The organism is Pandoraea sp. XJJ-1, from assembly GCF_026802345.1.
GTDB lineage: Bacteria > Pseudomonadota > Gammaproteobacteria > Burkholderiales > Burkholderiaceae > Pandoraea > Pandoraea cepalis.
The window spans coordinates 4176884-4289366 of sequence record NZ_CP113827.1 but is presented as its reverse complement, the minus strand read 5'-3'; the positions used below and the strand labels follow the sequence as shown (position 1 = coordinate 4289366).

Genomic DNA, 112483 nt, shown 5'->3' with positions numbered 1-112483 from the left:
TCGGCTCGCCCGTCGCGCTGTATCGCCGGCTGCGTGCGCGTCAGCCGGTACCGTACGGTGCGCTCGTCATGTTGCCGGGCGCGTCGGGCGTGGCCGGCCGGGCGATTCTTTCGCTCTCGCCCGAACTGTTCCTGCGTCATTCGCGCGGCCAGATCGAGGCGCGTCCGATGAAAGGCACGGCGCCGGCCAGCGGCGACGCATCGGAGGACGCCGAGCGCAGCGCCGCGCTCGCGGCCGACGAGAAGAACCGCGCCGAGAACGTGATGATCGTCGATCTGTTGCGCAACGACCTCGGACGGCTCGCGATACCCGGCTCAGTCGCGGTGCCGAGGCGCTTCGAGGTGACGCGATTCGCGAGTGTCCTGCAGATGACCTCGACCGTCACGGCGACGCTGCCGCAAGCGACGACGTTTGCCGACGTGTTGCGCGCGCTGTATCCCTGTGGTTCGATCACGGGTGCGCCGAAATATCGCGCGATGCAACTGATCGGTGAACTCGAGGCGTCGCCGCGCGGGCTCTATACCGGCGCGATCGGCTGGCTGGATGCACGCGAAGACGACCCGCACGCGCTCGGCGACTTCTGCCTGTCCGTCGCGATTCGCACGCTGGAACTCGATGCGCCCGACGCCAGCGGGTTGCGGCGCGGACGATTGGGGGTCGGGGCGGGCATCGTGCTCGACAGCCGGGCGCACGAGGAGCGCGCAGAGTGCAAGCTCAAGGCGCGTTTCCTGAGTGCGCTCGATCCGGGCTTCGAACTCTTCGAGACGATGCAGGCGACGCAGGCGTCGGGCGTGGCCCATCTCGCGCGGCACGTGGCGCGCCTGGCGGCGTCCGCGAAGTGGTTCGGCTTCCGGTTCGATGAGGCGGCCTTGCGTGCACAGATCGATGCGGTTGTCGCCACGCTGGGCGAACACGACGTTCACCGCGTGCGTCTGGCGCTCTCGCATGACGGCACGGTCGCGATAACGCACGCCGTGCTGGCACCGCTACCGGGCAAGTCGGTCAAGGTGCTGCTAGCGGCGGCCAACGATCCCGCGAGCACGACGCGCGCGAACGACCTGTTCCTGCGCCACAAGACCACGGTGCGTGCGCGTTACGATGCGGCGTGGAAGGAGGCGGAAGCGAATGGGGCGTTCGACATGCTGTGCTTCAATGAGCGCGGCGAGCTGACCGAGGGCGGGCGCAGCAATGTGTTCGTCAAGCGCGACGGTATCTGGATGACGCCGCGACTGTCATGCGGTGTGTTGCCGGGCGTGATGCGCGGGGTGATGCTCGACGACGCGAAATGGTCGGCGGTGGAGGCCGTGCTCACGCGAGACGACGTGCTGAGCGCACAGGCGATCGTCGTGTGCAATGCGCTGCGCGGCGCGCTGCCTGCGACGTTGCTGGAGGCTTCACTGACGACGCCACCGTCGATGGCATCAACAGCGCCATCAACAGCGCCACCGACGACGGCAAGCAACTGAGGCACGGCGGCGCCAACACACGCCGCCGTGCGTCATGCCATTAACTGCCCTGACGCGCTGCCATCTGCGGCACGAACAGTTCGCTCCACTTCGCGGGACGCGTCTTGATCGTGCCCGCGCGGCTCATGAACTCGACATACTGCATCAGGCCATTGGGCGTGGTGGTGAATTTCATGCCCGGATCGGCCAGAATCTGCTCGATGTCGGCTTGCGGCACGTTCATCTTCGACACGCGCAGGTAAGTTTGCGCGGCGCCGACGTGATCCTTGGCGATGTACGCGGCCGCTTCATCCTGGGCGTCCAGGATCGCCTGCACCAGCTTGGGATTCTGCACGGTGAACTGTTTCGGCGCGAAGACCACGTCGATGGTGATGTTGCCGAGCACGTCGGTGGAATTCAGCACGCGCTTGATGCGCGGATCCTTCAGTTCCTGGTACGAGAACGGCGGCGAGGTGAAGTGCGCCGTGATTTCCGTCTTGCCGGAGAGCAGGGCACTGACGGCTTCCGGATGGCTCAGGCTGACCGTCAGCGGATCGAGCTTCGCGTAGTTCTCGATACCGAAGGCCTTGGCCGCCGCCATTTGCAGCAGCACGGCGGACAGCGACGTCTTGATGCCCGGAATCGCAATCTTGTCCTTCGAGGTGAAGTCCTTGAGCGACTTGACGTTCGGATTGTTCGTGTTGAGCCAGAGCGGGCCGCTCGAGAGGGCCGACAGACCGATCACTTCCGAGCGCGGAATGCCGTGCGCCTTCGACCACAGCGTGACGAAGCCCGGCGCGCCCGTGCCCGCGACATCGAGATTGCCGGCGAGCATGGCGTCGTTGATGACGTTGCCGCCGTCGAGCACGGTCCACGTCGTCTTCACGTCGCCCAGGCCCAATGCCTTCGCGTGCTTCTCGACGAGATGCTGGTCGCGCATGACCATCAGCGGCAGATAGAGAATGCCGTAGCCGTGCGACAAACGCACGGTGCTCGCTTCGGCGTGCGCGACGTTGCCGAGCGTGGACAGGGCGGTCGTGGCAGCGAGCGTCAGCGCGCTTGCCCAGCGGGTGAAATGGCGTCGGTTCATGGTGTTGTTGTCTCCGGATAGTTGGAATTATTCATACCCCCGAAGGGGCGTCAATCAGACACTGCCGCAAAAAACGTGTGAATCGTGAGTCAGTGCTGCATGCCCCAGCGGTGCAGCGTGCGCTTTTCGATGCGGGCGAACAGCAGGTTCTCGACCGCGAGACCGATCAGGATCACGAAGAACAGGCCGGCGAACACATTGGCCGTCTCCAGCGAATTGCGGTTCTCGAAGATGTACCAGCCCAGACCGCCCGAGCCGGACGACACGCCGAACACCAGTTCCGCCGCGATCAGGGTGCGCCACGCAAACGCCCAGCCCACTTTCAGCCCGGTGAGAATGCTCGGGAACGCGGCCGGGATGAGCACATGCCGAACCAGCGCGAAACGCTTGAGCCCGTAGTTCTGCCCGACCATACGCAGCGTTTTCGATACACCGCGAAAGCCGCTGTGCGTGTTGAGCGCCACGGCCCACAGCACCGAGTGCACGAGCACGAAGATCACGCTGCCGTTGCCCAGGCCGAACCAGATCAGCGCGAGCGGCAGCAGTGCGATGGCCGGTAACGGGTTGAACATGGCCGTGAGCGTTTCGAGCAGGTCGTTGCCGATCTTCGAGCTGATGGCGACGGTGGTCAGCACGCCCGCGAGCCCGATGCCGATGCTGTAGCCGATGAGCAGCGTTTTGAGCGAGACGGCGGCGCGCAGCAGCAGCACGCCGCTGGTCAATCCGCCGGCGAAGGCGCTGACCGTGTCGGTGAAACTCGGGAAGAGCAGCGCGTTGTCGAGCCAGCGGCCGTAGATTTCCCAGATCACGGCGAGCACGCACAGGATGAGCGTCTTGCGCAGCCAGCTCAGCCGATACAGCGTTTCGAAGGTCGACAGCGGACGCTGAATCGACGACAGCTCGGCGGGCGTCGGTTCCAGCACGAATTCCGGCCGGTAGACGGCTTCGAGGGGCGCTTCAACGCTCGCTTGGGCGGACGACGGGGTGTGTTGCGAGGTCATGGCGTTCATGGCCGTCTCCTCAGTGGGCTGCGAACAGCAGTTGATCGATGCGCGTCTCGAGCGCGCTCTGGTGCGCCGTACCGAGTTGCTCCGGGGCGATGCTATTGAGTTCGGCCTTGACCTGGCCGGGGTGCGGGGAGAGGAGCAAAATGCGCGTGCCGATGCGAATCGCTTCGTCGATGCCGTGCGTGACGAACAGCACCGTGAAACGCGTGTCGTCCCACAGGCGCAGCAGTTCGTCCTGCATCTTGCGGCGGGTGAGGGCGTCCAGCGCGGCGAACGGCTCGTCCATGAGCAAGACGTCGGGCTCCATCGCCATGCCGCGCGCGATGGACACGCGCTGTTTCATGCCGCCCGAGAGCGTGTGCGGATAGCTGTCGATGAACTTCGCGAGGCCAACCTTTTCGATGTAGTGGGCGGCACGCTCGGCGGCGTCGCGTCGCTTGAGGCGACCGCTGGCGATCAGCGCGAACTCCACGTTCTGACGCACGGTTTTCCACGGCAGCAGTTGATCGAATTCCTGGAACACCATCATGCGATCGGGACCCGGTTCGGTGATCGTGCGGCCCTTGAGGCGAATCTCGCCGTGGACCGGCGGCAGATAGCCGCCAATGGCCTTGAGCAACGTCGATTTGCCGCAGCCCGACGGGCCGAGCAGCACGAACCGGTCGCCCGGATAGACGTTGAAGCTCACTTGCTGCGCGGCGGTCACCAGGTAATCGTCGGTCTTGTATTGCAGCGTGACGCCATCGATTTCGAGCAATGGCGGCACCGCGGGCGCAGGGGTCCCGGCGGCGCCCGCATGGGGGGCGTTGTGCATTGCGTGTCTCCTGAGGGATGCTTTTATAATCAGTTCCCATGCTAAGCAGCGAAGCTGTAGCGAAGCTGACACGTCGGGCGCGCAGCGCCCGAATTCAGGGGAAACCCCGAGGAAGTCGCCGGCGATTTCCGAGAGAATCCCGAGACCATCACGGACATTCGCCGGGAAGAATGCCGGGCGCCCCGTGATCACCATCGAAGGAGACTCAGGAACTATGCGCATCATGCTGGTGGAAGACACCGCCGATGTCGCCGAAGCGATTGCCACCCAGTTGCGTAGGCTCGGCCACGCGCTCGATTGCGAGACCGACGGCGCGGCCGCCGCGGCACGCATCGGCGACGATTACGACCTGCTGATCCTCGACGTCATGCTGCCGCACATCGATGGCTTCGAGTTGCTGCGACGCGTGCGCGAGCGTGGCCTGTCCACACGCGTGCTCATGCTCACTGCGTGCGCGGAGATCGAGGAACGGGTGCGTGCGCTCGATCTCGGGGCCGACGACTACCTCACCAAGCCGTTCGATTTTCGCGAGCTGGAAGCGCGCGTGCGAGCGCTCATGCGGCGCACCGGGCAGGACGCCACGAATCGGCTGACATGCGCCAACCTCACGTTGGACCGCAAGAGTCGCGGCGTCGAGGTCGATGGCCTGCCGATCGAACTGACGCGTCGCGAAGTGACGCTGCTCGAAATTCTTGCGGCGCGCCCGGGACGCATCTTCGGCAAAGACGAACTCATGGATCGCCTGTATGGCGACGAGCCGGCGCCAAATGCGAACGCCATCGAGCAATATGTGGCGCGTCTGCGCAAGAAGCTGGCCGCCGCGCAATTCCAGATTCGCACGTTGCGCGGACTGGGTTATCAACTCGTGCTGTCATGATCGTTCCCGGCCGTTCCCTGTATCTGCGGCTGGTCGTTCGCATGGGCGCTGTGCTGGCGTTCGCCGTGGCGGCGGTGCTGCTCGGCATCTGGTTCTCGACGCGCGCGGCCGTCGACCGCGCGTACGACCGCTGGCTGCTCGGCAGCGCGCTGCAGGTCGCGGAAAACACCTGGTATCAGAATGGCGAGGTCAACGTCGACGTACCGCTCGCCGCCTTTTCCGCCCTCGCGCCGGGCGATCAGATCTTCTACAACGTGCTCGATCCGAACGGCCGCTCGGTCGCGGGCGATTCGGAGTTCCGTCCCGATATTCCGTGGGACAAGCTGGCCGGCGGGCCGGTCGTGGTCGACGGCACGTACCAGGAGATGCCCATCCGCATCGCCATCGTCGGTCGCCGCATGCCGGTGAGCGCGCCGCATCCGTGGGCCGTGGTGGCACTGGCCCACACGCAGAACGCACGCGTGCGATTCACGCGTGGATTGGCGGACAACACTTTGCTCATCACCATCGCCACCGGTGTGCTGACAATGCTCGCGGCGTTGTGGACGCTGCGTCAGGCGCTCGCGCCGCTCAAGCAGATCGAAGCGGCCATCCGGGCGCGCGATTCGAACGACCTCGTGCCGTTGGCGGTGACGGCGCCGGCCGAGACGCTGGCGCTCGTCGGTGCAATCAATGACTTCATGCAGCGGCTGGCCACCTCGCGCGCGCTGATGCGTCGTGTCATCGGCGACGCCGCGCATCAATTGCGCACGCCGGTGACGGCGCTCACCGCGCAGGCGGAAATGCTCACGCAGACGCAGGACGAGGCGGCGCGTCAGGCACATATCGCGCGCATCCAGAAGCAGGCGCGTGGGCTGGGCGGACTCATTCACCAGTTGATCAATCACGCGATGGTGCAGCATCGCGCCGACAGCGTGGCGCCCACGCCGGTCGATCTGAAGGCGTTGTTGCCGGTGGCGATGCGCGAGACGCTGTCGTATGCAACACGCGATATCGATGTGGCCTTTCACGCACCGCCGACGCCCTGCATGATCGTCGGCGATGCCCTGAGCCTGCGCGAAGCGATCAAGAACGTGCTGGTCAACGCGCTGGCATATGGCGCACCGCATCGGCTTCACGTCGATGTGACGCGTGTCGACGATCAATGGCGCGTGCGGTTCTTCGACGATGGGCCGGGCATCCCCGAGTCGGAGTGGCAGCGGGTGCGCACGCCGTTCTCATCGCGTGCCGACGGACGCGAAGGGGCGAGCCTGGGGTTGGCGATGGTGGCCGAGGTGATGCTTGCACACGGCGGGACGATGACGTTCGAGGGGGGCCGCGACGCGGGGTTCGCCGTCGTGTTGACGCTGCCGATGGCCGGATGAGCGCGGAACGAATGCGCAAGGGGGCGCAAGGGGTGCGGCAGGATCGCGGGAGGTTCGAGCACGCGTGGCACATCAGCGTGGACCGAGGCAGCGGCGCGTTCGCGAACCGCTGCCTCATCAGCGCGTGGGCGGTGTCCGCTCGCTCAGAAGCAATGCGCTTGCGCGGGGAACGTGCCGTGCTTGACCGCTTGCACGTACGCTTCGATGGCGGCGGCAATGCTCGGCTGGCCTTCCATGAAGTTCATCGAGAACTTCGGTGACTTGCCGGGGAACACGCCGAGCATATCCTGCAACACCAGCACTTGTCCGTCGCATTCGGGACCGGCCCCAATGCCGATGGTCGGCATCGTCGGCACTTCCGGTGTGACGCGCGCAGCGACGGCGGCCGGAATGGCTTCGAGCACGACCAACTGCGCGCCTGCCGCTTGCAGCGTGCGCGCATCGTCGATCAACTGCGTTTGCGCAGCCTCTTCGCGCGCCTGAACCTTGAAACCGCCGAACGCGTGCACCGACTGCGGCGTGAGTCCCAGATGCGCACACACGGGAATGCTGCGCTCGACCAGAAAGCGCACCGTCTCGGCGAGCCACGCGCTGCCTTCGATCTTCACCATTTGCGCGCCGGCCTGCATGACGGCCACGGCGCTCTGATAAGCCTGCTCCTTCGTGCCATAGGTGCCGAACGGCAGGTCGGCCAGTACGAGTGCCTTGTCGACACTGCGCGCGACGCATTCGGTGTGATAACAGATGTCGCGCAACGTGACGGGCAACGTCGTGCGCTGGCCCTGGATCACGTTGCCGAGCGAGTCGCCAATCAGAATGGCGTCGACCCCCACGCGGTCGAGCAGCGCCGCGAAACTTGCGTCATACGCGGTGAGCATGGCGATCTTCTCGCCCCGCTCGCGCATCTGGGCAAGCCCGGGAACGGTCACGGCCTTGCGGTTGGATTCTTGCAGATAACTCATGTCAGCCTCGGTTCATGAGGTGTCACCCGCTCACCTGCGCGGCGCGGGCGACGATCAGGGGCGAGCGCCCTTGACGAAGACTTCCTTGCGTCCGCGCATCTGATCGATGCGTTCGACCAGCAGGGCGAAGTCATTGTCGTTATGCGCCGGGTCGAATTGTTCCGTGTCGACCGTCAATACCGGCGCAGCGGCGTAATGATAGAAGAATTCGCCGTAGATGTCGCACAGCGCGCGCAGATACGTATCGGGAATTTGCTGTTCCATCGGAATGGCGCGCTTCTGAATGCGCGCGAACAGCGTCTCGGGGCTCGCCTGCAGATGAATCACGAGGTCCGGCGCCCGGTGCGGCCGCTCGATGTGCGCCACGAGCCTGCGATACAGGTCGAGTTCGTCGGCCGAGAGCGTCAGGCGTGCGAACAGGCCATCTTTTTCGGGAAGAAAGTCGGTGAAGATCGGTTTGCCGTCGATCTCGCGCCGGGCAATTTCCGTCGCCTCGTCGACCCGTTGCAGACAGAACGACAACTGCGCGGGCATCGCGTAGCGTGCGCTATCGCGATAAAAACGTTCGAGAAAAGGATTGAGCGTGGGCTGCTCGAGCAACACTGTGGCGCCGGCGGCATCGGCCAGGCGCTGCGCCAGCGACGTCTTGCCGACCCCGATGGGGCCCTCGACGGCCAGGTAGCGAAAACGCCCGAGCACGGGCGATCTCATGACACGTAGGCGCGCTTCGTCGGGCAGCAGCACTGCGCGACGCGCTCGATGCGCTGGTCGGCGACGCCCAGCAGCAAGGCGCTCACGCGGCCCAGGCCAGGGATGTCGAGTTCAGGAGCGAGATCCGCGAGCGGGCGCAGCACGAAGGCGCGCGCGGCCATGCGCGGATGCGGGACGATCAGGTCGGGTTCGGCGATGCACTCGTCGCCGTACAGCAGCAGGTCGAGATCGAGCGTGCGCGGCGCATTCTTGTACGGTCGCTCGCGTCCGAAATGCAACTCGATCTTCAGGCACAGCGTGAGCAACTGATGAGCGCTCAGGCTCGTCTCAACGGCGACGGCGCAGTTGAGATAGTCGTCGCCGCTCGATTCGATGGGGGCCGTGCGATACAAGTCAGACTTGCCAATGATCGTGACGCCGATCTGCTGCGCCAGGCAGACGATGGCGTCCTTGATCGATTGGCGGGCGTCACCGAGATTCGCGCCGAGCCCGATGTAGGCAACAGTCATGAAGCACCTTCGGAACCATGCTGTCGCGATGATACCCGCTTGCCCTGATTCTCGCTGGTCGCGCTCTCGTTGCCGCCGCCCCCGTCGCCACGTTCGCCGCCCGAGCTTTCGCCACTGCTTCCGCCCGTCGGTTTGCGACGTCGGCGGCGACGCTTGGCGGCCGGCGTGGAGCCCGGTCCGCTGCCTTGGGAAAGCAGGGTGTCGCGTGTCGCGGCGTCGCCTTCGAGGAAGTCGGTCCACCACTGGCCGGCTTCGGCCGGGACTTCACCGGATTCGCAACGCAGCAGCAGGAAATCGTAACCCGCGCGCAGACGCGGATGCTCGAGCATGCGCAGCGGCGTGCGGCCAACGCGTTTGTCCAGGCGCACCTGCAAGCCCCAGATATCCTTCATGTCGGCGACGAAACGCCGCTGGATCGCCAGCTTGCCGGTTTGCGCGTCGAGCACGTCGTCCATCGCGAGATGCAGCGCCGGAATCGGATATTCGCCCGCACTTTGATAGGCCTGCCACTTTTCGAGCACGAGATGCCAGAGCAGCGCGGCGAACAGGAAGCCCGGCGAGACCGGCTTGCCTGCGCGGATGCGTGCATCGGTGTTGGCGAGCGCCAGCATGACGAATTTCTCGCCCAACGGCTGCTCCAGTACCACGTCGAGCAACGGCAGCAGGCCGTGATGCAGGCCCTGCTCACGCAGTTGCTGCACACACGCCCACGCGTGACCCGAGAGCAGCAGCTTGAGCATCTCGTCGAACAGACGCGCCGCTGGCACGTTGTCGATGAGTGGCGCGAGCTGTGTAATCGGCTCGGCCGTCGCGTCGTCGATCTTGAAGCCGAGCTTGGCCGCGAAACGCACCACGCGCAGCATGCGCACGGGGTCTTCGCGGTAGCGCGTGGCCGGGTCGCCGATCATGCGCAGCACGCGCTTCTGAATGTCTTCCCAGCCGTGGTGATAGTCGTGCACCGTCTGGGCCGCCGGATCGTAATACATGGCGTTGACGGTGAAGTCGCGCCGGGCAGCGTCTTCCTCCTGCTCGCCCCAGACGTTGTCGCGCAGCACGCGGCCCGATTCGTCGGTGACGTGCGTCTTGCGGTCGAGTTCGCCTTTTTTCGGACGACGTGCGCCGATCTGCTCGCTGTCGACGGCATCGACCAGCGCCCGGAACGTGGAGGTCTCGATGATCTCCTGGCCGAACTGCACGTGCACGATCTGGAAGCGGCGACCGATGATGCGCGCGCGGCGGAACAGGCGCTGGACCTGCTCGGGCGTGGCGCTGGTGGCGACGTCGAAGTCTTTCGGGGCAATGCCCAGCAGCAGATCGCGCACGGCGCCGCCGACGATGAAGGCCTTGAACCCGGCTTGCTGCAGCGTGTCGGTCACGCGCACGGCGTTCTTCGAGAGCAGGCTCGGATCGATGCGGTGGACCGAGGCGGGGATGACAACCGGCTTGCCGGTCGCGGGCAGGATGGCCTGGCTGTCTTTGCCAAGCAGTTTCTTGATGAGTTTGCGGATCACTGGAACAACTCGAGAATGGGCCAGCGACGCGCCAGCGCGATGTCGCGCAGCGCCTCATCGGGGTTCGTTGCCACCGGATGGTTCACCTTCTCCATCAGGGGGACGTCGTTGGCGGAATCGCTATAGAAAAAGACGTGGTCGAAATCGTGCCACGACTTGCCAAGGCTGGCGAGCCAGCCTTCGGTGCGCGTGATCTTGCCCTCGCGGAAGCTCGGTGTACCAACATAGTCGCCGGTATAGCGTGCGTCCGGTGCGTTCGGATTGTCGCCGGCCACGGCCGGTTCGGTGCCGATCAGGTGATCGATGCCGAACGCCCGGGCGATCGGCCGCGTGACGAACGTGTTGGTGGCCGTCACGATCGCGCACAGGTCGCCGGCCCGGCGGTGCGTGTCGAGCAGTTCGAGTGCTTCGGGACGAATGTGCGGCAGGATCGCTTCTTCCATGTACTGCGCATGCCACGCGTCGAGCTGGTCGCGCGGATAGCGCGCGAGCGGCGCGAGGCAGAAACGCAGATAAGCCGGCATATCGAGCCGGCCTTCGCAGTAATCCTGATAGAACGCCTCGTTGGCCTGTGCGTACGAATCACGCTCGACAGCACCCTGGCGCACGAGGAAACGACCCCACTCCTTGTCGCTGTCCGTGGGCAGCAGAGTGTGGTCGAGATCGAAGAGGGCTAAATTGGTCATTGCGCGAATTTTACCTGAAGCTAGGGGCGGCTTACCTGAACCGGCGCGATACCGGTCAGTTTTTCCCTTCGGGGACGGCCGGATCGGTGTGGGTCAGCATCTGGCGCAGCAACGGCAGGGTCACCGCGCGCTTTTGTTCCATCGAAAAGCGGTCGAGACGATCGAGCAACGCCATCAGGCTCGACATATCGCGCTCGAAGTGCGTGAGCAGATAGGCGGGCACGTCGGTCGCCAACTGCAACCCGCGCTCGCGGGCGGCATTCTGCAGCGCCTGCTTCTTGCCGTCGTCATCGAGTCCCACAATGTGAAATACGAGGCCCCAGCCGAGGCGGGTGCGCAGGTCTTCGCGCAGCGGCATGTCGACAGGGGGCTGGGCGCCTGCGGCCACGAAGGCACAGTGCGGGCGGGCGCGTGTCTCGTTGAACAGGTTGAAGGCGGCGATCTGCTGAGTAGGGGAGAGATGGTCGCAATCGTCGACGCAGTAGACCGTGCTCGCGTCGTCGAACGTGAAGGCGGCCAGCGGGCTGTTCGGGCGCAGATAGCGCGCGCTTGGGCCCACGGCATGGCACAGGGCCTCCATCAGGTGGGTGCGGCCGGACCCGGCCGTCCCCCAGAGGTAGATGCCGCGATCGCGTGCCGTGCCGGCCGAGAGTTCGGCGGGCAGGCCGGCGAGCGTTTGCGCCGCCTCGCGATTGGGCCCGACAATGAAATTGTCGAACGTGGCGGGCGGCGGTGTGCCGAGGTCGAGAAACAGTTGCTGGATCACGAACGAGGAAAGCCGGCAAAAGGCTGGCGGAGTGCGGTTTACAGGGCAAGCCGACGTCGGCTTGCGTCCGATATCCGGTTTGCATGCCGAAAGGGCACGCGCATCGGGTAAAATCGCATTTTACCGAACCTTGATGCATTCCCGTCATGTCACACCCTAACGAAACATCCGGCCTTTCCTATCGCGACGCTGGCGTCGACATCGAAGCGGGCGACGCATTGGTCGAAGCGATCAAGCCGTTTGCCAAAAAAACCCTGCGCGACGGCGTGCTGGGCGGCATTGGCGGCTTCGGCGCGCTGTTTGAAGTACCCAAGCGCTACAAGGAGCCGGTGCTTGTTTCGGGGACCGACGGCGTGGGCACCAAGCTCAAGCTGGCCTTCACGCTGAACAAGCACGACACGGTCGGCCAGGATCTGGTCGCCATGAGCGTGAACGACATCCTGGTGCAGGGTGCCGAGCCGCTGTTCTTCCTTGACTACTTTGCCTGCGGCAAGCTCGACGTGGCCACCGCGGCCACCGTCGTCAAGGGCATCGCCCAGGGGTGTGAGCTGGCGGGCTGTGCCCTGATCGGTGGCGAGACGGCCGAAATGCCGAGCATGTACCCGGACGGCGAGTACGATCTGGCGGGTTTTGCGGTCGGTGCGGTCGAGAAGAGCAAGATCATCGACGGCACGACCATCGTGCCGGGCGACGTGGTGCTGGGTCTGGCCTCGTCGGGTGCGCATTCGAACGGTTATTCGCTCGTTCGCAAGATCATCGACGTTGCCAAGCCAGATCTGGACGCCGATTTCCACGGCCAACCGCTGCGCGACGTGCTGATGGCGCCGACGCGCATCTACGTCAAGTCGCTGCTGGCGCTGATGCAGTCGCTGCCGGTCAAGGGCATGGCCCACATCACGGGGGGCGGCATCGTCGAGAACATTCCGCGTGTGCTGCAAGACCACTTGACGGCCGACATCAAGCAAGACGCCTGGACGCTGCCTCCGTTGTTCCAGTGGCTGCAGGCGCACGGCAAGGTGGCCGACGCCGAAATGCACCGCGTGTTCAACTGCGGTATCGGCATGGCGGTGATCGTCGCGGCGGCTGACGCCGACGCGGCCGTCAAGCACCTGGAAGCGTCGGGCGAGACGGTCTACCGTCTGGGCACGATCCGCGAGCGCAAGGAAGGTGAAGCGCAGACGATCGTGTCGTAAGCCCCGGGAGGGCGATGCCCTCCGGATATGCGCAATGCACTGAGAGCCCGCCGGCGATCGCTTCGGCGGGCTTTTTTATGGCAGCGCGAGGTCAACGTGCGGCGGCGTCGGCCAAGGGCTCACGCAGATCGGCCGCGTCAGCGCTTCATCCGCGCCTCCACGGCTCGTATGACATCCTCCAGCGTGGTCTCCATCACGCGCACGAGATCGTCGAGTTGCGCGCTGGGGGCCGCGGCGCGAGGCGTGATACGCAGCGTATGAAATGGCATCGACGGCTCGAAACGTCGCAGCACGAGATCGGAGTCGAGGAAGTCGTACGCCGACACCGGGTGCAGCAACCCGATGCCGACGTTCTCTTTCACCATCGTGCCGATGTTGACCGAGTAGCGGGCCGTGGCAACAACCTGCTGATGCAGATTGCCCTCGGCAAAGAGTTGATCCATGCCCCAGCGCACCATGTCGGTCGGCTCGTAAGACAGGATCGGCTGCCCCTTCAGATCGGCCAGACGGATCACCTTCTTGCGCGCGAGGACGTGCCCCGCGGGTAGGGCGCAGATCGCGTCGAGGTTGGCGAACGAGACGGCATCGGTCGCGGCCACGTCGATCGTGTTGGTCACGAGGCCGAGCGCGAGCTGATGCGTGACGACCTGGTCGCGAATCAGATCGGAGGCCCCCGTGGTCAGCGCGAGCTGCACGCTCGGATGCAACGCCCGGTAGCCGGCCATCACGCGTGCAAAGAAGCCCAGGCCGAACGACACGACCGACCCCACGCGAATGACGGCCGTGTCGGGGTTACGCAGATTCAGCGCGAATTCGCGGATGTTGTCGAGGCCGGCATAGCGGCGCTCGACTTCCTCGAAGAGCGCGAACGCCTCGGCCGTCGGTTCGAGCCGTCCGCGCGCGCGATCGAACAGCGTGAGACGCGTCGAGCGTTCGAGATCGGCCACGAGACGGCTGACCGCGGACTGCGACGTGCCGAGCACCTGGGCCGCTTTGGTGGTCGTGCGCGTGAGCATCAGCGCCCGAAAGGCGTCGATGTGCCGGAAATCCATCGATTCTCCACGGAAGGGTTAGCTGTCGGGGCCCCTGCGCATGGGGCCTACAGCGCGAAAGCGTGGATTCTACCGCCCTTCATCACCATCGGAATCCGCTCCCCCTGGCCGAGCAGACAATCGATCGACGCCAGCGGATTGCCGTCGACGATCAGCACGTCGGCATGCGCGCCGGGCACGATCTCACCCAACTGGCCCGACTGGCCGAGCACCTCGGCGCCGATGACCGTCGCGCTGCGCAGAATCTCCGCCGGCGAGAGCACTTCGGCGCGTAGACGGAATTCGTCGCTTTGCAGGCGCTGCGACTCACCCAATAAATCCGAGCCGTACCCCATCTTTACACCGGCCTCGCGGAAGATCTCCAGCGAACGCAGGCCCGCCGCATGAACGTTGGCGATCTTCGCGACACTATCGTCAGGCAGCCCGAGCGACTTGCCTTCGTTCGCGAGGGCGTCGTACGTCACCAACGTGGGTACGACGTAAGCGCCTTGCTCGGCCATGTAGCGGGCCGTGGGGGCGTCGACGAGGTTGCCGTGTTCGATGGTGCGCACGCCGCAGCGCACGGCGCGTTCGATGGCCGATGCCGTGTAGGCGTGGGCGAGCACATAGGTGCCGCGCCCGCGGGCCTCCGCGACGATGGCGCGGATTTCGTCTTCGGCGTAACCCCAGGCCCCAACGGGATCGGTGGGCGAGGCCACGCCGCCCGAGGCCATGATCTTGATCTGGTCGGCGCCCATTTGCAGCTCTTCGCGCACCGCACGTCGAACCTCGTCGACGCCATCGGCCACGCGCGACAGGGCGCCGACGCGCACGCAGCACGGGCAGGGCCCGTCGGTGCCGAGGTAATCAGTGCGCGCGCGACCGTCGCCGTGTCCGCCGGTCTGGCTGATCGCGCGGCCCGACACGAACAGGCGCGGCCCTTCGGCCAGTCCGCTTTCGACTGCTTGCTTGATGGCGTGTCCCGCACCACCCGCGTCCCGCACGGTGGTGAAGCCGCGCCGCAGCATGCCCTGCAGAATCGGCACCGACCGGAGCGTGACGAGCACGTTCGGCAGATGGGCTTGCGAGGCCAGGTTGAGCTGCGTGGCATGCACGTGCACATGCAGATCGATCAGTCCCGGCATCACGGTGCGCCCGTGGGCATCGATCTCGCGCGCCGACGCCGCCCGAATCGGCTTGTCCGACACTTCCTTGATGCGTCCGCCTTCGATCAGTACGGCGTGGTCTTCGCGCAGCTCGCCCTTGACCGGGTCGAGCAGCGCACAATTCGACAACAGAATCGACTCCATGACCTCTCCTCCAGGATGGTGTGTCTGGGGTTGCCCGAGTCAGCGGGCAACCGTGACTCGCGGGCCTGCAATCTTCAATCGATCGTGGCGTGTGCGAGCGTGCGGGGCGTGCGCGTGAGCATCACGGGGGTGTCGCCGGTGACGACCGAGTCGTCCAGACGGAAGCCCCCCAGGCCGTAGACATAGATGCCGGGCTCGGCCGAATACACCTCGTTCGCGAGCAGCGGACGATGGTTGAACGCCATGTCGTCCGGGTACTCGTGGCCGATGATGCCCATGCCGTGGCCCGTGCGATGTCGGATGAACTCACCGCACCCCGCTTTCTCGATGACGGCCTGCGCCGCGGCGTCGATCCCCGAGACGGGCTTGCCGGTCACGGCCGCGTTCACTGCGGCTTCATTGGCGGCGCGCGCGACCTCGTAGTAGCGCGCCTGCTCGCTCGACGGCTTGCCGCAGAACCACGTGCGTTCGTTTTCGATCACGAGACCGTTCAGGCGCGGGATCACGATGTTGACCATGCCGTCGCCCGCATTGATGCGCGCTCCGCACGATGCCCCATCGCCATGCGGCGAGGCCGAGGCGGGGCCGGACAGTGTCCAGCAGCGCATCACTTCGAGGTTCTCGCCGGGGAAGCGCTTGGCCCCTTCCGTGACCATCAGCGCGGCCATCGCGTAGTCGAGTTCCTGCACTAGACGGCCGGGACGAATGTTCTCGCGATACCGGTCCTGCACCCAGTCGGCCAACTCGGCGGCGGCGCGCATGATGGCGATTTCCTCGTCGTGCTTGACCCAGCGCAGGGCGCGCATCTCGGCAAGCATGGGCACGAGCTTCGCATCGGGCAGCAGGCCACCGGCGCGCGCGAGCGGGCCACCGGCCGCATCGACGCCAATGCGCGAGCCTGCCAGACCGGCGGCGCGCAGCGTGTCGGCGATCAGCATGGGCACATCGGCGAGCAGCGGCTGGCGCTGGGTCACGCGCGGATGCTCGGCGTAAAGCGTGACGCGATCGAGATCGAGCCACAGATGGCCCCGCTCGCGAGCCATCATCAGGTGATGCGTCGACAGCTCGTTCATCACCGCGAACGGCTCGCCGTTGCGCGGCACGCACACGGCGATGGGGCGCTCCCACGTCTGCACATCGACGTGGAAGTTCGTGGCCCACTGAAAGAAATCGGCGGCGGTGAACACGAGCGCGTCGACGCGCGCGCGGTCCATCAGGTCTTGCATCAGACGATGGCGGTACTGACGTGTCGCATCGGAGAGAGTCGGCATCACGAAGTCCTTATCGGCAAATTGGGGCAAATGTCAGGGGCAGACGGCGTTGGGCATGACCGACGGATGGGGCCGGTCGGCACGCAAGGTCGCGCGGATCAGGGCGGGCAGATCGGTCAGGTCATCATCGTCTTCGCATAGCGCCGATGGATGATCCAGTGCGACGCAATGGCGAGCACGAACGTCACCACCATCGAGACGATGGACAGCACCGCGCCGAACGGCCAGTTGTTCGCTTTCGCGATCTGGTCGTAGATCGTGGGCGTCATCATGGTGATGCCGGTGCCGCCGAGCAGTACGGGGGTGGCATAGGCGTTCATGCAGAGAATGAACACGAGCATGGTGCCGGCGGCGATGCCCGGTGCGGCCATCGGCAGTATCACGCGCGTGAGTGTTTGCCAGAAGGTGGCGCCCAGATTGCGCGCGGCTTCCTCGACGGAGAAGTCCATGCCTTCGAGCACGCTTTGCAATGTGAGGATCATGTAAGGCAGCACCACGGCGGTGGTGCCCACCACGACCGCGAACGGCGTGTACAGCAAGCGAATCGGCTGCGGCACGATGCCCAGCGACACGAGCATGGCGTTGACGAAGCCGGCCGTGCCGAGCATGACCATCCAGCCGGCCGCGCGCACGACGTTGCCCACCAGCAGCGGGAAGACCAGCAGCATCACCAGCAGGCTCTTGAAGCGGGTTTGTGTGCGCGCGAGCACGTAGGCGACCGGGAAGCCAAACACGAGCGCGAGCGCCGTGCACAGCGAGGCAACCTTGATCGTCGTCCAGAGCACCGAGAGGTAGTACGGATCGGTGAAGAACTTGACGTAGTTCGTGCCGGTCAGTGCCGCCTGCATCATGTCGACCGGATCGAACCGGTTGAAGCTGTAGCGCACCAGTTGCAACCCGGGCAGCACGATGACGAGCAACACCACGAGCGTGGCGGGCGTGGCAAGCGAGCCGCCCGTGAGCGCGCCGCGCACCGCGCGCGCGGTGGCGGCCCGGGCGGCTCGGGCGGCATCGGCAGCCGGTGGGGACGGCGTCATCGCAGGCTCCGGGGTGTCGGCGACGCTCACAGACCCACCTTGAATTCCTTGTTCCAGAAGTCGAGCAGCGCGGGCTTGTCGGCGGTGAAGCGGGCGTAATCGAGCTTGACCATGCGATCGAGTTCGGCGCGGGTGAAGCCCACGCTTTCCTGCAGCGACGGCGGCAGATTCGCGTTCGTCACAGTCGGCGCATAGCCCATCGTCTCCGCAAAGCCGATCTGGGCGCGCGGATCGAGCATCGCGTTCAGGTAGTTGAAGCCGCACAGCTTGGACTGCGAATTCTTCGGCACGGCGGCTTCGAACGTTACCGGCACGGCACCTTCCTTGGGCACCACGTAATCGATCGGCACGCCCGCCTTCTTCCATTGCAGCGCGCGCGCTTTCCACATACAGGTGAACCAGATGTCGCCGCTCTTGAGCGCCGACGCCACGGCTTCGTTCGACGGATAGACCTTGGGCTGCTGCGACTTGCGCAATTCGCGCAGGAATTGCACACCACCGGCCATATCGCCGTCTTTATGGCCGGCCGCGAGCGAGCTGCTCACCACGTTGAAGTTGTAGAGGATGTCCGAGAAACCCACACGGCCCTTGAGCTTGGGATCGAGTGCGGCGGTGAATGAGTCGGGCTTCGTGCCGAGCTTCTCCGGGTTGTAGACGATCACCATCGCGCTGAAGATGTGCGGGATCGAGTACGGACGGCGCAGCGCCTCCAGCGCATTCGCCAGATTCGGGACGAGCTTGGCGTCGACCGCTTCGAGAATGCCCGAGCGGTTGATGTCATACATATCGAGATCGGCCAGGCATGCAACGTCGAGCGAGCCGCGTCGCGACGCCTTCTCGGCGCGCAGCTTCGTCATGCGCTCGACCTGACCGGCCGAGTCGTACGTGACCTTGCCGCCGGCGGCTTCGATGATCGGCTTGCCGATGTTCTGTTCGAGAAGATTCAGATAGTCGCCGCCCCAGGTGCCGACGACCACGTTCGGGCAGGCGGCGGCAGCGTGTGCCGAGAGGGCATCGAGGCCGAGCGCGGGGGCGATCACCAGACCGGAGGCGGTCTTCAGAAACGAGCGGCGGTTCAGGGCGTGCGTCATGTCGTCATCCTTCAAAACGTTGGCCACGAGGTTGGCCAATACATGGGCCGAAGCGGGTGGAAGTGAGGCAGTGTCGTCAGGCGTTGAAAAACAGGCAATCGGTGCTCGCGAAGCACGCGTTGAGGGCGCGGCCCGGGGCATAGCGGCCGACGTCGTCGCGTGCGGTGTTCTGCACGTGCGCGACGAGCATCTCGCCCTGCGGACTCTTCAGACGGAGTTCGAGCGTGGAACCGAGATAGATCGTCTGGTCGACCGTGACCGGCATGGCCGTTTCGTTGTGCACAGGCGTGTCGCTCAGGCGCAGGCGCTCGGGGCGAATGCCGAGCGTCGTGGCGTCGGGGGCAGCGCTCGGCAACGCCAGGCGCTCGCCTTTGGCCGTCACGAAATGGCCGTCGGTCATCCGCCCGGCGAGGAAATTCATCTTGCCGAGGAAGTTCGCGACAAATGGATTGGCCGGGCGTTCGTAAAGCGCATCGGCGGTGCCGATCTGCTGCACGCAGCCGTCGTGCATCACGGCCAGGCGGTCGGCAATCGCCAGCGCCTCTTCCTGATCGTGGGTGACGAAGATCGTCGTCAGGCCGAGCCGTCGCTGCAGGGCGCGGATCTCTTCGCGCACTTCGGTGCGCAGCTTGGCGTCGAGGTTGGACAGCGGCTCGTCGAGCAGAAACACGTCGGGACGAATCGCCAGTGCGCGGGCAATCGCCACACGCTGCTGCTGACCGCCGGAGAGCTGGCGCGGATAGCGATCCGCCAGCGACGTGAGACGCACCATATCGAGCGCTTCGCGAATCCGCGTAACGCGCTCGGCACTCGACACGTGCCGCATCTCGAGGCCGAACGCTACGTTCTCTGCCACGGTCATGTGCGGGAAGAGCGCGTAACGCTGGAACACCATGCCGGTGTTGCGGCGATGCGCGGGCAGGCGCGAGACCTCCTTGCCGCCGATCCAGATTTCGCCGGCCGTCGGCTCGACGAAGCCCGCGACCATGCGCAGCGTCGTGGTCTTGCCGCAACCGCTCGGGCCAAGGAAGGCGACGAGTTCGCCGTCGGCAATCTCCAGCGAGAAGTCCGCCACGGCGGCGGCGTTGCCGTATTGCTTGCGCAGACCGCGCAATGAAACGTTGGCCATGTCAGATCACCTGGCTGAGTTTGACGAAGCGATCGGTGATCAGCATGACGATGCCGAGCAGGACGATCTGCGCCGCGGAGACGGCGGCAATCGTCGGATCGAGGTTGAATTCGAGGTACTGCATGATCGCGATGGGCAGGGTGGTTTTGCCCGGTCCGACCAGCGGCAACGTGAGTTCGAGGTTCTCGAACGACACGATGAAGCTGAACAGTCCGGCCGCCACGACGGCGGGGCGCAACATCGGCAATGTGACGCGCCACAGTGTGCGCCACGGGCCCGCGCCGAGATTTCGGGCGGCTTCCTCGATGGTGCCGTCGATCTGTGCAAGGCTTGCGCCCACGAGACGCATCGTCCACGGAATGGTCAGGCAGACGTGCGCGATCACGAGACCGCCGAAGGTGCCGACGATGTCCATATCGAGCGCGTTTTCGGCGCGCAGATAGAAAAGGTAAGTCGCGATGCCCGCGACGATGCCCGGGACCACGAGCGGCAACAGCAACACATTGCCGAGCGTGCGGCGGCCGGGAAAACGATAGCGCGCGAGGGCGAGAGAGGCGGCGACACCGAGGATTACGCCGCCGATGGCCGCGCAGGCGGCGAGCTGGAGCGAGAGCAGGAAGCCGTCGGCGAACGCGGCATTGCGCCAGGCGTTCAAATACCATGAGAGCGTGTAGCCGCTCGGCGGGAACGTGATGATCGCGTCTTTGAAGAAGCTCAGCCAGACGACGAAGATCAGCGGGCTGAGCATGAACAGATAGATCAGCGTGACCCCGGCGCGCACCGCCCATTTAGCGACGGGCACGCGTCGCGCGCCGCCGGTCGGCCGCCGCAGCCCGTCACCCGCCACCCCACTTGGCTCCATCGAAGTCTGCGTCATTGGCGTCCTTCCCGGTATCGTGGATTCGATGCAAATTTGCATTAAACGAAACGTTGATATGCAAATTAGCATATCAAAATCGTCGTGCAAACCGGAAAGCTGTCAGGGTTTCAACGGAGACGGGAGACGGCTGGGGCGATAAGGCGATGCGGGTTTCGCAGCGTGCGACGCACGTGGGCACAGAACGCTTCGCCGGACGATCAGCGAGGCGTTCCGCAGGGATGGCGATGCGCTCAGACTTGCCAGAGCGCGCGTACGGCGTCGATGGCGTGTTGCAATGCGTGGGCGGCCGTGCAGTCGACGATGTGGCGCTCGGGCATCGAGCGCAGCCAGGTGAGCTGACGCTTGCACAACTGGCGCGTCGCGAAGATGCCCTTGTCTCGCATCGTGTCGTAATCGATCTCGCCGTCGAGGTATTCCCATACCTGCCGGTAGCCGACACAGCGCATGGACGGCAGGCTCGGGTCGAGATCGCCGCGTGCGCGCAGGTGTTCGACTTCTTCGATGAAGCCGGCCGCGAGCATCAGACGAAACCGTTCGGCAATACGTGCGTGCAGTACCGCGCGGTCGCTCGGCTCCAGCGCCACCGGCACGAACGTATGGGGCGTTGGCGCGGCAGGTGCCCGGGCTTCTTCGGCAAGCCATTGCGACATCGGTTTGCCCGACAGCACGAAGATTTCCAGCGCGCGTTGAATGCGCTGTGCGTCATTCGGCGCGAGGCGGGCGGCCGTCGACGGATCGACGCTCGCCAGCCGTGCATGCATGGCGGGCCAGCCCTCGCGCGCGGCATCATCGTCGAGTTGGGCGCGTACGTCGGCGTTGGCCGACGGCAGCGGTGAGAGGCCTTGCGTGAGCGCCTTGTAGTACAGCATCGTGCCGCCGACGAGCAGCGGGCGGCGTCCGCGCGCTGCAATCTCATCGACAAGACGCAGCGTGTCTTCCCGGAATTGCGCGGCGGAATAGGCGTCGCGCGGATCGATGATGTCGATCAGGTGATGGGGTACGGCGGCCAGCTCGGCCGCGCTCGGCTTGGCCGTGCCGATGTCCATCTCACGATAGACGAGGGCGGAGTCGACGCTGATGATCTCGAGTGGGGTGTCCTGCGCCAGCGCAAGGGCGGCGGCGGTCTTGCCGGATGCCGTCGGGCCCAGCAGGCAGACGATCGGGGGCGATGACGTCATGAGCGGCTCAACGTCCCCGCATGAACAACTTGTCGAGATCGCCGAGCGTGAGCTGGTACCAGGTGGGACGCCCGTGATTGCACTGATCGGCGCGCTCGGTCGCTTCCATCTGGCGCAGCAGCGCGTTCATCTCTTCATGCGTGAGCCGTCGATTTGCACGTACCGCCGTGTGGCAGGCGAGCGTGCCGAGCAGTTCATGCTGACGTTCCGTGAGCACGCGCGAACCGCCGTACTGACGTAGGTCCGCGAGCACAGCGCGCGCCAGGGCTTGCGCGTCGGCGCCGTCGAGCAGGGCGGGAATGGCGCGCACGGCGAGCGTGGTCGGCGACATCGCCGCGAGGTCGAAGCCCAGTGCGGTGAGCGTTTCCTGATGTTCTTCCGTCGTACCGATTTCCACCGGGTCGGCGAAGAACGTCACAGGAATCAGCAGCGGCTGCACTGGCACGCTGCGTTCCACGAGTGCCTGCTTGAAGCGTTCGTAGAGAATGCGCTCGTGGGCCGCGTGCATGTCGACCAGCACGAGGCCATAGGCGTTCTGCGCGAGGATGTAGATGCCGTGCAATTGGCCGAGGGCGAAGCCGAGCGGTTGTTCCAGCGCCATGGCGTCGGCGTTGCCGCCGGTGCCTGCCGGCAGGGTGTCGCTGCCGGTGAGTGTCGTGTCGCCTTGCGTTGTCCCGGCATGGCCATACGGCGGCGGGGGTGCATCCGTGACGCCTGGCTGACCATACGGGCGCGGGGCGGGGGGCGCGGCGCGTCCGAACAAGTTGTCATAGACGGACAGCGGTTGCGCCATCGGCAGCGTGCCTTGCTGCATGCGGGGATTCCAACTGCTGCCGACGCCGCCGATCCCTCCGGCCGGGCGCGCAGCCATCATGCCGCTGCTGCCGCCGCCCAAAGCGGCACCCGGCCCGGCGGCAAGTCCACCGCCGTCGGTCAGGTGGGCGGCGTGCGTCGCGCCGCCGCTGCCCGCCGCTCGGGCCAGCGCGCGTTGCACGACGTGGAATACGAACTGGTGGACGCTGCGGGCATCGCGAAACCGCACTTCGATCTTCGAGGGGTGGACATTGACGTCGACCCATTGCGGCGGCAGTTCGAAATACAGCACGTAGGCCGGATAGCGGTCGCCGTGGAGCACGTCTTCATAGGCCGCGCGTACCGCGTGGGTGAGCAGCTTGTCGCGCACGAAACGGCCGTTCACGAAGAAATACTGCTGGTCGGCGCGCCCGCGACTGGCGGTCGGCAACCCGACGAAGCCCGACAGGCGCAACTCGGCGGCCCCCTCGTCCAGCGCCAGATGCGCGCCGGCAAAGTCGTTGCCGAGCACGCGCGTGACGCGCGTCGCGGCGTCAGTCGCGTTCCAGTGCTCCACCGCCCGGTTGTTGTGCAGGATCGAGAAGCCGACGTCGGGACGCGCGAGCGCGCTGCGGCGAATAACGTCCATGCAATGACCGAACTCGGTCTGCTCGGTCTTCAGAAATTTGCGCCGCGCGGGGGTGTTGAAGTACAGGTCGCGAACGTCGACCGTCGTGCCCACCGGGCCTGCGGCGGGGGTCAGCGCACCGGTGTTGCCGTCGATGGCGCTCGCGTGCGGCGCATCGGCCTGGCGGCTCGACAGCGTGAGTTGGGCCACCGACGCGATGGAAGCGAGCGCTTCCCCACGGAACCCCAACGTAAGCACCGATTCGAGTTCGTCGAGCGAGCGAATCTTGCTCGTCGCGTGGCGCGTGAGCGCCAGCGGCAATTGTTCGGCGGACATGCCGCCGCCGTCGTCGGTGATGGCGATGCGGCGCACGCCGCCTTCTTCGAGCTTGATCTGGAGTGCGCGGGCGCCGGCATCCAGGGCGTTCTCGAGCAATTCCTTGACGACGGACGCGGGGCGTTCCACCACCTCGCCCGCGGCGATCTGGCTGATCAGCTGGTCGGGGAGGACCTGGATGGCGCGCAACGGCGCGAGGCCCGTCGGCAGGGGGCCGGGGCGGCGCTCAGGGGCCTGGGTGCCGGTCGGGGCGGGCACGCCGGCCGGGTCGTGTGCAGGGGGGGAGGAGGTCGGGGTCGCAGACATGGGAACCATTATAAAGGTTGCCCTCAAAGACATAGGTCGAGCCAGGTTTCAGCGGGCAATACCCGCAACGGCGCCCGTAGCAGCGCAACTCATTCCTGTCATGGGAGGGTTGTAGGCTGGACCATGAATTCGACATACCCGTGACGGTCGGCGCCGACCGTCACGGGCACGACACGACGCCCGACGTTTGCGCTGGTATCATGCGTTCGTCGCGTGCCCGCAGGGACGGGCCGGCGTCCTTTATCTTGAGGAATCGACTTGGATACTTTGGTGCAATTGGTGGAGATGGTGCTCCACATCGATAAACATCTGGGGGTGTTTATCGATCAATACGGAAACTGGGTGTATCTGTTCCTGTTCATGATCGTGTTCGTGGAAACGGGGCTGGTGCTCTTTCCGTTCCTTCCGGGTGATTCCCTGCTGTTCATTGGCGGTGCATTTGCGGCGACCGGTGCGATGGATCCGTGGTTGCTCGGCGTACTGCTCTTCATTGCGGCAGTGACCGGCAACACGCTCAACTTCTGGATCGGATCGAAGATCGGGCCGCGCGTGTACGAGAAGAACTGGCGTTTTCTCGATCGCGACGCCTTGCGCAAGACCCACGACTTCTACGAGCATCACGGCGGCAAGACCATTGTGATTGCGCGTTTCGTGCCGATCGTGCGGACGTTCGCGCCGTTCGTGGCGGGGGTGTCGGCCATGTCGTGGGTGCGCTTCCAGCTCTACAACTTGCTCGGCGCCCTGATCTGGGTGACGCTGCTCGTGGGCGGCGGTTACCTGTTCGGCAACCTGCCGATTGTCAAGCAATACCTGAACGTCATCGTGCTGGTGGGCATTTCGGCAGCGGTGGTGCCGATCGCGCTCGGCGCGCTCTGGAAACTGGTCACGCGCGGTCGTCGCCGTGTGGCGCAGGGCCAGGGCGAGTAAGGTCGACCGTCGGGCAGACAGTGACCTCGCAGGTCCAATAAAAAATGGCGCGTCCGGTTGATGACCGGGCGCGCCATTTTTGTCTTGGCGTTGCGCGAACGTCCGTGGCCGGCCGTCAGGCCGTCCGATTCTTCGCAAGGGGCGGATTCTTGGCGAAGTAGGCCTTGATGCCCTTGAGCAGCGCATCGGCGAGCCGCTCCTGGTAGGCCGGATCGTTCAGCGCCTGCTCTTCCTTGGGGTTGCTGATGAAGGCCGTCTCGACGAGCACCGACGGGATGTCGGGGGCCTTGAGCACCGCGAAGGCCGCCTGTTCGACGTGCTTGCTGTGCAGCCGGTCCGCGACGGTGCCGATCTCGGCGAGCAGCGCCGTGCCGAATACCTTGCTGTCACGGATCTGCGCCGTTGTCGACATATCGAGCAACGCATGCGCTACGGCGCGGTCGTTGGTCTTGATATTGACGCCGCCGATCAGATCGGACGCGTTTTGCGTCTTTTCCAGCAGACGTGCCGTCGCACTCGTGGCGCCACGCTCGGACAGGGCGAATACCGACGCCCCGTTCGCCGACGGCGAGGTGAACGCATCGGCGTGAATCGACATGAACAGGTCGGCGTCCACGCGGCGGGCCTTCTGCACCCGCACGCCGAGCGGCACGAAGAAGTCGGCGTCGCGCGTCATCATCACCCGCATATTGGGTTGCGCATCGATCTTCTCTCGCAGCCGCTTGGCGATCTGCAGCACCACCACTTTCTCGTAGGTGCCGCTGCTACCGATCGCGCCGGGGTCTTCTCCGCCATGGCCGGGGTCGAGGGCGATGGTGAGCAGGCGGGCGGTCTTCGGTCCGCGTGACGGTGGCGTGAGCAGCCCGTCGTCGTTGCGCTGGGCGAGCGACGGCATTCTGTCCGTGGTCGAGGGCGCCGGGGGGCGTGAGACGCGCGGGCCCGGCTCACGTTGCGCGTAACGCTGAAAGAACGCTTCGCTCTCCTCCGTGCTCGGCGTGCCCGTGCCCGACGACGGGTTCGAGGGCTGAGCGGGCGGTGTGTTCTGCGCCAATGCCTCGGCCTTGTGGCTGGACTTGGCGAGCAGTTCCATGAGCGGGTCGGGCTCGACCGCCGGATACAGGTCGAACACGGTGCGGTACTTGTAGCCCGCGACCGGCGGCAACGTGAAGGATTGTGGCTTCACGCCGGCCTTCAGATCGAACACCATGCGCACGACGCCGGGTTTGAACTGCCCCACGCGCACCTGCATGATCTGCGGGTCGTTCGGCTGGATCTTTGACACGAGATCGCGCAGCGCCGGGCTCAGATCCACTTCGTCGAGATCGATGACAAAGCGGTTCGGACTGGCCATAAGTTGCTGCTGGAACTTGACCGGGTTGTCGGTCTCCAGCGTGACGCGTGTGTAGTCCTTGGCCGGCCAGACGCGCACCGCCACGATGGCATTGGCGAAGGCGAGACGCGGGCCGGTGAGGGCGAGGATGAGTGTCGAGGCGCCGGCGCGCAATGCACGGCGGCGGCCGGCATTGGGCGATGAGGCGTCGTCGGTACGAATAAAGCGTTTGATCAGCATGAGTTCAGGCAAGCAAGACCGGCCGGCGTGTAGGCGCTCGTCGTCAGACGGCGGCTGTTGCCTACAGGTTCCAGCCAAAGGCCCAAATCGGGGGTGCCCAGGAGACCTTCGGCTTTCTCCGGCCACTCGACGAGGCACAGGGCGTCGCCTGCAAAGTGCTCCCGAAAGCCCGTGTCGTGCCATTCGGCCGGATCGGCGAAGCGATACAGGTCGAAATGATAGACCGGCAACACGCCTTGTGGTGTGTCGATGTTGTAAGGTTCACACAATGCATACGTGGGACTTTTGACGCGTCCGGTATGGCCCAGCGCGCGCAGCAGGGCACGCACGAGCGTGGTTTTCCCTGCACCGAGGTCGCCCGAGAGCTGCACGTGCAGTCCCGCATGCGCCGGGGCAGTGTGCGCCGCGCGTGCCACGATGGCGCGCGCGAGCGCTGCGGCGAAGGCCTCGGTGGCGGCCTCGTCCGGCAGCGCGAAGATGCGCTCGCCCAGGGGCGTCGGCGTTGATGAATCGGGCATTGCGTAAAATGGAGTCGATGAAAGCTTCCGTGATTTTCCCCGCTACCGCCGCACAAGTCGAGTCGGCGGCACCTCCGAATGCCTCGGAAGTGTCGTCCTCGCGCGACAATGCGACGTCTCCCGCCCTCGATGCCGGGGACTTGGCCGCGCTTGCCGGTCAGATTCGCGCATGGGCGAGCGAACTCGGTTTCGGCCGGGTCGGCATCACGGACATCGATCTCTCGCACGCCGAAGCGGGGCTGCAACAATGGCTCGACGACGGCTGTCATGGCGACATGGACTACATGGCGGCGCACGGCATGAAGCGCGCGCGGCCCGCGGAGCTGGTTCCCGGCACGGTGCGCGTCATCAGCGCACGCATGAACTATCTTCCGAACGACACCGACATGGCGAGCTGGCGCGAGCGGGAAGCCGCGCGCGCGGCGATGCCTGCCGAGGCGGTCGTGTCGATCTATGCGCGCGGACGCGACTATCACAAAGTCATGCGCCATCGGCTGCAACAACTGGCCGATCGCATTACCCAGGCCATCGGCCCGTTCGGCTACCGTGCATTCACCGATTCGGCCCCCGTGCTCGAAGTCGAACTCGCGCAGAAGGCCGGGCTGGGCTGGCGCGGCAAGCACACCCTGCTGCTCTCGCGCGACGCGGGCTCGCTCTTCTTTCTCGGCGAGATCTTTGTCGACGTGCCGCTGCCGGTGGATGCCGATGCGCCAAGCACGCCGAGCGAGGTACCAGGCAAGGCAACGGGGCACCGCCTGCACCCGGGCGAGCACTGCGGGCAATGTCAGCGATGCCGCGACGTTTGTCCGACCGGCGCCATCACCGAAGCGTTTCGCGTCGATGCGCGGTTGTGCGTGTCGTATCTGACGATCGAGCACAAAGGGGCAATTCCCGAGAATTTGCGCGCGAAGATGGGCAATCGCATCTATGGCTGCGACGATTGCCAGCTCTACTGCCCGTGGAACAAGTTTGCGCAGCCTTCGCCGCTCGCCGATTTCGCTCCGCGCAACCGGCTCGATAGCGCCTCGCTCGTCGAACTGTTCGCCTGGAGCGAAACGGAATTCATGGATAAGCTGGCCGGCAGCCCCATTCGTCGTATTGGCCATGAGCGATGGCTGCGCAATCTGGCCGTGGGGCTTGGCAATGCGCTGCGCGACTCGGCAGATGCCGCCGCGCGCGCGCCGCTGCGCGATGCCTTGCTCGCGCGACGCGATCACCCATCGGCGTTGGTGCGCGAGCATGTCGAATGGGCGCTGGCCCAGGAAGGAGCCACCGTTTGACCCCAGGCACCCACCCCGCGAGCGAGAACCTCACCGACGTCGACAATCTCGATGACCCGTCGTCTCCGCTGGCCTTCGACCCCGACGGCGCGACCTATGTGCGCAGTGTCACGCTCATCGACCAGTTCTGCGACACGATCTGGCTCGAAGACGGCCTCTCTCGCAATACGCTCGACGCTTACCGACGGGATTTGCGCCTCTTCGCGCAATGGCTCGCCGCCAAGTGCGAGACTTCGCTCGATGGCGTGGACGAGGCGGCGCTCGCCGCCTATCTGGCGTGGCGCCGCGAGAGTCTGGCGAGCAGCGTCAATCGTCGTCTGTCGGTCTTCAAACGGTTCTATCAATGGGCACTGCGCGACCATGTCGTGCACCAGGACCCGTGTTTGCGCATCGCATCGGCCAAGCGTGCCCAGCGGTTGCCCTCGACATTGTCGGAGGCGCAGGTCGAAGCGTTGCTGGCGGCCCCCGATCTGGCCCAGCCGCTTGGGTTGCGCGATCGCGCGATGCTCGAACTGATGTACGCGAGCGGTCTGCGCGTTTCGGAACTGGTCGCGCTCAAGACGATTGAAGTGGGATTGAACGAGGGTGTGCTGCGCATCTTCGGCAAGGGTGCGAAGGAGCGGCTGGTGCCGTTCGGCGAAGAGGCCAACGCGTGGCTCACGCGATATCTGGCGCAGAGTCGAGGGGGGCTGCTGGCCGGTCGCGCCTGCGACACGCTGTTCGTCACGCAACGCGGCCAGGGGATGACGCGGCAGGCGTTCTGGTATCTGATCAAGCGCTATGCGTTGCAGGCGGACATTCGTGCGCCGCTCTCACCGCATACGCTGCGTCATGCCTTCGCGACGCATCTGATCAATCACGGCGCGGATCTGCGTGTGGTGCAGCTGTTGCTCGGCCACGCCGACATCTCCACCACACAGATCTACACGCACGTCGCGCGCGAACGCCTCAAGTCGCTGCACGCACAGCATCATCCGCGCGGGTGAGCGCCGTGTGTGAAGCGCGTGCTGCGTGGGCCGCGTGTACGGCAAGCAAGGCCGGCGCGGTAGGCGAGCGACGCCGCCGCGCCATCAAACTTCAAAGCAACGCCTTGAGCTTGTGCTTGAGCACCTTGCCCGTCGACGCGGCGGGCAGGGCATCGAGCACCCGAATCTGCGCCGGACGCTTGTACGGTGCGAGCCGCGTCGCCGCCCACGCGGCCAGCGCTGCGACGTCGATCGCATGGCCCGGGCGCGCCTCCACGAACGCGATCACCTGCTCGTTCTCCTCGTCGGGACGTCCGAGGACGGCCGCTTGCAGCACATCCGGATGGCTCGCCAGCGCCTGCTCGACTTCGAGCGGATAAACGTTGAAGCCGGAGTGGATGATGAGTTCCTTGGCGCGTCCCGCGAGGAAGAGCGCGCCGTCGACGGTGCGCCGCGCAAGATCGCCGGTGCGCAGCCAGCCGTCGTCGGTCACGGCTGCCGCCGTCAGCGCTGGGGCACGGTAGTACCCGAGCATCACGTTAGGACCACGCACCCAGAGTTCACCAACGTCGCCATCGGGCAGGTCATGCCCGTCGCGACCCACGATACGTACCGTCACGCCGGGGATCGCCGGTCCCACGGCGCAGTCGTCGCGCGGGGCGTCGAGCAGCGTCTGCGAGACGGTCGGACTACTCTCCGTCAGCCCATACCCGTTGTGAATCGGCAGGCCATAGAACGCTTCGGCACGCGCCTTGAGCGCCGCATCGAGGGGCGAGCCGCCCGAGTAGACGAAGCGCAGCCGCGGTGCGATGAGTGTCCGGTTCTGCGCCGTCACATAGGCCATCAGGCGGGCGTGCATCGCGGGCACCCCTTGCAGGATCGTCAGCCCGTCGTGGGCGAGCGAATCGAGCACGGCTTCGGGAGTAAAGCGCGCGGCCAGCCGTAGCGTGCCGCCAGCGTACAGCGTGCCCAGACACACCGACGTCAGGCCGTAGACATGCGAGATCGGCAGCACGCCGTAGGCAATATCGTCGGCACCGACGCGTCGCAGCGCGCTCGACACCGCAGCGATGAACATCAGGTTGCGATGCGAGAGACGAACGCCCTTGGGCGTGCCGGTCGTGCCGGTGGTGTAGATGAGCGCCGCGCATTGCAACGCCGGATCAGTCTGCACCGGCTCGGCGGCGCTGTCGGGATCGATGTCGGACACCGCGATGGCGCCGAGCGCAAGGTCGGTCCAGGCGACCTTGGCGGCGTCTCCCCGGGCGTGCGCGGCGGCATCGGGCGAGGCATCGACGGTGTAGATCGCGCAGCGCGGTTGCGCATGATCGCGAATGGCGTTCAATTCCGCGGCGCTGACCCGCGCGTTGCACAGCAGCGGCCAAGCGTCGAGGGCTGCCACGGCGAGCAGCAGCACCACATACGCGATGCCGTTCTCACCGACGATCATCACGCGATCGCCGCCCCGCACGCCGTGCGCGCGCAGGCGCTCGGTGCAGGCGCTGACGGTGTTCGCCAGTGCCTCGTAGGTGAGACGGCTGAAGTCGTCGATCAGGGCGATGCGCGTGGGCGCTTGCGCGGCGATCCGCGCGGGCAGCGTGTCGATGCGTGCGGGCAGATTCGCGAGCAAGCTGGAGGCGAAGGTGTCCGGATGAGAGGGGGCGGGAGAGGCTGACATGCCGGCATTGTAATGCGCTCGCCGTCATCGAGCATCGCACACGCCGTCGAGGATGACCGCGGTGCGCGCATTCCGGGACCGCAGTCCTTGGCCGTTTCATTACAATAGGCGCCCATGAGCAAGACCAAACACGTCTCGGAAACGCCGGCCACGCAGTTTCTGAAGCAAAAGAAAGTGGCCTTCACCGAACACGTCTACGAGTACGTCGAACATGGCGGGACCGGCGAGTCGGCACGCCAGTTGGGCGTGCACGAGCATGCGGTCGTCAAGACGCTCGTCATGGAAGACGAGAAGGCCCGGCCGCTGATCGTCCTCATGCACGGCGACCGGACCGTCTCGACCAAGAACCTCGCGCGCCAGATCGGCGCCAAGCGCGTGGAGCCCTGCAAGCCGGAGGTCGCCCAGCGTCATTCGGGTTATCTGGTGGGCGGCACGTCGCCGTTCGGCACGAAGCGCGCGATGACCGTGTATGTGGAGGCGTCGATTCTCGATCTGCCGCGCATATTCATCAACGGCGGGCGACGCGGGTACCTCATTGGCATCGCCCCGCAGGTGCTGCTCAACACATTGGCGGCCAAGCCGGTGTCGTGTGCGCTGAGCGACGAGTAGTCGCCACGGCGCGGCGGCCTGCGTCTGTCCGATCGATCCGGTCGCGGCGCAACCCCGTGGTTGCCAGAATGGAGGGACGGAGCGCGTCAAGTAGAATGGCGGCCATTACACATTCTGCTCACGCTCGAAGTTCATGGCCACACTGGTTTTTATCGTTCTCGCGTACCTGATCGGCTCGTTGCCGTTTGCGGTGATCGTCAGCCGCACGATGGGTCTCGCCGACCCGCGCAGTTATGGCTCGGGCAACCCGGGCGCCACGAACGTGCTGCGCTCAGGCAACAAGAAGGCCGCCGTGCTCACGCTGATCGGCGACGCCCTCAAGGGCTGGCTTGCCGTCTATCTTGCGCAACGCTTCGCCGATACGTGGGGTGTAGGTGACTTCGGTCTGGCGGCCGTGGCCCTTGCGGTATTCATGGGCCATCTGTACCCGGTGTTTCTACGCTTTGCCGGCGGCAAGGGCGTAGCGACGGCGGCCGGCGTCCTGTTCGCCATCCATCCGGTGCTGGGGCTCGCCGTGCTCGCGACGTGGCTCATCATCGCGATCTTCTTCCGCTATTCGTCGCTCGCGGCACTGGTGGCGGCGGTGTTCGCGCCGCTTTACTACGTGTTCATGTCTGGCTTCGGACCGTACGCCCCCGCGGTGATCGTCATGGCGATCTTGCTGGTCTACCGGCACCGCGCCAACATCGGCAAGCTGATGGCGGGCAAGGAAAGCCGCATCGGGCAGAAGAAGGCGAAGTAAGGCCGGCGTTACGTCGGCTCGGCCGAACCCGGCACGGCCTCGACCCATACAAAACCCGCAGCGAGTCTGCGGGTTTTGCTTGTCTGCGGCGCGCGTCTGTCAGTCGCGGAAGTTGTTGAAGTCGAGCGGAGTGTCGGTCACGTCCTTGCGCAGCAGGGCCATGGCACTTTGCAGGTCGTCGCGCTTGGCGCCCGCGATGCGCACGCTGTCGCCCTGGATGCTCGCCTGCACTTTCATCTTGCTGTCCTTGATCACGCGCACGATCTTCTTGGCCAGATCGCCTTCGACGCCTTTCTTCACCTTGACGACCTGCTTGACCTTGTCGCCGCTGATCTTCTCGACCTTGCCGTAGTCGAGGAAGCGCACGTCCACGTTGCGCTTGGCCATCTTGCTGATGAGCACCTGCGTGACTTGCTCGAGCTTGAAGTTGTCGTCGGCGAACAGCGTGAGTTCCTGCTCCTTGTGCTCGATTCGCGAGTCCGATCCCTTGAAGTCGAATCGCGTCGAGATTTCCTTGTTGGCCTGCTCGATGGCGTTCTTGACTTCAATCATGTTGGCTTCGCTAACCACGTCGAACGATGGCATCTGGCTCTCCTGAAAGGTAAAGGGTTCGTGAAATGGCACGCCGGGCATGCCGCACGGGGGATGGTGGCGCCGGCGCACCCGGACGGGACGACCGGGTCATGCGGGCAGCGCGAACCTCGGCCGCGTGGCCGCTATAATGGTGCGCAAAATTCTTTCGCCCGACATTGTAATTCAGCCGTCGCTCCGGTGTCCCTTCCGGGCGCTGTCCGGGACGGCGGCCCCACGGATCACCCACGGATTTCTCCCGACTTCATGCCTCAGTTGCAACGCGACGTCAGCCTGCGCGACTTCAATACCTTCGGCCTGCCCGCCTCCGCCCGCTTTGTCGTGACGATCGACAGCGAAGCGGCGCTTCTCGATGCGCTCGCCATGCCCGAACTCGCAGGCTTGCCGCGTCTCGTGCTCGGCGGCGGCAGCAATGTGGTGCTCACGCGCGACTTCGACGGCGTGGTGTTCCGGATGGCGATTCGCGGCCGTGAGCGGCTCGCCGACGACGCGCACGCGCGCTATGTGCGCGGCGGCGCCGGCGAGGTCTGGCACGACTTCGTCGACTGGACGCTCTCGCAGGATTGTCCTGGCCTGGAAAATCTCGCCCTGATCCCGGGCACCCTCGGGGCTGCCCCGATTCAGAACATCGGCGCCTACGGGCTGGAACTGGCCGAGCGCTTCGCCGAGGTGCGCGCGCTCGATACGGCCACGGGCGCATTCGTCACCCTCACCCGCGAGGCGTGCGCGTTCGGCTATCGCGATTCGCTGTTCAAGCGCGAACCCGGGCGTTACCTCATCGTCTCGGTCACATTGCGGCTGCCACAGCCGTGGCAGCCCGTGACGGGCTACGCGGACGTGTCGCACACGCTCGCCCAGGCGGGCATCGCGCAGCCGAATGCGCGGCAGATCTTCGAGGCCGTGGCGGACATTCGCCGCCGCAAACTGCCCGATCCGGCCGAACTCGGCAACGCCGGGAGCTTCTTCAAGAACCCCGTGGTCGACGCCGCAACGTTTGCCGCACTGCGCGAGCGGTTTCCGGAAGCGGTCGGCTATGCTCAGCCGGACGGCGCCTGGAAAGTCGCCGCGGGCTGGCTGATCGACCAATGCGGCTGGCGCGGCAAGTCGCTCGGCCACGCGGGCGTGCATGAGCGTCAAGCGCTCGTGCTCGTCAATCGAGGCGGCGCCAGCGGCGCGGAGATCGTGGCGCTCGCGCGCGCCATACAGGCCAGCGTGCAGGAGCGCTTCGGTATCGCGCTCGAGCCCGAACCGCTCATGCTTTGATCGACGTGGCGTCGGGCAGGCGCTGCAGGTAATCGCGCCGCAGGTCGACGGTGGAGCGCACGCCGACGTCGTCGAAGTGCGCATCGAGCCAACGGCTCGCCGCCTCGCGGCCACGGTCGCGCAGCGTGGTGAGGAAGTGCCAGTCGGTCACGAATTTCGTCGATGACGACAAGTCGTACAGCGCCTTGTCCGCGCGAATCGAGTGAATCAGCGGGTACTTCAGACGCTTGCGAAACTCAGGCTTGAGCCATCCCTCGTCAAGCAGTTTGTGCACGAAGGAAATGGCACGGAATTCGCGCTGCAGCGACGCATTGAACGTGATCTCATTCACGCGATTCATGATCTGCCCCGGCAGCACGGGTTTCTCTTTGCGCTCGATCGGGTTGATGTGCACGATCAGGATGTCGCTCGTGAGCGTCTCGTAATAAAACGGATAGAGCGGCGGGTTGCCGAGATAGCCGCCATCCCAGTAAAAATCCTCGTCGATTTTCACCGGCTTGAAGAGCCACGGCAGACACGCCGACGCCATCGCGACGTCGAGCGTGATTTCGTGTGTGCGAAAGATGTGGATGTTGCCGGTGCGGACGTTGGTCGCAGACACGAACAGGCGCGTCGCGGTGCTTTCGCGCAACCGTTCGAAATCGACCTGCGCTTCGAGCACGGTGCGCAGCGGGTTGATTTCGGCCGGGGGCTGCGCGAACGGTGTCATCCATTGCTGCATGCTCTGCATCCAGTCGTGCCAGACCGGGTATTCGGTCGGACGGCCGTTGAGCCAACTGAAGACGGTCTGCGCCCAGGCGGTTGCCGAGGAACCTGCCTGCGACACGCCGAGCCAGAAGCTGTGCAGCGCCTCACGCGCCTTCTCGCGCGGGTCGACACCCGGACGATCAAGCAGGCCGTGCGCCAGTACGACGGCGTTCATCGTGCCTGCGGACGCGCCGCTGATGCCTTCGAACTCGAGGCGTCCGTCTTCCAGCAATTTGTCGAGCACGCCCCAGGTGTAGGCCCCATGCGCACCGCCCCCTTGCAGCCCCAGGTCGATGCCTTTTCGCTTCGCGGAGCGGCCGCGTGAGGGTTTCGTGGATTTGGCGGGGGCGCGCGTACGGGGAGCCTCAGGCGTCTGCGCACCGCCCTTGGCCGAGAGGGCGTCGCTCGGCGCATCCGTGGCGGAGGTGCGCTTGCGAGCGCGAGGCGTGGCGGATTTCTGGGGCGCGTTGCCGGTACGTGCCGGCCGGGTGAGGCCATCTGGCGGGAGCAACGGTACGTCGGTCGGCTCGAGATCGGTGCTCGTGCCGTTCACTGATTCGGCAGCGGATTCGGCCGGCACCGAGTGAGAGGACAGCGAGGCGGTCGAAGCCGCGGCCTGCGCATCGGCAGGGGGGGCATCAGCTCGGTCGCCGGAAGCATCGTCGGCGGATTCGGGGGGCAGACGCGACATAGTGAGTAGCGGCGCCGGGCCGCGCTGAACCGGCCGAGAGGGCGACGCCGGGGGAGACCCCCCCGCGCAGTCGCGATACTGGCCGGTCGGTTAGCCGTAATGGCAGACGTAATCGAGCGTCTCCAAGACCTCGATATCGAACTTGCTGTTGCCCGGCACGGAGAACTGCTGACCGGCGGCGTATTCCTGCCACTCGGCCTGACCGGCCAGACGGATGCGGCAGCGGCCGCTCGTGACTTCCATGATTTCGGGCGCATCGGTGCCGAACTGGAGCATAGCCGGGAAAATCACGCCCAGCGTCTTGCGCGTGCCGTCCGGGAGCAGCACGGTGTGCGACACGCACTTGCCGTCGAAATAGGTGTTGGCGCGCTTGATTACGGAAACGTTGTCGAACTGCGTTGCGTTTTGCGTCATGACCGAATGCGGAGTCGAATGCGATGGAAAGTCGCGATGATGGGTCGATAAGCCTGCCCCAACGGGGCAAACGTGAATTCATGCTAGCACGTTTCGAACGTCCACCCGTCTGCATTTTGTGCGATGCACAACGAATTTGCCCCGTTGTGGTGCAAATTGCGAAATGTTCTGACGGAGGGTAACGACTACAACATGCGGTGATGAAGCGCGCGTCAACGAGGGACGCCTGCGCGTGAGCGATGATAGCGGAACGTTGGTCGCGGTGGGGATGCCGGATGTTGGAGCGGGCGGCGAGCGTGACGCGAAGGTGACGCGAGGGAGGTGCGGAGGACGTACGGGGGAGGCGCTGGCGCGGTGGCCAAAGATAACGCGCCCGGACGGCGTTGCGCTGGTCCGGGCGTGGTCTGATCGACGCGTTAGACGCGACCGAGCATCAGGTATTCCATGAGCGCCTTCTGCACGTGCAGACGGTTCTCGGCTTCGTCCCAGACGACGCTTTGGGCGCCGTCGATCACGTCGGCCGACACTTCCTCGCCACGGTGCGCGGGCAGGCAGTGCATGAACAGTGCGTCCGGTTTGGCGCGCTGCATGAGGTCGGCGTTCACGCACCACTGAGCGAAGGCCGCTTTTCGCGCCTCGTTCTCCGCTTCATAGCCCATGCTCGTCCAGACGTCGGTCGATACGAGGTCCGCGCCTTCGCAGGCCTCGCGCGGGTCGTCGAACTCGCGCACGAACGGGCGGCTCGACTCGGCCACCATCGCCTGATCGAGGCGGTAGCCGGGCGGCGTCGAGATGTTGAACTGGAAGCCGAAGATCTCGGCGGCCTGTATCCACGTGTAGGACATGTTGTTCGCGTCACCGATCCAAGTCACGGTCTTGCCCTTGATCGGGCCGCGATGCTCGTAGAACGTAAAGATGTCCGCCATCACCTGACACGGGTGATATTCGTTGGTCAGGCCGTTGATCACCGGTACGCGCGAGTGCTGCGCGAAGCGCTCGATGATCTCCTGACCGAACGTGCGAATCATGATGATGTCGGTCATTCGCGAGATCACCTGGGCCGCGTCTTCGATAGGCTCGCCACGGCCAAGCTGCGTGTCGCGCGTGTTCAGAAACACGGCGTGGCCACCCAACTGGTGAATCCCGGCTTCGAACGAGAGTCGCGTGCGTGTCGAGCTTTTCTCGAAAATCATCGCCAGCGTGCGGTCGTGAAGCGGGTGGTAGGTCTCGTAGTTCTTGAATTTCTTCTTGAGAATGCGGGTGCGCTCAAGCACGTAGTCGTACTCGTCGAGCGTCAAATCCGAAAACTGAAGGTAATGCTTGATGGGTTTGGCGGTGGTCATTTGGATGTTCTGCTGGAGGCCGATAGCGCGGGAATTCAAAGGGAACTCTCTCGCTGGCGGCACGACGAACAAGCCTTGAGGCCTGTCCCCCGGTCAGGCGCGTGAAGGTGTTCTACCGGTTGCTGGCATCAGGGGAACAGCCGCTAGTCTACCAAATCGTTTTGCCGTCACACGAAAAGCGTATGATCGAGCGCGATGCTGCACGGCCAAAAACGGCTGGCAAGACCGAAAAAAACATCGGCAGCGAGGGTGGGGGACAGGTTTGAGTCTTATATAAGATATAATACTGTCTCTGTCAGCGACGCTACCCGCGTATGGCTGGCCAGGTGCTTTTTGAGGTGATTGAGCGATATGACCGACCAGGTTTCCGCGCGCGAGTATTTCATCCAGGGGCTCACCCGGGGTGGCAAGAAGTTCCGTCCGAGTGACTGGGCGGAACGTCTGTGCGGCGCCGTGTCGTTTTGTGGCCGGCGCGATACCGGCCCGAACGCATACATGCAGTACTCCCCCTATGTGCGTCCGATCATGGTGGGCGACGTCAAATGCGTCGTTGTTGACGAGCGGTTGCGCGACATCGAGCCGATGGCTTTCGATTTCGTGATGAATTTTGCGCGTGACAACGACTTGCAACTGACCGAAGCCTGCTTCGTTCCCGACGTCAAGTAATCCCCCGTGGCCGTTTTGCGGCCAGACGTGAGTGTCGGGCCTTTGGCCCCGACTCACCGTCGTTCTACCCCGTCGTCGCCCGTCGCGCGGTGACCGGCCTCGTGGTTCACGCCATTCACGCATTCGTCCCGGATTCTCTCGCAGCCGTACAGTGGCTTGCGCGCGCGTCGCGTGAGTGTGGTCGGCGTTCTTTGGCTTCAGCGAAAAGAAAAAGCCCGCACGAAGCGGGCTTTTTTTGTGTTCCGACCGGAGTCGGAACCGGCAAGCAACTTGAGTCTGCTTGACCGCTTGCGCGGTTAGGCAGCAGCCGACATCGCCTTGATGGCGGCCGACAGGCGGCTCTTTTGACGAGCGGCGGTGTTCTTGTGAACGATCTTCTTGTCAGCGATGATGTCGATCGTCTTGGCCGACTTGCGCAGCACTTCCTTGGCAGCGGTGGGGTCGCCAGCGGCGATGGCCTTGCGGACCGCCTTGACTGCCGTGCGCAGACGCGAGCGCAGTGCCGAGTTGTGGGCGTTGATCTTAACGGTTTGACGCGCGCGCTTGCGTGCTTGTGCGGTATTTGCCATGTTCGGTGAATTCCTTGAATTGCTCCGCCTGATGCGGCTTCTATGCAGTTTGGCTCGGCTCCCTGGGAGACACGGTGGCCAGGAAGCAATCCATTGACTTCGAAACCGTCGATTATAGCCGAACGCCAATGGAAATTGCAACTTCTTTGCTGCAATGCTGTGCGTATAATACGCGCAACATGAATTTGCTCAAAGCTCTCGCTACGGTCAGCGGTTTCACGATGCTCTCGCGCATCACCGGTCTGGTCCGTGAAATCCTTATTGCACGCATGTTTGGCGCCGGTCCCATGACCGACGCCTACAACGTCGCATTCCGCATCCCCAATCTGCTGCGCCGCCTGTCCGCCGAAGGTGCGTTTTCGCAGGCCTTCGTGCCGATTCTGGCCGAATTCAAGTCGCAGCGCAGTCATGAGGAGACGAGAACCCTCGTCGATTCAGTGACCACCGTGCTGTTCTGGGGGTTGCTGGCGATCACGATTGCCGGGGTGCTCGGCGCGACCGGGGTCGTCTATGCCGTCGCGACCGGGCTCTCGCGTGAGAACGGCACGTTCGACTCGGCCGTGTTCATGACGCGCGTGATGTTCCCATACATCACGCTCATCTCGATCACGACCCTTGCCGCCGGCGTGCTCAATACGTGGCGGCGATTCTCGATGCCCGCGTTCGCGCCCGTGCTGCTCAATCTCTGTTCGATCATCGCCTCGCTGTGGGTCGCGCCGCATCTGGCGAAGCCGGTCTACGCGCTGGCCTTCGCGGTGATCGTTGGCGGCGTGCTGCAATTGGTCATCCAGCTCCCGGCGCTCGCGCGCATCGACATGTTGCCGCGCATCACGATCAATATCGCGGCGGCGTTGCGTAACACCGGCGTGAAGCGGGTATTGGCGAAGATGGTGCCGGCCACGCTGGCCGTGTCGGTGGCGCAGGTGAGCCTCATCATCAACACGAACATCGCGTCGCGCCTCGCGCAGGGCAGCGTGTCGTGGCTGGCGTATGCCGACCGGCTGATGGAGTTTCCGACGGCATTGCTCGGTGTGGCGCTGGGCACGATCCTGCTGCCGAGCCTCTCGCGCGCCCATGCCGATGGCGATGGCGCCGAGTATTCAGCCTTGCTGGACTGGGGGCTGCGCCTGACCTTCCTGCTGGCGATGCCGAGTGCCGTCGCGCTGTTCGTCTACGCCGAGCCGCTGACCGCAACGCTCTATCAATATGGCCGTTTCGACGCGACCGACGTCGCGATGACGGCGCACGCGCTGACCGCCTATGGCGTCGGGCTGGTTGGCCTGATTCTCATCAAGATTCTGGCGCCCGGCTTCTATGCCAAGCAAGACATCAAGACGCCGGTGAAGATCGCCGTCGTGGTGCTCGTTGCCACGCAGCTCTCCAATCTGCTCTTCGTTCGGTGGTTCGCCCATGCGGGGCTTTCACTGTCGATCGGCGTGGGCGCGTGCATGAATGCGGTGTTGCTGTTCGCGGGGCTTTACAAGCGTGGTATCTACCGGCCGGCGCCCGGATGGCGTCTGTTCTTCGTGCAATTGCTGGCCGCCTGCCTGATTCTGGCGGGCTTGCTGCTGTGGTTCACCCAAAGCTTCGACTGGGTGGCGATGGGCGCGCGCCCGCTCTCGCGCATTGCGCTGCTTGGCGCCAGTCTGGTGCTATGCGCGGTGGTGTATTTCGGGGCATTATTCCTCATGGGTTTCAACTTCTCGTTCTTCCGCCGACGCACTCGCTAGCGATTCGCTCGCGCGCCACTGGCACGGTGGACTTCACGGATACCGCATGGCGAATCGATTTCTCGAGTATTTTGCTGCGCTGGTCGCGTCCGACGACGGTCTACCGCTGACCGAAGCGGCCATCGCCATCGCGCAAGACGTCTATCCCGATCTCGACGTTCAGGACACGCTGACCCGGATCGACGCGCTCGCCGCGCGTCTGGCCAAGCGTCTGCCGCCCGACGCCGGGCCCCTGCAGAAGCTCCAGTTGCTCGATCATTTCTTCTTCCGCGAACTCGGGTTCTCCGTCAACCAGAACGATTACTACGATCCGGACAACAGTCATCTGCATGTGGTGCTGGACCGGCGTCGCGGCATTCCGATTTCGTTGGCCGTGCTTTGCATGGAGATTGGGCACCAGATCGGCCTGCCGCTGCGAGGCTTGTCGTTCCCGGGGCATTTCCTGCTACGGCTTGCGGTACCGGCCGGCGACGTGGTCATCGACCCGATTTCGGGCAACTCGCTTTCGCCGCAGCGACTGCTCGAAATGGTCGAGCCCTATCTGAAGCACTATCGCGACGAGAGCGCCGAGCCGATTCAGGAGTTGGCGCTTTGGGCGTTGCTGCACCCCTTCCTGGAGCCCGCCACGCCGCGCGAAATTCTTGCGCGGATGTTGCGCAATCTGCGAGCGATCTACACGCAGAACGAGCGATGGGAACGCGTGCTTGCGGTGCAGGAACGCATGGTGCTCGTCTTGCCCGACCAGCCGGTCGAGCAGCGCGATCGCGGGCTGGCCTATGCTCGCCTTGGGCTGGTACGTCCGGCGCAGGACGACCTTGAGCACTACCTGGGCACGCGCCCCGATGCCGAAGACGCCAATGCGATTCGGCAGATTCTCGACGACCTGAGCCGTCGTCCGGGCAGTCACGGATAACGACCGGCGCTTCCTGTTCTCCCCCTGTCGTTTCCGTCGTCTCTAAGGCAAAACGCCCGCGGTGTCGGCTGGCGCTGCGGCATCGCGCGTCGTTCGTCGGGACGCGCGGGCCATTACGCCGACTGTGCCGCCAATTCCTGGACGCGTCGTTGCAGACCGGGTTTGTAGCCGAAGTGAAAGAACACCTCGGCCATCAGGAACATCGGTGCGATAAAGATCTGGAAGACGTTATCGAGCAGCGCGGGCTTGCGGCCCTCGAAATGATGGCCGATCAACTGAACGATCCAGCCGCCGACGAACAGCACGCCAAAGACGGTCAGCGCCCACGGCCACGACAAGGTGGCCAGGTGCTGTGTGATGGCCAGCAGCGCGGCGAAGAAGGCCGTCATGGCAAGTGCCAGCGGGACATCGAGCAGGAAGTAATACATCAGCAGCACCAGCACGATCACATGCGCGACATTCAAGCCGCTCGGGCCTAGCGGCAGCGCTGAGAGCGCCTGCATCACGGCCAGCATGATCATGGGAACGCCGAAGAAATGGGTCAGACGATTCTTGGGACTGCGGTGATAGCGCTGGTAGAACGACATCTGTTGCGCCAGTGATTTCATGCCAGCCTCCTGCCATGGGGACGGGAAGAACGCGGGATCGCCACCGACAGCCTCGGCGATTGAACCGACCGCAAGTGCGTTCGGATTTCCATTGTAGTCATCGCCGTAACGACAGTTTGTTGCGTTGCGGCAATTCGACTCACCCCGTTGATGCGCCGGGAGCGACACTCCCTGACATTGGCAAAAAAGGCGGCCCAGGGTGACCTGGCCGCCTTTCTCTACGTCGTCGTTCGCGCCGACCTGACCCCGGGCGCAGCGAATGCCGCACGGAGTCAAAGGGGCGACGCTCGCGTGCTTACTTCAGTGCCTCGAACACGCGCGCACGAATTTCGTCCACGCTGCCTTGCCCCGAGATCTTGCGATACTGCGGTGCCTCGACGGTCGCGCCCGGGCTGCCATGCTTCGCCCAATCCGAGTAGTACGCCACGAGCGGCTTGGTTTGCGATTCGTACACGCTCAGGCGTTTCTTGACGGTGTCTTCCTTGTCGTCGTCGCGCTGCACGAGCGGTTCGCCGGTCACGTCGTCCTTGCCTTCGACCTTGGGCGGGTTGAACGTGACGTGGTACGTACGACCCGATGCCGGATGCGTGCGTCGACCGCTCATGCGTGTGATGATTTCGTCGAAAGGCACGTCGATCTCGAGCACGAAGTCGATGGCGACACCGGCGTCCTTCATGGCTTCCGCCTGCGCAATCGTGCGCGGGAAGCCATCGAACAGGTAGCCGCTTTTGCAGTCGTCGGCGCTCAGGCGCTCACGCACCATGCCAATGATGACGGCGTCCGGCACGAGGTCGCCCGCGTCCATGTAACGCTTGGCTTCGAGGCCAAGCTGAGTGCCTTCCTTGATCGCGGCGCGCAGCATGTCGCCGGTCGAGATTTGCGGGATGCCGAATTTCTCTTTGATGAAAGTGGCTTGGGTGCCCTTGCCGGCCCCGGGTGCCCCCAACAAAATCAGACGCATCAATGACTCCTGAAAGTTTGTGATTTGTGAATGCTGTGCGTGCGGCAGGCAGGCGCGTCCCCGGGATTCGGCGGCGGTTGCGGGTCGTGTGACCGGCCAACCGCGCTGCGCGCAGGCGACGCGTCGGCAGGGCGCGTCGCGCGCAGCCGGGGAGGCTGCTCGCGAGAATCAGAGCGATTATGCCACGATGAGCCCGTCTGGCGGCGTTTTGCCAACCAATGGGCGTCGTACCGGTGCGATTTCCGGGACAAGCGCGCGAGCGATTGGCCGGCGTGCCAACGCCGGCATTCGTGCTGGATCGGGCGTTAGTTCCGCAGCAGCGCGCGAACGCGTTCGAGATCATCCGCTGTGTCCACGCCCGGCAGCGGGGCGTCGGCAGTCACGAGCACGGCAATGCGCTCGCCATGCCAGAGGGCGCGGAGTTGTTCGAGCGATTCGGCGGTTTCGATCGGGGCCTGCGGCAGGCTCGGATAAGTGCGCAGGAATTTGGCGCGATAGGCGTAAAGCCCGATGTGACGAAAGACGGGCGTGGTCGCCGCGGGTAACGTTGCGGTGTGGGCAAGCCCGGCGGACCATGCATCGCGCGACCACGGAATCGGCGCGCGCGAGAAGTAGAGGGCGCGGCTATGGGCGTCGAGCACGACCTTGACCACATTCGGCGAGAAGATCTCCGCGTTGTCGGTGATCGGATGCGCCGCCGTCGACAGGGCACATTCCGGGTGCTCGGCCAGATGCGCCGCTACCGCGTGCACCAGACGCGGATCGATGAGTGGCTCGTCGCCCTGCACATTGACGACGATCGTGTCGTCGGGCCACCCCTGCTGGACGGCCACCTCGGCGAGACGATCGGTGCCAGTCGGGTGATCCGCACGCGTCAGGGCGACATCGAAGCCGTGCGCGGCGACGGCATCGGCCACACGCTGTGAGTCGGTCGCGACGACCACCTGACACGCCCCCGATTCGCGCGCCCGCTCGGCCACGCGCACGACCATCGGCTTGCCGCCGATATCGGCGAGCGGCTTGTTCGGTAGACGCGTCGACGCGAGACGCGCCGGCACGACGGCGACAAAGTCGACGGTGTTCATCGAATCGCTCACGATGCCGGCTTGTCGCCGCTCAGCGGCACGGGCGTACCTTCGACGGACTGGCGCGCTTCATCGGCCAGCATGACGGGAATGCCGTCCCGAATCGGGTAAGCGAGCTTGTCGGCGTGGCAAATCAGCTCCTGGGCTTTCTTGTCGTACTCCAGGGGGCCCTTGCACAACGGGCAGACGAGAATCTCAAACAGTCGGTTGTCCACGCAATTTCTCCACTACCAGGGATACGAGGCGCGCGTCGAGCGCTGCCTCCGCAGGCACGGCCCACACGCGTGGGTCGGACCAGGTGACGCATTTTACTGCATCCTTTTCGGTGATCAGGATGGCATCGGCCGCGGCGCCGTCGAACGGATTCGTCGCAAAGTCGTAATGATCGGGCAACGCCAGCGTCTCGATCTGCAGACCTGCGCCACGCAGCGCCGCGAAGAAGCGCTCGGGCGCGCCGATACCGGCCGCCGCCAACACGCGTTTGCCCGAGAAGTGCACCAGCGCCCGGGTCAGGCTCGGCTGGCTCACGCACCAGGCATCGCCCAGCGTAAGTGTCAGCCGCCAGGTGTCGGGCCACTGGGGGAGCGTTTTGCCGTAAGGGTCGTTGATCAGATTGGCGTCGCGTCGCCGCGAGAGCGGTTCGCGCAACGGTCCGGCGGGCAGCAGGAAGCCGTTGCCGCCCAGCCGGTGGTCAAACACGGCGATTTCAACGTCACGCGCGAGCGCGTAATGTTGCAGGCCGTCGTCGCAAACGATGACGTCGCATGCCGGATGCGCGGCCAGCAGCGCGCGGCCACCTTCGACACGCGACGGCCACACCCACACCGGCACCCCCGTGCGCTTGGCGATCAGCAGCGGCTCGTCGCCGACCGCGTCGGGGCGTGCCGTTGGACTGACTTCGGTCGGACGTGGCAGCGTTGCCCCGTATCCGCGCGACAGAACGCCGGGCGTATAGCCGAGCGCGCGCAACGCGCCGACCAGCGCGATGACGGCTGGCGTTTTACCGGTGCCCCCCACGGTGAGATTGCCGACGACGACGACCGGAACCGGCAGCCGCGTCGACGTTCTCCATCCCCGGCGAAAGCTCAGGCGCCGCCAGGCCGCCATGGCGGCAAAAACCCACGATATCGGCCAGAGCAGCCAGGCGAGGAGTCCTCGTCGCTGCCACTGGGCGCTGACCCAATGCACCAACGAGCCCGACAGACGCGGCACCAGTGCGCGCGAGCGCCCGCCCGCGGCAGGGCTGGGGGGTGATGAAGGTGTCGTCATCGGGACGGTTGACCCGCCGCGCCGTGGGCCGTCGTCGAGCGTGCGGCGAACGTCAGGCGAGACAGACCGGCCTCGCGGGCGGCTTCCATGACGTTGATGACCGACTGATGCGCGCTTTTGGCGTCGGCATTGATCACGACGACCGGCGACTCGGCGTCGGTGTTCGCGGGACCGGCCGCTTGACGCAGCGCTGTCGTAAGGCTCGCGACATCGCGCTGCGCGAGCGCGTGCCGGTCAATGGCGTAACTGCCGTCGGCGCCGACCGAGACCACGATCTGACGTGGCGGCACGACGGCCTTCTGTGCATCGGCCGTCGGGAGGTTGACCTTCAGCGCCGTGTAGCGCGTGTAGGTCGTGGTGACCATCAGGAAGATCAGAATGACCAGCAGCACGTCGATGAGCGGGATCAGGTTGATCTCCGGTTCGTCGCGTGTGGAGAGACCTCGACGGAAATTCATCGTGCGTCCCTCGGATCAATGCCGCGGCAGCGTGGCATCGAGGAAATGGACCGCCTGCGTCTCGAGTTCGACCAGGAACGCGTCGACACGGGTGCGGTAGTAACGATAGAAGATCATCGCGGGAATCGCGATCATCAGACCGAAGCCGGTGTTATAGAGCGCAACCGAAATGCCGTGCGCCAATTGCGCGGGATCCGTGCCCGAGGCGTCTTGCGCACCAAAGATTTCGATCATGCCGACGACGGTGCCGAACAGGCCCATCAGCGGTGCGACCGACGCGATGGTGCCCAGCGCGGGCAGAAAACGCTCCAGTTCGTGCGCGACAGCACGTCCGGTCTCTTCCAATGCTTCTTTCGCGCCTTCACGTGGACCCTGCGGGTTGTGGGCGACGTAGCGAACGCCGGTGGCGAGCACGCGCCCGAGCATCGAGCCGCGCGCCAACGCGTCGGTCGCGTCTTGCTTGCCCGAACCACGCCTGGCGAGCGTGATGGCATTTTCGAGCACGCCGCTCGGCAGCACGCGGGTGCGGCGCAGCGACAGGGCGCGCTCGACGATCAGGGCGAGCGCGAAAACGGAGGCGATGAGAAGCGGCCAGATGGGCCAGCCGGCGGCCTGGATAACGGCAAACAAGGACGACCTCTTACTTATTGCGGGGGATCGGGCAAACGAGTCCGAACTGTAGCTTGCAGGGGGGGGATGGGCAAGCACCGTTTTCCACACCACAGGCGCACAAGGATGTGGAAAAGCTTGGGATACATTCAGCAACTGATTGATGCGACGTGATTTTTTCCTCCGTGATGAAAAAATGGGCAGGAAAACGTTTCAGAAATGAACATATCCGCAAACTCACGATTCCCAGTCAATCGCCGCGCGCCTGTGGATAACTATGTGAACATGTCGGCGAATCAAGCGATCGCGTGACGATCGCGTTGATATCGCTTCGCCGCATCGCCGCGAAGCGCTCCGCAAGGGCCGATAAATCAAGGGTTTGGCATCGGGGCGAAGGAAAAATGCGGCGACCGGGCGAGAAAACCCTTAAATTAGCGGGCCTGTGGACAGTTTTTTGCCGGCAAACACGCATGAACTTATCTTTCGACGACGCCCGGCCCGCTGGTGGCGCGGATCGCGTGCTAAGTGTTTCGGATTTGAACAAAGCCGTGGCCGGCGTGCTGGAGCGGAGCTTCCCCCTGGCATGGGTCAGCGGTGAAATTTCGAACTTCACGCGCGCGGCGAGCGGCCATTGGTATTTCTCGATCAAGGATGCGCAAGCGCAAATGCGCTGCGTGATGTTTCGCGGCCGCGCCCAGCACGCCGATTTCTCGCCGAAGGAGGGCGATCGGGTCGAAGTCCGCGCGCTGCTCTCCATGTATGTACCGCGCGGGGAGGTGCAGCTCAATGTCGAAGCGATCCGCCGCGCCGGGCAAGGCAATCTGTATGAGGCGTTTCTGCGACTCAAGGAAAAGCTGGCGGCGGCCGGGCTGTTCGACGCGGCGCGCAAGCGTGAGTTGCCGCGCTATGCCCGTCGCATTGGCGTCGTAACGTCGCTGCAGGCGGCAGCCCTGCGCGACGTGTTGACGACGCTCGCCCGGCGCGCACCGCACGTCTCGGTCGTGGTGTATCCCGCCCCGGTGCAGGGCGCCGATGCCGCCATGCGGCTCGCGGCGGCACTCGACACGGCCAACGCCCGCCGCGAGGTCGATACCCTGCTGCTTTGCCGGGGCGGCGGTGCGATCGAAGACCTGTGGGCATTCAACGAGGAAGTGCTGGCCCATGCCATTGCGCGCAGCGAGTTGCCCGTGGTGTCCGGTGTGGGGCATGAAACCGATTTCACCATTGCCGACTTTGTGGCGGACGTTCGGGCGCCCACGCCGACGGCGGCGGCGGAGCTGATCAGTGCGTCGCGCGACGAATGTTTGCGCGAGCTCGACCGTGAGCGCCAACGTCTGACGCGGGCCATGTGGCGCATGCTCGAGCAACGCGCCCAGCAGCTCGACAGTGTGTCGCGCGCGCTGGTGTCGCCGCGCGAGCGTCTGGCGCGCCAGCGGGGCGAACTGGCGCACTTGGCCGATCGGTTGCGTCACGCGCTTGAGCGCCCGTTGGCCCAGCGCCGCGGCCGCTTCGAAATGCTGCGCCTGCGTCTGACGCGTGCCGTGCCCGGCATCGCCCCGCAACACGAGCGCGTTGCGCTCCTCTCGCAGCGCCTGCAAAACGCGATGTCACGCCGCACGGAGCGCTCGGTACAACGGCTGGCCGATGCCACGGCGCAACTCGAGCTGCTCAACCCGCGCCGCACGCTGCAGCGCGGTTATGCCGCCGTGCTCGACGCCAAGGGACAGCCGTTGCGCGACCCCCGCAAACTCCAGCGCGGCCAGCACGTGACGATGCATCTGGCCGACGGCGCGGCCGATGTGGGTATTGGTGATGTTCAGGTCAGGCTAGACGATACTTTTTAGCGGGGCTTGGTACGGCAATCCGGGGCAATCGCGGGCATCATGCGTCGATCAGGCGGTATTGGCCAGCAATCGTCGCGTTGCAGCCACCCGGTGCGGCCCGGCGAGTAACCGTGCGGTTTGCGGGGTTATCGCATCTGCCCTAGAATCGATGGCTCCGGATAACGCAAAATCGGGTTCCCCTCAGAGCACAAAGGACAATCGCCATGGAACACAAGCTCCCTGAACTGCCGTACGCCATCGACGCACTCGCGCCGACCATCTCCAAGGAAACGATGGAGTATCACTACGGCAAGCATCACCAAGCCTATGTGACCAACTTGAACAACCTGATCAAGGGCACCGAATTCGAAAGCGCCAGCCTCGAAGACATCATCAAGAAGTCGTCGGGCGGCGTGTTCAACAACGCGGCGCAGGTGTGGAACCACACCTTCTTCTGGAACACGCTGTCGCCGAAGGGCGGCGGTGCGCCGTCGGGCGATCTGGCCAAGGCCATCGACGCCAAGTTCGGCTCGTTCGACGCGTTCAAGGAAACCTTCTCGAAGTCGGCCGTCGGCAACTTCGGTTCGGGCTGGACGTGGCTTGTGAAGAAGGCCGACGGGTCGGTCGACATCGTCAACACCAGCAACGCCGCCACGCCGCTGACCGGCGCGGACAAGCCGCTGATCACGATCGACGTGTGGGAACACGCGTACTACATCGACTACCGCAATGCCCGTCCGAAGTTCGTCGAGGCATTCTGGAACCTGGTCAACTGGGACTTCGCCGCAAAGAACTTCGCGTAATCGAGGCCCCGGACGTTGCCGGTCGACGTCGGCAACGTGCCAACGAGGTGACGTCAGGCGCCCGACCCGAGCGTCCGACGTCACCGGCAAAAAGAAAGCCCACCGCTCGCGGTGGGCTTTCTTTTTACTGCGGTTGCCAGACTGTAGGCATCTGCCCTGGGCTTGATGGCAATCAATATTTGCGGATCTGCGCGTCGTTAGAGTGTGCGTTTCAAACTCACCGAACAATGTATGCCCGACCCTGCGCCAACGCACGCCATCCCCGTGGCGAGCGCCTCTTGCACCCGCGATGCCTCGCGGGCAGCGACCGGTCGCGACGCCTCGCACGACCGCACACAACCCCACTCGCACTGCCACTGGCTCGCAGACGCCCGTCTCATGCGCAGCCTGCCGCCCGCAGCGTGGGCACTCTTCCGGTTGGCCGAACATAAGCGCGGCGGCACCGCGACCCACATGTGGCGTGTCGGCGCGCTCACCTGGCGTTTCGCCCAAGCGTTGGGGATCCCAGCGGTCGAGGCGCAGGCCCTCGGGCTCGCCGCCGCGCTGCACGACACCGGCAAGCTGTGTGTTCCGAACGCGATATTGGAAAAGCCGGGCAAGCTGACGCCCGATGAGATTCGCGTGATGCGCATGCATCCGCAATCAGGAGCCGACATACTGAGCACGCTCGGCGGCGCAGCCTGCGCGTTGGCCGCGACGGTCGCCCGCACGCATCACGAGCGTTACGACGGCGGTGGCTATCCGGGTGCGTTGTCGGGAAATCGTATTCCCCTGGCGGGACGGATCGTAGCGCTGGTCGATGTGTTCGACGCGCTCGCGAGTCACCGTCCGTATCGCGCGGCACTCAGTCCCGCGCAGATCGTCGAGGCGATGCTCGCGGAGCGCGGGCGTCACTTCGATCCATGGCTGCTGGATCGTTTTCTCGAGCGCTCGCTCGGACCGGCGTTGCGGCTATCGAGCGGCGCGTACTGAGCGCAACGCCATCATTCAGCGCGGCAGGCCGGAGATCTTTGCGCCGGGGCCGATGTGTTTGCTTTTGAACCAGCCTTGATTCATTTCCAGTGCGTAACGCACGGCGGCACGCGGGCAATGATTGTCTTCGGTCTGCGGCGCCATGTCTTCGATGTTGACGATCGTGCCGTCGTCGGCCAGGAACGCGATCGACAGTGGCAGATCGGTGTTCTTCATCCAGAAGCAGTGACCGGCGCGTTGTTCGAACACGAAGAGCATGCCGGCGTTGGCGGGCATCGTCGTGCGATACATCAGGCCCTGTTCGCGGTCGGCCTCATTCGCGGCGACCTCGGCCTTGATGAGATACATGCCGGCGGAGAGCTGAACGGTCGGGAACTGCCCGGCCTGCTTGATTTGTGCCGAGGCGCTGGCCGGCGCGATTGCCAGGAAGGCGGCGGTAGCGGCAAACGTGGCGCTGGCGGCGAGCGCGGCCAGTTGACGTGGAATCCGGATCACAAACGGCTCCTGGAAAGATCGGGGGAACGTCAGGTACGTGGCGAGCCATTGTAGCCGCCGGGCGAAAAAAAAGCAGGCTGCGTGAGCAACCTGCTTATTACCATGCGTTGCGCAGCGAGGCTGCGCGACGTGGTACTTACTTGCTGGCAGCAGCCGGAGCTTCAGCAGCAGCAGCCTTCTTGGCCGACTTCTTGTGCGACTTCTTGTGGGCCTTCTTGTGGGTCGACTTGGCAGCCGGCTTCGTAGCGGCAGCCGGAGCAGCAGCGTCAGCGGCCGGAGCCGAAGCTTGGGCGAACACGCCCGTTGCGAACAGGCCAGCGACCAGGGCAGCGATCAGTTTTTTCATGAGATTCCTCGTTGGAGCTCGATGTTGGGGTGATGTACTCGTTGACCCGCGAAGTGAGTCACTTCCTATAACGTCCGTTCAGGACATCGGTTGACAACCCGCTCGCGGATTTTTTCGGTGAAACTTATTACGGCTTGTTACCGACGGCCGGTTGCTTGGTGGCCGGCTTCTTGTGGTGATACTTCTTGTAGTGATGCTTCTTGTAGTGATGCTTCTTGTGTTTGGGGGCCATTTTCGCGGGGGCTGCGCGATCGGCCGCCGGTGCCGACATCGCGGGCGCCGCTGCTGCGGGTGCCGCCGGTGCGACGGGCGCCGTGGCCGGCGCCGATTGTTGGGCCATCGCGGCGCCGGACACGATCAGCCCGGCGGTCAGTGCAAGCAGCAGTTTCTTCATGACTTGGTTTCCTCGTTTCTGAGTGGTGCGTATGTTGCGCACCTGTTCCCTCAACGAGGTGAACGACGGCTTCGTTGACCGGGAAGTGTAAGTATTTGTTGCGGCAACTCGCACCATTGTCCCGGGACAAGCTTCAATGAAAAGACGTCAACCGGGCCGATCGCAATGCGAACCAGTCGCAGCGTCGGTTTGCCGACGGCGGCGGTCATGCGTCTGACCTGGCGGTTCTTGCCTTCGACGAGCGTGATTTCGAGCCAGTGGGTCGGGATGCTGGCGCGATAGCGGATCGGCGGGTGACGTGGCCAGAGCTGGGCGGGCTCAGCGATCTCGCGTGCTTCGCACGGCAGCGTGACGAAGTCGCCCAGATCTAGGCCGGCGCGCAGACGTGCGACGGCCGCCTCGTCGTACTCGCCCTCGACCTGCGCCCAATACGTCTTCGGCAATTTGCGTTCCGGCTCCGCGATGCGGGCCTGCAGACGACCGTCGTCGGTGAGCAGCAGGAGTCCCTCGCTGTCGGCGTCGAGCCGTCCGGCCGGATAGACGCCCGGGCGCGTCACGCACTCGGCGAGCGTGGGACGTGTCGGATGCGGCGAAAACTGGCAGATCGTGCCGAAGGGCTTGTTGAGTGCGAGAAGTGTCATACCAAGGGAAGAAAATCGGAAGTTGCCGATGCCGTCGGGCGCGATCGGCGCTCGACCCGGGCTCGACCCCATGGCGCTACGCCCGCCGAGCGCGTACGGCGCTGGTCAGCCCCGTCATGTTAATGCATAATCGAGATCGTCAGTCTTATGTCTTATATAAGACTTGATTTGCGTCAACGCGCCCTACAACGCTGTGACTACAATAAAGCCGTAATGCGGCGAGCGGTGGCATCCTTCGCCCCGTTTGACGCGCACAGTCCGATTCATCCCATTGGAGCCCACCATGTCGTATCAGCACATCAAGGTCCCGGCAGGCGAGAAGATCACGGTCAACCAGGATTTCTCCCTGAACGTGCCCGACAATCCGATCATCCCGTACATCGAGGGCGACGGCACCGGCGTGGATATTACGCCGGTGATGCTCAAGGTCGTCGACGCGGCAGTGGCCAAAGCGTACGGCGAGAAGCGCAAGATCCATTGGATGGAAGTCTATGCCGGCGAGAAATCGACGCGCGTTTACGGACCGGATGTATGGCTGCCCGATGAAACGCTCCAGGTTGTCAAGGACTACGTAGTATCGATCAAGGGGCCGCTGACCACCCCCGTGGGCGGTGGCATTCGATCGCTCAACGTCGCGTTGCGCCAGCAGCTGGACCTTTATGTGTGTCTGCGTCCGGTGCAGTACTTCAAGGGCGTACCGTCGCCGGTGCGTCATCCCGAGAAGATCGACATGGTGATCTTCCGCGAGAACTCCGAGGACATCTACGCGGGCATCGAGTGGGAGGCGGAATCGGCCGGCGCGAAAAAACTGATTGCCTTCTTGCAGGACGAGATGGGCGTGACCAAGATCCGCTTTCCGCAGACGTCGGGGATCGGCATCAAGCCGGTCTCGCGCGAGGGTACCGAGCGACTGGTGCGCAAGGCGATTCAGTACGCGATCGACAACAATCGCGACTCGGTGACGATCGTTCACAAAGGCAACATCATGAAGTTCACCGAGGGCGGATTCCGCGATTGGGGATACGCGCTCGCCAAGAACGAATTCGGCGCGATGGAGATCGACGGCGGTCCGTGGTGCAAACTGAAGAACCCCAAGACGGGCAAGGAGATCACGATCAAGGACTCGATCGCGGATGCATTCCTGCAACAGATTCTGTTGCGCCCCGCAGAGTACGACGTGATCGCCACGCTCAACCTGAACGGCGACTACATCTCCGATGCGCTCGCCGCGCAGGTGGGGGGCATCGGAATCGCCCCGGGGGCGAACCTGTCCGACTCGGTTGCGATGTTCGAAGCGACGCACGGCACGGCGCCGAAGTACGCGGGCAAGGACTACGTGAATCCTGGATCGGAGATTCTCTCGGCCGAGATGATGCTGCGGCACATGGGCTGGACGGAAGCGGCGGATCTGATCATCGCGTCGATGGAAAAGTCGATCCTGTCGAAGCAGGTGACCTATGACTTTGCCCGCCTGATGGAAGGGGCGACGCAGGTGTCGTGCTCGGGCTTCGGCAACGTGATGATCGCCAACATGTGACGCGCCACGGGGTTGCCGCTGATTTGCCGCCGCTCGTTTGGCAACGCCGACGCTTCCGTCCGGGGGCGCTCGGCCTAGTGCACGACGACGGTGGTGCTCACGCGGTGGTCGCCGGTGCTTGGCACACGGCTCGTCAGTTCGCGCGGAAAACCGACGGTCCAGACGACGGTGTCCGTGCCCGGCGACGATCCCGCCTGATACCAGACGACCATGCCGGGAAAATGCATCGTCTCGCAGCGTTGTCCGTCCGGAACCACATAGTCGATCCATTCCGGCGTGACTTTACCGAGTGCGGGCGTCGAGTCGAGTTCGAACGTCGGCTGGCCCAACGAGCGGCACAGCACACTGAAGTTGGGTTGTACCCAGATCGCGACCTTCTCGCCGACGCCCACGCTTACCGCGAGGGTCGGCGGAGGATACGCTGACTGTGCATGCGCCGCGCCCGCCGTCAGCAGGCACGCGACGAGTACCATGACTCGCCATGCGGTCGTCGTGGTGTCCATGCCGGACCTCCCAACCCCCTTTTGCGGCCAACACGTGGGCGTTCTCCTTGCCCGCACAAGTCGTCGGCACAACGCTTTCATTACAGTGCATGCGTACGCGTAACGCAAGGGACGGGCGCGCAGCGCGCCGATCCGCGCGACCCGCTCGGTCTTCGACTCGGTAGCCTCACGCATGGTTGGTCGCAATGCGCACGGGGGAGCGATGCTGTCGAGGCCACTCACCGCCCGTCGAAATACGCGGCTAGGCGTTGGGCTTCGAACGCGTGGACAACGTGATCCACGAACACGCGTGTCCGCAGTGGCAGCTGTTTCTTGTTCGAATAGTAGATGGACACCCCGCCGTATTCCTCGAACCAGCCCGGCAACAGCCGTTGAATTCGACCGGACGCGAGTAGGGGCGCGGCATGCGGCATCGGTAGCAACGCCACGCCATAGCCCAGCGTGACGGCGTGCGCCATTGCCTCCGGGTCGTCGAAAATCATGCGGGTTCGCGCCTCGACGTTGACTCGCTCACCGATGGCGTTTCGCAAATCCCATGCGCGCAGCCGGCCCGACGTTCCGGAGCGCCGGACGATCGCGTCGAACGTCGCGAGTTCGGCGGGATGCCCCGGTACCTGACGCGCGCGCATATAGTCGGCCGACGCGCAAATCACGGCGTACGTCGGTGCCAGGCGCCGGGCGATGACGCCGGGGGTGAGTTCGATGCCGCCGCCTATCGCGGCGTCGAAGCCCTCGCTCACCACGTCCACGCCCCGGTTGTCGAATCGCCAATCCGGCACGACATCCGGATAGCGGGCAAGAAAGTCGCCCAGCAGCGGCACGAGATACTGGCGGCCGAAGGCGTGGGCCACGCTCACCTTGAGGATCCCGGACGGGGTGCCTTCGCGCTCGGCGGCGCGTGAAAAGGCGTCGTTCAGGGCCGCGAACGGGCCATCGACGTCGAGCAGGAATCGCTCGCCGCCCGCCGTCAGTGTCAGGCTGCGAGTACTGCGGTGGAACAGCCGCAAGCCGAGCTGCCCCTCCAGCCGCGCCACATTCTTGCTCACCGCTGCAGGGGTCATCCCCAGTCGTCGCGCGGCCGCCGAGAAACTGCCCGCACGCGCACTCAGGACGAATGATTCGATCAGATGCAAGGCGTCCATCGTTCATCTATTCCGTTGGGTTGAAAGTGATGATAGGGATTATGGTCTAGTTGAGGTGTAATTTGCTCGCGATACTGGCTTCACCTCTTAACCGAATGGAGCAATGAGATGGCAACGAACTTTCGAGGCAAGGTAGCTTTCGTGACAGGCGGCTCGCGCGGTATCGGCGCGGCGATCGTGCAGCGGCTCGCGCACGGTGGTGCCACGGTTGCGTTCACGTACAAGGGATCGAAGGCTGCGGCGCAGGATCTGGTCGAGCGCATTCAGGCGTCCGGCGGGCGTGCCATGGCCTTGCATGTGGATGCAGCAGACGCCACCGCCCTGACCCAGGCAATCAACGATGCCGCCCACGCGCTCGGCAAGATCGACATTCTGGTGAACAATGCCGGCGTGTTTTCGATGGCATCGGTGGCCGACCTTGCGCTGGAGGAATTCGACCGCATGCTCGATGTGAACGTGCGCGCTGTGTTCGTGGCCTCGAAGGCGGTACTTGCGCACATGGGCGAGGGCGGTCGCATCATCAATATCGGCTCGTGCAACGCGGAGCGCATGCCGTTTGCGGGCGCCGCGACGTATGCAATGAGCAAGGCGGCACTGGTCGGCCTGGTCAAGGGCATGGCGCGTGACCTTGGACCGCGCGGCATTACGGTCAACAACGTGCAGCCGGGCCCGACGAATACCGACATGAATCCCGCCACCGGGGATTTCGCGGCGACCATGCACGACCTGATGGCGCTCAAGCGTCATGCGCATCCCGAGGAAATCGCAGCGATGGTGGCTTATGTCGCCAGCGACGAGGCGGGTTTCGTGACGGGTGCCAGCCTGACCATCGATGGCGGTTTCAACGCGTGATTCGGAACGGGGCGGCAGCTCGCCGCCTCACTCCGAGAACAGCTCGAACAGGAGCGCGCGCATCCACTGGCTTGCCGGTTCGCGGTGATAGCGCGCGTGCCAGAACAGGTTGATCTGGACGTCCGGTAGGTCCAGCGGATGGTCGACGTAACGCAAGCCGAAGTGCTGCGCGCTGCGCTGGGCAAACTTCTCCGTCACCGTGGCGATGAGATCCGTGGCGTGCAGAATGTCGGCGAGCGCGACGAAGTGCGGCACGCGCAGCCGGATGTTGCGCTGTACGTGAGCGCGCGCCATGAAATCGTCGACCCGGCCGTGCCCGGTGCCGGCGGCGACCACCATTACCTGCTCGGCGTGCTCGAAATCCTCGCGCGCCATCCTCGCCGTCGCCGGTCGGTCGAGCGGATGCCCGGGGCGAAACATGCACACATACTTCTGCCGAAACAGACGCCGCTGGAAAAACTCCGTCGTCAGATCCGGCAGATGCCCCACGGCGAGATCCACCTGACCCGCCGCCATCTCCTCCTGCAAGTTGACCGCCGTATTGCGCACCGTGCTGATCGTAATGCCCGGTGCCCGCTCGCCAAGCGCGTGCATGAGCCTGGGCAGGAAGTGCACTTCTCCGATGTCCGTCATGGCGATTTGAAACGCGCGCTGGCTCGTTGCCGGATCGAAGGCGAGCTGACGATTGAAGACCCCGTGCAGCGCATCCAGCGCCGCGGCGACCGGTTCGGCCAGTTCGATGGCCATCGGGGTCGGCAGCATGCCGCGCGAGGTGCGGATGAACAATTCGTCGTTGAACAACTTGCGCAGGCGCGCGAGCGAATTGCTGATCGCGGGTTGCGTCACGCCAAGCGTCTCTGCCACGCGAGACACGCGTCGCGCGTTGTACAGATGCTGGAAGACCACCAGCAGGTTCAGGTCGACGGAATGCAGGTCCATGGGAAGGAACGCGTCTCGATGCTCAGTTAAATCACTGAGATTTATAGGACATATAACCTGAATTCTATTGGTTTATAACGCGGCTTGCGAGATGCTTCTTGCAAACGGCGTCCAAACGCCACGCGCGGTGCCCGAGGCGGGTGCCGTCAGAACGGAGACCCTCCCCATGCAAGTTCACGTGCAGCCACTCGGCGAACGCTTCGAGGTCGCGCCCGGCGACAATTTGCTCAAAGCCCTCACCGATCGTCAGATCCCGATGTCGTACAGTTGCCTGTCCGGACGCTGCGGCACCTGCCGCTGTCGCGTCGTTTCGGGGGCCGTGCGCGAAGCCGAAGGCGTCGAATATCGTCATCACGATGGCGATGGCGATGGCCTGGCGGGGCGGGCGGGGCGCACGGCATCCCCTGCGCGTTACGTGCTCGCGTGCCAGTCGACCGTCCACGGCGACTGCGAGATCGCCTTGCCGGATGTCGATGAAGTCGTCGTGCATCCCGCGAAAATTCTCAAGGCGACGGTGCTCGCGATCGAACCCCTGACCCACGACATCAAGCGCCTGGTGCTCAAGACGGCGAAGCCGCTCAGCTTCTCGCCCGGTCAGTACGCCACGCTGCAATTCACCCCCGCGCATATCCGGCCATATTCCATGGCCGGACTCGATGCCGACGACACGCTCGAATTTCACATCCGCCGGGTGCCCGGTGGGGCCGTGACCGGCTATGTCGACGAACAGCTCAAGGTCGGCGATGCCGTGCGGATATCGGGCCCGCTTGGCACGTCGTATCTGCGCACGCGGCACGACGGGCCGATGCTTTGCGTCGCCGGCGGCACCGGCCTGGCGCCGGTGCTGTCGATCGTGCGCGGGGCGCTCGCCCGTGGCATGACCAACCGCATCGACATTTATGTCGGCGCGCGCTCGCCGGCGGACGTGTATGGCCTTACGTGGCTGCGCGAACTCGCGTCGCGTCACGACGGCATTCGCCTGCATGTCGTGACGACGACCGACGCTCCGGGCGCACCCATCACACCCATCGCACCCGACGCACCGAATCCGGGATTCCGCCTGGGGCATGTCACGCACGCGCTCGCTGCCGATTACGTCGGCCCCGATGCGCTCTCGGGCTGGCGCGCCTATCTGTGCGGCGCGCCGCCGATGGTCGACGCCGCCACTCGGCTGCTGCGCGAGCGCGGTGTTGATGCCGCCCATATCTATGCCGACGCGTTTTACGCGAAGGTGGCATGACGGCCGGTGAAGTTCCCGCCAGCAGCGCACTGGCGCCTTCCCGGTCTTTCCCGCATCCCCCTCAGGAGACGATCATGAGTACCACACCGCAGACTGCCGAGTTCGACCCGGCGCCGTGCGCCGGCGCGCAGCCGTCGGATGTCTGGCCCGCCGAGGGCTCGAGCCGCATCCCCTTTCGCGTCTATACGGACGCAGAACTGTATCGGCGCGAGCTGGACGCCTGCTTCTACCGCAACCACTGGAACTACGTCGGGCTGGAAGCCGAAGTGCCGAATCCGGGCGATTTCAAGCGCACGGTGATCGGTGAGCGCTCCGTCATCGTGACGCGAGATGCCGCGGGGGACATCAACGTCGTCGAAAACGTCTGCGCGCATCGTGGCATGAAGTTCTGTCGCGAAAAGCGCGGCAACCGCACGGACTTCCACTGCCCATATCACCAGTGGAACTACGACCTGAAGGGCAATCTGCAGGGCGTGCCTTTCCGGCGCGGCGTGAAGCAGGACGGCAAGATCAACGGCGGCATGCCGAAGGATTTCAAGCCGGAAGATCACGGCCTCACCCGGCTCAAGGTCGCCACGCGCGGCGGCGTGATTTTCGCGTCATTCGATCACGACATCGAATCCCTCGAGAACTTTCTCGGGCCGGAGATCTGCGCCTACTTCGATCGACTGTTCAACGGGCGAAAGCTCAAACTGCTCGGCTACAACAAGCAGCGCATCCCGGGGAACTGGAAGCTGATGCAGGAGAACATCAAGGACCCCTACCACCCAGGTCTGTTGCACACGTGGTTCGTCACGTTCGGGTTGTGGCGCGCGGATAACAAATCACGTCTGGTGATGGACGAGCACGGGCGTCATGCCGCGATGGTGTCCACGCGCGGGCAGGGCGGTGGCGGGGAAGTGACCTCGGGGGTGTCGAGTTTCAAGGCGTCGATGTCGCTCAACGACACGCGCTTTCTCGACATCGTGCAGGAAGACTGGTGGAAGGGGCCGACGGCCGTGCTCATGACGCTTTTCCCCAGCGTGATTCTGCAGCAACAAGTCAACTCGGTCTCGACGCGTCACATCCAGCCGCGCGGCCACGATGCGTTCGACTTCGTCTGGACGCATTTCGGTTTCGAAGACGACACCGAGGAAATGACGCAGCGCCGTTTGCGTCAGGCCAATCTGTTTGGCCCGGCCGGCTTTGTGTCGGCCGACGACGGCGAGGCCATCGAGTGCTCGCAGGAAGGTTTCGCGCAGAAGCCCTGGCACCGCGCCCTCGCCGAGTTGGGCGGCACAGGGGTGGAGAACACGGAACACATGGTGACGGAAACCCTGATTCGCGGCATGTACGCCTATTGGCGCCGCGTCATGGGCGTTTGAGGAGACGACGCGATGGTGGATTTTGCAACGTTTCAGGCCGTGATCGACCTCAACGCCGCTTATGCGGCGGCGCTCGACACGCAGCAGTGGGATGCCTGGCCCGACTTCTTCCTGGATGACTGCGTGTATCGCATTCAGCCGCGCGAGAATTTCGAGATGGGCCTGCCGCTGGCGACCCTGTCGTTCGAGAGCCGCGGCATGCTGCGCGATCGCATCTATGGCATTCGCGACACGCTGTTCCACGACCCTTACTACCAGCGCCACGTGATCGGACTGCCGGCCATTCGGCGACGCGACGACGACACGCTCCAGGTCGAGGCCAACTACGCCGTATTTCGGACGAAGCCGGATCAGCTCACCGACATTCTGTCGGTCGGGCGCTATCTGGACGTCGTCAAACGAACGGGCGACGGATGGAAATTCGCGTCCCGCCAATGCATTTTCGACAGCGAGATGATTCCCAACTCGCTGATCTATCCGATCTGAAGCGAGGCACACGATGAGCGGCAACTGGATTGAGGCGGCGTCGCGCGACGCCATTCCCGAGGACGACGTGATCGGCGTGATCGTGGGCGGACGGGAGATTGCCCTGTACGGCGTGGACGGCGAGGTGTATGCCACGGACAACGCCTGCACACACGGAAACGCCCGCCTGTGCGACGGCTTTCTCGACGGGCACGAGATCGAGTGCCCTCTGCATCAGGGGAAATTCGACGTGCGAACCGGCGCAGCGATGTGCGCGCCGCTCACCGCAGCAGTGAGGCGCTATCCGATTCGCATCGAGGCCGATAAGGTCTACGTCGATCTGAGCTAACGCTTTTGCCGTGAGACCGGTGGGTTGCCCCGCCTAGGGGCAACACGACTGCACGGGCCGCCTATCGAACTTGAGAGGGTTCGGGGCGGCCCGTCGCATTTCCGCGGCGGGGCCGCCGGTCAACGCTACGGTGGGGAGCGATGTGCACATGGCGAAGTATCATTTGTTGCATTTTTATTTTGTATGAAACAAATAATATTCATGCGTGAATCGCATAGCTGTCACGGATTCGGTTTGCACAGTCCTTAAACAACCCGTTCATTCCGATACTTAACTCGCGACGATTGAGTCGTGGTTGACCGGCCGGCTGCATAGGAATGCCGAGTCAAATTGGTCGAATGCGTAATGGGTTTCCGCAGAGCAACAATGTCCGGTCCCATTTTAATTTGGGAGCGGAATATATCGATGAAGCCAGGTAGCAAATGGATTAAACGCCATCGCGTTTCAAAAAGCTGCCGGGCCGGAGTGGAATGCGGCGTCGGTTTTGATATTCGCAAAGCGAACTGCAAAATTCACCGGTGCGTGTTGCATTGTTGCGACGCAATAAAAAACCCGGCCGGAGCCGGGTCTTCAATACGACGAGCGGCGCTACCTCAGGCGGGCGCCTGAATGTTCGAAGCCTGCTTGCCCTTCGGGCCTTGAACGACCTCGAACTGCACCTTTTGACCTTCCTTGAGGGTCTTGAAGCCGTTCATCTGAATAGCCGAGAAGTGCGCGAACAGATCTTCGCCACCCTCATCCGGCGTGATGAATCCAAAACCCTTGGCGTCGTTAAACCATTTGACCGTACCGGTTGCCATACGAACTTCCCCTGAACAATTACGACTACTACATATCACCGCAACAACGAGCACATCTGAAAATCCCGCCGGCTGGCGGCGGCTTCTTAGGCTCACCCAGGCATCTTTTCTTTTAAAACCCTTATTGAGGAAAAGCGCCACGTTGATTGTTTTCGCTAACTACCAATAGTGTCAAGCCCTTTTTGAACGATAGAAGTTGTGCTCGATCAGGTTTTACCCTGATGCTTGTGCGCGCGCCGGGCCTGCGGAGACACGCCCTTGAAATTTGGGTTAAGCTGACTCATATGGGTGTGGCACGCCCCGGTGGTCGGGGCTGCGGCGCCTTGCTGGACAACGCGCGGAACGACGAGTGTTGGCATTCCGGTGGACGACCGGACGGCAGGCGGCAATCGGGACGCCGATGGCTTGCTGAACCCGGGAGTTGTTTAGAATCCACGTATGGCAACCTTACCGACAACGCATGACGACACCGTACAGGAGCGGCAGGAGCAACAGCTCAAGCCGCCATCGATGTACAAGGTGGTACTGTTGAACGACGATTTCACCCCGATGGAATTCGTGGTGATGGTCATTCAGGAATATTTCAATAAGGACCGGGAGTCTGCCACGCAGATCATGCTCAAGGTTCACCGAGAGGGCAGGGGAGTTTGTGGGGTCTTTACGCGCGACGTCGCGGCGACCAAAGTTGAGCAAGTTGTTAGCCATGCAAGGCAGTCCGGGCACCCGCTGCAGTGCGTGATGGAGGAAGCATGATTGCCCAGGAATTGGAAGTCAGCCTGCACATGGCGTTTATGGAAGCGCGCCAGGCAAGACACGAATTCATCACGGTCGAGCACCTGTTGCTCGCCCTGTTGGATAACCCGACCGCTGCCGAAGTGTTGCGCGCCTGCGCCGCAAATCTTGAGGATTTACGGCAGAACCTGCGCAACTTCATCGCCGACAATACGCCGACGGTGCCGGGTAGCGACGAGGTCGACACACAGCCCACGCTCGGGTTCCAGCGCGTGATTCAACGCGCCATCATGCACGTGCAATCGACTTCCAACGGCAAGAAGGAAGTGACGGGCGCCAACGTGCTGGTCGCCATCTTCGGTGAAAAGGACTCCCACGCGGTCTACTACCTGCAGCAGCAGGGCGTGACGCGTCTGGATGTCGTCAATTTCATCTCTCACGGCATTACCAAGACGGGCGCGCCCGGCGAGTCGGCCAAGGCCGGCGAAGGCAGTGCCGAAGGGGAAGAGGGGGCGAACGCCAAGGAGAGCCCGCTCGCGCAGTACACCCAGAACCTCAACCAACTGGCGCGCGACGGCAAGATCGATCCGCTCATCGGGCGCGAGGCGGAAGTCGAGCGCGTGGTGCAGGTGCTGTGCCGCCGCCGCAAGAACAACCCGCTGCTCGTCGGCGAAGCCGGCGTGGGCAAGACAGCCATCGCAGAAGGCCTCGCCTGGCGCGTGACGCGCGGCGAAGTGCCCGAGATCCTGCAGGACGCCACCGTCTACTCGCTCGACATGGGCGCGCTGCTCGCCGGCACGAAGTATCGCGGCGACTTCGAGCAACGCCTGAAGGCGGTGCTCAAGGAACTCAAGGAGCGCAACAACGCGATCCTGTTCATCGACGAGATTCATACGCTGATCGGCGCGGGCGCCGCGTCGGGCGGCACGCTCGACGCCTCGAACCTGCTCAAGCCGGCGTTGTCGTCGGGGCAGCTCAAGTGCATCGGCGCCACGACCTTCACCGAGTATCGCGGCATTTTCGAAAAGGACGCCGCGTTGTCGCGTCGTTTCCAGAAGATCGATGTGAACGAGCCGACCGTCGAGCAGACCGTGCAGATCCTGCGCGGGCTGAAGTCGCGTTTCGAAGAGCACCACGGCGTGAAGTACTCGTCGAGTGCACTGTCGGCCGCGGCCGAGCTGTCCGCCAAGTTCATCACCGACCGTCACCTGCCTGACAAGGCCATCGACGTGATCGACGAAGCCGGCGCCGCCCAGCGCATTCTGCCGAAGTCCAAGCAGAAGAAGACGATAGGCAAGGGCGAGATCGAGGACATCGTGTCGAAGATTGCGCGCATTCCGGCGCAGAGCGTGTCGGCCGATGACCGCGGCAAGCTCCAGACGCTCGACCGCGACCTCAAGAGCGTGGTGTTCGGGCAGGACCCGGCCATCGACGCCTTGTCGGCCGCAATCAAGATGTCGCGCGCCGGGCTGGGCAAGACGGACAAGCCGATCGGCGCGTTCCTGTTCTCGGGCCCGACCGGTGTCGGCAAGACCGAAGTCGCGAAGCAGCTCGCCTTCACGCTGGGCATCGAGCTGATCCGCTTCGATATGTCGGAGTACATGGAACGTCACGCGGTGAGTCGTCTGATTGGCGCGCCCCCGGGGTATGTGGGGTTCGATCAGGGCGGGCTACTCACCGAAGCCGTCACGAAGAAGCCCCATTGCGTGCTGCTGCTCGACGAAATCGAGAAGGCGCACCCGGACATCTTCAACGTGCTGCTCCAGGTGATGGACCACGGCACGCTCACCGACAACAACGGTCGCAAGGCGGATTTCCGTAACGTCATCGTCATCATGACGACGAATGCGGGCGCGGAGACGATCAACCGCGCGAGCATCGGTTTCACGAACGAGCGTCAGGCCGGCGATGAAATGGCCGACATCAAGCGCATGTTCACGCCGGAGTTCCGCAACCGTCTGGACGCGATCATCAGCTTCAAGCCGCTCGACGAACAGATCATCCTGCGCGTGGTCGACAAGTTCCTCATCCAGCTCGAAGACCAGTTGCACGAGAAGAAGGTCGAAGTGGTCTTCACCGACAAGCTGCGCGCGTTCCTGGCGAAGAAGGGCTTCGATCCGCTGATGGGTGCGCGTCCGATGCAGCGTTTGATCCAGGACACGATCCGTCGTGCGCTGGCCGACGAATTGCTGTTCGGGCGTCTGACCAGCGGCGGGCGCGTCACCGTGAATCTGGATGAGCACGATCAGGTACAACTGTCGTTCCCGCAGGATGGCAACGCCCGTGCCGAACCGGAAGCGGCCGAAGTCGAGTAATCGTCACGGCATCGCCCAATGAAAAAGCGCCGCTTCATGCGGCGCTTTTTCGTGGTCCTCGTCGGCCGGGTCGCGCCGCCGCCGCGTGGCGTCAGTGCTTGCCGGTGCTGCCGAAACCGCCCGCGCCGCGATCGCTCTCGGGGAACGCGTCGACGAGGTTGAACGTGGCCTGCACGACCGGCACGATCACCAGTTGCGCCAGACGCTCGAACGGATTCAGCACGAACGGCACATGACCCCGGTTCCAGGTCGAGACCATCAATTGGCCCTGGTAATCCGAGTCGATCAGTCCCACTAGATTGCCAAGCACGATGCCGTGTTTGTGGCCGAGGCCCGAGCGCGGCAGGATCAACGCAGCGTAGCCGGGATCGGACAGATGAATCGCCAGCCCCGTCGGCACGAGCACCGTCTGTCCCGGTTCAATGGTCATCGGTGTGTCGAGGCACGCCCGGAGATCGAGCCCGGCACTGCCCGGCGTGGCATAGGCGGGCAACTGCGAGCGCAGGCGTTCGTCGAGAATCTTGACGTCGAGGTTCATGGTCGTATGGCGTTGGATGAGGGATGGCTGTCGAAAAATGCGGCCAGGGACGCTTCGCGCACAGGCGGGCGCGTCTCCGGTGCCCGTCAGTCGGCGCTGCGCAACGAAAACGCTTGCGCGAGCAGTTCATGTGAGCGCAGCCGGGCGCGATAACTGCCGGCCACGGTCAACACGACAATTTCGTCGGCCTCGAACTGTTCCTGCAACGCCAACACGCGTTCAGTCACGCGCTCTGGGGTGCCGATGATACTACGCGGCTTCTCGCGCGCGATCACGGACAACTCCCGCTCACGATACTGTGCCATGGCCTGCGCGCCTTGCTCAAGGCTCGGAATCGGCTCGTTCATGCCGTAAGCCATCTGCACGCGCCGAAGGTCTACGCCGGCCTCCAGGGCTTCGGCCTCGGCGTCGGTATCGGCACAGATGACGAAGAGCGCCACGGCGCAATAGGGTTTGCGCGGCGCGCCCGGCGTGAAGCGCTCGCGGTACGCCTGCGTAACGCGATGGCCATCATGGGCATTGATGAAGTGGGCGAAGCAGTAGCGCAGACCGAGCTGCGCGGCAAGCAGGCCACCGAACTCGCTCGAGCCCAGTACCCACAGCTCGGGGCGTGTTGCCACCGCCGGCTGCAGCAGCACGTCGCGGTATGGGTGATCGTCGGCCAGCGTGTCGTTGAATAGGCCGGCCAGCTCTGCCACCTGTTGCGGGAAGTGCTCGCCGGCGTCGTACGGCCCTTTCGCCACGGCGCGCGCCGTGCGCATGTCGCCGCCGGGGGCACGTCCGACGCCAAGGTCGATGCGATTCGGAAACAACGCCTCGAGCGTCAGAAATTGCTCGGCCAACTTGAACGGGCTGTAGTACGGCAGCATGACGCCGCCCGAGCCGACCCGCAGGTGCTTCGTCACGCTGGCGAGCCGGGCGATCATGACCTCCGGTGCCGGATTGGCCACACCACGCAATCCGTGATGCTCCGCGCACCAGTAGCGCGTGTAGCCCAGGTCGTCGGCGGCCTGCGCCAGTTCCACGGTCGCTGCGATGGCGTCCGCCACACTGTGGCCGTGAATTACGGGAGTTTGATCGAGGATCGACAGCTTGATGCGTGCCGCGGCCGTAGTCGTCATGAATTCGAGGCTCCAAGTCGATGGCGTCGGGCCATCGACGTCGTCGTGGTGCGGAATCAGTGGCCGCTGCCGGCGGACGAATCCGCCGGTGTCGCGACCGGGCCTGCGTGCGGCAGGCGCGCAATCATGAGAATCGCGACGATGCCGCCGAGGGCACCGCACAGGAAGATCGAGGCATAGCCGAAATAGTTGGCGACGAGACCGGCCATCGGACCGATCAGCCCAAGCGCCAGATCGAAGAATGCCGAGTAGGCCGCCAGCGCCGCGCCGCGGTTCTGCGGCGGGACCTGACGCAGCGCCTCCACGCCGAGGGCCGGGAAGACCAGCGAGAAGCCCACGCCGGTGAGTCCGGCGCCCACGAGGGCCATGTCCGGGTTCACCGCGCCCCACAGCAGGAACTGGCCGATGGCGCTGAACACGAGCGAGGCCATAGCCACGCGGCGTCCGCCGAATCGATCGACGGCGTGCGCGAGCACGATCCGTATGCCGATAAAGCATGCGCTATAGAGCGTGAGCGCGAACGCGGCACCCGACCAGCCGTGGCTCGCATAGTACAGCGTGATGAACGCGGCAATGACGGCATAGCCGATGCTGCCCAGCGTCATGGCCAGTCCCGGGCGCCATACCAGTCCCACCACACGGAAGAACGGCAAGCGATTCCCGCCAATGGGCGCGGCTGCTGGCAGACGCAGCGCGATCGCGAACGCGATGGCGGGCAGCGCGATGTTCACCAGCGAGACCGCCGTAAAGCCGGCCGATTGCAGCAGGTAGGCCCCGAACGGGGCACCGATGGCGATCGCCGTGTACATGGACACGCCTTGCCACGAAATCGCCTTGCTGGCGTGGGCGGCGCCGAGCAGGCCGATGCCCCACGACATGCCGCCGGTCAGGATCAGGCTTTCGCCGAAGCCGAGCACAACGCGTCCCGCGATGAGAATGCCCAGCGCAAGTGCCGGGTGCGGCACCATCGACGCCGCCAGATAGAGCACGCCCGCCACGCCGCAGCCGCACAGGCCGGTCAGCACGGCGCGGCGCGGGCCGCGGGTGTCGACGGTGCGTCCGGCGTAGGAGCGCAGCAGCAATGTGACGACCGACTGGATGCCGATGGTCACGCCCACCACGAAGGCGCCGTAGCCGAGCGTTTCGTGCACGTAGACCGGCAGTACGGGCAGCGGCATGCCGATCGTCATGAAACCGAAGAACATGATTGCGGCGAGCATGCTCAGGGTCCCGTAGACACTGACGGCGGGCCGCGCGGAGGTAGGAGGTTGCGTCATTGGGCTTGTTATTGTTTGCGATGGCCTTCGAGGGCCGACGGCGGAAGGGCCGAAGGGCCGCGGTGCTGAGGCCGTGACGTCGAGCGTTGCCGCCAGTCTGTCAGCGTCGTCGGACAACGACGATGACAGACGAGACACCGATGAGACGGTGTGCGGCACGTGGTTGGGCGCAGACGATCGTCAGCCCGGCGCGCGCGAGGGAAGCCGGGCGGCGATTTCGGCGATCAGGCGTTGGGCGAGCGATGCCTTGTCGGCACGCGGCAGGTGTTGCTGCCCGGCCTCGTCGAACAGGATGACCTCATTGTCGTCCTGCCCGAACGTGGCCGGCCCGAGATTGCCGACGAGCAGCGGCACCTGCTTGCGTTTGCGCTTCTGGGCGCCATGCGTCTCCAGATCGCCTGACTCGGCTGCGAACCCCACGCAGTAGGGCGGCGTCGGCAGCTGCGCGACGGCCGCGAGGATGTCGGGGTTCTGCACGAATTCGAGCGTCGGCACGTCGGCGTCGCCCGCCTTCTTGATCTTGTCGCGGGCCACATCGCGCACGCGCCAATCGGCCACGGCGGCCACCGCGATGAAGATGTCGTTGTGCGAGATGTCGGCCATCACGGCGTCATACATTTGCTGCGCCGTCTGGACGTTGCGGCGCGTGACACCGTAGGGCGTCGCCAGCGAGCACGGGCCGGCGATCAGATGCACCTCGGCACCGGCCTGCGCCGCGGCACGCGCGAGCGCGAAGCCCATCTTGCCGCTGGACAGGTTGGTCAGGCCGCGGACCGGGTCGATGGGCTCGAAAGTCGGGCCGGCGGTAATTAGCACGCGGCGCCCGGCGAGTCGCTTGGGCTGGAAGAAGCTGGCAAGCGCCTCGAACAGGTCCTCCGGTTCGAGCATTCGTCCGTCGCCGATTTCGCCGCAGGCCTGCTCGCCGCTGCCGGGGCCGAGGATCGCGACGCCATCGCCGCGCAGCGTCGCCGCATTGCGCTGAGTGGCCGGGTTGGCCCACATCTGACGGTTCATCGCGGGCGCCACCAGCAGCGGGCAATCGCGCGCCACGCACAGCGTGGACAGCAGATCGTCCGCCATGCCGTGCGCGAGCTTGGCGAGAAAGTCGGTGGAGGCCGGGGCGATGAGAATGGCGTCGGCCTCGCGCGAGAGGTCGATGTGCGCCATGTTGTTGTCGATGCGGCCATCCCACTGACTGGTGAAGACCGGGCGGCCCGAGAGCGCCTGCATCGTGAGCGGGGTGATGAATTGCGTGGCGGCCTCGGTCATCACGACCTGCACCGTCGCACCGGCCTTGATGAGCAACCGGGTGAGTTCGGCCGACTTGTAGCAGGCAATGCCGCCGGTCAGGCCGAGAACGATGGTCTTGCCCGCAAGTTCACCGCGATCCATAGGAAGTGCCTCCTCCAAAGTGCTGCGCGGCGCCTCCTGGGCGCCGCGACGGTGTTTTGCCTCGATCCGCGGTGCGCTATTTGCCGCGCCGCACGCGTCGCAGCTCGTCGATCACCAGCAGTACGGCGCCCACGCAAATTGCCGAGTCAGCCATGTTGAACGCCGGCCAATGCCAGCCGCCGACGTGAAAGTCCAGAAAGTCGATCACGTGGCCGTAGATCACCCGATCGATCACGTTGCCCAGCGCGCCGCCCAGAATCAGCGAGAGCGACAGGCAGAACATCTTCTGGCCGTGATGGCGCTTGAGCAGGAAGATGATCACGGTCGCCGCCACCAGACCGAGCAGCGTGAAGAACCAGCGCTGCCAACCGCCCGCGGCCGCCAGGAAGCTGAACGCCGCGCCCTTGTTGTACACCAGCACCAGATTGAAGAACGACGTCAACGGATGAAACTCGCCGTACTGGAACGTCTTCAGAATCGTCAGCTTGGTGACCTGATCGATCAGGATCGCGATGACCGCGACCCCAAGCCACGGGGCCAAGCCATAAGCGGCGCCACCCCGCGCGCCCCCATTGCCATTGCTGCGTCGTGCGCCCGTACGGGCGCCTGCCTTGCTTGCCATTATGCCGCGCTCCGGTGTTCGCCGCTGCCGAACAGATTCGACACGCAGCGGCCACAAAGGGTGGGATGGGCCGCGTCTGCGCCCACGTCTTCGCGATAGTGCCAGCAACGCTCGCACTTCTGGTGCGAGGACGGCGTGACCATCACGCCTTCGTCGGCTTCGGTCGCCACCTGCGTGACGGCCGCCGCCGATGTGATCAGCACGAAGCGCAGGTCGTCGCCGAGGCTCGCCAGCACCTCGTACTTGCGCCCCGAGACGCGCACGTCGACTTCGGCCTGCAGCGACGAACCGATCTGCTCCGCCGCGCGTGCCTCTTCGAGCGCCTTGGTGACGTCGCCGCGCACCGTGCGCAGGAGGTACCACTTCTCAAGCAGACGCGAGCCTTCCGCGACGTCCGGATAAGCGTAGTACGTCTCCGTGAAGATCGTGTCATTGCCCGGCTGGAACACCTGCCATGCTTCTTCGGCCGTGAACGACAGGAACGGGGCCATGAGCTTGAGCAGGCCATGCGTGATGTGGTACAGGGCGTTCTGGGCGGCGCGGCGGGCCGGCGAGTCCGGTGCGCTCGTGTACAGACGATCCTTCAGAATGTCGAGGTAGAAGCCGCCGAGGTCCTCGGAGCAGAACGTCTGGAGCTTGGCCACGACCGGATGGAACTCGTAGCGGTCGTAGTGGCCGAGCACTTCGGTTTGCAGCGACTGGGCCAATGCCACGGCGTAGCGGTCGATTTCCAGCCATTGGTCGGCCGGCAGCGCGTGCTTCGCGTGGTCGTAATCGGCCAGATTCGAGAGCAGGAAGCGCAGCGTGTTACGGATACGGCGATACCCTTCGGTGACGCGCTTGAGGATTTCGTCCGAGATCGACAGCTCGCCCGAGTAATCGGTCGACGCCACCCACAGGCGGATGATTTCGGCACCGAGCTTGTCTGCGACGTCTTGCGGCAGAATCGTGTTGCCGATCGATTTCGACATCTTGCGGCCCTGACCGTCGACCGTGAAGCCGTGCGTGAGCAGCGCCTTGTACGGCGGGCGGCCGTCGATCATCGAGGCCGTGAGCAGCGACGAATGGAACCAGCCGCGGTGCTGATCCGAGCCTTCCAGATACAGGTCGGCCGGGAAGCCCAGCTCATGCGCGTGCGAGCCGCGCAGCACATGCCAGTGCGTCGTGCCCGAGTCGAACCACACGTCGAGCGTGTCGCGGTTCTTCACGTAATCCTTGGCCTCGTCGCCGAGCAGCTCCACCGGGTCGAGCGTTTGCCACGCTTCGATGCCTTCGGTTTCCACGCGCTTGGCCACGGCTTCGAGCAGTTCCGGGGTGCGCGGATGCAGCGCGCCGGTTTCCCTGTGCACGAAGAAGGCCATCGGCACGCCCCATTGGCGCTGGCGCGAGAGCGTCCAGTCCGGGCGGTGCGCGATCATGTTGTGCAGACGCTGCTTGCCCCACGCCGGGAAGAACTCGGTGGCTTCGATGCCGGCGAGCGCGATCTCGCGCAGGGTGTTGCCGCCGCCCGGCGCGCCGTCGACCGGCTTCACGTCCATGCCCGCGAACCACTGGTTCGTCGCGCGATAGATGATCGGGGACTTGTGACGCCAGCAGTGCATGTAGCTGTGCGTGTACTTGAACGAGTGGAACAGTGTACCGGCTTCGCGCAGCGCTTCGACGATCTGCGGGTTGGCGTCCCAGATCGACTGGCCGCCGAACAGCGGCAGGCTGTCCTGATAGTGTCCGTCGCCCAGCACCGGCATGCGGATATCCGCGTCGGACATGCCATGCGCCTTGCACGACACGAAGTCTTCCACGCCATAGGCGGGGGCCGAGTGGACGATGCCCGTCCCCGTTTCGGTCGTCACGTAGTCGCCGAGATAGACCGGCGAGGTGCGCTCGTAGCCGGCGTCGGCCGTCGACAAGGGGTGACGGAAGCGGATCAGCGAGAGCGCTTCGCCCTTCGTGCGCGCGACGATGTCGCCGTGCAGGCCGTAAGTCTTCAGGCAGTCTTCAACGCGTTCGCTTGCCAGAATCAGCAGACCGCGCTCGGTCGAGACCAGCGCGTATTCGACTTCCGGGTGAACATTGAGCGCCTGGTTCGACGGGATCGTCCACGGGGTGGTCGTCCAGATGACGATGTGGCCGTCTTCGTGCGGCAGCTTCGGCAGGCCGAAGGCCTTCGCGACTTTCTCCGGCTCGGCGAAGGCAAAGCCGACATCGATGGCCAGATCGGTCTTGTCCTTGTACTCGACTTCCGCTTCGGCGAGTGCCGATCCGCAGTCGAAGCACCAGTTCACCGGCTTCAGGCCACGGTAGACGTAGCCGTTCTCCATGATCTTCGCGAGCGCACGAAGCTCGTTCGCTTCGTTCGAGAAGTTCATGGTCTTATACGGGTTGTCCCAGTCGCCGAGCACGCCCAGACGCTTGAAGTTGGGCTTCTGGCGTTCGATCTGTTCCGCCGCGTAGGCGCGCGCCCTTTCCTGTACTTCGCGCACCGGCAGGTGCTTGCCGAACTGCTTTTCGATCTGGATTTCGATCGGCATGCCATGGCAATCCCAGCCCGGTACATAGGCGGCGTCGAAGCCCGCCAGGCTGCGTGCCTTGACGATCATGTCCTTGAGGATCTTGTTGACCGCGTGGCCGAGGTGGATGTCCCCGTTGGCATACGGCGGGCCGTCATGCAGGATGAACTTCGGACGGCCTTTGCTTGCGCGGCGGATCTTGTCGTAGATCTTCTTGTCCTGCCATTGCTTGACCCACTGAGGCTCGCGCTTGGGCAGATCGCCGCGCATCGGGAACGGCGTGTCCAGCAGGTTGACGGGATATTTGCTCGGGGCTTTCTTTTCGCTCATGGGGCTTCGCTACGAATTTGGAATATCAGGTGTAGGGCGCTCGCGCCGTTGGCGTTGCAGGCGGGCCTTGTGGGCCGGAAGCGGCAACGCCCGGGCAGGTGCCAGTGGCGGCGGCGGGCCGCGCGCGAGGCGCTGGGCGCCGGCGCACGCGGGCGAAGATCAACTAATTCGGTCGGTAGCCGAGGTGGCAAAGTCGCGTCGTGCGCTCGGGCTGTTGGCATCAAGCGCATGCGCGAAGTAGGCGCGCGCCTCGCGCGTGTCTTGCGCGATGGCCGCTTCCAGTTCGGCCAGACCGTCGAATTTGGCTTCGTCACGCAGCTTCTGCAAGAATTCCACACGCACCAGCTTGCCATAACAATCGCCGTCGAAATCGAGCAGGTGGACTTCGAGCAGCACGCGCCCGGAATCGTCCACGGTCGGGCGCCAACCCAGGCTGGCCACGGCGGGCAGCGGTCGGTCCGCCAGGCCATGCACCTGCACGACGAAAATTCCCGTCAACGCCGGATGCTTGTGGGCGATGCGCAGATTGAGCGTCGGGAAGCCCAGCTTGCGGCCGAGCTTCATGCCATGCACGACGTGGCCCGTGATCGCGTACGGACGGCCGAGCAGCGCGTGGGCGCGCTCGAAATTGCCGTCGGCGAGCGCCGTGCGCACTTCGGAGCTGGAAATCCGCACGCCGTCGTGTGCGAAGGTCGGCATTTGTTCGACGACGAAATCGAAGCGACGGCCGGCATCGCGCAAATATTCGATGTCGCCCGCGCGTTTCGCGCCGAAGCGGAAGTCGTCGCCCACGAGCAGCCAGCGGGTGTGCAACCCGTCGACGATGATATTGCGCACGAAGTCTTCAGGCGACTGGCCGGCGAAATGGGCGTTGAAGTGTTCCACCACCAGGCGGTCGACCCCATGCGAGCGAAGCGCCTCGAACTTGTCGCGCAGGTTGGAAATGCGCGCGGGCGCCCGGTCGGGCATGAAATACTCACGGGGATGCGGCTCGAACGTCATCACGCACACCGGTAGGCCGCGTGCGGCCGCCGAGGCGCGAACGCGAGCGAGCAGCGCCTGGTGGCCCAGGTGCACGCCGTCGAAATTGCCGATCGTCAGCACGCAGGGCGCTTTGCTCTGCGCGTTGGGTAGACCCCGGAAGACTCGCACGATAATGGAAGCGTCAGGTCAGGACGTCGAATTGAGCGTTGGTGGATAATCCCGCGCGGCGCGGATGCGAAGACCCACCGGCCTGCGGCGACGGGGCGAGCCCAGGGCGGCGCAGGACGGCCGATCCGACATTGCGGCGCCGCAGAACGTTGAATTATAAACGCTTCGGGGCCATCGCGGCGCACGACGCGGTCAATGCCACGTGTCTGGTGCGTCGCACCAATGATAAAATCCTGCGATGAAGAACATTGTCATCCTGATTTCCGGACGAGGCAGCAACATGCAGGCCATCGTCCGTGCCTGTACCGCAGAAGGCTGGCCGGCCCGCGTGGCGGCCATCATCACCAATCGCGCCGACGCCGAAGGCCTGGCATTCGCCCAGGAAAACGGCATCGCTACGGCCGTGGTGCCCAGCCAGGGCAAGACGCGCGAGGCGTTCGACGCCGAACTTGCCGCCGAGATCGATCGCCATCAGCCCGATGTGGTGGTGCTCGCCGGCTTCATGCGCATTCTGACGCCGGGCTTTACCGAGCGCTACGCCGGCCGACTCCTGAACATTCACCCGTCGCTGTTGCCTGCCTTCCCGGGTCTGCAAACGCACGCCCGCGCGCTCGACGCCGGCTGCAAGGTCGTGGGCGCAACCGTGCATTTCGTCACGGCCGAGCTCGATCACGGCCCGTACATCCTGCAGGCGGCCTTGCCGGTGCGGGCAGGAGACACCCCCGAGACGCTGGCCGAGCGCATTCTGCCGCTGGAACACATCATTTATCCGCGCGCCGTGCGCTGGTTCGTGGAAGATCGTCTGGTCGTGGCCGATGGCCGCGTGACGACCACGCCCGGGGCCGACGGCACGCCCGATCCGCAATGGCTTTTTGGTGAGGACGCATGAGCACCCGCCCGACACAGCGCCGCGATGGCGCCAATCAATCCGGTCATCGCGCCGGTGGCCGATCCACCGATACCCGTCAGCCGTCAAAGGGCGGGCAGGCGGGAGAGCGTCAGGAGCGATATGTCCGCCCTGACCGCTACGACCGTTCACGCAACGATCGCCGCCCGGAGGCGCCGCCCGCCGAGACGGCCCGCATGCGCGGCGAGCACCTGTCGCCCGCACTCTTCGAGCACACGCAACGCCTGCTCGGCAGCGTGCTGACGTTCAGCGGTCCGGCCGATACGCTTGTGAGCACGTACTTCCGCGCCAACGCCAAGCTGGGCCACCGCGAGCGCGGTGTGCTGGCGGAAACGGTCTTCGCCATTCTGCGCCGCAAGCTCGAATTCGGTCAGCATGCAGGCAGTGGCTCCGGGCCGCTGGAGCGACGCCTGGCATTGCTCGGTCTGGCGTTCACGCGCGGTCTGGCGTCGGTGCAACTGGTGGCAACGCCCGATGAAGTCTCGTGGCTCGAGCACGTCGGTCAGATCGACCCGGCCAGCCTGTCTGCTCGCGTGCGCACCAATTTGCCGGAATGGCTCTATGAGCGTCTGGCCACGCGATTCGACGGCACTGAACTCGAAGCGCTCGCTGCGGCCCTTAACCAGCCCGCGCCGCTCGACTGCCGTGTGAACGTGGTCAAGGCGAACCGGGACGATGTGCTCGCGCAACTGCGTGCGGACGGCTTTTCGGCCGAGCCGACGCCGTTCGCGCCCAACGGCATTCGTCTGGCCGGCAAGCCTGCACTGCAAAAGCATCCGCTGTTCATTTCCGGTGCGATCGAAGTTCAGGACGAGGGAAGCCAGTTGCTGTGCCAATTGGTCGCGCCGCGTCGCGGGGAGATGATCGTCGACTTCTGCGCCGGGGCCGGCGGCAAGACGCTCGCCATCGGCGCGCAGATGCGTTCGACGGGGCGCCTTTACGCGTTCGATATCTCGGAAAAGCGCCTGGCGAAGCTCAAGCCGCGTCTGGCGCGCAGCGGCCTGTCGAACGTCTATCCGGTCATGATCGACAGCGAGAACGACAGCAAGATCAAGCGTCTGGCGGGCAAGATCGACCGCGTGCTGGTCGACGCCCCTTGCAGTGGGCTTGGCACGCTGCGTCGCAATCCGGATCTGAAATGGCGTCAGTCGCCACAGTCGGTCGCGGAGCTCACGCAAAAGCAGGCGTCGATCCTCGCGAGCGCAGCACGTCTGGTGAAGCCGGGCGGCCGTCTCGTGTACGCTACGTGCAGCCTGCTGAACGAAGAGAACAGTGCCATCGCCGAGGCGTTTGCGGCCGCACATCCGGATTTCGCGCTGTTACCGGCGAATGCGTTGCTTGCAGCGCAGAAAATCGACATCGACACGGGCGAGTATCTCGAATTGCTGCCGAACCGCCACGCGACCGACGGCTTTTTCGCCGCCGTGTTCGAGCGACGTTCGGCGTAACGCTGTGCTCGGCGTCGGCTAACAAAAAACAAGAAGAGAGAGAGCGATGCAGGAAAGTCCGGCTTTCGCGAGATTGGTGCGTGATGTCGTGCGTGATGTCGGCGAACCGCAGGTCGTCTGGCAGGTCGTGGCGCTCGCGCTCGCGCTTGTCGTTGCCTTCGTGCTGCGGCGCTGGATGATCGGCCGGCTCGACCGTCATTTCGAGCGTGTCGCACCGGCGCGCCGGGCGGGGTCGTCGAGCCTGCGTCGCGCCTTCTTCCCGATTTTCGGCTGGATCTGCGTGGCGCTCACGCGCGTGGTGCTGCAGGACTACACGCACGTCTCGCTGCTGATGCTCGCGGAGGTGCCGCTCTTCGGCACTGCGCTCATCTATCTGGCGTTTTATCTCGCGCGCCGATTGTTCGCGTCGTCTCCCCACGCGTCGGGGCTGCTGAAAGTCTTCGAGCGCGTTTTCACGGCGCTCGCCTGGCTGTCAATGCTGGCGTACGTGCTCGGTGTCCACGACGACATCCTGAAGTGGCTCGCCAGCGTGCGCTTCGCCGTGGGCTCGAGCCATCTGACGTTGCTCTCGATCCTCTCCGGCCTGCTCTGGATCGGCGTGACGCTCGTGCTGGCGATGTGGGTGGGGGCGCTGATTGAAGACCGGATCATGCGCACGGCCACGCTCGACGGCAATCTGAAGGTGGTGCTTTCGCGGCTGGTCAAGGGCGTGCTGACGCTGATTGCGGTGCTCACGACGCTGTCGTTCGTCGGCATCGACGTTACGGTGCTCGGGGTGTTCGGCGGCGCGCTCGGCGTGGGGCTGGGCTTCGGTTTGCAGAAGATCGCGTCGAATCTCGTGTCGGGCTTCATTATCTTGCTCGACCGCTCGGTGCGCATTGGCGACCTCATTACCGTCAGCCCGTACCACGGCACGGTTTCGCAGATCAATACGCGCTATACGGTCGTTCGGGGGCTGGACGGCGTCGAAGCCCTGGTGCCGAACGAGCAACTGGTGACGAACGTCGTCCAGAATCACTCCTTTACCGAGACCCGCGGGCGCGCCAAGGTCAATGTGCAGGTGGCTTACAGTGCCGACGTCGAACTGGCGATGTCGCTGATGCTCAAGGCGGCCGTGGGCATTCCCCGCGTGTTGGCCGATCCGGCGCCTTCGGCGTTGTTGTTGAACTTCGGCGCGGATGGGATGGATCTCGAAATGGGCTTCTGGGTGCAAGATCCGGCTCAGGGCAGTGGCGCGATTCGTTCTGAGATCAATTTGCGGATTTGGCGCACTTTTCGTGAGCATGGTATTGAAATTCCGTATGCGCAGCGCGAAATACGCATTCTGAATGATTGGACCGATGGCGTGCCGGTCGGCGGTGCGCATCCGACGGTGTTGCCGGCAGAATCGTCTGAACGCGCGCCACAGCAGGCCGAAGACGGCGCCAAGCGGCCTGCATAGCCCGGAATTGATGCTTTTCCCCGGGGCAGCGGGTTGACCTGCGACAAAATGCGTGGCGGGGACGTTACACACGGGCGTCAGTCCGTCAGGTAAAATGCTTGCCAAACGATAAAAACCCGACGTTCACTGGCACGTTTTCCGCCCATCTCGCCCCGGCATTCAGCAACTTGCCGATCTTCAGCGAATCCAAGCGTCAAGCGAGCTCAAGAACGAGACCTGACGCGACGGCCATCGATGCCCTACCGGCCCGACAAGACAAGACACGGCAGCGATGCCGTGATTGCTACCGTATTGATTAGTTTGGAGTGATATTTTGCTGGACAGTCTCCTTGGATTCATCTCGACCGGCCTGCTCGACTGGAGCGGCTGGAAGATCACCTTGTTCACGTTGATCGTCACCCATGTGACGATCGCGGGCGTGACGATCTACTTGCACCGTTGCCAGGCGCACCGCGCGCTCGACGTGCATCCGATCGTCGCCCATTTCTTCCGTTTCTGGCTGTGGATGACCACTGGCATGGTCACCAGCGAGTGGGCTGCCATTCACCGCAAGCACCACGCCAAGTGCGAAACGCCGGAAGATCCGCACAGCCCGCAAACGCGCGGCCTGTGGAAAGTACTGGCCGAAGGGGCCGAACTCTATCGCGCCGAAGCGAAGAACGAAGAAACGCTGCGCAAGTTCAGCCACGGCACGCCGAACGACTGGATCGAGAATCATCTCTACAAGCGCTATCCGATTCTGGGTGTGAGCTTCATGATGATCATCGACATCGCCCTGTTCGGCGCGGTCGGCCTGACGGTGTGGGCCGTGCAGATGGTGTGGATTCCGTTCTGGGCGGCCGGCGTGGTCAACGGTCTGGGCCACTATTGGGGTTACCGCAACTTCAATTGCGCGGACGCGTCGACCAACCTGCTGCCGTGGGGCATCATCATCGGCGGTGAGGAGCTGCACAACAACCACCACACGTACGCGACGTCGGCCAAGCTCTCGAACAAGTGGTATGAGTTCGACATCGGCTGGCTCTATATCCGTGTGTTGTCTGCGCTGGGTCTGGCCAAGGTGAAGAAGATCGCGCCGACGCCGAAGCTCGCGAAGAACAAGGCAGCGTGCGACGATGACACGCTGCAGGCCGTGCTCTCGAACCGCTACGAAGTGATGGAGCGATACGCCAAGACATTCAAGCGTGCCTACGGTCAGGAACTGGCGCGCTTCAAGGAAAAGCGTCAGCTTGGCGAGTATCAGTTGCTGCGTGGCGCGAGCAAGTGGCTGCATCACGACGAAGCTTCGCTGCAAGAGCCGCAGAAACAACAGTTGGGCGAGATCTTCGCGCACAGCAATGCCGTCAAGACGTATTACGAACTGCGTCGTGAGCTGGCCGGCATCTGGGAGCGCTCGAATGCATCGCGCGAACAGCTCCTGGGCCAGTTGCAGAACTGGTGCCATCGCGCGGAACAGAGCGGTATTCACGCGCTGCAGGAGTTTGCGACGCGTCTGCGCCGTTACGCATGAACGGGCTCAGCCAGAAATTCGTTTTTGACGCATAATCAAAACCCCGCCAAGGCGGGGTTTTGTCATTCCCGGTCCCCCCGCGGGCCACGTGAAAATGAACGCCTCAATCAAATCCGTACAATTCGAGCGCCCCGCACCGAGCGGCGCCACGTGTGTTGCCCATGCGTGGGCACGGGTCCCGGATGCGCCATCGCAAGTAGAACGCGAAGCCCTCAAGGCCCGAATCAAGCGCCTGCTCGTAGAGCAGAATGCTGTGCTGGTGGCCCATTACTACGTCGACGCCGACTTGCAGGATCTCGCCGAAGAGACGGGCGGTTGTGTGGCTGACTCGCTCGAAATGGCCCGTTTCGGCCGAGACCATTCAGCCAAGACGCTCGTGGTGGCCGGCGTGCGTTTCATGGGCGAGACCTCGAAGATTCTGAGTCCCGAAAAACGCATTCTGATGCCCGATCTCGATGCGACCTGCTCGCTCGATCTCGGTTGTCCCGCCGACGAGTTCGCTGCATTCTGTGATGCGCATCCCGACCGAACGGTCGTCGTGTATGCGAATACCAGTGCTGCCGTGAAGGCGCGAGCCGACTGGATGGTGACGTCGTCGATCGGGTTGGAAATCGTGGCGCATCTGCACGCGCAGGGGAAGAAAATTCTCTGGGCGCCGGATCGTCATCTGGGCAGTTACGTCCAGAAGCAGACGGGCGCCGACATGCTCTTGTGGCAGGGCGCTTGCCTGGTGCACGACGAATTCAAGGGGACCGAGCTGGAAGTGCTGCGTCGGGAATTTCCGAACGCCAAGGTGCTGGTGCATCCGGAGTCGCCCGCCTCGGTCGTCGAACAGGCCGATGTGGTGGGTTCGACGTCGCAGATGATCACGGCCGCTCAGACGATGGCGGCAACCGAGTTCATCGTGGCGACCGACAATGGCATTCTGCACAAGATGCGCGCTGCGGCGCCGGGCAAGCGTTTCATCGAAGCGCCGACGGCCGGCAACAGTGCCACCTGCAAGAGCTGCGCGCACTGCCCGTGGATGGCGATGAACAGTTTGCAGAATCTGGCCGACGTACTGGCGTCGGGGCGCAATGAGATTCACGTGGATGCGGAGATCGGCCGCCGCGCCCACACCTGTATCGACCGAATGTTGAAGTTCGCCGAGGCGCGCAAGCAGAACGTCCGCGCCAGTGGCGATTTCGCGCGCGATGGTGCGCTGTTTGCCGGCGTGGGCCCCGCATGATGACGTCATCCAAAATGCTGAATACCGACGAGGCGCTCTCGCCCGATTTCGCCGCGTTCGGCGAGCCGCTCGAGGCGGCGCTCGCGCGCAACGTGCGCGACGCGCTCGCGGAAGACATCGGCGCCGGCGATTTGACCGGCTTGCTTGTACCGTCCGAGGAAATGGCGCACGCGCGCATCATCGTGCGTGAGTCGGCGGTGCTGTGCGGCGTACGTTGGTTTGAGCGCTGCATGCAAGGGGTCAATGCCTCGGTGCGCGTCCAGTGGCACTACCGGGAAGGCGAGCGCATGACGCCCGACTCGGCGGTGTGCGATATCCACGGCCCGGCGCGCGCGCTGCTCACGGGGGAGCGCACTTCGATGAACTTCCTGCAATTGCTTTCCGGCGTCGCGACGGCGGTGCGTCGTTATTCGGATATCGTCGAGGGCACGAAGGCGCGGGTGCTCGACACGCGCAAGACATTGCCGGGCCTGCGCCTCGCGCAGAAGTTCGCCGTGCGCGTGGGCGGCGGGGCGAATCAACGCCTGGCGCTCTACGATGGCATTCTCATCAAGGAAAACCACATCGCAGCGGCCGGCGGCATTCGGCAAGTGCTGGCGAACGCCGACCGTCTGGCCGACGGTGCGCCGGTGCAGATCGAGGTGGAGTCGCTCGAGGAGCTGGAAATGGCACTGGAATGCGGCGCGACCTCGATCCTGCTCGACAACTTCACCTTGGAAATGATGCGCGAGGCGGCACGCGTCACGGATGGCCGCGCCGTGCTCGAGGCTTCGGGCGGGATCCATCTCGAAACGCTGCGAGCGATTGCGGAAACGGGCGTCGATCGGATTTCCGTCGGTGCACTGACCAAGGATGTTCGCGCGACCGATTTTTCGATGCGGATTTTGGAGACGGTGGGGTAAGCGCCGTTCGCGCCTGTCATGCGCAAGATCGAAGGCCGCAGGGTTTCCCTCTGCGGCCTTTTTGCTTTCGCCGGTGCGGCGGTGTGCGTCGATCGGTGGCCGATCAGCGGGCGCGACGCGGTAACACGGGCGAAAGCACGGTCGGCAGGGCCTTCGGCAGGGTGTCGGGGAAGTCTCGCGAGAAGTGCAGGCCGCGACTCTCGTGGCGCGACAGGGCACTGTCAACGATCAACGACGCCACGTCGACCAGGTTGCGCAATTCCAACAGATCGCGGCTCACGCGGAAGTTTGCGTAGTACTCGGCAATTTCCTCGCGCAGCAGGGCGATACGATGCTGCGCCCGCTCCAGCCGCTTGGTCGTGCGCACAATGCCGACGTAGTTCCACATCATGCGGCGCAATTCGTCCCAGTTATGCGCGACCACCACTTCTTCGTCGGCATCCGAGACACGGCTCTCATCCCACGCCGGGACGTCTTCTGCCGGCGGCGGCGTCGCTTCGTCCCGTTGAATATCTTCGGCAGTGGCCTTGCCGAGTACCAGGCATTCCAGCAGCGAGTTGCTGGCAAGGCGGTTGGCGCCATGCAGGCCGGTGTAGGTGGCTTCGCCGACGGCATGGAGTCCTGGCAGGTCCGTGCGGCCGCGCATGTCGGTGACGATGCCGCCGCACGTATAGTGTGCTGCCGGCACCACCGGAATCGGTTGCTTCGTGATGTCGATGCCCAGTTCAGCGCAGCGCGCCAGAATCGTGGGGAAATGCTCGTGCAGGAATTCGGGGCTTTGGTGGCTGATGTCGAGATACACGCAGTCCAGACCGTGCCGCTTCATCTCGAAATCGATGGCGCGCGCCACGATGTCGCGCGGTGCCAGCTCGGCGCGCGGATCGTGTTGCGGCATGAAGCGAGTGCCGTCGGGCAACACCAGGCGTCCGCCTTCACCGCGCACGGCTTCCGTGATCAGGAACGACTTGGCGTACGGATGATAAAGACAGGTCGGGTGGAACTGGATGAACTCCATGTTCGCGATGCGGCAACCGGCACGCCACGCCATCGCGATGCCGTCGCCGGTCGCGGTGTCGGGATTCGTCGTGTAGAGATACACCTTGCCCGCGCCGCCCGTGGCCAGCACCGTGTGCCGCGCCGTCATGGCGTGGACCTCGCCGGTGCCGAGATCCTGCACGTAAAGGCCTTGGCAATGACGCCCGGCTGTCGGTGCCGCATCGGCACGGTCGGAGGTGATCAGATCGACCGCGAAGTGATTCTCGAAGACGGTGATATTCGGATGCTGGCGCACGCGTTCGGTGAGCGTGGCGATCACGGCGTGCCCAGTGGCGTCGGCGGCATGAATGATGCGGCGGTGGCTATGGCCGCCTTCGCGCGTCAGATGGAAGCCGAGTTCGGCGGCGTCGTCGCGGGTGAACGGCACGCCTTGCGCGATGAGCCATTCGATGGCTTCGCGGCTGTGTTCGACGATGAATCGCGTGGCGGCTTCGTCGCACAGGTCGGCGCCGGCGATGAGGGTGTCCGCAACATGCTCGTCGACGCTATCGGTCGAGTCGAGCACGGCGGCGATGCCGCCCTGTGCCCAGTCGCTGGCCCCTTCGGGCATGGGGCGTTTGGCGACCAGCGCTACGCGGCAGGTTTTGGCCAGGTGCAGGGCGACGGACTGGCCGGCGAGCCCACTGCCGACGATGACGACATCGAAATTCATGATACGCGCGCTCTCTGGAATCGACGCCACGGGCGTGGTGCCATTCTCGTGATGGGAAATGAGCCAGTATAGCGAGTCAATACGCGCGCGACACATGACCCTATGCGCACATCGGAGAAATTCTATGTTGCGTGACTACGCATAGCGTAGCGTTGCGAATTTCGGGACGCCCAAACGAAAAACCCCGCCTGTGGCGGGGTATCGAACGCAGCAGCGAACCGCTGCGAGAAAACCTGTTGATCTTATTTGATCTTGGTTTCCTTGTAAGCCACATGCTTACGAGCCACCGGATCGAACTTGCTGATTTCCATCTTTTCCGGATGGGTACGCTTGTTCTTGGTGGTCGTGTAGAAATGACCCGTGCCAGCGGTCGATTCCAGCTTAATCTTGTCGCGAGCGCCTTTTGCCATGATGATCTCCTAAAACTTAGATGGCGTTGCGCGAACGCAGGTCCGCCAGAACGGCGTCGATGCCGTTCTTGTCGATCAGGCGCAGGCCGGCCTTCGAAATGCGCAGGCGCACAAAGCGGTTTTCGGTCTCAACCCAGAACCGGCGATTTTGCAAGTTCGGAAGAAAACGACGCTTGGTTTTGTTGTTGGCGTGGGAAACGTTATTGCCGACCATCGGCGCTTTCCCGGTCACTTGACATACGCGTGCCATGAAGCACTCCTAACCCAGAATTCTGTGTAAAAAAAGGTGAGTCGAAAAGACAGACCGCGATGATACCACAAAAATCCCAGACAAATCAATCGCTTTCGCGATGCAGGATGCGAGTCCCTGGCGGGAAACGTCTGTCGGAGATTCGGGAAGGGACGGATTATAGCGCAAGCGCTGCGCGAACGCGACCCAACTGCCAAAATTCTGTGCAGATGTTGTTGTGGGGTGTCACAGCTCGCCGTTCTCCGCGAGTGAATACACGCGGGTTCCGGCCACGATGAAGTGGTCGAGCAGCCGGATTTCCAGCAGCGCCAGCGCGTCGCCCAACTGGCGCGTGAGCGCCAGATCGGCCGCACTTGGGGTAGGCACGCCGGACGGATGATTGTGCGCGACGATGACGGCCGCCGCGTGCACGTCGAGCGCGGCGCGCACAATCTCGCGCGGATAGGCGCAGGTCTGGGTGAGCGTTCCCTCGAACATGACGCGCGTGCTGATCAGCCGATGCGCGGCATCCAGAAAGAGGCACGCGAAGCGCTCGCGCGACCGATCCTGCAATGTGAGGCGCAGATAGTCGTGCACGCGCGCCGGAGAATCGAGCAGATTGCCGGACTGCATGCCTTCTCCCAGCATGCGGCGCGCCACTTCGAGGGCGGCCTGAAATTGCAGAATTTTGGCCTGACCTAGCCCCGGAATTTGCCGTAACGTCTCGAAGGGCGTGGCGAGCAGCCGAGTCAGCGATCCGCTTCGCGCCAGCAATTCGCGACCTAGATCGACGGCATTGCGCCCGTGCGAGCCCGTCCGCAACAGGATGGCGAGCAACTCGGCATCGGACAGCGCACCGGCACCGCGGGCCAGCATTTTTTCACGGGGACGCTCGGCGAGCGGCCATTGAGCGATGGACATGACGACTCCAAGGAGGGACACCATCGCGCGCATGATCGCGGGTGCCACGAATATCACAAACGATGCCGTCGACAGGAAAAAATCGGGGCTGCTTCGATGGGGAGCCGGACGCGCAACGCGCCGTCCTTTACAATATTAGCTTGACCTTGCTGTGAGACCCCCATGAGTTCTGCCGTAACCCCTGTGGTTCAAGACGATTCCTATCTGACGCTCCACTACCGGATCGCCGCCCCCGACGGCGCGGACATTGTCAACACTTTTGAAGGTACGCCGGCGACGCTGCAACTCGGCGGCGGCCAGATGGCGCCGACGTTGGAGCAGTCGCTGCTGGGGATGACGGTCGGGGCGCGCCGCCGGACCGAGCTGGCGCCGGAGCAGGCATTCGGCCCGCGCAACCCGGAGCTGCTGCAACGCGTTTCGATGAAGACGTTGCAGGAAAACAGCAATTTTGGCGAAGCCTATAGCGTTGGCGATCTGGTCGAGTTCAACGCGCCGAGCGGCGGCCGCTATGCGGGCATCCTGCGAGAGTTGGGTGACGGCTGGGCCTTGTTCGACTTCAACCATCCGCTGGCCGGCCAGCCGATCGTGTTCGAAGTCCAGATTATCGGCATTCTGTAGGAATCGAAATGAGCGCCACCCAAGTCGTAGCACCGACCCTGTCGGATGCGGAAATTCTTCTGGCCCAGCCGCGCGGTTTTTGCGCGGGCGTCGACCGCGCGATCGAGATTGTCGAGCGCGCGCTCGCGATGTACGGCGCGCCGATTTACGTGCGCCACGAGATCGTGCACAACGCCTATGTCGTTGACAACCTGCGTAAGCAGGGCGCGATTTTCGTCGAGGCGCTGACCGACGTGCCGGCGGGCAACACGCTGATTTTCAGTGCCCATGGTGTGTCGCAGGCCGTACGGGCCGAGGCGGAAGCGCGCGGCCTGCGCATCTTCGATGCCACCTGCCCGCTCGTCACCAAGGTGCACGTCGAAGTCGCGAAGATGCGTAGCCAAGGGCTCGAGATCATCATGATCGGCCACAAGGGGCACCCGGAAGTGGAGGGCACGATGGGGCAGTCGGGCGAGGGCATGTTCCTCGTCGAGACGATCGACGACGTGCTGGCGCTCCAGGTCGCCGATGAGAGCAAGCTCGCCTATGTGACGCAGACGACGCTATCCGTCGACGACGCCGCCGAGGTGATCAATGCACTCAAGCAGCGTTTCCCTTCGATTACCGAGCCGAAGAAGCAGGATATTTGCTACGCCACGCAGAATCGCCAGGATGCAGTGAAGTTCATGGCGCCGCAGTGCGACGTGGTGGTCGTCGTTGGTAGCCCGAACAGTTCCAACTCCAATCGCCTGCGCGAAGTGGCCGAGAAGATGGGCGTGCCCGCGTACATGATCGATGCGCCGGAGCAACTCAAGCCGGAGTGGTTCGACGGCAAACGCCGGATTGGCGTGACGGCGGGGGCGTCGGCCCCGGAAGTGCTGGCGCAATCGATCGTTTCGCGTCTGCGTGAGCTGGGCGTCAATCAGGTCAAAGTGCTCGATGGCGTGGAAGAAAATATTGCGTTCCCGCTTCCGAAGGGTCTTGTGCCGGTGGCGGCCGGCTAAGCGCCGTCGTCGCAACAATGCCGATCGGCCAGCGGTAACCCCGCATGGCTGACAAACCGGGTGCCATATTACGTGGCCCCGGGTTTTTTTTGCCTCCTTCCTTTGCCTCGCCTCCCCGCGCCGGATTCCCCACGACCCCGCGCGTCGACCCTCCCTGACGCAAGCGCCGCGTCGCTCACCGAATCGCAGATCGCGCTCGGGATTCGTCTTGCGGAATCTATGCAAAATCAAATTGAATTTCGCGGATAATCCGCGCGACGCATTTCATCGATTTTGGCGTCTTGTTAGATAAAACTTGTCGACTCGACACGCAATTCAGCGAATACAGAATTGATTGAGCAATTAGCATTCGCTTTCCAGAAAATCAATTATTTATTTATTCCCTTAATTAGAACAAGCGCTCCAGATAGCGCGGGCATGCAACTTGCATATCTAGTTATTGCTGTGTCCGAGCCCATGACTGGTGCATCGGTTGCACCATGACGTTACCCGCACCGGTGGGCACGGTGTGTAAAACCTTTAACCAATCCGGGGTTGCGCTTTTGAAAAAATCGGGTTGCACAAGTCGGTATAAAACCTTAGGCCTCCATTATGGAAAACCCTGTGGCGGCGAGCATCGCATCCGCAAAGAATGGAGTTACAATGCGCGCGTTTCGCATACGAAACGTTGAATTGGCGTTACTGGCGTTATTCATCCGCCGACAATTTGGAGATAATCACATGCAACTCAAGTTCGCGAAGGTACTGCCCGTCGTTGCCGCAGTGACGCTGTTGGCGGCATGCGGTCAGAAGGAAGAAAAGCAGGCCGATTCGGGCGCCGCTTCGGCGCCCGCCGCGACGACTGCCGCCAGCGGGGGCGGCGATGCGGTTGTAGTTAAAATTGGTCACGTTGCGCCGCTGACGGGCCAAATTGCTCACTTGGGCAAAGATAACGAAAATGGTGCACGCCTCGCTATCGAAGAAGCCAACAAGGCGGGCCTGACCATCGACGGCAAGCCGGTCAAGCTCGAACTGCTGGCTGAAGATGACGCGGCCGATCCGAAGACCGCAACGCAGGTCGCCCAGAAGCTCGTCGACGAGAAGGTCGTTGCCGTGGTGGGCCACTTGAATTCGGGCACCACGATCCCGGCCTCGAAGATCTATAGCGATGCTGGCATCGTGCAGATCTCCCCGTCGGCCACTAACCCGGCCTACACCCAGCAGGGCTTCAAGACGGCCTATCGTGTGGTGGCTACCGACGCTCAGCAGGGCCCGGCACTGGCCAACTACGCGACCAAGGCATTGGGTGCCAAATCGGTGGCCATCGTCGATGACGCAACGGCCTACGGCAAGGGCTTGGCCGACGAGTTCGAGAAGACCGCGAAGGCTAACGGCCTGAAGGTGCTCTCGCACGACGCGACCAACGACAAGGCCACGGACTTCCGCGCGATTCTGACGAAGATCAAGGGCGAGCGTCCGGACATCATCATGTACGGCGGTATGGACGCGACCGGCGGCCCGTTCGCCAAGCAGTCGAAGGAACTGGGCATTGGTGCCAAGGTGCTGGCCGGCGACGGCGTGTGTACCGACAAGGTGGCCGAACTGGCCGGCGACGCGATCGACAACATCGTCTGCTCGGAAGCGGGTATGGCGCTGTCGAAGATGGAAGGCGGCGCGGACTTCTCGAAGCGTTATGAAGCCCGTTTCAACCAGCCGATCCAGATCTACGCCCCGTTCACGTATGACGCTGTCAACGTGATCATCGACGCCATGAAGCGTGCCAACTCGACCGATCCGGCCAAGATCCTGGCCGCCATGCCGGCCACCGACTACAAGGGCGTTATCGGCCACATCGCCTTCGACAGCAAGGGCGACATGAAGGAACCGGTGATCACGCTCTACAACTACAAGGACAAAAAGAAGAGCGTGCTTGACGTGGTGAAGATGTAACTCTAAGGCATTTGCGCCATGAAACGGCACCGCTGCCTACCCGTTCGGTGCCGTTTCGATCTCTGCGGAAATACGCCGTGCCTGCATGACGGGCACGGCCCCCCCTCCTGACACAGGATTACGCCTCATTACCCGCAATTCTCTCGACCCCCTCGCGCGCCCGATCGGGCAAGCGTGTCGAGAGCCCGTTCTCGGGACAAGGAGTTAGCTTCATGGATATCTTTATCCAACAAATCTTGAACGGCCTCGTGCTTGGTAGCGTCTACGCGATCATTGCACTGGGCTATACGATGGTCTATGGCATTTTGGGCATCATTAATTTCGCCCACGCCGACGTGATGATGATCGGCGCGATGGTCGCGCTATCCACCATCAATCTCTTGTTGAAAATCGCGCCGGACATGAACCCGGCGCTCATGCTGGCCATTGCCACGCTCGTGTGTATGCCCGTGTGTGCCTTGACCAACTTCGTGATCGAGCGCGTGGCCTACCGGCCGTTGCGCAATGCGCCGCGTCTGGCGCCGCTGATCACCGCGATCGGTGTGTCGCTGCTCTTGCAGACGATCGCCATGCTGATCTGGTCGCGCAACCCGCTCTCGTTCCCGCAACTGCTGCCGACCGACGCCATGACCGTGATTCCGCAACACGGCGACCAAATCGGCGCCGTGACCAACGGCACGGGTGTCGTGATCGTGGTCGTTGCCTTCCTCGTGATGTTCGGTCTCACGCAGCTTGTGAACCGCACCAAGCTTGGCCGCGCCATGCGGGCCACCGCGGAAAATCGCAACGTCGCCGGCCTCATGGGCGTGAACCCGAACTTCGTGATCTCCGCAACGTTCGCGCTGGGCGGTGGGCTCGCGGCGCTCGCGGGCGTAATGATGGCGTCGAACTACGGCAACGTGCACTTCTACATGGGCTTCATTCCCGGGATGAAGGCGTTCACGGCGGCGGTGCTGGGCGGTATCGGCAACCTGCAGGGCGCGATGGTCGGCGGTGTGTTGCTGGGCCTGATCGAAGCGCTGGGTGCGGGGTACATCGGGGATCTGACCGGTGGTGTGTTCGGCAGTAACTATCAGGACGTGTTCGCTTTCATTGTCCTGATCGCGGTGCTCGTGTTCCGTCCGAGTGGTTTGCTCGGCGAGCGCGTGGCGGATCGTGCATAAGCGGGGAGAAACGACATCATGAATCAACCCGTGCAAACCTCCACTGGCGAGGCCACGCAGATCTCTGCGGCGGCGGCCACGCGCAAGGCCTATCGCGGCCTCGCATTCTTCCTCATTGCGGCGATTGTCGCGCCGGTGCTCGTCGGCTACGCCGGCGGCAACTACTGGGTGCGCGTGCTCGACTTCGCGCTGCTCTACATCATGCTCGCGCTGGGCCTGAACATCGTGGTGGGCTTCGCCGGCCTGCTCGACCTGGGGTACATCGCGTTCTATGCCGTGGGTGCGTACGTCACCGCTTTCCTCAGCTCGCCTCACCTCACGCTCCACTTCGCGTGGATCGCGCATCTGTTCCCGGGGGGGCTGCATGTGCCGATATGGTTCACGATTCCGATCGGGGCGGCGGTCGCGGCCACGTTCGGCATCCTGCTCGGCGCGCCGACGCTTCGTCTGCGCGGCGACTATCTGGCCATCGTGACACTGGGCTTCGGCGAGATCATCCGTATCTTCATGAACAACCTGGACCGGCCGGTGAACATCACCAACGGCCCGAAGGGGATCACCGGCATCGAGCCCGCGTCGTTTGCCGGCTTCGATTTCTCGAAGGTGCACAACTTCTTCGGGATCCAGGTCGCTTCGGTGTACATGTATTACTACCTGTTCGTCTTCCTGGCGCTGTTGATCGCGTTCGTCTGCGTGCGTTTGCAGCACTCGCGCATCGGACGCGCCTGGGTGGCCATCCGTGAAGACGAAGTTGCCGCCAAGGCGATGGGTATCAACACGCGCAACATCAAGCTGCTCGCGTTTGCCATGGGCGCGTCGTTCGGTGGTGTGGCCGGCGGCATGTTCTCGGCGTTCCAGGGCTTCGTCTCGCCCGAGTCGTTCACCTTCTGGGAGTCGATCATTGTGCTCTCGATGGTGGTGCTCGGCGGCATGGGCCACATTCCGGGGGTGATCCTGGGCGGTATCCTGCTCTCGGCGTTCCCGGAAGTTCTGCGCTCGACCATGGGCCCGTTGCAAACGAGCCTGTTTGGCAGCGTCATCGTCGATCCCGAAGTGATCCGGCAGTTGCTGTACGGTCTGGCCATGATCCTGATCATGCTGTACCGTCCGGCCGGCCTGTGGCCGTCGCCGCGTCCAGAAGAGCGGACACTGTAAGTTGAGGGAGATGACCTGACTATGAGCGAACAAATTCTTCTGTCCGTCAAGGGCGTGAACAAGCGCTTCGGCGGTCTGCAGGCCCTCACCGATGTGGGCCTGGAGATCAAGCCGGGGCAAATCTACGGGCTGATCGGCCCGAACGGTGCCGGCAAGACCACGTTCTTCAACGTGATCACCGGCCTTTATACGCCGGACTCCGGCGAATTCAGGCTCGATGGTTCGGCCTACAAGCCGACCGCCGTGCACGAAGTGGCGAAGGCGGGGATTGCCCGTACATTCCAGAACATCCGCCTGTTCGGCGGCATGACCGTGGTCGAGAACGTGATGGTCGGCCGCCACGTGCGAACGAAGATGGGCGTGATCGGCGCGATCGTCCGTTACCCGGGCGCGAAGGCCGAGGAGCGTGCCATTCGCGATCGCGCGATGGAGTTGCTCGAGTATGTGGGCGTGGCGAAGTATGCCAACTACACGGCGGCGAACCTCTCGTACGGCCACCAGCGCCGTCTGGAGATTGCGCGTGCGTTGGCGACCGACCCGAAGCTGCTCGCGCTCGACGAGCCGGCCGCAGGCATGAACGCGACCGAGAAAGTGGAGCTGCGCGGCTTGCTCGACAAGATCCGTAGCGACGGCAAGACGATTCTGCTCATCGAGCACGACGTGAAGCTGGTGATGGGCTTGTGCAACCGCATGACGGTGCTGGATTACGGCAAGGTGATTGCCGAGGGTTTGCCGCAGGATGTGCAGAAAAATCCGGCGGTGATTGAAGCGTATCTGGGTTCGGGAGGCCATTGATGAGCGCAATGTTGACGATCAAGGGCCTGAAAGTCGCTTACGGCGGGATCAAGGCGGTCAAGGGGATCGACCTGAGCATCCAGCCGGGCGAACTGGTCACGCTGATTGGCGCGAACGGCGCAGGCAAGACGACCACGATGAAGGCGATCACAGGTCTGCTGCCTTGGGCCGATGGCGACATCGAGTATCTGGGCAAGTCGATTCGCGGTGTGAAGGCGTTCGATCTGCTCAAGCGGGGGCTCGCGATGGTGCCGGAAGGGCGCGGCATCTTCACGCGCATGACCATTCTCGAGAACATGCAGATGGGCGCGTATCTGCGCAACGACACCGCGGGGATCAAGCAGGACGTCGACAAGATGTTCGGCATCTTCCCACGCCTCAAGGAGCGTCGTGACCAGCTCGCCGGCACGTTGTCGGGCGGCGAGCAGCAGATGCTTGCCATGGCGCGCGCGCTCATGAGTCAGCCCAAGCTGTTGCTGCTCGACGAGCCGTCGATGGGACTCTCGCCGATCATGGTGGAGAAGATCTTCGAGGTGGTGCGTACGGTGTCGGGCGAAGGGGTGACGGTGCTGCTCGTGGAGCAGAACGCGCGCCTGGCGCTCCAGGCCGCGCACCGCGCTTATGTGATGGACAGCGGTCTGGTCACCATGACCGGTGATGCGAAAGACATGCTCGACGATCCGAAGGTGCGCGCCGCGTATCTGGGGGAATAAGCAAGCATGAGCGTCCGGCGTGAGCCGGACGACGATCGAAGGGCGCCGAAGGCAACTCCGGCGCCCTTTGTGCTTTTCGTCGAGCGCTATGCGCGCAACGCGGTCCCGTCGAACCGGACTACAGCGATGTCGACGGCGCCGCGCCCGGCGCGAGCGGCAAGCGTTTGCCGAGGCTCACGACATCGTCGGCCGCATAGCCGTGCGCGGTGTAGAACGCCAGCACATCGCGCGATTGCGTGAGCACTTGCAAGTTGAGCTTGAGGCAGCCGCGCTCGGCCAGCGCGCATTCTGCGTGGCGAAGCAGGGCGCTGGCCACGCCGCGACGTCGCAGCGCACGCCCTACCGCCAGGGAGTAGACCCAGCCGCGGTGGCCGTCATACCCGGCCATGACGGTGCCCGCGATTGTCTGCTCGCGTACGGCGACGAAGAACAACCCGTCACGCATGGCAACCTTGTTGGCGATCGAGCGGCGAGGCTCGCGGTGCGGCTTGTCGGCCGAGAGGTATTCGGGAAACGCGTCGCGCCAGAGAGCGAGCACGGCGTCGGTGTCGGCGTCGTCGAAGCCGCGGATATGAATGTCGGCGGGCGGGGCGATCATGGCGCGTCCTGTTGACTGGTGTAGATGTCGGGGCGATGGATCTGCATCATCTTGTTCACCGGGTCGAGCGGTTCGAATCCGTAGCGGGCATAAAGGCCCGCCGCGTCGGTGGTGGCGAGCAGAAAACGCCGCAACCCTTGCAAGGCGGGATGCGCCAGCACGTTCTCGCATAGGCGCTTGCCGATGCCGAGCCCGCGCATCGACGGATCAACGAACACGTCGGCCAGGTAGGCGAACGTTGCACGATCGGTGATCACGCGCGCGAAGCCCACCTGACGCGCCGCGCCGCCTTCAACCTGTGTGGCATAGGCGCCGAAGCACAGAGAGTGCGCGATGGCGCGCATGAGCGTCACGCGTGGGATGTCCTTCGCCCAATAGGTTTGCGTCGCGAGCGCGTGATGGATGAAGCCGATGTCGAGCCGTGCCGGATCGGAAGAAATGTCGACGATGGCGTCGGCGGGCGGTGTCGGGTGCGCGTGACTCAGATCGTTCATTGAGGGTGCCTCCTGTGCGATAGGGTGAGCGCCGCGCCGCCCGGCAGTGCCGGGCATGTCGCGGCGCGCATCACGTCGATTCGTTAAGCATGCTTGGCGAGCAGCGTGTCGAGCATCGAGAGCATCTGGTCGATCTCGTCGCGGCTCACGTTGAGTGCGGGCATGAAGCGCAGCAGGTTCGGACGCGCTGCGTTGAGCAGCAGCCCGTCGGGGGTCATCTCACGTGCAGCTTCCACCAGTTGCGGGCCAATGTCGCGCCCGAGCAGCAATGCCCGCAGCAGGCCGGCACCGCGCTCGCCCTCGCCACCGTAACGCGACGACAGGTGCTGCAATCCGGCGCTCAGGTAGTCGGCCTGGGCGCGGACGAATTCGAGGAAGCCCGGTGCGCTGACCGTGCGCATGACCGCGAGGCCAACGGCGCACATGAGCGGATTGCCGTTGTACGTGCCGCCCTGATCGCCCGGCTGGAAGACCGCGAATTCGTCGCCGCAGAGCATCGCCGCGAGCGGCACGCCGCCGCCAATGCCTTTGCCGAGCGTCATGATGTCGGGCACGATGCCCGCCTGCTGATGCGAGAAGAGGGTGCCGGTGCGCCCGCAGCCGGTTTGCACTTCATCCACGATCAGCAACAGTCCGCGCGACTTCGTGAGTGTGCGCAGTTCCTTCAAAAACACGTCGGTGGCCGGCACGACACCGGCTTCGCCCTGAATCGGTTCGAGCATCACCGCGACGGTGTCGGGGCCGATGAGGGCTTCGACGGAGGCGATATTGTTCAGTTCGGCCTTCGGGAAGCCCGGCACCTGCGGCGCGAAGATCGTGTCCCAGCCGGGCTTGCCGCTCGCCGACATGGTGGCGAGCGTGCGGCCGTGGAAGGCATCCTTGAACGTGATGATCTCGAAACGAGCACCGCCCGACGGGTTCGGATGTAATTGGCCCCACTTGCGCGCGAGCTTGATCGCACTCTCGTTCGCCTCGGCGCCGCTGTTCGCGAAGAAGACCTTGCCGAGTCCCGAGAGCGTGGCGAGCAGGCCGGCCAGCTCGATCATCGGCACGTTGTAGTACGCGGGACTGGGATTGAGCAGCAACGCGCTTTGTGTGGCGAGCGCATCGCGCATCACCGGATGACAATGGCCGAGGCTGTTGACCGCCCAGCCCTGAATGAAGTCGAGATAGCGCTTGCCCTCGTGGTCATACAGCCAGCCGCCCTTGCCGTGCGTGAACACGAGCTCGGGGCGCGACGTGATGGGCAGCAACGCCTGCGTGGGGAATTCAGCGAACCTGGCGTGGCGTGCCGCCTTGGGGGCGGCGGACGCCATGGGCGATGCAGCGGCGGACGGGTTGGCAAGCGACATGACGGTCTCCGAAGGACGAGGGTGAGCGGGACGGAACAATAAAAAAAGCCACGGGGGTTGCCCGTGGCTTCGCTGTGCTTGAGAACCTGCGAGTTATCGCAGTCGATAGCGTGCCGCGCGGCATCCCGGTTGGGGCAGCGTATGGCGACGTCGGATCGAGGCGATGGCAATCAGGTTCATGTCGGCAAGCATAAGTCGGTGACGCGGCGCTTGTCAAAGGGTTCGCGCGCACTGTGGCGTGCGCGCCGCGTGGCGCCCGGTCAGCATCGCTCGATTCGTGCGGCTCACAGACCGCCACCCGGGTTGTCGGCCTCGGTGGTGAACGCATCGGCGAAGAATGCCGCGTCGGGCAGGTGGTGATGCGCGATGAAGTCGCGGCGCGCCGATTCCACCATCACGGGGGCCCCGCAGGCGTAGATCTCGTACTCCGACAGATCCGGCAAGTCTTCCACCACGGCACGATGCACGAACCCTGTGCGGCCTTGCCACTGGTCTTCCGGTGCGGCGTCGGAGAGCACCGGCACGAACCTGAAGCCGGGAATCTCGCGCGCCCATTGTTCGGCCAGCTCGCGCAGGTAAATGTCCTTCAACTGTCGCGCGCCCCAGTACAGGGTCATGGGGCGCTTCAGTCCCTTGTGCACCGCATGTTCGACGATGGCCTTGATCGGCGCGAAACCGGTGCCCGACGCGAGCAGCACGATCGGCTTGTCGGTGTCTTCGCGCAGGAAGAACGTGCCGAGCGGGCCTTCGAAGCGCAGGATTTCGCGTTCCTTCATTTGAGTGAAGACGTGGTCGGTGAACACACCGCCGGGCATGTGACGCAGGTGAAGCTCAAGGAAACCTTCTTCGTGCGGCGCGGTGGCCATCGAGTAGCTGCGACGCTTGCCGTCTTTCAGAATGAACTCGATGTACTGCCCGGCGAGATATTGAAAGCGCTCATTGGCAGGCAGTTGCAGGCGCATGACGATGACGTCGTCGGCACGGCGCTCCAGCGCGTTCACGCGGCAGGGCAGGCGCTTGACCGGGATGTCGCCGAAGCCTTTGACTTCGCGCGATTCGATGACGAGGTCGCCCTTGGCATGGGCGCAGCAAAGCAGCGCAAAACCGCGTGTTTCTTCGTCCTTCGAAAGGGCTGAGCTGGAATGCGCGCCGTGCTCGACGTTGCCCTCGACCAGCTTGGCCTTGCAGGACCCGCAACCGCCGTTTTTGCACCCGTAAGGCAGGCCGACGCCCTGACGCAGCGCAGCGCTGAGTACGGCCTCGCCGTCTTCGACCTGGAACTCGCGCCCGCTCGGCACGAGGGTAACGTTGTAAGCCATACTACAATCCGAAAAATGAATAAATCGTCAAAACCCTTCGGTCGCCCGCGCCTGCTGGTAGTGGGCTGCGGCGACGTCGGCATGCGCGCGCTGCCGGCCCTCGTCAAACGCTTTCGTGTCTTTGCGGTCACGTCGAGCGATGCTCGCCATGCGGCATTGCGCGCGGCGGGGGCCGTGCCCGTTGTCGCCAACCTGGACGACGCGGCAAGCCTGCATCGCATCGGTCGATTGGCACCGCGAGTGTTGCATCTCGCCCCGCCCACCGGGGTTGCCGGCAGCGGCACCCTGGACCGGCGTACTCGCCGTTTGCGCGCAGCGCTCGCCCAGCCGCCCAAGCCCACAATTGTACCCGAGGGAGGGCGGCGCGCCTTGTCGCGCCTGCCTCGAGCGCCGCGTCGCATTCTCGTCTACGCGAGCACCAGCGGCGTATACGGCGACTGCGGCGGCGCCCATGTGGATGAAACGCGCACACCGCGGCCGCGATCGCCGCGTGGCCAGCGTCGTGTGGACGCGGAGCGCACGGTGCGCACGCTCGGCCGACCGTCGCGGCACGGGCATGACGTGCATCGTGTGCTGGCGGCTGGGCCGGCACGCGCCCGTGCGACATCGGTGAGCGCCACGCCAGCCGTCTGGCGTTTCACCGAGCGTGCGCGCGTGCCGTGGCGAACGACGCTCGTACGCATTCCGGGGATTTACGCGGCGGATCGTCTTCCGGTCACGCGTTTGCAAAAGGGCACCCCGGCACTACAGGAGTCCGACGACGTTTTCACCAACCATATTCATGCCGACGATCTCGCCGCGATCCTGGTGCGCGCGATGTGGCGCGGCAAGTCGCAGCGGATCGTGCATGCCAGCGACGACACCGAATGGCGCATGGGCGAGTATTTCGACCATGTGGCCGATGCGCTGGGGCTGCCCCGGCCGCCGCGGATTTCGCGAGACGAGGCGCAGCGCGTGCTGGAGCCGACGCTGCTGTCGTTCATGTCGGAATCGCGACGGCTCGCCAACACGCGGCTCAAGCGCGAACTGGGCTACCGGTTGAAGTATCCCGATGTGGCGGCGCTGCTCGTCACGCTCTCCCGCCGATCGATTCGCGATCCTGATTGAACGAGGTGTCGCCCACGGTTTGACGTTGTTGAGGCCACGGCGCCAGTTCGATTCGTGCATGGCAGCGCCGAGCGGGAAGATCGGCAACGGCAGGAGAAATGTGGAGATGCGGATTGGGGTCAACGTTGCGCGTTGCCATCGGCACAATCGCCCGCGAGCAGGGGGGGGCGGCGGTTGCAATAGCCCCGCCGGGCAGGGGGCAGGGGGCTGGGGGCGTTGGTGAGCAGGGTGGGACGCACAGCGGAGCGCGTCGCCACGCGGCTGCACAATGTGAAGATCGCACGCGCTGCGCGACCTCCGATGTCAATCGCGGCCTCGGCGTGCCCTCACTAAATTCTCTATAATTTACTTCTATGTCGGCTAACATCGGTGAATTGTCGATATTTGTGCGCGCAAATCAAGGGCGACGCCGATGATGGACATCGACGCACCTTTCCAATCCTTTCTGAAATAAGGATTGAGCTGCATTTTGTAAGATGCTTCGGCCAATGCCGGTCTGGATGAACGCACACACTTCGGTGCATCTCGACACCAAGGGAGCACATGACATGACCACAGGCATAGGCGCGCCGGGTTCGGCGCTACATCGCGCCTGGCGTTTGCCGGGGCAGGGACCTGCCGCGACGCTCGGCACACGTCGCGCGTCGCCGGCGCCGGATCGATTTACGAATGCGCTGCGGGCGCTGTCCACGACCTCGGCGCCGTCTGCGGTGACGCAAGACAGTGCCGTGACACTGTCGCACGCCGCGAGCGCCCGGCGTCAAACTTAAACCACCGAGAGAATTTCATGAGTCTGCATGTTCTGCTGGTCGACGACGATCCTGTCGTTCGCGACCTCTTGCGCGAATTGCTGCATGCCAACGGCATGCAGGTCTCGGTGCTGCACAACGGGGCCTCGCTGCTGCGCCGGCTCGAACTCGAGCGGCCGTCGGTGATTCTGCTCGACATCATGATGCCGGAGCGTGACGGCTTGCGGGCGTTGCAGGATTTGCGCGCGGCCGGCGAAGACATCCCGGTGATCATGCTCTCGGCGCGTGGCGGGCCGCTCGACCGGGCGCTCGGGCTGGAACTGGGCGCCGACGACTATCTGGCCAAGCCGTTCGATCCGCGTGAGTTGCTCGCGCGGATTCACGCTGTGCTGCGCCGCCGCGGGCCGGTGGCCGCCAGCGCCCCCGACGCGCGCGCCCCGTACCGCTTCGGTCCGTTTGAACTCGATTACTCGCTGCGCACGTTGCAGCGCGAAGGCGAGCGTTTACCGCTGCGCGATACCGAGTTCGCCATGCTCAAGGCGTTCACGCAGCACCCCATGCAGGTGCTCCCGCGCGTCAAGCTGCACGCCATGCTCTATGGCGACGGCATCACGTTTCGCGATCGCAGCCTGGACGTGCCGGTGTGGCGTCTGCGACGGCTCGTCGAGGCCGATCCGTCCGAGCCTCGCTATATCCAGACGATTCGCAGCAAGGGTTACGTCTTCGTGCCGGGCGGCGAATTGTCCGATGGCGCGACGCCGGACTCGCGTGAGCGATCCAGGGCTGGCGGCGTAGGCAGTCAAGACGACGGGCGGGCGCTCGCTTCGCCCGCGCCAGTGGTCAAGCGTACGGTGCGCGGCTGGCGGCAGTCGGCGGCGTGACAATGCGTTGGCGGCTGCGCGACTCGCTCTTCGCGCGCATGGCAGGGCTAGGCATTGCCGTCCTGCTGGTGATGCATCTCGTGTGGAGTGCGTTGGTTTTCTATCAGCGTCCGCGTCAGCAGGTGGACGGATTTGCGCGCGGCCTGCTCATTGCCATCCAGAGCGTGGATCAACGCGCAGTGGACCCCGGCAGCCTCGCGCCGCCGCATGGCCTGCGTCGCGTGCCGCTGACGCGGGCGCCGGCGTTCGCCGATCGCGCAGACGACACACGCACCGCGCGCCTGCGCAGCGAATTGCTCGCGCGCTTGCCGGCCGGCACGCAGCTGCATCTGGTCGACGAGCGCAAGCAGGGTAGTTTGTGGGTCTTGCTGCCCCAACGCAGCGAGTGGATCGTCATCGGATTAGATTTGCCGCCGATGCCACCCTTCGTGCGCGAGACGGTCGGTATTCTGATCGGCGCGGTATTGCTGGCGTTGCTGGTGGCCTGGCAGATGCAGCGCCCGATTGCGCGCGTCGCCCACGCCGCGCGCGTGATCGCGCGTGGACGTCGTCCCGCCTTGTTGCCCGAGCAAGGGCCGCATGAGTTGCGCGACCTCACGCACGCCTTCAACGACATGGCCAAGCGCCTGGCCGAAGCGGAGGACAATCAGGCGATCATGCTGGCGGGCATTGCCCATGACTTGAAATCGCCGCTCACGCGTTTGCGTCTTCGCGCCGATTTGATCGACAGCGACAGCTCGCGCGACGGGTTTGTGCGCGACATCGCGTCCATCGATCACATCGTCCAGCAGTTCCTCGCCTACGCTCGCGACGAACCCGATACGAGTCCGCTTGTGGGCGTCGATGCGTTCTTGCGCGAACAGTTTCCGGCGCAGGGGGGCGACGAAGCCACGGCATCCTCGGCCACGGCGACCGAGTTGGCCGAGAGCGCGCCGCTGTTCGCCAGCCATTTGCGCGCGGGCCCGGCGTTCCAGTTGCCGCGCACGTTGCTCGACCGCGTCATGATGAATCTCGTCGACAACGCCCTCGAGCACGGCGCGCCGCCCGTGCGTCTGGCGACGTGGTGCGAGGGCGCGGTGGGCTGTATCGAGGTGAGCGACTGCGGGGAGGGGATTCCGGACGATCAGGTGGCGCTGGCGATGCGTCCGTTCGTGCGGCTCGACGCCTCGCGTGGTGGCGAGGGCCATTGCGGACTCGGTCTGTCGCTGGTGGCGCGGTTGGTCGAGGGGCTGGGCGGCGCCGTGCGTCTGGCGAGGTCGCCGGACGGCGGCCTTCGTGTCACGCTGCGCTTGCCCGTGACGCCCGCACCTGGGCTTACCGGCGGCTGAGATGATGCCTCAGGCGGCGTGCTGCCGCGCTGAGCCGCCATCGCGCCAGGCGCGTCAGTAGACCTCCGGCACGATCATTTCATCCGGCACCGGGTGACGCATATAGTCTTCGCTGCGGGCGCGTTCGGGCAATATCACCGACGAGCGCTCCACGTCGTGATACGGCACTTGCGCGAGCAAGTGATGCATGCAATTCAGGCGCGCGCGCTTCTTGTCGTCGGCCTGCACGACCCACCAGGGGGCTTCCGGAATGTGCGTGCGCTCGAGCATCACTTCCTTGGCGCGCGTGTAACTTTCCCAGCGACGGCGGCTTTCCAAGTCCATCGGACTGAGCTTCCATTGCTTCAGCGGGTCCTGAATCCGTGCGAGGAAGCGCGCCTCCTGTTCATCGTCCGAGATCGAGAACCAGTACTTCACGATCTGGATACCGCTGCGAACGAGCATCTTCTCGAACTCGGGCACCGAGCGGAAGAATTCTTCGTATTCGCTCTCGGTGCAGAACCCCATCACGTGCTCCACGCCGGCGCGGTTATACCAGCTGCGGTCGAACAGCACGATTTCGCCGGCGGCGGGCAGATGCTGAACGTAGCGCTGGAAATACCACTGCGTGCGTTCGCGGTCGTTCGGGGCGGGCAGGGCGGCCACGCGGCACACGCGAGGGTTCAGCCGTTGGGTGATGCGCTTGATCGCGCCGCCCTTGCCGGCCGCATCGCGGCCTTCGAAGATCACCACGAGCCGGTGGCGGCTGCGGATCACCCAATCCTGCAATTTGACGAGTTCGCCCTGCAGACGAAACAGTTCGCTGAAATAGTGCAGGCGGTCGCTGCGGGCCTCGGCGCTCAGGTCATTCAGCCCGGGCAGACGAAGATCGTCGATCTCCATCTCGATCTCTTCATCGTAGCTGTCGATCAGGTCATCCTGGAGGCGGCGCGCAAGCGAGGCGTCGCGGTCGGCATCGGAATCGAATTGGGTCATGGCGACGGACTCTTACGGACCAAAAAAATACGGAAGGCACCCGTCCAGCGTGGGTGAAGACAGGCCGGCACACGGCGCAGTCCCGCGTGCAGGGCGCACCCGAGAGTGAGCCAAAGTCTGCGACGATTTTATGACATTAGCATGGCGCGGACGAACGCCGCGCCAAGGCGTTTGCGTTCCGCCTCGCCCGGTGGGCGAAAGCGGCGTTGACAGGCGGTGTGCGAGGTGTGTGCGTTGTCACAAAAAAGCCATGTGACGGGGCCATGATGTCAGGTCGGCCCGCGCTGAGGTACGGGTCACGCCGCCCCCACTTTCGCCTACACACCGCGCGCATGTTCGCCGACTTGGTTCACAACGCTTATGGCTGCGATCAGGCGGGTCTGATCTATGGCTATCGATTCACCGACGGCACCTCGCCTGAGCCCATCGATTCGGGCGAGGCCCTCGCGTGGCTGGCGCAGGGCGAGCGTGCGCCCGGCTTCCTGTGGCTGCATTTCAACTTCGCGCATGCCGCGTGCGAGCGGTGGCTGCAGCAGCATCTGCGCTTGCCGGACGAATTCTACGAGCATCTGAGCGAAGGTTCGCGCTCGACTCGCATCGAACATTCCGACGACTGGCTGCTGGCCGTCATCAACGATGTGATTTTCGCGTTCGACATTGCGCAGTCGGAGATTTCAACGCTGCGTGTCGCGGCCAATGCCCGGCTGCTGGTCACGGGCCGGGTGAAGCCGCTGCGATCCATCGATAAGTTGCGCGCATCGGTCAAACGTGGCGAAGCCTTCCGTTCGCCGCTGGCGTTGCTGGTGCATTTGCTGCGCGATCAGGCGGATGTGCTCGAACGCATCGTGCGCGAGACGAGCGGGCGCGTGGATACGGTGGAAGACCGGCTATTGCAGCAGCGTATCGAGAGCAATCGCGCCGATCTGGGGTCGTTGCGCCGGGTGCTCGTTCGCTTGCAGCGATTGCTGGCACCGGAGCCGGCGGCGCTTTTTCGTCTGCTGAGCCGTCCTCCGCCCTGGGGGCATGTCGAGGACGTGCAGGAGTTTCGTCAGGCAACCGAAGAATTTGCCGTCGTGCTCAATGACTTGTCGGCCTTGCTGGAGCGAATCAAGCTGCTGCAGGAAGAGATTGCGGCAATGGTCAGCGAGCGCACCGAGCGCACGATCTACACGCTCACCGTCGTGACCGTGCTCGCCTTGCCCATCAACATCGTGGCGGGCTTCTTCGGCATGAACGTGGGCGGTATACCGCTGGCGGATCACCCGCACGGCTTCTGGGTTCTGGTCGCGATTGTCGCCACGGGGACCGCCGCCGCCGGCGGATGGGCGTTTCGGCGGCGGCCGGATTGACGGTGGCGTTTCACGACGGCAAATCACGGCGGTCCAGCGCAGCACATCATCTGGCACCCTTCCGACTCGCGCGCGAACCGGCAGGGTGCCGCGCCGCATGACGGCGTCAATGCCAGAACTTCATGAGCAACGTCGCGATCACGACCATGCCGGCGCCGCCAATGCGCGTCGAGATCTGTGCGAACGGCATGAGGCCCATGCGATCCGACGACGACAGGATGGCAACGTCCCCCGTGCCGCCAAGTCCGCTATGGCAGGCGGTGACGATGGCCGACTCGACCGGGAACATCTTCAGCCACATGCCGACCACGAATCCGGAGGCGACCATGGCGATGACGGTCACGGCACAGATGACGAAGTAGGCCGTCGAGAATGCGCCGACGAGTTTGTCCCACGACACGAACAACGTGCCCAGCCCCACCAGGATCGCGAACGTGAGGTTCGTCGACATGAACTTGTACATCTGATAGGCGCCGGTCTCCATCTTGGCGGGGATCACGCGGGCGACCTTCAGCACAGCGGCCGCGACGATCATCAACACCGGGCCGGGGATGCCGGTGATGGGTGCCAGCAGCCCGCCCAGAATGAACAGCGTGCAAGCGAGCAGCAAGCCCAGCCCCATCAGCGGCAGGTCAAGCGCAGGCTCGTCGCTCTGGCCGTCGAGCAAGGCGCGGTCCTCGCCGCTGCGCACGAGCGTGCCGCGCCCGTTGTATTGCGTGTGCTTTTCGCCGAAGCGTTTCAGCAAGCCGGCACACAGGATCGCCACGACGTTGCCAATGAGTGCGGCGGGCACCATGGTCGCAATCAGGTGGCCTTGTGTCTGCCCGGTGATCTCTGCATAACCAATGGACAGGGGCAGGATGCCTTCACCAATGCCGCCACCGAGAATCGGCATCACGATATAGAAGAACGTATGCCACGGGCTGAGTCCGAAGCATAAGCCCGCCAGACAGCCCGCCGCGATGGCGGCGAGCGTGCCGATGAGCAACGGCACGAACATTCTCAGAAAGCCCTGGATCAGGATCTTCCGCTTCATCCCGAGCATGCTGCCCGCCACGAGGCAGGCGATGTACAGGTACTGCAGATTCGCCGTCTTCATCGTGACTTTGATGGCCGTGAGGATGGGGGCGTCCATCAGCCCGTAGCCGAGCAGCGCGGACGGCACGAACAGGCAGAAGATGGCGGGCCCGCCAATGTGCTTGACAAGCGGTATCGCACCGCCGATCTGACCGAGGAGCATGCCCGCGATCATCAGCACGGCAAAGCCGCCGATCATGTCGGGCGGCAACCGGCCCGTTGCCGCCGCGAGACCCGTGATCAGTGCGATCGCGACGAACATCGGCAACGGCATGCCGCCGACTGTGAACTTCGACACCAATGATTGATTCGCGAGCGCGGTCGCGCCCGGCTGTGCTGCATGGCTTTCCATGGGTTGTCTCCTGAAATGTCGTGGTACGAGCCTTGGGGGTGGGCGCTCGGGGCGCCTCTTTTCAGGCAGCGCGTTGCTGCTTGGGCAGATCGATCTTCATCCACGGGTTATCGGCGTCATGACGCGCCTCGAACGCCGCGATCATGTCGCGCTCGCGCAGCGTCATGCCGATCATGTCGAGTCCCTCCACGAACATGCGCTTCTGACGCGGGGGCAAGTCGAAGCCGAATTCGGCGCCGCCGGCCGTCACGACGCACTGACGTTCGACATCGATCGTCAAAGCGCTTTGCGCCGGATCGCTGACTCTCTCGGTGAGCGTCCTCACGATGTGATGATCGAGCACGATCAACAGCAGGCGGTTGTTGAGCGCATTGAAGTAGAAGATCTCGCCGAAGCTCGGGGCGATGACGGCTTCGATGCCAGCCTGCTGCAAGCTCCATACCGCATGTTCGCGACTGGAGCCGCAGCCGAAATTGGTCCCGGCGATGAGAATTCGCGCGTCCCGATAGGCGGGTTGGTTCAGCACAAACGTGGTGTTGGGCGAACCGTCGGCGTTCGTGCGCAAGTCATACAGCACGCCGCGCGCCAGGCCGGCTTTGTCTATGCCCAGCAGAAACTGCTTGGGGATGATCTGATCGGTGTCGAGGTTGTTGAGCGGCAGCGGCGCGGCGGTGCCGGCGATTCGGGTGTGATTAGCCATAAGTGATTTCCTTTCGAACGTCCACGATGCGTCCGGCCAGAGCGGCCGCGGCCGCCATCGCGGGACTCATCAGATGCGTGCGGGCGCCGCGACCCTGGCGTCCTTCGAAGTTGCGATTGGTGGTGGAGGCACACCGTTGTCCGGGTTTGAGAATGTCGTCGTTCATCGCCAGACACATGGAGCATCCGGGCTGGCGCCATTCGAAACCGGCAGCCGTCAGTACGTCGGCGATGCCTTCGCGCTCGGCCTGATCCCGGACGCGTCCGGAGCCGGGTACCACCATCGCGCGTACCGTCGACGCCACCTGGCGTCCCCGGACGATATCGGCGACAGCGCGAAGATCCTCGATGCGCGCGTTGGTGCACGACCCGATGAACACATGGTCGATCGGCAGGCCGTCCAGCGACTGCCCGGCGTCCAGGCCCATGTAGCGGAGCGCCTTTGCGGCGTCATGCCGGTCGGCTTCGTTGTCCGACAGCGCGGGAATCTGGGCCGTGATCCCAATGGCTTGATCGGGGCTCGTGCCCCAGGTGACGAACGGCGCCACGTCGCGCGCATCGAAATCGAAGGTGACGTCGAAGGCCGCATCGTCGTCGGAGCGAAGTTGCGGCCAGCGTGTGAGCGCTTCGTTGAGGACCTCGGGGGCGAGATCCTTGACGCGCTCGGCGACGTATTGCACGGTGGTCGCATCGGGCGCGATGAGCGCGCCACGGGCGCCCGCCTCGACGGTCATGTTGCACAACGTCATGCGCGCTTCCGCGGACAGCGCCCGGATGGCGGTGCCGGTGTATTCCACGACGTAGCCGCGTGCGCCTTGCGCGCCGATCCGCGAGATGAGGTGGAGCACCAGATCCTTCGACGTGATGCCGTGGGCGAGCGTGCCGTCGACATGGATGCGCATGTCGCCCGCAACACGGTAAATCAGCGTTTGGGTGGCGAGCACGTGCTCGACTTCCGAGGTGCCGATACCGAACCCCAACGCGCCCAGTGCGCCGTAGGTGGTGGTGTGGCTGTCGCCGCAGAGCACGACCATGCCTGGACGAATCAGGCCGATTTCCGGCGCGACGACGTGCTCGATCCCTTGCTCCGGGTCGTTGATGTCGAACAGATGGATGCCGTGCTTCTCACAATTGCGCGTGAAGTTGGCGGCTTGATGGGCCGCCGCATCGATCGCGATGGTGCGCTTGTTGACCGGCACCGGATGCGTCGGGATCACGTGATCCACGATGCCCATCTGTTTCTCCGGACAGCGCACCGACAAGCCCTTCTCGCCGAGCCCGGCGAAGGCCTGAGGGCTCGTATATTCATTCATGATGTGCAGGTCGGCGTAGAGCGCGACGTGCTGAGCATCGACCTCGAAGACCGTATGGCTTCGCACGATTTTTTGGTAAAGCGTCTGTCCCATGGGGTACTCCACGAAAGGGGGCGGCTGTCGAATTCGCAACCTTGCGTGCAGTCTAATTTGTTCATAGAATCGCAAAATGCATATTTATTTAACCTATTTTTAAGTTTAGTTTAATAATGGATGCGATCGCGGATCTCGAGTTCTTTGCACGTCTGGTGACGATGGGCAGCCTGTCGGCGCTGGCGCGGGATCTGGGCGTCACCCCGCCTGCGATCAGTGCGCGGTTGCGTCAGTTGGAGCAACGGCTAGGCGTCAAGCTGCTCAATCGCACCACGCGCCGGCTGGCGATGACACACGAGGGGGAGTTGTATCTCGGCACCGGATCGAAGCTTCTGGAACAGGTGCAGGAGTTGGAGCGCATGGTGTCGAGCAGCCGCGATTTGCCGCGCGGACTGCTGAAAGTCAATGCGACCTTCGGATTTGGTCGGCGGCACGTGGTCCCGGCGCTCTCGGCATTTCGCGGGCAGTACCCGGATGTGGAGGTTCAGCTCGATTTGACGGATCGTCCGATGAATCTGGCCGAGTATGCGTTCGATGTCGGCATTCGATTCGGCGAGTTGCCGGACCAGCGCGTCGTGGGGCGGCGAATTGCCGAAAATCGCCGTTTTGTCTGTGCGTCCCCCCAATACCTCGCGCGTCACGGTGTGCCTGAGGTGCCGGACGATCTTCGCAATCACCTGTGCATCGTCTTGCGGGAAAACGACACGGCCTATGGCACCTGGCACTTCACCAAGGGTAAGCGTCATGAACTGGTCAAGGTGCACGGCACGATGAGCAGCAACGACGGCGAAGCGACGCTGCGGTGGGCGCTCGACGGTCACGGCGTGGCGGTTCGATCCGAATGGGACGTGCAATCGGCGCTCGCCGCCAACGCGCTCACGCGCTTGTTGAGCGATTGGACGCTACCTTCCGCCGACATCTATGCCATCTACCCCGAGCGACTGAATCTGTCGGCCAAAGTGCGGATTTTCGTCGAGTTCATGGAGCAGTATCTGGCGCGGGCGTTGGCGCCGGCGACCCCATAGGCGTACAGCGGCCACCGCCGGCGCGTGGGCGTTTCGGCGGCGGCCGGATTGATGGTGTCACGTCGAACAGCGACGCCAACACGGGCGACTCATTGACCGTCCGGCGCGGCTTGAATCATCTTCCACCCGTTGCCGGCCGGGTCGCGAAAGCCCGCGTCGACACTGCCGTAGCGCTCGACCGGCGCCTGCGTGAACTCGACGCCGCCGGCTTTCAGTCTGGCGTAGCTTTCCTGGCAGTCCGATACGTGAAGTACCAGTGGCGGCATGGCACCCTTGGCGACCATCGCCCGCAACGTTTGCGCGGTCGCGTCGTCGTGGATGGGCGGGCCAGGGGTGAACAGGCCGAGCTGGAACGAGGGCTGGTCCGGATGCTGGACTGTCAGCCAACGGTACGGCCCGTTGCGCACGTCTGTGTGAACACGGAATCCGAGCTTCTCGACGTAAAACGCGAGGGCTTCATCCTGATCGTCGACGTACACACCGACCACTTGAATGCCTGGCTTCATAAGACCTCCTTGGTTGATGGAGGGACTGTACCTTGGGTTGCGCGGCGGCGCTTCTCCAAAACTGCGATCTTGAGATCGGGCCGCTGCGCCGCTTTCAGGACGCATGCGGGAACACGATCCAGGCAGTTGGGCGCAGTGGTCCGTGCCGACGCTCGGACGGCGCTCGGGCTTTGTCCATTGATGTCGCGAAAGATGCGGCCGAACGTGCCTACGCTCTCCCAGCCGGTGGCGAAGGCAATGTCGGTGATGCTCAGATCGGTGTCGCGCAACAGCGTGTTGGCCTGCTCGATGCGCCGTGTCAGCAGGTAGCGATGCGGAGGAATACCGAAGGCTCGCTTGAACGAGCGCGCGAAGTGCGCTTCGGAAGTGCCGCTGATCGCGGCCAGGCGCTTGACGGGCCAGGCCTCGTGCGAGGCCGAGTCCATGCGGTCTTTGGCGCGCAGCAGACGCCGCAGCAAGGCCGGGTCTTCCAACGGCGCGGTGTCGGCCGATTCGGCGCACGGAGCCGAAGACGGGGCTGGCATCGAGTCACGACGGCATTCGCGAGGGGCCATGAGTTCCAACGGCACAGACGAGATCCGCCTAGTTTAGGCGAAACACGGGGCCTCGTAGCGACGGACTCGACGATCGACGTGCGGCCCACGACGGCCAGTCAGCGCGACAGGCGCATGCCTTCGACGTCAGGCACGCGATCCAGCGCGGCCAACACATATTCCGGGCGAATCTCCCGCGTGCACTCGAACGCGCGCGGCGTGTCGCGATGCCGTGGGCACCAGTGAAAGTCGTCGTGGTTGAAGCGCAGCGCCGGGTCGTGCCAGCAGCCGGTGCAGACGTCGCGCGCACTCACCCGGTAGGGCGTGGCGAACTCGTTGTGCGGCAGGGTGAAACCCGAGATCAGCACCGTAGGCGTGCCCATCGTCCAAGCGAGCCACGACAGTCCGCTCGACAAGCCGATAAAGGCACTCGCGTGCATCAGCCAGCGCGCGCGTTCGGTCAACGGCAGGTCGCCCGTGGCATCGATCGCGCCCGCCGGGATCGACTGCCAGAAATCCCCCTTGCCGTGCCGCGCCTTCTGATCGATGCACACGACCTGCATACCGCGTTCTCGCAGTCCGGCCACCACCGCATCCCATCCCCCCGGCCGATTCCAGTATTTGCATTGCGCGGTACTTTGCACGGCGATGCAGACGTAAGGTGCCGCCATCGGCCGCGACGCGTCCGGCAGCACCGTCTTCGCGCGCGCCTCGGCATCGTCTACGCCAAGAATGTGCGCCGCGGTGCGATGTAGCCCTGTCGCGCGGAAGTCGCGCGGTTGTTTCACGCGTGCCACGTCGTCGAAAAACAGGCCGATGTTGTACGTCGCGTAATACTTGCGTCGCTCCACCTTGTCCTGCGGGACGAAATCGACGTCCGGATACGCGTCGCGGAACAGCGACGCCACGGCCGGGGTAACGACACAGGCCAGACGGCACCCGTGCACTTGTGCAAAACGCAGCGCATAAGGCAGCCAGCCGAGCACATCGCCCAGGGCGGCCAATGGAAACTGGACCAGTACCGCCTGCTCGCGTGCATCGTAACGATGCGCAAAGACCTCCACGTCGTTCAGCCAGATCGTGATGCCATAGCGCACAAAATACTTGGCCGGGCTGCGCACGACGCCCGAGGAGAGGGAGACATCGGCCAGCGTGCTGTCGTCTCGCAGGTCGCTGATCCGCACGCGCCACGGCAGCGGCTGACCGAAATCGGGAATGACCACGCGTGCGCCGTCATTGAAATCGAAGCGCAGGCCGGCCGGGCCGACTTGCGTGGGCAGCAGGGCCGGCGACAGGAAAATCTGGTGCGGTGAGGGCGCAAACGGCGTGACTGCCGGCGAAGGGTCGGCGGGTGCAGTATCGGAGTGAGGCGGGGCGGGCATGGCATGGGTCATGCCCGACACCATACGCCGGACATAGCGCGAGCGATTGCGCGGCGAACGAGCGGAAAAGGGTCTATTTCTGGAAATTGGCTGGTTTTGGCGTCCAAAGGCCTTTCAGACCCTTTCGGTAATCCGTCCGGCAACGGGCCCGCAGACCCATTCGACGACGCCAAGCCCGGTCCATGGCGCCACTCGAACGCAACCGTAACCGGGGCCGCAGCGGCAAACGCTCATGCCGCGCCAGCCACCACCTGGTACTGCGCGCGCAGCGCCTGCGTGAACAGACGATGCGTCTCGCGCGGATTTTCCCGGCGCGTGAACATCGCCACCGGCGGCAGCGTCCATGTGAGCGACCAGGGTACGATCGCCACGCCGGCGATACGCACCAGCTCCTCGGCAATGTCTGCCGGCAACAGCGACACCGCGCGCTCGCTGCTGGCGAGCAACTCCCCCGTCAGCCGCGACGAGAAGCTCTCGACCACCGGCACCGGCGGTACCACGCCCGCGTGCAGGAACAGATCGGATAACTGGTCGCGCATCGGTGTGTGGGGCGCGCCCATCACCCAGTCGAGTTCGGCGAGCTGCGCCCACACCGGGGCGCTTCGTCCGAGCCGGGCGGCCAGACGGCGGTTGGCGACAACGCGCGGCATCTGGTGATGCAGCACTTCGAATTGCACCTGTGTCAGGTCGAGGCCGGCGCCCGCGCGTCCGATCACCACGTCGAGCGAGTGGTCGCGCAGTTGCGCCATCAGTGATTCGCTGGTGCCTTCATGGAGGGTGACGGTCAGTCGCTGGGGGATCTCGGCGAGCGTTTGCTGAATCGCGGCAGCCAGCGTCTTGCCGGAGATGTAGGGAATCACGCCCACCTGCAGTCGCGCCGCGTGTCCGGCCATCACGGCCTCGATGTCGCGGGTCAGGTGATCCAGGTCGTGCACCATCGCTTGCGCACGGGCGAGAACGACGTCGCCGAGCGGCGTGGGCGTCATGCCGCGCGGCGTGCGGTCGAACAGCGGGCCACCGAGCATGCTTTCCAGCTCCGCGAGGGCACTGGTGACCGCCGGCTGACTCGTCGCCATATGTTCGGCCACTCGCGTGAGCGAGCCGTGCTGCTGAATTTGCAGCAGCAGCACGAGATGACGCATCTTGAGCCGAGTGGTCAACCGCCGGACCACTTCCCCCGTGTCGAAAGGCACCGCCCCCATCTGTCCCCAATCCCCTGAAACCCCCGATGCTCCGGGCTTATAACGAAAACATGATGCCCCCATAGTAATTCAGAATCGTCCCCCGCTGGCGGCTGCCTAGAATGGCCTCACCTCTGATGCGCCAGGGCGGTAACCGTCTCCAGAATGGTCCGCGGCGCAAGGCAGAGCCGAGACATCGACCGAGGACGACACCCCCATGAGCCAAAGTAACGATCACCAGGCCGCCCTGGAATATCACCAGTTCCCGACCCCGGGCAAGATTTCCGTGACGGCCAGCAAGCCGCTCGTCACGCAGCGCGATCTGGCGCTCGCCTACACCCCGGGCGTCGCCATCCCGTGCCAGGAAATTGCCGCCGATCCCGCGCAGTCGTTCAAGTACACCGGTCGCGGCAATCTGGTCGGCGTGATCACGAACGGCACGGCCGTGCTGGGTCTGGGCAACATCGGCGCACTGGCCTCCAAGCCGGTGATGGAAGGCAAGGCCGTCCTCTTCAAGAAATTCGCCGGCATCGATGTGTTCGACATCGAAATCACCGAGAGCGACCCGGACAAGCTGGTCGAGATCATCGCGAGTCTCGAAGCCACGTTCGGGGGTATCAACCTCGAAGACATCAAGGCCCCGGAGTGCTTCACCGTTGAGCGCAAGCTGCGTGAACGGATGAAGATCCCCGTCTTCCACGACGATCAGCACGGCACCGCCATCACCGTTTGCGCCGCGTTTATCAACGGCTTGAAGGTCGTAGGCAAGGACATCCGCGAAGTCAAGGTCGTGACCTCGGGCGCCGGCGCCGCCGCGCTTGCCTGTCTGGACCTGATGGTCGACCTGGGCCTGCCCGTCGAGAATGTCTGGGCAACCGACATCGACGGCGTGGTCTACGAAGGCCGCACGGTGGGCATGGACCCGGACAAAGCGCGCTTCGCGCAGCCGACCGACAAGCGCACGCTCGCGGAAGTGATCGAGGGCGCCGACGTGTTCATCGGGCTGTCCGCCGGCGGCGTGCTCAAGCCGGCAATGCTGGGGACGATGGCGGCGCGTCCGCTGATTCTGGCGCTCGCCAACCCGACGCCGGAAATCTTCCCGGAAGAAGCGCGCGCCGCGCGCGACGACGTGGTGCTCGCCACCGGCCGTTCGGACTTCCCGAACCAGGTCAACAACGTGCTGTGCTTCCCGTATATCTTCCGCGGCGCGCTCGACGTGGGGGCGACCACGATTACGCGCAACATGGAAATCGCCGCCGTGCACGCGATTGCCGCGCTGGCCCAGGAAGAGCCGAACGACTCCGTGGCAACCGCCTACGGCGCGTATGACCTGTCGTTCGGGCCGGAGTACCTGATTCCGAAGCCGTTTGATTCGCGTTTGATCGTGCGCATTGCGCCGGCCGTGGCGCGCGCCGCCATGGAAGATGGCGTGGCCACGCGCCCGATCGCCGACTTCGACGCGTATGCCGATCAGTTGCAACAGTTCGTGTATCACTCGGGCGCGTTCATGAAGCCGATCTTTTCGGCGGCCAAGCAACTCGTGCGCGACGGCGGCAAGTCGCGCATCGTGTTCGCGGAAGGCGAGGAAGAGCGCGTGCTGCGTGCCGTGCAGGTGATCGTCGACGAAAAGCTGGCGCGTCCGATCCTGGTGGGCCGCCCGGAAGTGCTGCTCGCGCGCATCGAGAAGTTCGGTCTGCGCCTGCGTCTGGGCGAGGATGTCGAGGTGACCAATCCTTACTACGACGAGCGCTTCCACCAGTACTGGACCAACTACTGGGAGCTGCGTTGCCGTGACGGCATCACGAAGGAAATGGCGCGTGTCGAGATGCGCCGCCGTCTCACGCTGATCGGCGCGATGATGGTGCGCCTGGGCGATGCAGACGGCATGATTTGCGGCACCGTGGGCGCGTATCACGACCACCTGCGCTTCGTCGACGAAGTCATCGGCAAGCAGCCGGGCGCGAATACTTACGCGGCGATGAACATCCTGCTGCTCGACAAGCGCACCGTGGCGCTCGTGGACACGCACGTCAACGATGACCCGACGGCCGAGCAGATCGCCGAGTTCACGATGGCCGCCGCCAAGCAGATGTCGTGGCTGAACCTGAACCCGAAGGTCGCGCTGCTCTCGCGTTCGAATTTCGGCTCGGGCAGCGCCGCGTCGGGAACGAAGATGCGTCGAGTATTGGAGATGGTCAAGGCGCAGGCGCCGGAGTTGGAGATCGACGGCGAAATGCACGGCGACTGCGCGCTCGATGAAGGTCTGCGCAGCCGCATTCTGCCGCAGTCGCGGTTGAAGGGCGCGGCGAACCTGCTGGTGTGCCCGAACGTCGATTCGGGCAACATTGCCTACAACCTGCTCAAGACGGGCGCGGGCAGCAACGTGGCGGTAGGACCGTTCCTGTTGGGTGTCGGAGCACCGGTCAACGTGCTGACGTCGAGCTCCACCGTGCGACGCATCATCAACATGACGGCGCTGACCGTTATTCAAGCCAATCGCGACTGACGACTACACGGGGGGCACGCTTGGGGAGAATTTCCTGGGTGTGACACCCGTCACGGCCCCGGCCGGTCCGGCAGACGTATCGATCCGATACGCTGCCGGCCACGCCGGGGCTTTTTTCGTTTTCAAGCCTCGCGGCCCGAATCAGTTGCGGTGGTCGCGGCCGTGATCTCGGCCGTCGTGGCCATGGCCGCGGCCATGATCGTGGTCGTCACGACGATCCGGTCCCCGGCCGCGATCACCGCGATCCCAGCCGCCGCGACTCAGTGCCCAGCCGTTCGGGCCTTGATGCCAGGCCGGCGCGCGATACGCGTAGCCCGGACGGTCACGTTCCCAGTGACCGCCGCGCCACTCATGGCGATGGCCGTCCCAGTCCCAGAAACCCGGCGCCCAAACATATCCGACGCGCGGCGGCGGCATCGGCTCATAGCGCGGCGCCGGCGGCGCGCCGATGTTGATGGACACGCCCACCTGTGCATGGGCCGGGGCGGTGGCAATGCCCCCGAGCGTCGCGGTAACGAGGACAACGGTCAGCGTCAGTTTTTTCATGATGGCTCCCTTTGAGTTCGATTTTTGGGTACGTCTTCATCGTACGAGGAGCCGCGTCTGCCGCGAAGCGAATAGTCGTAAAAAAGTGTTGGAATTGTTTCGTTTTGTTTGTCGAAACGTGACGTGAAATGACGTAGCGCAAGCCGGAGCTTTGCATCGCCTGGCAGACGCTCGGGAGCGCCTCGCCAGTCAATGTGAGCGCCGAGGCGTCACGACTTCGACGCGTGCTGATGACGATATTCCTGCGTGCGTCCGCCGTAACCATAAGCCGCGCCGC

The 112483-nt window shown here is 64.3% G+C and carries 110 protein-coding genes (2 of these 110 cut by a window edge); 44 read left to right on the top strand and 66 right to left on the bottom strand.

Going from position 1 to position 112483, the window contains the following annotated elements; translation table 11 throughout:
* Window positions 1-1466: the 3' portion of a bifunctional anthranilate synthase component I family protein/class IV aminotransferase gene (locus OYT13_RS19750; protein ID WP_268566850.1), read on the top strand. The gene continues 535 nt to the left of window position 1, outside the view; the window shows 1466 of its 2001 coding nt (coding positions 536-2001); its start codon lies off the left edge, out of view; its stop codon occupies window positions 1464-1466.
* A 40-nt stretch (window positions 1467-1506) separates the two neighbouring features.
* Here the strand turns inward: OYT13_RS19750 and OYT13_RS19745 are convergent, their stop codons facing one another.
* The 3 genes from OYT13_RS19745 to OYT13_RS19735 all read right to left on the bottom strand — a co-directional run bounded on the left by OYT13_RS19745 (window position 1507) and on the right by OYT13_RS19735 (window position 4356).
* The gene (locus OYT13_RS19745) at window positions 1507-2535 is read right to left on the bottom strand and encodes an ABC transporter substrate-binding protein (RefSeq protein WP_017232026.1); all 1029 of its coding nucleotides are present in this window, start codon (window positions 2533-2535) and stop codon (window positions 1507-1509) included.
* 89 nt (window positions 2536-2624) lie between these two features.
* The gene (locus OYT13_RS19740) at window positions 2625-3545 is read right to left on the bottom strand and encodes an ABC transporter permease (protein WP_017232027.1); all 921 of its coding nucleotides are present in this window, start codon (window positions 3543-3545) and stop codon (window positions 2625-2627) included.
* 10 nt (window positions 3546-3555) lie between these two features.
* Window positions 3556-4356, bottom strand: coding sequence for an ABC transporter ATP-binding protein (locus tag OYT13_RS19735; RefSeq protein WP_150562599.1), 801 nt, complete (start codon window positions 4354-4356; stop codon window positions 3556-3558).
* 214 nt (window positions 4357-4570) lie between these two features.
* Here OYT13_RS19735 and OYT13_RS19730 point away from each other — a divergent pair, with 214 nt between their 5' ends.
* Both OYT13_RS19730 and OYT13_RS19725 read left to right on the top strand, forming a co-directional pair.
* Window positions 4571-5233: a response regulator transcription factor gene (locus OYT13_RS19730; RefSeq protein ID WP_017232029.1), complete on the top strand. Its 663-nt coding sequence runs from the start codon at window positions 4571-4573 to the stop codon at window positions 5231-5233.
* Complete coding sequence (locus tag OYT13_RS19725; RefSeq protein WP_017232030.1) at window positions 5230-6597, top strand: sensor histidine kinase; 1368 nt, start codon at window positions 5230-5232, stop codon at window positions 6595-6597. Before OYT13_RS19730 ends, OYT13_RS19725 begins: the two co-directional genes overlap by 4 nt.
* A 143-nt stretch (window positions 6598-6740) precedes the next feature.
* On the opposite strand, the gene panB is transcribed toward OYT13_RS19725, so the two are convergent.
* The 6 genes from panB to hda are packed head-to-tail and all read right to left on the bottom strand — an operon-like array spanning window position 6741 to window position 11742.
* The gene (gene panB, locus OYT13_RS19720; RefSeq protein ID WP_261938039.1) at window positions 6741-7559 is read right to left on the bottom strand and encodes a 3-methyl-2-oxobutanoate hydroxymethyltransferase; all 819 of its coding nucleotides are present in this window, start codon (window positions 7557-7559) and stop codon (window positions 6741-6743) included.
* 54 nt (window positions 7560-7613) lie between these two features.
* Window positions 7614-8270: a deoxynucleoside kinase gene (locus OYT13_RS19715; RefSeq protein WP_026131614.1), complete on the bottom strand. Its 657-nt coding sequence runs from the start codon at window positions 8268-8270 to the stop codon at window positions 7614-7616.
* The gene (gene folK, locus OYT13_RS19710) at window positions 8267-8779 is read right to left on the bottom strand and encodes a 2-amino-4-hydroxy-6-hydroxymethyldihydropteridine diphosphokinase (RefSeq protein WP_017232033.1); all 513 of its coding nucleotides are present in this window, start codon (window positions 8777-8779) and stop codon (window positions 8267-8269) included. The genes OYT13_RS19715 and folK overlap by 4 nt, the downstream gene beginning before the upstream one ends.
* Entirely contained in the window at window positions 8776-10290 is a 1515-nt protein-coding gene (gene pcnB / locus OYT13_RS19705; protein WP_268566849.1) for a polynucleotide adenylyltransferase PcnB, read from the bottom strand. The genes folK and pcnB overlap by 4 nt, the downstream gene beginning before the upstream one ends.
* The gene (locus OYT13_RS19700; protein WP_268566848.1) at window positions 10287-10976 is read right to left on the bottom strand and encodes an HAD family hydrolase; all 690 of its coding nucleotides are present in this window, start codon (window positions 10974-10976) and stop codon (window positions 10287-10289) included. Before OYT13_RS19700 ends, pcnB begins: the two co-directional genes overlap by 4 nt.
* Before the next feature lie 55 nt (window positions 10977-11031).
* Window positions 11032-11742 carry a DnaA regulatory inactivator Hda gene (gene hda, locus OYT13_RS19695; RefSeq protein WP_017232036.1) on the bottom strand — a complete coding sequence of 237 codons (711 nt, stop codon included), beginning with the start codon at window positions 11740-11742 and terminating at the stop codon, window positions 11032-11034.
* A 146-nt stretch (window positions 11743-11888) separates the two neighbouring features.
* Here hda and purM point away from each other — a divergent pair, with 146 nt between their 5' ends.
* Window positions 11889-12935, top strand: a complete 1047-nt coding sequence (purM, locus tag OYT13_RS19690; protein WP_017232037.1) for a phosphoribosylformylglycinamidine cyclo-ligase — start codon at window positions 11889-11891, stop codon at window positions 12933-12935.
* A gap of 137 nt (window positions 12936-13072) precedes the next feature.
* Here purM and OYT13_RS19685 read toward each other — a convergent pair whose 3' ends face one another.
* The 9 genes from OYT13_RS19685 to mutL form a co-directional block, all read right to left on the bottom strand.
* Entirely contained in the window at window positions 13073-13987 is a 915-nt protein-coding gene (locus OYT13_RS19685; RefSeq protein ID WP_017232719.1) for a LysR substrate-binding domain-containing protein, read from the bottom strand.
* Between the two features lie 47 nt (window positions 13988-14034).
* Window positions 14035-15276: a metal-dependent hydrolase family protein gene (locus OYT13_RS19680; protein WP_017232720.1), complete on the bottom strand. Its 1242-nt coding sequence runs from the start codon at window positions 15274-15276 to the stop codon at window positions 14035-14037.
* A 74-nt stretch (window positions 15277-15350) separates the two neighbouring features.
* Window positions 15351-16547, bottom strand: coding sequence for a M24 family metallopeptidase (locus OYT13_RS19675; RefSeq protein WP_261938040.1), 1197 nt, complete (start codon window positions 16545-16547; stop codon window positions 15351-15353).
* 116 nt (window positions 16548-16663) lie between these two features.
* Window positions 16664-17584 (bottom strand): ABC transporter permease, encoded by a 921-nt coding sequence (locus tag OYT13_RS19670; protein ID WP_017232722.1) that lies wholly within the window; start codon window positions 17582-17584, stop codon window positions 16664-16666.
* A gap of 26 nt (window positions 17585-17610) precedes the next feature.
* Window positions 17611-18675, bottom strand: coding sequence for an extracellular solute-binding protein (locus OYT13_RS19665; protein ID WP_026131728.1), 1065 nt, complete (start codon window positions 18673-18675; stop codon window positions 17611-17613).
* A gap of 76 nt (window positions 18676-18751) precedes the next feature.
* The gene (locus OYT13_RS19660; protein WP_017232724.1) at window positions 18752-19804 is read right to left on the bottom strand and encodes an ABC transporter ATP-binding protein; all 1053 of its coding nucleotides are present in this window, start codon (window positions 19802-19804) and stop codon (window positions 18752-18754) included.
* A 1-nt stretch (window position 19805) separates the two neighbouring features.
* A complete protein-coding gene (locus OYT13_RS19655; RefSeq protein WP_026131729.1) occupies window positions 19806-20681 on the bottom strand; it encodes an ABC transporter permease in 876 nt (291 codons plus the stop codon).
* 233 nt (window positions 20682-20914) lie between these two features.
* Window positions 20915-21862 carry a tRNA (adenosine(37)-N6)-dimethylallyltransferase MiaA gene (gene miaA / locus OYT13_RS19650; RefSeq protein WP_017232726.1) on the bottom strand — a complete coding sequence of 316 codons (948 nt, stop codon included), beginning with the start codon at window positions 21860-21862 and terminating at the stop codon, window positions 20915-20917.
* Window positions 21863-21869: 7 nt separating this feature from the next.
* Complete coding sequence (gene mutL, locus OYT13_RS19645; protein ID WP_442796424.1) at window positions 21870-23924, bottom strand: DNA mismatch repair endonuclease MutL; 2055 nt, start codon at window positions 23922-23924, stop codon at window positions 21870-21872.
* Window positions 23925-24182: 258 nt separating this feature from the next.
* Between mutL and OYT13_RS19640 the strand changes: the two genes are divergently transcribed.
* A complete protein-coding gene (locus OYT13_RS19640) occupies window positions 24183-24851 on the top strand; it encodes a VTT domain-containing protein (protein ID WP_017232728.1) in 669 nt (222 codons plus the stop codon).
* Between the two features lie 115 nt (window positions 24852-24966).
* On the opposite strand, the gene OYT13_RS19635 is transcribed toward OYT13_RS19640, so the two are convergent.
* A complete protein-coding gene (locus OYT13_RS19635) occupies window positions 24967-26421 on the bottom strand; it encodes an N-acetylmuramoyl-L-alanine amidase (RefSeq protein ID WP_254440920.1) in 1455 nt (484 codons plus the stop codon).
* A complete protein-coding gene (tsaE, locus tag OYT13_RS19630) occupies window positions 26415-26939 on the bottom strand; it encodes a tRNA (adenosine(37)-N6)-threonylcarbamoyltransferase complex ATPase subunit type 1 TsaE (protein WP_268566847.1) in 525 nt (174 codons plus the stop codon). Before tsaE ends, OYT13_RS19635 begins: the two co-directional genes overlap by 7 nt.
* A 17-nt stretch (window positions 26940-26956) precedes the next feature.
* On the opposite strand from tsaE, the gene queG reads away from it, so the two are divergent.
* Together queG and xerD are read left to right on the top strand one after the other, a co-directional pair.
* On the top strand, window positions 26957-28219 hold the full coding sequence (gene queG / locus OYT13_RS19625; RefSeq protein WP_157211384.1) for a tRNA epoxyqueuosine(34) reductase QueG: 1263 nt from the start codon (window positions 26957-26959) through the stop codon (window positions 28217-28219).
* Between the two features lie 68 nt (window positions 28220-28287).
* Window positions 28288-29205, top strand: coding sequence for a site-specific tyrosine recombinase XerD (gene xerD, locus OYT13_RS19620; protein WP_268567905.1), 918 nt, complete (start codon window positions 28288-28290; stop codon window positions 29203-29205).
* Window positions 29206-29296: 91 nt separating this feature from the next.
* On the opposite strand, the gene OYT13_RS19615 is transcribed toward xerD, so the two are convergent.
* Window positions 29297-30862, bottom strand: coding sequence for a class I adenylate-forming enzyme family protein (locus OYT13_RS19615; RefSeq protein ID WP_026131732.1), 1566 nt, complete (start codon window positions 30860-30862; stop codon window positions 29297-29299).
* A 114-nt stretch (window positions 30863-30976) separates the two neighbouring features.
* Between OYT13_RS19615 and ybaK the strand changes: the two genes are divergently transcribed.
* Together ybaK and plsY are read left to right on the top strand one after the other, a co-directional pair.
* Window positions 30977-31471, top strand: coding sequence for a Cys-tRNA(Pro) deacylase (gene ybaK / locus OYT13_RS19610; RefSeq protein WP_017232734.1), 495 nt, complete (start codon window positions 30977-30979; stop codon window positions 31469-31471).
* Between the two features lie 133 nt (window positions 31472-31604).
* The gene (plsY, locus tag OYT13_RS19605) at window positions 31605-32213 is read left to right on the top strand and encodes a glycerol-3-phosphate 1-O-acyltransferase PlsY (protein WP_017232735.1); all 609 of its coding nucleotides are present in this window, start codon (window positions 31605-31607) and stop codon (window positions 32211-32213) included.
* Window positions 32214-32312: 99 nt separating this feature from the next.
* On the opposite strand, the gene OYT13_RS19600 is transcribed toward plsY, so the two are convergent.
* The gene (locus OYT13_RS19600) at window positions 32313-32798 is read right to left on the bottom strand and encodes a YajQ family cyclic di-GMP-binding protein (RefSeq protein ID WP_017232736.1); all 486 of its coding nucleotides are present in this window, start codon (window positions 32796-32798) and stop codon (window positions 32313-32315) included.
* A gap of 252 nt (window positions 32799-33050) precedes the next feature.
* Here OYT13_RS19600 and murB point away from each other — a divergent pair, with 252 nt between their 5' ends.
* On the top strand, window positions 33051-34067 hold the full coding sequence (gene murB / locus OYT13_RS19595) for a UDP-N-acetylmuramate dehydrogenase (RefSeq protein ID WP_017232737.1): 1017 nt from the start codon (window positions 33051-33053) through the stop codon (window positions 34065-34067).
* Here murB and OYT13_RS19590 read toward each other — a convergent pair.
* The 3 genes from OYT13_RS19590 to argF all read right to left on the bottom strand — a co-directional run bounded on the left by OYT13_RS19590 (window position 34057) and on the right by argF (window position 37262).
* Window positions 34057-35505: a patatin-like phospholipase family protein gene (locus OYT13_RS19590; RefSeq protein ID WP_017232738.1), complete on the bottom strand. Its 1449-nt coding sequence runs from the start codon at window positions 35503-35505 to the stop codon at window positions 34057-34059. The genes murB and OYT13_RS19590 overlap by 11 nt on opposite strands.
* Before the next feature lie 90 nt (window positions 35506-35595).
* Entirely contained in the window at window positions 35596-35919 is a 324-nt protein-coding gene (gene ppnP, locus OYT13_RS19585; protein WP_268566846.1) for a pyrimidine/purine nucleoside phosphorylase, read from the bottom strand.
* A 416-nt stretch (window positions 35920-36335) separates the two neighbouring features.
* On the bottom strand, window positions 36336-37262 hold the full coding sequence (gene argF / locus OYT13_RS19580) for an ornithine carbamoyltransferase (RefSeq protein WP_017232740.1): 927 nt from the start codon (window positions 37260-37262) through the stop codon (window positions 36336-36338).
* 351 nt (window positions 37263-37613) lie between these two features.
* Between argF and OYT13_RS19575 the strand changes: the two genes are divergently transcribed.
* Window positions 37614-37928, top strand: coding sequence for a DUF3579 domain-containing protein (locus tag OYT13_RS19575; protein ID WP_017232741.1), 315 nt, complete (start codon window positions 37614-37616; stop codon window positions 37926-37928).
* A 296-nt stretch (window positions 37929-38224) separates the two neighbouring features.
* Here the strand turns inward: OYT13_RS19575 and rpsT are convergent, their stop codons facing one another.
* Window positions 38225-38497 carry a 30S ribosomal protein S20 gene (gene rpsT / locus OYT13_RS19570; RefSeq protein ID WP_017232742.1) on the bottom strand — a complete coding sequence of 91 codons (273 nt, stop codon included), beginning with the start codon at window positions 38495-38497 and terminating at the stop codon, window positions 38225-38227.
* 179 nt (window positions 38498-38676) lie between these two features.
* Here rpsT and murJ point away from each other — a divergent pair, with 179 nt between their 5' ends.
* A complete protein-coding gene (gene murJ, locus OYT13_RS19565; RefSeq protein WP_026131734.1) occupies window positions 38677-40227 on the top strand; it encodes a murein biosynthesis integral membrane protein MurJ in 1551 nt (516 codons plus the stop codon).
* A 46-nt stretch (window positions 40228-40273) separates the two neighbouring features.
* On the top strand, window positions 40274-41140 hold the full coding sequence (locus OYT13_RS19560; protein WP_017232744.1) for a SirB1 family protein: 867 nt from the start codon (window positions 40274-40276) through the stop codon (window positions 41138-41140).
* Between the two features lie 113 nt (window positions 41141-41253).
* On the opposite strand, the gene OYT13_RS19555 is transcribed toward OYT13_RS19560, so the two are convergent.
* The 7 genes from OYT13_RS19555 to OYT13_RS19525 form a co-directional block, all read right to left on the bottom strand.
* A complete protein-coding gene (locus OYT13_RS19555; protein WP_261938046.1) occupies window positions 41254-41748 on the bottom strand; it encodes an Mpo1 family 2-hydroxy fatty acid dioxygenase in 495 nt (164 codons plus the stop codon).
* Between the two features lie 295 nt (window positions 41749-42043).
* The gene (gene adk, locus OYT13_RS19550) at window positions 42044-42709 is read right to left on the bottom strand and encodes an adenylate kinase (protein WP_261938047.1); all 666 of its coding nucleotides are present in this window, start codon (window positions 42707-42709) and stop codon (window positions 42044-42046) included.
* Between the two features lie 305 nt (window positions 42710-43014).
* Entirely contained in the window at window positions 43015-43794 is a 780-nt protein-coding gene (gene kdsB / locus OYT13_RS19545; protein WP_130027944.1) for a 3-deoxy-manno-octulosonate cytidylyltransferase, read from the bottom strand.
* Window positions 43795-43802: 8 nt separating this feature from the next.
* Window positions 43803-44009 (bottom strand): Trm112 family protein, encoded by a 207-nt coding sequence (locus tag OYT13_RS19540; protein ID WP_017232748.1) that lies wholly within the window; start codon window positions 44007-44009, stop codon window positions 43803-43805.
* Entirely contained in the window at window positions 43990-45006 is a 1017-nt protein-coding gene (lpxK, locus tag OYT13_RS19535; RefSeq protein ID WP_442796499.1) for a tetraacyldisaccharide 4'-kinase, read from the bottom strand. The genes OYT13_RS19540 and lpxK overlap by 20 nt, the downstream gene beginning before the upstream one ends.
* Before the next feature lie 53 nt (window positions 45007-45059).
* Window positions 45060-45521, bottom strand: a complete 462-nt coding sequence (locus OYT13_RS19530) for an ExbD/TolR family protein (protein WP_261938049.1) — start codon at window positions 45519-45521, stop codon at window positions 45060-45062.
* A gap of 15 nt (window positions 45522-45536) precedes the next feature.
* On the bottom strand, window positions 45537-46151 hold the full coding sequence (locus OYT13_RS19525; protein ID WP_017232751.1) for a MotA/TolQ/ExbB proton channel family protein: 615 nt from the start codon (window positions 46149-46151) through the stop codon (window positions 45537-45539).
* Between the two features lie 449 nt (window positions 46152-46600).
* Between OYT13_RS19525 and xseA the strand changes: the two genes are divergently transcribed.
* From xseA to OYT13_RS19510, 3 genes are all read left to right on the top strand, one after another.
* Window positions 46601-47974, top strand: a complete 1374-nt coding sequence (gene xseA / locus OYT13_RS19520; RefSeq protein ID WP_261938051.1) for an exodeoxyribonuclease VII large subunit — start codon at window positions 46601-46603, stop codon at window positions 47972-47974.
* A 203-nt stretch (window positions 47975-48177) separates the two neighbouring features.
* The gene (gene sodB, locus OYT13_RS19515) at window positions 48178-48756 is read left to right on the top strand and encodes a superoxide dismutase [Fe] (protein WP_017232754.1); all 579 of its coding nucleotides are present in this window, start codon (window positions 48178-48180) and stop codon (window positions 48754-48756) included.
* A 231-nt stretch (window positions 48757-48987) separates the two neighbouring features.
* Window positions 48988-49728 (top strand): HD-GYP domain-containing protein, encoded by a 741-nt coding sequence (locus OYT13_RS19510; protein ID WP_268566844.1) that lies wholly within the window; start codon window positions 48988-48990, stop codon window positions 49726-49728.
* Between the two features lie 15 nt (window positions 49729-49743).
* Here OYT13_RS19510 and OYT13_RS19505 read toward each other — a convergent pair whose 3' ends face one another.
* The 4 genes from OYT13_RS19505 to OYT13_RS19490 form a co-directional block, all read right to left on the bottom strand.
* A complete protein-coding gene (locus OYT13_RS19505; protein ID WP_410007527.1) occupies window positions 49744-50223 on the bottom strand; it encodes a DUF192 domain-containing protein in 480 nt (159 codons plus the stop codon).
* A gap of 136 nt (window positions 50224-50359) precedes the next feature.
* Window positions 50360-50569, bottom strand: coding sequence for a hypothetical protein (locus OYT13_RS19500; RefSeq protein ID WP_130026851.1), 210 nt, complete (start codon window positions 50567-50569; stop codon window positions 50360-50362).
* 127 nt (window positions 50570-50696) lie between these two features.
* Window positions 50697-50963, bottom strand: a complete 267-nt coding sequence (locus OYT13_RS19495) for a hypothetical protein (protein WP_017232758.1) — start codon at window positions 50961-50963, stop codon at window positions 50697-50699.
* Between the two features lie 50 nt (window positions 50964-51013).
* Window positions 51014-51604, bottom strand: coding sequence for a pseudouridine synthase (locus tag OYT13_RS19490; protein ID WP_268566843.1), 591 nt, complete (start codon window positions 51602-51604; stop codon window positions 51014-51016).
* Window positions 51605-51887: 283 nt separating this feature from the next.
* On the opposite strand from OYT13_RS19490, the gene icd reads away from it, so the two are divergent.
* Entirely contained in the window at window positions 51888-53141 is a 1254-nt protein-coding gene (icd, locus tag OYT13_RS19485; protein ID WP_017232760.1) for an NADP-dependent isocitrate dehydrogenase, read from the top strand.
* A gap of 74 nt (window positions 53142-53215) precedes the next feature.
* On the opposite strand, the gene OYT13_RS19480 is transcribed toward icd, so the two are convergent.
* A complete protein-coding gene (locus tag OYT13_RS19480; RefSeq protein ID WP_017232761.1) occupies window positions 53216-53644 on the bottom strand; it encodes a hypothetical protein in 429 nt (142 codons plus the stop codon).
* 218 nt (window positions 53645-53862) lie between these two features.
* A complete protein-coding gene (locus OYT13_RS19475) occupies window positions 53863-54786 on the bottom strand; it encodes a LysR family transcriptional regulator (RefSeq protein WP_017232762.1) in 924 nt (307 codons plus the stop codon).
* Between the two features lie 108 nt (window positions 54787-54894).
* Here OYT13_RS19475 and OYT13_RS19470 point away from each other — a divergent pair, with 108 nt between their 5' ends.
* Window positions 54895-55638: an SDR family oxidoreductase gene (locus OYT13_RS19470; RefSeq protein ID WP_017232763.1), complete on the top strand. Its 744-nt coding sequence runs from the start codon at window positions 54895-54897 to the stop codon at window positions 55636-55638.
* 27 nt (window positions 55639-55665) lie between these two features.
* On the opposite strand, the gene OYT13_RS19465 is transcribed toward OYT13_RS19470, so the two are convergent.
* Window positions 55666-56577 (bottom strand): LysR family transcriptional regulator, encoded by a 912-nt coding sequence (locus OYT13_RS19465; protein ID WP_017232764.1) that lies wholly within the window; start codon window positions 56575-56577, stop codon window positions 55666-55668.
* Window positions 56578-56743: 166 nt separating this feature from the next.
* Here OYT13_RS19465 and OYT13_RS19460 point away from each other — a divergent pair, with 166 nt between their 5' ends.
* From OYT13_RS19460 to OYT13_RS19445, 4 genes are all read left to right on the top strand, one after another.
* Window positions 56744-57817, top strand: a complete 1074-nt coding sequence (locus tag OYT13_RS19460; protein ID WP_268566842.1) for an FAD-binding oxidoreductase — start codon at window positions 56744-56746, stop codon at window positions 57815-57817.
* Window positions 57818-57891: 74 nt separating this feature from the next.
* The gene (locus OYT13_RS19455) at window positions 57892-59181 is read left to right on the top strand and encodes an aromatic ring-hydroxylating dioxygenase subunit alpha (RefSeq protein WP_017232766.1); all 1290 of its coding nucleotides are present in this window, start codon (window positions 57892-57894) and stop codon (window positions 59179-59181) included.
* A 12-nt stretch (window positions 59182-59193) separates the two neighbouring features.
* Window positions 59194-59667 carry an aromatic-ring-hydroxylating dioxygenase subunit beta gene (locus OYT13_RS19450; protein WP_261938056.1) on the top strand — a complete coding sequence of 158 codons (474 nt, stop codon included), beginning with the start codon at window positions 59194-59196 and terminating at the stop codon, window positions 59665-59667.
* Between the two features lie 13 nt (window positions 59668-59680).
* On the top strand, window positions 59681-59995 hold the full coding sequence (locus tag OYT13_RS19445) for a non-heme iron oxygenase ferredoxin subunit (RefSeq protein ID WP_017232768.1): 315 nt from the start codon (window positions 59681-59683) through the stop codon (window positions 59993-59995).
* 593 nt (window positions 59996-60588) lie between these two features.
* On the opposite strand, the gene cspD is transcribed toward OYT13_RS19445, so the two are convergent.
* Complete coding sequence (gene cspD, locus OYT13_RS19440) at window positions 60589-60795, bottom strand: cold shock domain-containing protein CspD (protein WP_017232769.1); 207 nt, start codon at window positions 60793-60795, stop codon at window positions 60589-60591.
* 438 nt (window positions 60796-61233) lie between these two features.
* On the opposite strand from cspD, the gene clpS reads away from it, so the two are divergent.
* Together clpS and clpA are read left to right on the top strand one after the other, a co-directional pair.
* Window positions 61234-61548 (top strand): ATP-dependent Clp protease adapter ClpS, encoded by a 315-nt coding sequence (gene clpS, locus OYT13_RS19435; protein ID WP_010807118.1) that lies wholly within the window; start codon window positions 61234-61236, stop codon window positions 61546-61548.
* Window positions 61545-63842: an ATP-dependent Clp protease ATP-binding subunit ClpA gene (gene clpA, locus OYT13_RS19430; protein WP_017232770.1), complete on the top strand. Its 2298-nt coding sequence runs from the start codon at window positions 61545-61547 to the stop codon at window positions 63840-63842. Before clpS ends, clpA begins: the two co-directional genes overlap by 4 nt.
* 91 nt (window positions 63843-63933) lie before the next feature.
* Here the strand turns inward: clpA and dut are convergent, their stop codons facing one another.
* The 7 genes from dut to OYT13_RS19395 form a co-directional block, all read right to left on the bottom strand.
* A complete protein-coding gene (gene dut / locus OYT13_RS19425) occupies window positions 63934-64380 on the bottom strand; it encodes a dUTP diphosphatase (protein WP_017232771.1) in 447 nt (148 codons plus the stop codon).
* An 86-nt stretch (window positions 64381-64466) separates the two neighbouring features.
* A complete protein-coding gene (locus tag OYT13_RS19420; protein WP_017232772.1) occupies window positions 64467-65501 on the bottom strand; it encodes an LLM class flavin-dependent oxidoreductase in 1035 nt (344 codons plus the stop codon).
* A 56-nt stretch (window positions 65502-65557) separates the two neighbouring features.
* Window positions 65558-66721, bottom strand: coding sequence for an MFS transporter (locus tag OYT13_RS19415; protein ID WP_017232773.1), 1164 nt, complete (start codon window positions 66719-66721; stop codon window positions 65558-65560).
* Window positions 66722-66958: 237 nt separating this feature from the next.
* Window positions 66959-68170, bottom strand: coding sequence for a bifunctional phosphopantothenoylcysteine decarboxylase/phosphopantothenate--cysteine ligase CoaBC (gene coaBC / locus OYT13_RS19410; RefSeq protein WP_017232774.1), 1212 nt, complete (start codon window positions 68168-68170; stop codon window positions 66959-66961).
* A 76-nt stretch (window positions 68171-68246) separates the two neighbouring features.
* Complete coding sequence (gene lspA, locus OYT13_RS19405) at window positions 68247-68792, bottom strand: signal peptidase II (RefSeq protein ID WP_017232775.1); 546 nt, start codon at window positions 68790-68792, stop codon at window positions 68247-68249.
* A complete protein-coding gene (gene ileS, locus OYT13_RS19400) occupies window positions 68792-71629 on the bottom strand; it encodes an isoleucine--tRNA ligase (RefSeq protein WP_268566841.1) in 2838 nt (945 codons plus the stop codon). The genes lspA and ileS overlap by 1 nt, the downstream gene beginning before the upstream one ends.
* Window positions 71630-71788: 159 nt before the next feature.
* Window positions 71789-72781 (bottom strand): bifunctional riboflavin kinase/FAD synthetase, encoded by a 993-nt coding sequence (locus OYT13_RS19395; protein ID WP_026131737.1) that lies wholly within the window; start codon window positions 72779-72781, stop codon window positions 71789-71791.
* Window positions 72782-73019: 238 nt separating this feature from the next.
* Here OYT13_RS19395 and purN point away from each other — a divergent pair, with 238 nt between their 5' ends.
* The 6 genes from purN (at window position 73020) to nadC (ending at window position 80217) form a co-directional block, all read left to right on the top strand.
* On the top strand, window positions 73020-73670 hold the full coding sequence (purN, locus tag OYT13_RS19390; protein WP_017232778.1) for a phosphoribosylglycinamide formyltransferase: 651 nt from the start codon (window positions 73020-73022) through the stop codon (window positions 73668-73670).
* 194 nt (window positions 73671-73864) lie between these two features.
* A complete protein-coding gene (locus tag OYT13_RS19385; RefSeq protein WP_017232779.1) occupies window positions 73865-75136 on the top strand; it encodes an RsmB/NOP family class I SAM-dependent RNA methyltransferase in 1272 nt (423 codons plus the stop codon).
* A gap of 46 nt (window positions 75137-75182) precedes the next feature.
* The gene (locus OYT13_RS19380; protein ID WP_261938058.1) at window positions 75183-76577 is read left to right on the top strand and encodes a mechanosensitive ion channel family protein; all 1395 of its coding nucleotides are present in this window, start codon (window positions 75183-75185) and stop codon (window positions 76575-76577) included.
* A 313-nt stretch (window positions 76578-76890) separates the two neighbouring features.
* The gene (locus OYT13_RS19375) at window positions 76891-78087 is read left to right on the top strand and encodes a DesA family fatty acid desaturase (RefSeq protein ID WP_017232781.1); all 1197 of its coding nucleotides are present in this window, start codon (window positions 76891-76893) and stop codon (window positions 78085-78087) included.
* A gap of 94 nt (window positions 78088-78181) precedes the next feature.
* Window positions 78182-79315: a quinolinate synthase NadA gene (nadA, locus tag OYT13_RS19370; protein WP_268566840.1), complete on the top strand. Its 1134-nt coding sequence runs from the start codon at window positions 78182-78184 to the stop codon at window positions 79313-79315.
* Between the two features lie 14 nt (window positions 79316-79329).
* Window positions 79330-80217: a carboxylating nicotinate-nucleotide diphosphorylase gene (gene nadC / locus OYT13_RS19365; protein WP_268566839.1), complete on the top strand. Its 888-nt coding sequence runs from the start codon at window positions 79330-79332 to the stop codon at window positions 80215-80217.
* 103 nt (window positions 80218-80320) lie between these two features.
* Here nadC and nadB read toward each other — a convergent pair whose 3' ends face one another.
* The 4 genes from nadB to radC form a co-directional block, all read right to left on the bottom strand.
* A complete protein-coding gene (nadB, locus tag OYT13_RS19360) occupies window positions 80321-81925 on the bottom strand; it encodes an L-aspartate oxidase (RefSeq protein WP_268566838.1) in 1605 nt (534 codons plus the stop codon).
* A gap of 242 nt (window positions 81926-82167) precedes the next feature.
* A complete protein-coding gene (gene rpmG / locus OYT13_RS19355) occupies window positions 82168-82335 on the bottom strand; it encodes a 50S ribosomal protein L33 (protein WP_017232785.1) in 168 nt (55 codons plus the stop codon).
* Between the two features lie 16 nt (window positions 82336-82351).
* The gene (gene rpmB, locus OYT13_RS19350) at window positions 82352-82585 is read right to left on the bottom strand and encodes a 50S ribosomal protein L28 (RefSeq protein WP_017232786.1); all 234 of its coding nucleotides are present in this window, start codon (window positions 82583-82585) and stop codon (window positions 82352-82354) included.
* Window positions 82586-82810: 225 nt separating this feature from the next.
* Window positions 82811-83485 (bottom strand): RadC family protein, encoded by a 675-nt coding sequence (gene radC / locus OYT13_RS19345; RefSeq protein ID WP_017232787.1) that lies wholly within the window; start codon window positions 83483-83485, stop codon window positions 82811-82813.
* 162 nt (window positions 83486-83647) lie between these two features.
* Between radC and OYT13_RS19340 the strand changes: the two genes are divergently transcribed.
* From OYT13_RS19340 to OYT13_RS19310, 7 genes are all read left to right on the top strand, one after another.
* A complete protein-coding gene (locus tag OYT13_RS19340; protein ID WP_268566837.1) occupies window positions 83648-84103 on the top strand; it encodes an FKBP-type peptidyl-prolyl cis-trans isomerase in 456 nt (151 codons plus the stop codon).
* A gap of 8 nt (window positions 84104-84111) precedes the next feature.
* Window positions 84112-85086 carry a 4-hydroxy-3-methylbut-2-enyl diphosphate reductase gene (ispH, locus tag OYT13_RS19335; protein WP_017232789.1) on the top strand — a complete coding sequence of 325 codons (975 nt, stop codon included), beginning with the start codon at window positions 84112-84114 and terminating at the stop codon, window positions 85084-85086.
* 720 nt (window positions 85087-85806) lie between these two features.
* Window positions 85807-87015: a branched-chain amino acid ABC transporter substrate-binding protein gene (locus OYT13_RS19330; RefSeq protein ID WP_017232790.1), complete on the top strand. Its 1209-nt coding sequence runs from the start codon at window positions 85807-85809 to the stop codon at window positions 87013-87015.
* A 212-nt stretch (window positions 87016-87227) separates the two neighbouring features.
* Window positions 87228-88178 (top strand): branched-chain amino acid ABC transporter permease, encoded by a 951-nt coding sequence (locus OYT13_RS19325; protein ID WP_017232791.1) that lies wholly within the window; start codon window positions 87228-87230, stop codon window positions 88176-88178.
* An 18-nt stretch (window positions 88179-88196) separates the two neighbouring features.
* Window positions 88197-89333 (top strand): ABC transporter permease subunit, encoded by a 1137-nt coding sequence (locus OYT13_RS19320; RefSeq protein WP_017232792.1) that lies wholly within the window; start codon window positions 88197-88199, stop codon window positions 89331-89333.
* 21 nt (window positions 89334-89354) lie between these two features.
* On the top strand, window positions 89355-90128 hold the full coding sequence (locus OYT13_RS19315; protein WP_017232793.1) for an ABC transporter ATP-binding protein: 774 nt from the start codon (window positions 89355-89357) through the stop codon (window positions 90126-90128).
* The gene (locus tag OYT13_RS19310; protein ID WP_017232794.1) at window positions 90128-90841 is read left to right on the top strand and encodes an ABC transporter ATP-binding protein; all 714 of its coding nucleotides are present in this window, start codon (window positions 90128-90130) and stop codon (window positions 90839-90841) included. The genes OYT13_RS19315 and OYT13_RS19310 overlap by 1 nt, the downstream gene beginning before the upstream one ends.
* A gap of 118 nt (window positions 90842-90959) precedes the next feature.
* Here the strand turns inward: OYT13_RS19310 and OYT13_RS19305 are convergent, their stop codons facing one another.
* The 4 genes from OYT13_RS19305 to OYT13_RS19290 form a co-directional block, all read right to left on the bottom strand.
* A complete protein-coding gene (locus OYT13_RS19305) occupies window positions 90960-91439 on the bottom strand; it encodes a GNAT family acetyltransferase (protein WP_017232795.1) in 480 nt (159 codons plus the stop codon).
* Complete coding sequence (locus tag OYT13_RS19300; protein WP_150562643.1) at window positions 91436-91933, bottom strand: GNAT family N-acetyltransferase; 498 nt, start codon at window positions 91931-91933, stop codon at window positions 91436-91438. Before OYT13_RS19300 ends, OYT13_RS19305 begins: the two co-directional genes overlap by 4 nt.
* Window positions 91934-92016: 83 nt before the next feature.
* Entirely contained in the window at window positions 92017-93249 is a 1233-nt protein-coding gene (locus tag OYT13_RS19295) for an acetylornithine transaminase (protein ID WP_051060096.1), read from the bottom strand.
* Between the two features lie 320 nt (window positions 93250-93569).
* Window positions 93570-94604 (bottom strand): CDP-6-deoxy-delta-3,4-glucoseen reductase, encoded by a 1035-nt coding sequence (locus tag OYT13_RS19290; protein ID WP_017232798.1) that lies wholly within the window; start codon window positions 94602-94604, stop codon window positions 93570-93572.
* Between the two features lie 15 nt (window positions 94605-94619).
* Between OYT13_RS19290 and OYT13_RS19285 the strand changes: the two genes are divergently transcribed.
* The 4 genes from OYT13_RS19285 to OYT13_RS19270 all read left to right on the top strand — a co-directional run bounded on the left by OYT13_RS19285 (window position 94620) and on the right by OYT13_RS19270 (window position 98669).
* The gene (locus OYT13_RS19285; protein WP_268566836.1) at window positions 94620-95711 is read left to right on the top strand and encodes an SDR family NAD(P)-dependent oxidoreductase; all 1092 of its coding nucleotides are present in this window, start codon (window positions 94620-94622) and stop codon (window positions 95709-95711) included.
* 548 nt (window positions 95712-96259) lie between these two features.
* Window positions 96260-96481 (top strand): hypothetical protein, encoded by a 222-nt coding sequence (locus OYT13_RS19280; protein ID WP_174974972.1) that lies wholly within the window; start codon window positions 96260-96262, stop codon window positions 96479-96481.
* Between the two features lie 17 nt (window positions 96482-96498).
* Window positions 96499-97341 (top strand): response regulator, encoded by an 843-nt coding sequence (locus tag OYT13_RS19275; protein WP_268566835.1) that lies wholly within the window; start codon window positions 96499-96501, stop codon window positions 97339-97341.
* A gap of 2 nt (window positions 97342-97343) precedes the next feature.
* Complete coding sequence (locus tag OYT13_RS19270) at window positions 97344-98669, top strand: ATP-binding protein (protein ID WP_026131744.1); 1326 nt, start codon at window positions 97344-97346, stop codon at window positions 98667-98669.
* 54 nt (window positions 98670-98723) lie between these two features.
* On the opposite strand, the gene ppk2 is transcribed toward OYT13_RS19270, so the two are convergent.
* On the bottom strand, window positions 98724-99644 hold the full coding sequence (gene ppk2 / locus OYT13_RS19265) for a polyphosphate kinase 2 (RefSeq protein WP_017232804.1): 921 nt from the start codon (window positions 99642-99644) through the stop codon (window positions 98724-98726).
* Window positions 99645-99976: 332 nt separating this feature from the next.
* Here ppk2 and OYT13_RS19260 point away from each other — a divergent pair, with 332 nt between their 5' ends.
* Window positions 99977-100993 carry a transporter gene (locus OYT13_RS19260; RefSeq protein ID WP_150562646.1) on the top strand — a complete coding sequence of 339 codons (1017 nt, stop codon included), beginning with the start codon at window positions 99977-99979 and terminating at the stop codon, window positions 100991-100993.
* A gap of 106 nt (window positions 100994-101099) precedes the next feature.
* Here OYT13_RS19260 and OYT13_RS19255 read toward each other — a convergent pair whose 3' ends face one another.
* The 3 genes from OYT13_RS19255 to leuC form a co-directional block, all read right to left on the bottom strand.
* Complete coding sequence (locus OYT13_RS19255) at window positions 101100-102422, bottom strand: 2-hydroxycarboxylate transporter family protein (protein ID WP_268566834.1); 1323 nt, start codon at window positions 102420-102422, stop codon at window positions 101100-101102.
* 61 nt (window positions 102423-102483) lie between these two features.
* Complete coding sequence (gene leuD / locus OYT13_RS19250) at window positions 102484-103122, bottom strand: 3-isopropylmalate dehydratase small subunit (protein WP_268566833.1); 639 nt, start codon at window positions 103120-103122, stop codon at window positions 102484-102486.
* Window positions 103115-104527: a 3-isopropylmalate dehydratase large subunit gene (leuC, locus tag OYT13_RS19245; RefSeq protein ID WP_268566832.1), complete on the bottom strand. Its 1413-nt coding sequence runs from the start codon at window positions 104525-104527 to the stop codon at window positions 103115-103117. Before leuC ends, leuD begins: the two co-directional genes overlap by 8 nt.
* Before the next feature lie 116 nt (window positions 104528-104643).
* Here leuC and OYT13_RS19240 point away from each other — a divergent pair, with 116 nt between their 5' ends.
* Entirely contained in the window at window positions 104644-105552 is a 909-nt protein-coding gene (locus OYT13_RS19240) for a LysR family transcriptional regulator (RefSeq protein ID WP_268566831.1), read from the top strand.
* An 89-nt stretch (window positions 105553-105641) separates the two neighbouring features.
* Here the strand turns inward: OYT13_RS19240 and OYT13_RS19235 are convergent, their stop codons facing one another.
* The 4 genes from OYT13_RS19235 to OYT13_RS19220 all read right to left on the bottom strand — a co-directional run bounded on the left by OYT13_RS19235 (window position 105642) and on the right by OYT13_RS19220 (window position 109166).
* Complete coding sequence (locus tag OYT13_RS19235; protein WP_017232806.1) at window positions 105642-106058, bottom strand: VOC family protein; 417 nt, start codon at window positions 106056-106058, stop codon at window positions 105642-105644.
* The gene (locus OYT13_RS19230; RefSeq protein ID WP_268567904.1) at window positions 106055-106582 is read right to left on the bottom strand and encodes a helix-turn-helix domain-containing protein; all 528 of its coding nucleotides are present in this window, start codon (window positions 106580-106582) and stop codon (window positions 106055-106057) included. Before OYT13_RS19230 ends, OYT13_RS19235 begins: the two co-directional genes overlap by 4 nt.
* 128 nt (window positions 106583-106710) lie before the next feature.
* Window positions 106711-107985, bottom strand: a complete 1275-nt coding sequence (locus OYT13_RS19225) for an autotransporter strand-loop-strand O-heptosyltransferase (RefSeq protein WP_268566830.1) — start codon at window positions 107983-107985, stop codon at window positions 106711-106713.
* Window positions 107986-108203: 218 nt separating this feature from the next.
* Window positions 108204-109166, bottom strand: a complete 963-nt coding sequence (locus tag OYT13_RS19220; RefSeq protein WP_026131747.1) for a LysR family transcriptional regulator — start codon at window positions 109164-109166, stop codon at window positions 108204-108206.
* A 205-nt stretch (window positions 109167-109371) separates the two neighbouring features.
* On the opposite strand from OYT13_RS19220, the gene OYT13_RS19215 reads away from it, so the two are divergent.
* Window positions 109372-111660 (top strand): NADP-dependent malic enzyme, encoded by a 2289-nt coding sequence (locus tag OYT13_RS19215; protein WP_017232812.1) that lies wholly within the window; start codon window positions 109372-109374, stop codon window positions 111658-111660.
* Between the two features lie 141 nt (window positions 111661-111801).
* Here the strand turns inward: OYT13_RS19215 and OYT13_RS19210 are convergent, their stop codons facing one another.
* Together OYT13_RS19210 and OYT13_RS19205 are read right to left on the bottom strand one after the other, a co-directional pair.
* Entirely contained in the window at window positions 111802-112206 is a 405-nt protein-coding gene (locus OYT13_RS19210; RefSeq protein ID WP_017232813.1) for a YXWGXW repeat-containing protein, read from the bottom strand.
* A 209-nt stretch (window positions 112207-112415) separates the two neighbouring features.
* Window positions 112416-112483: the 3' end of a tautomerase family protein gene (locus OYT13_RS19205; RefSeq protein ID WP_268566829.1), read on the bottom strand. 334 nt of this gene lie beyond the right edge of the window; only the last 68 of its 402 coding nucleotides appear in the window; its start codon lies off the right edge, out of view; its stop codon occupies window positions 112416-112418.

Coding starts and splice junctions, on each gene's coding strand:
- OYT13_RS19590 (WP_017232738.1), bottom strand. CDS start 35,505: ATGTCGCGTCTGCCCCCCGAATCCGCCGACGATGCTTCCGGCGACCGA.
- coaBC (WP_017232774.1), bottom strand. CDS start 68,170: ATGGATCGCGGTGAACTTGCGGGCAAGACCATCGTTCTCGGCCTGACC.
- ybaK (WP_017232734.1), top strand. CDS start 30,977: ATGAGCAAGACCAAACACGTCTCGGAAACGCCGGCCACGCAGTTTCTG.
- OYT13_RS19330 (WP_017232790.1), top strand. CDS start 85,807: ATGCAACTCAAGTTCGCGAAGGTACTGCCCGTCGTTGCCGCAGTGACG.
- OYT13_RS19270 (WP_026131744.1), top strand. CDS start 97,344: ATGCGTTGGCGGCTGCGCGACTCGCTCTTCGCGCGCATGGCAGGGCTA.
- miaA (WP_017232726.1), bottom strand. CDS start 21,862: ATGACGTCATCGCCCCCGATCGTCTGCCTGCTGGGCCCGACGGCATCC.
- OYT13_RS19730 (WP_017232029.1), top strand. CDS start 4,571: ATGCGCATCATGCTGGTGGAAGACACCGCCGATGTCGCCGAAGCGATT.
- nadA (WP_268566840.1), top strand. CDS start 78,182: ATGAACGCCTCAATCAAATCCGTACAATTCGAGCGCCCCGCACCGAGC.
- OYT13_RS19275 (WP_268566835.1), top strand. CDS start 96,499: ATGAGTCTGCATGTTCTGCTGGTCGACGACGATCCTGTCGTTCGCGAC.
- OYT13_RS19740 (WP_017232027.1), bottom strand. CDS start 3,545: ATGAACGCCATGACCTCGCAACACACCCCGTCGTCCGCCCAAGCGAGC.
- OYT13_RS19420 (WP_017232772.1), bottom strand. CDS start 65,501: ATGACGACTACGGCCGCGGCACGCATCAAGCTGTCGATCCTCGATCAA.
- OYT13_RS19450 (WP_261938056.1), top strand. CDS start 59,194: ATGGTGGATTTTGCAACGTTTCAGGCCGTGATCGACCTCAACGCCGCT.
- OYT13_RS19470 (WP_017232763.1), top strand. CDS start 54,895: ATGGCAACGAACTTTCGAGGCAAGGTAGCTTTCGTGACAGGCGGCTCG.
- OYT13_RS19735 (WP_150562599.1), bottom strand. CDS start 4,356: ATGCACAACGCCCCCCATGCGGGCGCCGCCGGGACCCCTGCGCCCGCG.
- OYT13_RS19555 (WP_261938046.1), bottom strand. CDS start 41,748: ATGAAATCACTGGCGCAACAGATGTCGTTCTACCAGCGCTATCACCGC.
- OYT13_RS19230 (WP_268567904.1), bottom strand. CDS start 106,582: ATGCCAGCCCCGTCTTCGGCTCCGTGCGCCGAATCGGCCGACACCGCG.
- OYT13_RS19260 (WP_150562646.1), top strand. CDS start 99,977: ATGTTCGCCGACTTGGTTCACAACGCTTATGGCTGCGATCAGGCGGGT.
- OYT13_RS19215 (WP_017232812.1), top strand. CDS start 109,372: ATGAGCCAAAGTAACGATCACCAGGCCGCCCTGGAATATCACCAGTTC.
- OYT13_RS19745 (WP_017232026.1), bottom strand. CDS start 2,535: ATGAACCGACGCCATTTCACCCGCTGGGCAAGCGCGCTGACGCTCGCT.
- ppnP (WP_268566846.1), bottom strand. CDS start 35,919: ATGACGCAAAACGCAACGCAGTTCGACAACGTTTCCGTAATCAAGCGC.
- panB (WP_261938039.1), bottom strand. CDS start 7,559: ATGAGTTATCTGCAAGAATCCAACCGCAAGGCCGTGACCGTTCCCGGG.
- OYT13_RS19655 (WP_026131729.1), bottom strand. CDS start 20,681: ATGACGCAGACTTCGATGGAGCCAAGTGGGGTGGCGGGTGACGGGCTG.
- OYT13_RS19665 (WP_026131728.1), bottom strand. CDS start 18,675: ATGACGCACGCCCTGAACCGCCGCTCGTTTCTGAAGACCGCCTCCGGT.
- rpsT (WP_017232742.1), bottom strand. CDS start 38,497: ATGGCAAATACCGCACAAGCACGCAAGCGCGCGCGTCAAACCGTTAAG.
- murJ (WP_026131734.1), top strand. CDS start 38,677: ATGAATTTGCTCAAAGCTCTCGCTACGGTCAGCGGTTTCACGATGCTC.
- OYT13_RS19660 (WP_017232724.1), bottom strand. CDS start 19,804: ATGGCCAACGTTTCATTGCGCGGTCTGCGCAAGCAATACGGCAACGCC.
- OYT13_RS19340 (WP_268566837.1), top strand. CDS start 83,648: ATGAGTTCTGCCGTAACCCCTGTGGTTCAAGACGATTCCTATCTGACG.
- OYT13_RS19725 (WP_017232030.1), top strand. CDS start 5,230: ATGATCGTTCCCGGCCGTTCCCTGTATCTGCGGCTGGTCGTTCGCATG.
- OYT13_RS19300 (WP_150562643.1), bottom strand. CDS start 91,933: ATGAACGATCTGAGTCACGCGCACCCGACACCGCCCGCCGACGCCATC.
- OYT13_RS19685 (WP_017232719.1), bottom strand. CDS start 13,987: ATGGATTTCCGGCACATCGACGCCTTTCGGGCGCTGATGCTCACGCGC.
- OYT13_RS19385 (WP_017232779.1), top strand. CDS start 73,865: ATGCGCGGCGAGCACCTGTCGCCCGCACTCTTCGAGCACACGCAACGC.
- OYT13_RS19210 (WP_017232813.1), bottom strand. CDS start 112,206: ATGAAAAAACTGACGCTGACCGTTGTCCTCGTTACCGCGACGCTCGGG.
- OYT13_RS19680 (WP_017232720.1), bottom strand. CDS start 15,276: ATGGAGTCGATTCTGTTGTCGAATTGTGCGCTGCTCGACCCGGTCAAG.
- OYT13_RS19225 (WP_268566830.1), bottom strand. CDS start 107,985: ATGACCCATGCCATGCCCGCCCCGCCTCACTCCGATACTGCACCCGCC.
- icd (WP_017232760.1), top strand. CDS start 51,888: ATGTCGTATCAGCACATCAAGGTCCCGGCAGGCGAGAAGATCACGGTC.
- ispH (WP_017232789.1), top strand. CDS start 84,112: ATGAGCGCCACCCAAGTCGTAGCACCGACCCTGTCGGATGCGGAAATT.
- ileS (WP_268566841.1), bottom strand. CDS start 71,629: ATGAGCGAAAAGAAAGCCCCGAGCAAATATCCCGTCAACCTGCTGGAC.
- OYT13_RS19325 (WP_017232791.1), top strand. CDS start 87,228: ATGGATATCTTTATCCAACAAATCTTGAACGGCCTCGTGCTTGGTAGC.
- nadB (WP_268566838.1), bottom strand. CDS start 81,925: ATGAATTTCGATGTCGTCATCGTCGGCAGTGGGCTCGCCGGCCAGTCC.
- OYT13_RS19700 (WP_268566848.1), bottom strand. CDS start 10,976: ATGACCAATTTAGCCCTCTTCGATCTCGACCACACTCTGCTGCCCACG.
- cspD (WP_017232769.1), bottom strand. CDS start 60,795: ATGGCAACCGGTACGGTCAAATGGTTTAACGACGCCAAGGGTTTTGGA.
- sodB (WP_017232754.1), top strand. CDS start 48,178: ATGGAACACAAGCTCCCTGAACTGCCGTACGCCATCGACGCACTCGCG.
- mutL (WP_442796424.1), bottom strand. CDS start 23,924: ATGTCTGCGACCCCGACCTCCTCCCCCCCTGCACACGACCCGGCCGGC.
- clpS (WP_010807118.1), top strand. CDS start 61,234: ATGGCAACCTTACCGACAACGCATGACGACACCGTACAGGAGCGGCAG.
- OYT13_RS19315 (WP_017232793.1), top strand. CDS start 89,355: ATGAGCGAACAAATTCTTCTGTCCGTCAAGGGCGTGAACAAGCGCTTC.
- OYT13_RS19240 (WP_268566831.1), top strand. CDS start 104,644: ATGGATGCGATCGCGGATCTCGAGTTCTTTGCACGTCTGGTGACGATG.
- lspA (WP_017232775.1), bottom strand. CDS start 68,792: ATGGCAAGCAAGGCAGGCGCCCGTACGGGCGCACGACGCAGCAATGGC.
- rpmG (WP_017232785.1), bottom strand. CDS start 82,335: ATGGCAAAAGGCGCTCGCGACAAGATTAAGCTGGAATCGACCGCTGGC.
- leuD (WP_268566833.1), bottom strand. CDS start 103,122: ATGGCTAATCACACCCGAATCGCCGGCACCGCCGCGCCGCTGCCGCTC.
- OYT13_RS19320 (WP_017232792.1), top strand. CDS start 88,197: ATGAATCAACCCGTGCAAACCTCCACTGGCGAGGCCACGCAGATCTCT.
- purM (WP_017232037.1), top strand. CDS start 11,889: ATGTCACACCCTAACGAAACATCCGGCCTTTCCTATCGCGACGCTGGC.
- OYT13_RS19380 (WP_261938058.1), top strand. CDS start 75,183: ATGCAGGAAAGTCCGGCTTTCGCGAGATTGGTGCGTGATGTCGTGCGT.
- OYT13_RS19280 (WP_174974972.1), top strand. CDS start 96,260: ATGACCACAGGCATAGGCGCGCCGGGTTCGGCGCTACATCGCGCCTGG.
- argF (WP_017232740.1), bottom strand. CDS start 37,262: ATGACCACCGCCAAACCCATCAAGCATTACCTTCAGTTTTCGGATTTG.
- leuC (WP_268566832.1), bottom strand. CDS start 104,527: ATGGGACAGACGCTTTACCAAAAAATCGTGCGAAGCCATACGGTCTTC.
- murB (WP_017232737.1), top strand. CDS start 33,051: ATGCCTCAGTTGCAACGCGACGTCAGCCTGCGCGACTTCAATACCTTC.
- OYT13_RS19415 (WP_017232773.1), bottom strand. CDS start 66,721: ATGCTCGCCGCAATCATGTTCTTCGGTTTCATGACGATCGGCATGCCG.
- OYT13_RS19615 (WP_026131732.1), bottom strand. CDS start 30,862: ATGTCAGCCTCTCCCGCCCCCTCTCATCCGGACACCTTCGCCTCCAGC.
- OYT13_RS19500 (WP_130026851.1), bottom strand. CDS start 50,569: ATGAAAAAACTGATCGCTGCCCTGGTCGCTGGCCTGTTCGCAACGGGC.
- OYT13_RS19235 (WP_017232806.1), bottom strand. CDS start 106,058: ATGAAGCCAGGCATTCAAGTGGTCGGTGTGTACGTCGACGATCAGGAT.
- rpmB (WP_017232786.1), bottom strand. CDS start 82,585: ATGGCACGCGTATGTCAAGTGACCGGGAAAGCGCCGATGGTCGGCAAT.
- OYT13_RS19475 (WP_017232762.1), bottom strand. CDS start 54,786: ATGGACGCCTTGCATCTGATCGAATCATTCGTCCTGAGTGCGCGTGCG.
- clpA (WP_017232770.1), top strand. CDS start 61,545: ATGATTGCCCAGGAATTGGAAGTCAGCCTGCACATGGCGTTTATGGAA.
- OYT13_RS19445 (WP_017232768.1), top strand. CDS start 59,681: ATGAGCGGCAACTGGATTGAGGCGGCGTCGCGCGACGCCATTCCCGAG.
- OYT13_RS19715 (WP_026131614.1), bottom strand. CDS start 8,270: ATGAGATCGCCCGTGCTCGGGCGTTTTCGCTACCTGGCCGTCGAGGGC.
- OYT13_RS19530 (WP_261938049.1), bottom strand. CDS start 45,521: ATGAATTTCCGTCGAGGTCTCTCCACACGCGACGAACCGGAGATCAAC.
- kdsB (WP_130027944.1), bottom strand. CDS start 43,794: ATGAACACCGTCGACTTTGTCGCCGTCGTGCCGGCGCGTCTCGCGTCG.
- OYT13_RS19305 (WP_017232795.1), bottom strand. CDS start 91,439: ATGATCGCCCCGCCCGCCGACATTCATATCCGCGGCTTCGACGACGCC.
- queG (WP_157211384.1), top strand. CDS start 26,957: ATGAAAGCTTCCGTGATTTTCCCCGCTACCGCCGCACAAGTCGAGTCG.
- OYT13_RS19670 (WP_017232722.1), bottom strand. CDS start 17,584: ATGACGCCGTCCCCACCGGCTGCCGATGCCGCCCGAGCCGCCCGGGCC.
- OYT13_RS19455 (WP_017232766.1), top strand. CDS start 57,892: ATGAGTACCACACCGCAGACTGCCGAGTTCGACCCGGCGCCGTGCGCC.
- radC (WP_017232787.1), bottom strand. CDS start 83,485: ATGTCCATCGCTCAATGGCCGCTCGCCGAGCGTCCCCGTGAAAAAATG.
- OYT13_RS19480 (WP_017232761.1), bottom strand. CDS start 53,644: ATGGACACCACGACGACCGCATGGCGAGTCATGGTACTCGTCGCGTGC.
- OYT13_RS19635 (WP_254440920.1), bottom strand. CDS start 26,421: ATGCTGATCAAACGCTTTATTCGTACCGACGACGCCTCATCGCCCAAT.
- folK (WP_017232033.1), bottom strand. CDS start 8,779: ATGACTGTTGCCTACATCGGGCTCGGCGCGAATCTCGGTGACGCCCGC.
- OYT13_RS19600 (WP_017232736.1), bottom strand. CDS start 32,798: ATGCCATCGTTCGACGTGGTTAGCGAAGCCAACATGATTGAAGTCAAG.
- OYT13_RS19255 (WP_268566834.1), bottom strand. CDS start 102,422: ATGGAAAGCCATGCAGCACAGCCGGGCGCGACCGCGCTCGCGAATCAA.
- plsY (WP_017232735.1), top strand. CDS start 31,605: ATGGCCACACTGGTTTTTATCGTTCTCGCGTACCTGATCGGCTCGTTG.
- OYT13_RS19490 (WP_268566843.1), bottom strand. CDS start 51,604: ATGACACTTCTCGCACTCAACAAGCCCTTCGGCACGATCTGCCAGTTT.
- OYT13_RS19285 (WP_268566836.1), top strand. CDS start 94,620: ATGAATAAATCGTCAAAACCCTTCGGTCGCCCGCGCCTGCTGGTAGTG.
- nadC (WP_268566839.1), top strand. CDS start 79,330: ATGCTGAATACCGACGAGGCGCTCTCGCCCGATTTCGCCGCGTTCGGC.
- OYT13_RS19575 (WP_017232741.1), top strand. CDS start 37,614: ATGACCGACCAGGTTTCCGCGCGCGAGTATTTCATCCAGGGGCTCACC.
- OYT13_RS19295 (WP_051060096.1), bottom strand. CDS start 93,249: ATGGCGTCCGCCGCCCCCAAGGCGGCACGCCACGCCAGGTTCGCTGAA.
- ppk2 (WP_017232804.1), bottom strand. CDS start 99,644: ATGACCCAATTCGATTCCGATGCCGACCGCGACGCCTCGCTTGCGCGC.
- purN (WP_017232778.1), top strand. CDS start 73,020: ATGAAGAACATTGTCATCCTGATTTCCGGACGAGGCAGCAACATGCAG.
- OYT13_RS19510 (WP_268566844.1), top strand. CDS start 48,988: ATGCCCGACCCTGCGCCAACGCACGCCATCCCCGTGGCGAGCGCCTCT.
- adk (WP_261938047.1), bottom strand. CDS start 42,709: ATGCGTCTGATTTTGTTGGGGGCACCCGGGGCCGGCAAGGGCACCCAA.
- tsaE (WP_268566847.1), bottom strand. CDS start 26,939: ATGCCCGATTCATCAACGCCGACGCCCCTGGGCGAGCGCATCTTCGCG.
- OYT13_RS19310 (WP_017232794.1), top strand. CDS start 90,128: ATGAGCGCAATGTTGACGATCAAGGGCCTGAAAGTCGCTTACGGCGGG.
- OYT13_RS19290 (WP_017232798.1), bottom strand. CDS start 94,604: ATGGCTTACAACGTTACCCTCGTGCCGAGCGGGCGCGAGTTCCAGGTC.
- OYT13_RS19675 (WP_261938040.1), bottom strand. CDS start 16,547: ATGCCGACTCTCTCCGATGCGACACGTCAGTACCGCCATCGTCTGATG.
- OYT13_RS19560 (WP_017232744.1), top strand. CDS start 40,274: ATGGCGAATCGATTTCTCGAGTATTTTGCTGCGCTGGTCGCGTCCGAC.
- xseA (WP_261938051.1), top strand. CDS start 46,601: ATGAACTTATCTTTCGACGACGCCCGGCCCGCTGGTGGCGCGGATCGC.
- OYT13_RS19465 (WP_017232764.1), bottom strand. CDS start 56,577: ATGGACCTGCATTCCGTCGACCTGAACCTGCTGGTGGTCTTCCAGCAT.
- OYT13_RS19460 (WP_268566842.1), top strand. CDS start 56,744: ATGCAAGTTCACGTGCAGCCACTCGGCGAACGCTTCGAGGTCGCGCCC.
- OYT13_RS19495 (WP_017232758.1), bottom strand. CDS start 50,963: ATGAAGAAACTGCTGCTTGCACTGACCGCCGGGCTGATCGTGTCCGGC.
- dut (WP_017232771.1), bottom strand. CDS start 64,380: ATGAACCTCGACGTCAAGATTCTCGACGAACGCCTGCGCTCGCAGTTG.